Annotated in this window: 111 protein-coding genes and 3 tRNA genes (2 of these 114 cut by a window edge); 32 read left to right on the top strand and 82 right to left on the bottom strand. The window is 39.9% G+C overall.

The annotated features are described in order from the left end of the window. Positions 1-97, top strand: the 3' end of a protein-coding gene (locus AC4PG5_RS12780) for a GNAT family N-acetyltransferase (RefSeq protein WP_492029241.1). It extends 437 nt beyond the left edge of the window; only the last 97 of its 534 coding nucleotides appear in the window; its start codon lies beyond the left edge, outside the window; it ends in the stop codon at positions 95-97. 200 nt (positions 98-297) lie between these two features. On the opposite strand, the gene AC4PG5_RS12775 is transcribed toward AC4PG5_RS12780, so the two are convergent. From AC4PG5_RS12775 to AC4PG5_RS12735, 9 genes are all read right to left on the bottom strand, one after another. Then, the gene (locus tag AC4PG5_RS12775; protein WP_492029240.1) at positions 298-765 is read right to left on the bottom strand and encodes an ExbD/TolR family protein; all 468 of its coding nucleotides are present in this window, start codon (positions 763-765) and stop codon (positions 298-300) included. Then, entirely contained in the window at positions 765-1,355 is a 591-nt protein-coding gene (locus AC4PG5_RS12770; protein WP_492029239.1) for an ExbD/TolR family protein, read from the bottom strand. The genes AC4PG5_RS12775 and AC4PG5_RS12770 overlap by 1 nt, the downstream gene beginning before the upstream one ends. A gap of 35 nt (positions 1,356-1,390) precedes the next feature. Continuing rightward, positions 1,391-1,876 (bottom strand): hypothetical protein, encoded by a 486-nt coding sequence (locus AC4PG5_RS12765; protein ID WP_492029238.1) that lies wholly within the window; start codon positions 1,874-1,876, stop codon positions 1,391-1,393. 6 nt (positions 1,877-1,882) lie between these two features. Next, complete coding sequence (locus tag AC4PG5_RS12760; protein ID WP_492029237.1) at positions 1,883-2,716, bottom strand: MotA/TolQ/ExbB proton channel family protein; 834 nt, start codon at positions 2,714-2,716, stop codon at positions 1,883-1,885. Positions 2,717-2,786: 70 nt separating this feature from the next. Further along, positions 2,787-2,874: transfer RNA gene (locus AC4PG5_RS12755), tRNA-Ser, on the bottom strand. A 120-nt stretch (positions 2,875-2,994) separates the two neighbouring features. Next, a complete protein-coding gene (locus AC4PG5_RS12750; RefSeq protein ID WP_492029236.1) occupies positions 2,995-3,774 on the bottom strand; it encodes a TatD family hydrolase in 780 nt (259 codons plus the stop codon). 7 nt (positions 3,775-3,781) lie between these two features. Beyond that, entirely contained in the window at positions 3,782-4,477 is a 696-nt protein-coding gene (locus AC4PG5_RS12745) for a hypothetical protein (RefSeq protein ID WP_492029235.1), read from the bottom strand. An 11-nt stretch (positions 4,478-4,488) separates the two neighbouring features. Further along, positions 4,489-5,460: a polyprenyl synthetase family protein gene (locus AC4PG5_RS12740; protein WP_492029234.1), complete on the bottom strand. Its 972-nt coding sequence runs from the start codon at positions 5,458-5,460 to the stop codon at positions 4,489-4,491. A 71-nt stretch (positions 5,461-5,531) separates the two neighbouring features. Continuing rightward, the gene (locus AC4PG5_RS12735; protein ID WP_492029233.1) at positions 5,532-6,215 is read right to left on the bottom strand and encodes an energy transducer TonB; all 684 of its coding nucleotides are present in this window, start codon (positions 6,213-6,215) and stop codon (positions 5,532-5,534) included. A gap of 220 nt (positions 6,216-6,435) precedes the next feature. On the opposite strand from AC4PG5_RS12735, the gene cmk reads away from it, so the two are divergent. The 3 genes from cmk (at position 6,436) to pfkA (ending at position 9,140) form a co-directional block, all read left to right on the top strand. Then, positions 6,436-7,128, top strand: a complete 693-nt coding sequence (gene cmk, locus AC4PG5_RS12730) for a (d)CMP kinase (protein WP_492029232.1) — start codon at positions 6,436-6,438, stop codon at positions 7,126-7,128. A 55-nt stretch (positions 7,129-7,183) separates the two neighbouring features. Further along, positions 7,184-8,047 carry a 4-hydroxy-3-methylbut-2-enyl diphosphate reductase gene (locus tag AC4PG5_RS12725; protein WP_492029231.1) on the top strand — a complete coding sequence of 288 codons (864 nt, stop codon included), beginning with the start codon at positions 7,184-7,186 and terminating at the stop codon, positions 8,045-8,047. Between the two features lie 112 nt (positions 8,048-8,159). Further along, on the top strand, positions 8,160-9,140 hold the full coding sequence (gene pfkA, locus AC4PG5_RS12720) for a 6-phosphofructokinase (RefSeq protein ID WP_492029230.1): 981 nt from the start codon (positions 8,160-8,162) through the stop codon (positions 9,138-9,140). 106 nt (positions 9,141-9,246) lie between these two features. On the opposite strand, the gene AC4PG5_RS12715 is transcribed toward pfkA, so the two are convergent. The 4 genes from AC4PG5_RS12715 to mtaB are packed head-to-tail and all read right to left on the bottom strand — an operon-like array spanning position 9,247 to position 12,972. After that, positions 9,247-9,726, bottom strand: a complete 480-nt coding sequence (locus AC4PG5_RS12715; RefSeq protein ID WP_492029229.1) for a methylglyoxal synthase — start codon at positions 9,724-9,726, stop codon at positions 9,247-9,249. Next, the gene (locus AC4PG5_RS12710) at positions 9,727-10,755 is read right to left on the bottom strand and encodes a glycosyltransferase family 2 protein (RefSeq protein ID WP_492029228.1); all 1,029 of its coding nucleotides are present in this window, start codon (positions 10,753-10,755) and stop codon (positions 9,727-9,729) included. Next, on the bottom strand, positions 10,752-11,651 hold the full coding sequence (locus AC4PG5_RS12705) for a lysophospholipid acyltransferase family protein (protein ID WP_492029227.1): 900 nt from the start codon (positions 11,649-11,651) through the stop codon (positions 10,752-10,754). The genes AC4PG5_RS12710 and AC4PG5_RS12705 overlap by 4 nt, the downstream gene beginning before the upstream one ends. A 1-nt stretch (position 11,652) precedes the next feature. Then, the gene (gene mtaB, locus AC4PG5_RS12700; RefSeq protein ID WP_492029226.1) at positions 11,653-12,972 is read right to left on the bottom strand and encodes a tRNA (N(6)-L-threonylcarbamoyladenosine(37)-C(2))-methylthiotransferase MtaB; all 1,320 of its coding nucleotides are present in this window, start codon (positions 12,970-12,972) and stop codon (positions 11,653-11,655) included. A 108-nt stretch (positions 12,973-13,080) separates the two neighbouring features. Between mtaB and AC4PG5_RS12695 the strand changes: the two genes are divergently transcribed. Beyond that, entirely contained in the window at positions 13,081-14,754 is a 1,674-nt protein-coding gene (locus tag AC4PG5_RS12695; RefSeq protein ID WP_492029225.1) for a long-chain fatty acid--CoA ligase, read from the top strand. Between the two features lie 177 nt (positions 14,755-14,931). Next, the gene (locus tag AC4PG5_RS12690) at positions 14,932-15,144 is read left to right on the top strand and encodes a hypothetical protein (protein ID WP_492029224.1); all 213 of its coding nucleotides are present in this window, start codon (positions 14,932-14,934) and stop codon (positions 15,142-15,144) included. A 351-nt stretch (positions 15,145-15,495) separates the two neighbouring features. Here the strand turns inward: AC4PG5_RS12690 and rplI are convergent, their stop codons facing one another. Genes rplI through rpsF form a run of 3 tightly spaced genes read right to left on the bottom strand, consistent with a single transcriptional unit; the run spans position 15,496 to position 16,576 of the window. Then, the gene (rplI, locus tag AC4PG5_RS12685; protein ID WP_492029223.1) at positions 15,496-15,942 is read right to left on the bottom strand and encodes a 50S ribosomal protein L9; all 447 of its coding nucleotides are present in this window, start codon (positions 15,940-15,942) and stop codon (positions 15,496-15,498) included. Between the two features lie 14 nt (positions 15,943-15,956). Continuing rightward, positions 15,957-16,229 (bottom strand): 30S ribosomal protein S18, encoded by a 273-nt coding sequence (rpsR, locus tag AC4PG5_RS12680; RefSeq protein ID WP_492029222.1) that lies wholly within the window; start codon positions 16,227-16,229, stop codon positions 15,957-15,959. A gap of 2 nt (positions 16,230-16,231) precedes the next feature. After that, positions 16,232-16,576: a 30S ribosomal protein S6 gene (rpsF, locus tag AC4PG5_RS12675; RefSeq protein ID WP_492029221.1), complete on the bottom strand. Its 345-nt coding sequence runs from the start codon at positions 16,574-16,576 to the stop codon at positions 16,232-16,234. Positions 16,577-16,734: 158 nt separating this feature from the next. Here rpsF and AC4PG5_RS12670 point away from each other — a divergent pair, with 158 nt between their 5' ends. Both AC4PG5_RS12670 and AC4PG5_RS12665 read left to right on the top strand, forming a co-directional pair. Further along, on the top strand, positions 16,735-17,181 hold the full coding sequence (locus tag AC4PG5_RS12670) for a MarR family winged helix-turn-helix transcriptional regulator (protein ID WP_492029220.1): 447 nt from the start codon (positions 16,735-16,737) through the stop codon (positions 17,179-17,181). A 128-nt stretch (positions 17,182-17,309) separates the two neighbouring features. Continuing rightward, a complete protein-coding gene (locus AC4PG5_RS12665; RefSeq protein WP_492029219.1) occupies positions 17,310-17,486 on the top strand; it encodes a hypothetical protein in 177 nt (58 codons plus the stop codon). Positions 17,487-17,574: 88 nt separating this feature from the next. Here AC4PG5_RS12665 and rprY read toward each other — a convergent pair whose 3' ends face one another. From rprY to fusA2, 3 genes are all read right to left on the bottom strand, one after another. Beyond that, positions 17,575-18,276, bottom strand: coding sequence for a response regulator transcription factor RprY (rprY, locus tag AC4PG5_RS12660; protein WP_492029218.1), 702 nt, complete (start codon positions 18,274-18,276; stop codon positions 17,575-17,577). Positions 18,277-18,280: 4 nt separating this feature from the next. Then, complete coding sequence (locus tag AC4PG5_RS12655; protein WP_492029217.1) at positions 18,281-19,834, bottom strand: sensor histidine kinase; 1,554 nt, start codon at positions 19,832-19,834, stop codon at positions 18,281-18,283. A 267-nt stretch (positions 19,835-20,101) separates the two neighbouring features. Continuing rightward, positions 20,102-22,258, bottom strand: a complete 2,157-nt coding sequence (gene fusA2, locus AC4PG5_RS12650; protein ID WP_492029216.1) for an elongation factor G2 — start codon at positions 22,256-22,258, stop codon at positions 20,102-20,104. A 21-nt stretch (positions 22,259-22,279) separates the two neighbouring features. Here fusA2 and AC4PG5_RS12645 point away from each other — a divergent pair, with 21 nt between their 5' ends. From AC4PG5_RS12645 to AC4PG5_RS12635, 3 genes are all read left to right on the top strand, one after another. Beyond that, on the top strand, positions 22,280-22,456 hold the full coding sequence (locus AC4PG5_RS12645; RefSeq protein ID WP_492029215.1) for a hypothetical protein: 177 nt from the start codon (positions 22,280-22,282) through the stop codon (positions 22,454-22,456). Between the two features lie 902 nt (positions 22,457-23,358). After that, positions 23,359-24,492, top strand: a complete 1,134-nt coding sequence (hemW, locus tag AC4PG5_RS12640) for a radical SAM family heme chaperone HemW (protein ID WP_492029214.1) — start codon at positions 23,359-23,361, stop codon at positions 24,490-24,492. 370 nt (positions 24,493-24,862) lie between these two features. Beyond that, the gene (locus tag AC4PG5_RS12635) at positions 24,863-25,216 is read left to right on the top strand and encodes a hypothetical protein (RefSeq protein ID WP_492029213.1); all 354 of its coding nucleotides are present in this window, start codon (positions 24,863-24,865) and stop codon (positions 25,214-25,216) included. 69 nt (positions 25,217-25,285) lie between these two features. Here AC4PG5_RS12635 and AC4PG5_RS12630 read toward each other — a convergent pair whose 3' ends face one another. Beyond that, positions 25,286-26,338, bottom strand: coding sequence for a DUF2027 domain-containing protein (locus tag AC4PG5_RS12630; RefSeq protein ID WP_492030764.1), 1,053 nt, complete (start codon positions 26,336-26,338; stop codon positions 25,286-25,288). Positions 26,339-26,420: 82 nt separating this feature from the next. Here AC4PG5_RS12630 and AC4PG5_RS12625 point away from each other — a divergent pair, with 82 nt between their 5' ends. Together AC4PG5_RS12625 and AC4PG5_RS12620 are read left to right on the top strand one after the other, a co-directional pair. Next, complete coding sequence (locus AC4PG5_RS12625) at positions 26,421-27,641, top strand: S-adenosylmethionine:tRNA ribosyltransferase-isomerase (RefSeq protein ID WP_492029212.1); 1,221 nt, start codon at positions 26,421-26,423, stop codon at positions 27,639-27,641. A 12-nt stretch (positions 27,642-27,653) separates the two neighbouring features. After that, positions 27,654-28,166, top strand: coding sequence for an NUDIX hydrolase (locus AC4PG5_RS12620; RefSeq protein ID WP_492029211.1), 513 nt, complete (start codon positions 27,654-27,656; stop codon positions 28,164-28,166). Between the two features lie 88 nt (positions 28,167-28,254). Here AC4PG5_RS12620 and AC4PG5_RS12615 read toward each other — a convergent pair whose 3' ends face one another. The 17 genes from AC4PG5_RS12615 to AC4PG5_RS12535 form a co-directional block, all read right to left on the bottom strand. Then, the gene (locus AC4PG5_RS12615; RefSeq protein ID WP_492029210.1) at positions 28,255-29,814 is read right to left on the bottom strand and encodes an arylsulfatase; all 1,560 of its coding nucleotides are present in this window, start codon (positions 29,812-29,814) and stop codon (positions 28,255-28,257) included. Positions 29,815-29,836: 22 nt separating this feature from the next. Then, positions 29,837-31,093 carry an anaerobic sulfatase maturase gene (locus AC4PG5_RS12610; RefSeq protein ID WP_492029209.1) on the bottom strand — a complete coding sequence of 419 codons (1,257 nt, stop codon included), beginning with the start codon at positions 31,091-31,093 and terminating at the stop codon, positions 29,837-29,839. Between the two features lie 174 nt (positions 31,094-31,267). Then, positions 31,268-32,485, bottom strand: coding sequence for a hypothetical protein (locus AC4PG5_RS12605; protein ID WP_492029208.1), 1,218 nt, complete (start codon positions 32,483-32,485; stop codon positions 31,268-31,270). Next, positions 32,463-33,812 (bottom strand): tetratricopeptide repeat protein, encoded by a 1,350-nt coding sequence (locus AC4PG5_RS12600; protein ID WP_492029207.1) that lies wholly within the window; start codon positions 33,810-33,812, stop codon positions 32,463-32,465. The genes AC4PG5_RS12605 and AC4PG5_RS12600 overlap by 23 nt, the downstream gene beginning before the upstream one ends. A gap of 119 nt (positions 33,813-33,931) precedes the next feature. Next, positions 33,932-34,894, bottom strand: coding sequence for a VWA domain-containing protein (locus tag AC4PG5_RS12595; RefSeq protein ID WP_492029206.1), 963 nt, complete (start codon positions 34,892-34,894; stop codon positions 33,932-33,934). After that, positions 34,887-35,336, bottom strand: coding sequence for a hypothetical protein (locus tag AC4PG5_RS12590; protein WP_492029205.1), 450 nt, complete (start codon positions 35,334-35,336; stop codon positions 34,887-34,889). Before AC4PG5_RS12590 ends, AC4PG5_RS12595 begins: the two co-directional genes overlap by 8 nt. Before the next feature lie 2 nt (positions 35,337-35,338). Then, entirely contained in the window at positions 35,339-36,190 is an 852-nt protein-coding gene (locus AC4PG5_RS12585; protein ID WP_492029204.1) for a DUF58 domain-containing protein, read from the bottom strand. Next, positions 36,187-37,164, bottom strand: coding sequence for an AAA family ATPase (locus AC4PG5_RS12580; protein ID WP_492029203.1), 978 nt, complete (start codon positions 37,162-37,164; stop codon positions 36,187-36,189). The genes AC4PG5_RS12585 and AC4PG5_RS12580 overlap by 4 nt, the downstream gene beginning before the upstream one ends. A 107-nt stretch (positions 37,165-37,271) precedes the next feature. Next, positions 37,272-38,216: a helix-turn-helix transcriptional regulator gene (locus AC4PG5_RS12575; RefSeq protein WP_492029202.1), complete on the bottom strand. Its 945-nt coding sequence runs from the start codon at positions 38,214-38,216 to the stop codon at positions 37,272-37,274. Positions 38,217-38,438: 222 nt separating this feature from the next. Continuing rightward, positions 38,439-39,830, bottom strand: a complete 1,392-nt coding sequence (gene glmM, locus AC4PG5_RS12570; RefSeq protein WP_492029201.1) for a phosphoglucosamine mutase — start codon at positions 39,828-39,830, stop codon at positions 38,439-38,441. A 27-nt stretch (positions 39,831-39,857) separates the two neighbouring features. Continuing rightward, a complete protein-coding gene (gene bamK / locus AC4PG5_RS12565) occupies positions 39,858-40,496 on the bottom strand; it encodes a BamK family beta-barrel-assembly machinery protein (protein ID WP_492029200.1) in 639 nt (212 codons plus the stop codon). Positions 40,497-40,599: 103 nt separating this feature from the next. Beyond that, positions 40,600-41,652 carry a DHH family phosphoesterase gene (locus AC4PG5_RS12560; protein ID WP_492029199.1) on the bottom strand — a complete coding sequence of 351 codons (1,053 nt, stop codon included), beginning with the start codon at positions 41,650-41,652 and terminating at the stop codon, positions 40,600-40,602. A 42-nt stretch (positions 41,653-41,694) separates the two neighbouring features. Then, entirely contained in the window at positions 41,695-43,794 is a 2,100-nt protein-coding gene (locus tag AC4PG5_RS12555) for a ComEC/Rec2 family competence protein (protein ID WP_492029198.1), read from the bottom strand. A gap of 10 nt (positions 43,795-43,804) precedes the next feature. Then, entirely contained in the window at positions 43,805-44,455 is a 651-nt protein-coding gene (rpe, locus tag AC4PG5_RS12550; protein WP_492029197.1) for a ribulose-phosphate 3-epimerase, read from the bottom strand. Positions 44,456-44,484: 29 nt separating this feature from the next. Then, the gene (fmt, locus tag AC4PG5_RS12545) at positions 44,485-45,456 is read right to left on the bottom strand and encodes a methionyl-tRNA formyltransferase (protein WP_492029196.1); all 972 of its coding nucleotides are present in this window, start codon (positions 45,454-45,456) and stop codon (positions 44,485-44,487) included. Between the two features lie 40 nt (positions 45,457-45,496). Continuing rightward, positions 45,497-47,290: a chloride channel protein gene (locus tag AC4PG5_RS12540; RefSeq protein WP_492030763.1), complete on the bottom strand. Its 1,794-nt coding sequence runs from the start codon at positions 47,288-47,290 to the stop codon at positions 45,497-45,499. 9 nt (positions 47,291-47,299) lie between these two features. Then, positions 47,300-47,863: an L-threonylcarbamoyladenylate synthase gene (locus AC4PG5_RS12535; protein WP_492029195.1), complete on the bottom strand. Its 564-nt coding sequence runs from the start codon at positions 47,861-47,863 to the stop codon at positions 47,300-47,302. Between the two features lie 78 nt (positions 47,864-47,941). Between AC4PG5_RS12535 and AC4PG5_RS12530 the strand changes: the two genes are divergently transcribed. From AC4PG5_RS12530 to dnaG, 9 genes are all read left to right on the top strand, one after another. Next, the gene (locus tag AC4PG5_RS12530; RefSeq protein WP_492029194.1) at positions 47,942-48,391 is read left to right on the top strand and encodes an acyl-CoA thioesterase; all 450 of its coding nucleotides are present in this window, start codon (positions 47,942-47,944) and stop codon (positions 48,389-48,391) included. Between the two features lie 267 nt (positions 48,392-48,658). Beyond that, complete coding sequence (gene recJ, locus AC4PG5_RS12525; RefSeq protein WP_492029193.1) at positions 48,659-50,377, top strand: single-stranded-DNA-specific exonuclease RecJ; 1,719 nt, start codon at positions 48,659-48,661, stop codon at positions 50,375-50,377. Next, entirely contained in the window at positions 50,370-52,331 is a 1,962-nt protein-coding gene (locus tag AC4PG5_RS12520) for a RecQ family ATP-dependent DNA helicase (protein WP_492029192.1), read from the top strand. Before recJ ends, AC4PG5_RS12520 begins: the two co-directional genes overlap by 8 nt. 79 nt (positions 52,332-52,410) lie before the next feature. Further along, positions 52,411-53,373 carry a tetratricopeptide repeat protein gene (locus tag AC4PG5_RS12515; protein WP_492029191.1) on the top strand — a complete coding sequence of 321 codons (963 nt, stop codon included), beginning with the start codon at positions 52,411-52,413 and terminating at the stop codon, positions 53,371-53,373. A 311-nt stretch (positions 53,374-53,684) separates the two neighbouring features. After that, positions 53,685-54,533, top strand: a complete 849-nt coding sequence (locus AC4PG5_RS12510; RefSeq protein ID WP_492029190.1) for a prephenate dehydratase — start codon at positions 53,685-53,687, stop codon at positions 54,531-54,533. Continuing rightward, on the top strand, positions 54,508-55,698 hold the full coding sequence (locus AC4PG5_RS12505) for a pyridoxal phosphate-dependent aminotransferase (protein WP_492030762.1): 1,191 nt from the start codon (positions 54,508-54,510) through the stop codon (positions 55,696-55,698). The genes AC4PG5_RS12510 and AC4PG5_RS12505 overlap by 26 nt, the downstream gene beginning before the upstream one ends. Before the next feature lie 31 nt (positions 55,699-55,729). Continuing rightward, positions 55,730-56,791: a bifunctional 3-deoxy-7-phosphoheptulonate synthase/chorismate mutase type II gene (locus AC4PG5_RS12500; protein WP_492029189.1), complete on the top strand. Its 1,062-nt coding sequence runs from the start codon at positions 55,730-55,732 to the stop codon at positions 56,789-56,791. An 8-nt stretch (positions 56,792-56,799) separates the two neighbouring features. Continuing rightward, the gene (locus AC4PG5_RS12495) at positions 56,800-57,573 is read left to right on the top strand and encodes a prephenate dehydrogenase/arogenate dehydrogenase family protein (RefSeq protein WP_492029188.1); all 774 of its coding nucleotides are present in this window, start codon (positions 56,800-56,802) and stop codon (positions 57,571-57,573) included. A 94-nt stretch (positions 57,574-57,667) separates the two neighbouring features. Continuing rightward, complete coding sequence (gene dnaG / locus AC4PG5_RS12490) at positions 57,668-59,704, top strand: DNA primase (protein WP_492029187.1); 2,037 nt, start codon at positions 57,668-57,670, stop codon at positions 59,702-59,704. A gap of 42 nt (positions 59,705-59,746) precedes the next feature. Here the strand turns inward: dnaG and folE are convergent, their stop codons facing one another. From folE to AC4PG5_RS12420, 14 genes are all read right to left on the bottom strand, one after another. After that, positions 59,747-60,331 carry a GTP cyclohydrolase I FolE gene (folE, locus tag AC4PG5_RS12485; RefSeq protein ID WP_492029186.1) on the bottom strand — a complete coding sequence of 195 codons (585 nt, stop codon included), beginning with the start codon at positions 60,329-60,331 and terminating at the stop codon, positions 59,747-59,749. Between the two features lie 15 nt (positions 60,332-60,346). Next, the gene (locus AC4PG5_RS12480) at positions 60,347-60,802 is read right to left on the bottom strand and encodes an SPOR domain-containing protein (protein WP_492029185.1); all 456 of its coding nucleotides are present in this window, start codon (positions 60,800-60,802) and stop codon (positions 60,347-60,349) included. A 90-nt stretch (positions 60,803-60,892) separates the two neighbouring features. Next, complete coding sequence (gene tpiA, locus AC4PG5_RS12475) at positions 60,893-61,651, bottom strand: triose-phosphate isomerase (RefSeq protein ID WP_492029184.1); 759 nt, start codon at positions 61,649-61,651, stop codon at positions 60,893-60,895. A 45-nt stretch (positions 61,652-61,696) separates the two neighbouring features. After that, on the bottom strand, positions 61,697-63,043 hold the full coding sequence (locus AC4PG5_RS12470) for a BT_3928 family protein (protein ID WP_492030761.1): 1,347 nt from the start codon (positions 63,041-63,043) through the stop codon (positions 61,697-61,699). After that, positions 63,033-63,575, bottom strand: coding sequence for a DUF1599 domain-containing protein (locus AC4PG5_RS12465; protein ID WP_492029183.1), 543 nt, complete (start codon positions 63,573-63,575; stop codon positions 63,033-63,035). Before AC4PG5_RS12465 ends, AC4PG5_RS12470 begins: the two co-directional genes overlap by 11 nt. Positions 63,576-63,681: 106 nt before the next feature. Further along, positions 63,682-64,560: a peptidoglycan DD-metalloendopeptidase family protein gene (locus tag AC4PG5_RS12460; RefSeq protein ID WP_492030760.1), complete on the bottom strand. Its 879-nt coding sequence runs from the start codon at positions 64,558-64,560 to the stop codon at positions 63,682-63,684. A gap of 17 nt (positions 64,561-64,577) precedes the next feature. Beyond that, the gene (gene ndk, locus AC4PG5_RS12455; protein ID WP_492029182.1) at positions 64,578-65,042 is read right to left on the bottom strand and encodes a nucleoside-diphosphate kinase; all 465 of its coding nucleotides are present in this window, start codon (positions 65,040-65,042) and stop codon (positions 64,578-64,580) included. A 221-nt stretch (positions 65,043-65,263) separates the two neighbouring features. Further along, the gene (gene recG, locus AC4PG5_RS12450; protein WP_492029181.1) at positions 65,264-67,360 is read right to left on the bottom strand and encodes an ATP-dependent DNA helicase RecG; all 2,097 of its coding nucleotides are present in this window, start codon (positions 67,358-67,360) and stop codon (positions 65,264-65,266) included. Continuing rightward, positions 67,360-68,019, bottom strand: coding sequence for a 2-C-methyl-D-erythritol 4-phosphate cytidylyltransferase (locus tag AC4PG5_RS12445; protein WP_492030759.1), 660 nt, complete (start codon positions 68,017-68,019; stop codon positions 67,360-67,362). The genes recG and AC4PG5_RS12445 overlap by 1 nt, the downstream gene beginning before the upstream one ends. Before the next feature lie 7 nt (positions 68,020-68,026). After that, the gene (locus AC4PG5_RS12440) at positions 68,027-68,578 is read right to left on the bottom strand and encodes a DJ-1 family glyoxalase III (protein WP_492029180.1); all 552 of its coding nucleotides are present in this window, start codon (positions 68,576-68,578) and stop codon (positions 68,027-68,029) included. Between the two features lie 121 nt (positions 68,579-68,699). Continuing rightward, entirely contained in the window at positions 68,700-69,542 is an 843-nt protein-coding gene (locus AC4PG5_RS12435; RefSeq protein ID WP_492029179.1) for an energy transducer TonB family protein, read from the bottom strand. Next, positions 69,543-69,962: an ExbD/TolR family protein gene (locus AC4PG5_RS12430; protein ID WP_492029178.1), complete on the bottom strand. Its 420-nt coding sequence runs from the start codon at positions 69,960-69,962 to the stop codon at positions 69,543-69,545. 65 nt (positions 69,963-70,027) lie between these two features. After that, positions 70,028-70,744: a MotA/TolQ/ExbB proton channel family protein gene (locus AC4PG5_RS12425; protein WP_492029177.1), complete on the bottom strand. Its 717-nt coding sequence runs from the start codon at positions 70,742-70,744 to the stop codon at positions 70,028-70,030. Further along, positions 70,744-71,457: a pyridoxine 5'-phosphate synthase gene (locus tag AC4PG5_RS12420; protein WP_492029176.1), complete on the bottom strand. Its 714-nt coding sequence runs from the start codon at positions 71,455-71,457 to the stop codon at positions 70,744-70,746. Before AC4PG5_RS12420 ends, AC4PG5_RS12425 begins: the two co-directional genes overlap by 1 nt. A 148-nt stretch (positions 71,458-71,605) precedes the next feature. On the opposite strand from AC4PG5_RS12420, the gene AC4PG5_RS12415 reads away from it, so the two are divergent. Continuing rightward, on the top strand, positions 71,606-72,481 hold the full coding sequence (locus AC4PG5_RS12415) for an NAD kinase (protein WP_492029175.1): 876 nt from the start codon (positions 71,606-71,608) through the stop codon (positions 72,479-72,481). 82 nt (positions 72,482-72,563) lie between these two features. Here AC4PG5_RS12415 and AC4PG5_RS12410 read toward each other — a convergent pair whose 3' ends face one another. Next, positions 72,564-73,436, bottom strand: a complete 873-nt coding sequence (locus AC4PG5_RS12410; protein WP_492029174.1) for a DUF8429 coiled-coil domain-containing protein — start codon at positions 73,434-73,436, stop codon at positions 72,564-72,566. 246 nt (positions 73,437-73,682) lie between these two features. On the opposite strand from AC4PG5_RS12410, the gene mdh reads away from it, so the two are divergent. The 5 genes from mdh to AC4PG5_RS12385 all read left to right on the top strand — a co-directional run bounded on the left by mdh (position 73,683) and on the right by AC4PG5_RS12385 (position 80,795). Further along, positions 73,683-74,624 (top strand): malate dehydrogenase, encoded by a 942-nt coding sequence (gene mdh, locus AC4PG5_RS12405; protein WP_492029173.1) that lies wholly within the window; start codon positions 73,683-73,685, stop codon positions 74,622-74,624. A gap of 1,232 nt (positions 74,625-75,856) precedes the next feature. Continuing rightward, complete coding sequence (locus tag AC4PG5_RS12400) at positions 75,857-77,320, top strand: TolC family protein (protein ID WP_492029172.1); 1,464 nt, start codon at positions 75,857-75,859, stop codon at positions 77,318-77,320. 53 nt (positions 77,321-77,373) lie between these two features. After that, positions 77,374-78,366: an HlyD family secretion protein gene (locus AC4PG5_RS12395; protein ID WP_492029171.1), complete on the top strand. Its 993-nt coding sequence runs from the start codon at positions 77,374-77,376 to the stop codon at positions 78,364-78,366. Position 78,367: 1 nt separating this feature from the next. Further along, a complete protein-coding gene (locus AC4PG5_RS12390) occupies positions 78,368-79,549 on the top strand; it encodes an ABC transporter permease (protein ID WP_492029170.1) in 1,182 nt (393 codons plus the stop codon). A gap of 1 nt (position 79,550) precedes the next feature. After that, positions 79,551-80,795, top strand: a complete 1,245-nt coding sequence (locus tag AC4PG5_RS12385) for an ABC transporter permease (protein ID WP_492029169.1) — start codon at positions 79,551-79,553, stop codon at positions 80,793-80,795. Positions 80,796-80,886: 91 nt separating this feature from the next. Here AC4PG5_RS12385 and AC4PG5_RS12380 read toward each other — a convergent pair whose 3' ends face one another. The 10 genes from AC4PG5_RS12380 to mnmA all read right to left on the bottom strand — a co-directional run bounded on the left by AC4PG5_RS12380 (position 80,887) and on the right by mnmA (position 91,035). Then, positions 80,887-82,032, bottom strand: a complete 1,146-nt coding sequence (locus tag AC4PG5_RS12380; protein WP_492029168.1) for a porin — start codon at positions 82,030-82,032, stop codon at positions 80,887-80,889. A gap of 30 nt (positions 82,033-82,062) precedes the next feature. Continuing rightward, positions 82,063-82,842: an acid phosphatase gene (locus AC4PG5_RS12375; protein WP_492029167.1), complete on the bottom strand. Its 780-nt coding sequence runs from the start codon at positions 82,840-82,842 to the stop codon at positions 82,063-82,065. A 440-nt stretch (positions 82,843-83,282) separates the two neighbouring features. Next, the gene (locus AC4PG5_RS12370; RefSeq protein ID WP_492029166.1) at positions 83,283-84,389 is read right to left on the bottom strand and encodes an Mrp/NBP35 family ATP-binding protein; all 1,107 of its coding nucleotides are present in this window, start codon (positions 84,387-84,389) and stop codon (positions 83,283-83,285) included. 22 nt (positions 84,390-84,411) lie between these two features. Then, a complete protein-coding gene (gene trmB, locus AC4PG5_RS12365) occupies positions 84,412-85,170 on the bottom strand; it encodes a tRNA (guanosine(46)-N7)-methyltransferase TrmB (RefSeq protein ID WP_492029165.1) in 759 nt (252 codons plus the stop codon). Then, positions 85,170-85,979 carry an MBL fold metallo-hydrolase gene (locus AC4PG5_RS12360; protein WP_492029164.1) on the bottom strand — a complete coding sequence of 270 codons (810 nt, stop codon included), beginning with the start codon at positions 85,977-85,979 and terminating at the stop codon, positions 85,170-85,172. Before AC4PG5_RS12360 ends, trmB begins: the two co-directional genes overlap by 1 nt. Positions 85,980-85,990: 11 nt before the next feature. Further along, positions 85,991-87,010 carry a branched-chain amino acid aminotransferase gene (locus AC4PG5_RS12355; RefSeq protein ID WP_492029163.1) on the bottom strand — a complete coding sequence of 340 codons (1,020 nt, stop codon included), beginning with the start codon at positions 87,008-87,010 and terminating at the stop codon, positions 85,991-85,993. A gap of 52 nt (positions 87,011-87,062) precedes the next feature. Beyond that, positions 87,063-87,269, bottom strand: a complete 207-nt coding sequence (gene xseB, locus AC4PG5_RS12350; protein ID WP_492029162.1) for an exodeoxyribonuclease VII small subunit — start codon at positions 87,267-87,269, stop codon at positions 87,063-87,065. Positions 87,270-87,314: 45 nt separating this feature from the next. After that, on the bottom strand, positions 87,315-88,544 hold the full coding sequence (gene xseA / locus AC4PG5_RS12345) for an exodeoxyribonuclease VII large subunit (protein WP_492029161.1): 1,230 nt from the start codon (positions 88,542-88,544) through the stop codon (positions 87,315-87,317). A 1-nt stretch (position 88,545) separates the two neighbouring features. Further along, a complete protein-coding gene (locus tag AC4PG5_RS12340) occupies positions 88,546-89,913 on the bottom strand; it encodes a S8 family peptidase (RefSeq protein ID WP_492029160.1) in 1,368 nt (455 codons plus the stop codon). 30 nt (positions 89,914-89,943) lie between these two features. Beyond that, a complete protein-coding gene (gene mnmA / locus AC4PG5_RS12335) occupies positions 89,944-91,035 on the bottom strand; it encodes a tRNA 2-thiouridine(34) synthase MnmA (RefSeq protein WP_492029159.1) in 1,092 nt (363 codons plus the stop codon). Positions 91,036-91,183: 148 nt separating this feature from the next. On the opposite strand from mnmA, the gene AC4PG5_RS12330 reads away from it, so the two are divergent. Beyond that, entirely contained in the window at positions 91,184-92,056 is an 873-nt protein-coding gene (locus AC4PG5_RS12330) for an exodeoxyribonuclease X C-terminal domain-containing protein (RefSeq protein ID WP_492029158.1), read from the top strand. Between the two features lie 14 nt (positions 92,057-92,070). Here the strand turns inward: AC4PG5_RS12330 and ispF are convergent, their stop codons facing one another. The 3 genes from ispF to AC4PG5_RS12315 are packed head-to-tail and all read right to left on the bottom strand — an operon-like array spanning position 92,071 to position 93,840. After that, a complete protein-coding gene (gene ispF, locus AC4PG5_RS12325; protein ID WP_492029157.1) occupies positions 92,071-92,550 on the bottom strand; it encodes a 2-C-methyl-D-erythritol 2,4-cyclodiphosphate synthase in 480 nt (159 codons plus the stop codon). A gap of 13 nt (positions 92,551-92,563) precedes the next feature. Further along, on the bottom strand, positions 92,564-93,178 hold the full coding sequence (locus AC4PG5_RS12320) for a fumarylacetoacetate hydrolase family protein (protein WP_492029156.1): 615 nt from the start codon (positions 93,176-93,178) through the stop codon (positions 92,564-92,566). Next, positions 93,175-93,840 carry a redox-sensing transcriptional repressor Rex gene (locus tag AC4PG5_RS12315; RefSeq protein WP_492029155.1) on the bottom strand — a complete coding sequence of 222 codons (666 nt, stop codon included), beginning with the start codon at positions 93,838-93,840 and terminating at the stop codon, positions 93,175-93,177. The genes AC4PG5_RS12320 and AC4PG5_RS12315 overlap by 4 nt, the downstream gene beginning before the upstream one ends. A 238-nt stretch (positions 93,841-94,078) precedes the next feature. Between AC4PG5_RS12315 and AC4PG5_RS12310 the strand changes: the two genes are divergently transcribed. After that, the gene (locus tag AC4PG5_RS12310) at positions 94,079-94,429 is read left to right on the top strand and encodes a translation initiation factor (protein WP_492029154.1); all 351 of its coding nucleotides are present in this window, start codon (positions 94,079-94,081) and stop codon (positions 94,427-94,429) included. 59 nt (positions 94,430-94,488) lie between these two features. On the opposite strand, the gene tsf is transcribed toward AC4PG5_RS12310, so the two are convergent. The 10 genes from tsf to AC4PG5_RS12260 all read right to left on the bottom strand — a co-directional run bounded on the left by tsf (position 94,489) and on the right by AC4PG5_RS12260 (position 102,734). Beyond that, positions 94,489-95,313, bottom strand: coding sequence for a translation elongation factor Ts (gene tsf / locus AC4PG5_RS12305; RefSeq protein WP_492029153.1), 825 nt, complete (start codon positions 95,311-95,313; stop codon positions 94,489-94,491). Positions 95,314-95,431: 118 nt separating this feature from the next. Further along, a complete protein-coding gene (gene rpsB, locus AC4PG5_RS12300) occupies positions 95,432-96,268 on the bottom strand; it encodes a 30S ribosomal protein S2 (protein ID WP_492029152.1) in 837 nt (278 codons plus the stop codon). 127 nt (positions 96,269-96,395) lie between these two features. After that, entirely contained in the window at positions 96,396-96,782 is a 387-nt protein-coding gene (gene rpsI / locus AC4PG5_RS12295; protein WP_492029151.1) for a 30S ribosomal protein S9, read from the bottom strand. Between the two features lie 7 nt (positions 96,783-96,789). Continuing rightward, a complete protein-coding gene (gene rplM / locus AC4PG5_RS12290) occupies positions 96,790-97,251 on the bottom strand; it encodes a 50S ribosomal protein L13 (protein ID WP_492029150.1) in 462 nt (153 codons plus the stop codon). A gap of 303 nt (positions 97,252-97,554) precedes the next feature. After that, entirely contained in the window at positions 97,555-98,049 is a 495-nt protein-coding gene (locus tag AC4PG5_RS12285; RefSeq protein ID WP_492029149.1) for a DUF4488 domain-containing protein, read from the bottom strand. A gap of 106 nt (positions 98,050-98,155) precedes the next feature. Further along, positions 98,156-99,559, bottom strand: a complete 1,404-nt coding sequence (gene asnS, locus AC4PG5_RS12280; RefSeq protein WP_492029148.1) for an asparagine--tRNA ligase — start codon at positions 99,557-99,559, stop codon at positions 98,156-98,158. Between the two features lie 25 nt (positions 99,560-99,584). Further along, on the bottom strand, positions 99,585-100,958 hold the full coding sequence (locus tag AC4PG5_RS12275) for a pseudouridine synthase (protein WP_492029147.1): 1,374 nt from the start codon (positions 100,956-100,958) through the stop codon (positions 99,585-99,587). Positions 100,959-101,021: 63 nt separating this feature from the next. After that, on the bottom strand, positions 101,022-102,368 hold the full coding sequence (gene purB, locus AC4PG5_RS12270) for an adenylosuccinate lyase (protein WP_492029146.1): 1,347 nt from the start codon (positions 102,366-102,368) through the stop codon (positions 101,022-101,024). 181 nt (positions 102,369-102,549) lie between these two features. Next, positions 102,550-102,624, bottom strand: a tRNA-Val gene (locus AC4PG5_RS12265). Positions 102,625-102,659: 35 nt separating this feature from the next. Further along, positions 102,660-102,734 (bottom strand) — tRNA-Val (locus tag AC4PG5_RS12260). Positions 102,735-102,962: 228 nt separating this feature from the next. Here AC4PG5_RS12260 and AC4PG5_RS12255 point away from each other — a divergent pair. Beyond that, positions 102,963-105,272 (top strand): TonB-dependent receptor, encoded by a 2,310-nt coding sequence (locus tag AC4PG5_RS12255; protein WP_492029145.1) that lies wholly within the window; start codon positions 102,963-102,965, stop codon positions 105,270-105,272. Positions 105,273-106,069: 797 nt separating this feature from the next. On the opposite strand, the gene yaaA is transcribed toward AC4PG5_RS12255, so the two are convergent. After that, on the bottom strand, positions 106,070-106,834 hold the full coding sequence (gene yaaA / locus AC4PG5_RS12250) for a peroxide stress protein YaaA (RefSeq protein WP_492029144.1): 765 nt from the start codon (positions 106,832-106,834) through the stop codon (positions 106,070-106,072). Positions 106,835-106,973: 139 nt separating this feature from the next. On the opposite strand from yaaA, the gene trpS reads away from it, so the two are divergent. Then, the gene (trpS, locus tag AC4PG5_RS12245; protein ID WP_492030758.1) at positions 106,974-108,074 is read left to right on the top strand and encodes a tryptophan--tRNA ligase; all 1,101 of its coding nucleotides are present in this window, start codon (positions 106,974-106,976) and stop codon (positions 108,072-108,074) included. Positions 108,075-108,229: 155 nt separating this feature from the next. On the opposite strand, the gene rsgA is transcribed toward trpS, so the two are convergent. From rsgA to AC4PG5_RS12215, 6 genes are all read right to left on the bottom strand, one after another. Beyond that, positions 108,230-109,285, bottom strand: a complete 1,056-nt coding sequence (gene rsgA / locus AC4PG5_RS12240) for a ribosome small subunit-dependent GTPase A (protein WP_492029143.1) — start codon at positions 109,283-109,285, stop codon at positions 108,230-108,232. Next, positions 109,282-110,061 (bottom strand): class I SAM-dependent methyltransferase, encoded by a 780-nt coding sequence (locus AC4PG5_RS12235; protein WP_492029142.1) that lies wholly within the window; start codon positions 110,059-110,061, stop codon positions 109,282-109,284. Before AC4PG5_RS12235 ends, rsgA begins: the two co-directional genes overlap by 4 nt. 348 nt (positions 110,062-110,409) lie before the next feature. Beyond that, positions 110,410-112,326, bottom strand: coding sequence for a DNA mismatch repair endonuclease MutL (gene mutL / locus AC4PG5_RS12230; protein WP_492029141.1), 1,917 nt, complete (start codon positions 112,324-112,326; stop codon positions 110,410-110,412). Positions 112,327-112,356: 30 nt separating this feature from the next. Beyond that, positions 112,357-112,659, bottom strand: coding sequence for a hypothetical protein (locus AC4PG5_RS12225; protein WP_492029140.1), 303 nt, complete (start codon positions 112,657-112,659; stop codon positions 112,357-112,359). 3 nt (positions 112,660-112,662) lie between these two features. Next, complete coding sequence (locus AC4PG5_RS12220) at positions 112,663-114,318, bottom strand: OstA-like protein (RefSeq protein ID WP_492029139.1); 1,656 nt, start codon at positions 114,316-114,318, stop codon at positions 112,663-112,665. A 21-nt stretch (positions 114,319-114,339) separates the two neighbouring features. Beyond that, a protein-coding gene (locus AC4PG5_RS12215) for a peptidylprolyl isomerase (protein WP_492029138.1) crosses the window boundary here: on the bottom strand, positions 114,340-115,343 show its 3' portion. It continues 379 nt past the right edge of the window; only the last 1,004 of its 1,383 coding nucleotides appear in the window; its start codon lies beyond the right edge, outside the window; it ends in the stop codon at positions 114,340-114,342.

Below are 115,343 nucleotides of genomic sequence, written 5' to 3'. Positions count from 1 at the left end.
ACCAATGGCACTTATGGTGCAAGGTTCGTTAGATCCGGAAGAAGATTACAAAGACGTTAGAGAGAAATTATATACAGAGGTTTATGGCGTACGCTAACCCTTTAATAACCCTCCTTTCTCAAACCATAATTTTCTAATCTACAGTTCAGAGTATTCCCTATTACATTAGGGCAATTAAATCGGATTTAAGTAAACCAAAGAGAATATATCACTGATTAATATACTCCTCATTTTGAGAGGTAACAAATAAAAAAGGCGTATCTGTTTCAGATACGCCTTTTTCTCTATTAAGCTTAATTACTTTTCACGTTTTGTAGAAGAGTAGTTAATCTTCAAAGCATAAGCTTGACGAAGGGCATTCTTCACGTCTGTTACAATACCCATCTTCGTTTTCTGATCAACCTTCAAAGAAACCTGCATACTTGCCTGTTCATCTTCACGCATGCTTGCTCTTTCTTGGGTAATAAAGTCCTGTACTTCATCAACTTCAGCATAGCTATCATTGAGTTGAATACGGCTCTCAGTACCCATTTTCGCACGATATTGTTCAGTAGGTTCACCAATATAAATAAATGTAACCAGCGATTTTTTCTGCAATTTCTCAAGTTCAGTACCTTGTGGAAGTTTGAACTGTACCTTCAACGTTACCTCACGCATTGTCGTTACAATCATAAAGAAGAACAACAAGGTAAAAATAAGGTCAGGTAGAGAAGAAGTATTCAACGCCGGCATTTCACGTTTACCAGTTTTATTAAATTTTCCCATTACTTCTTTTCTCCGTATTTTTTAGGTTCTGCCTCAGATATTCTCTGCGGATAAATATCACGTATCGCTTTTTGTTGCTCTTCACTAAGTTCCGAACAAACTTTTTGCCATTTTTGTTGAGCTAATTCATCTCTCAACTCATTGTAAGCAGCAACAAGTTCATTTTGCACACTAATATATGCCTGATATGAAGATCCACGGTCGTTCTGCAAAGAAATAACGTGCTTATCAGAAACCATAGTCGGGCCAAAGAACTCAATTTCTTTTTGAGTTTTTTGAGGCTTAGTCTCATCATTTGCTACGTTCGCGATAAATTCTTTCGCTTTATCTCTTAATTGATCAATAGAAATGTATTCGCTTCCGCACATCAATTGATCATCTTTATTCAGATAAACCTGCAAGACATTACGTTCTTTGATTTTATCAGCATCTTCTCTTTTATTACTCTCTGGCGGTGGTGGCAGAAGTCTAGCCAAACCACGGTCAGTATCCATTGATGTCGTAATCAAAAAGAAGATAAGCAACAAGAAAGCAATATCAGCCGTAGAACTTGAATTAATATCAGGAACTTTTCTTTTTCCTTTTGCCATTGTAATTACTAATTTAATTGAATATCTTCAATTGATTAAGATAACTTTTTCTTAACACCACTAATAAAGATTGAAATACCGGTAACGGCCAACAAAATATAGATGGTATATAAGAACATATCTGTTACATTCAACCAGAAAGGAACATTGTCAGTTCCATCATAGCCAGGGATATTCAACGGAGTATCATCACCCATTGACCAAGTAGCAATTAAAAGAACAGCTAAAAGCAAAAGACCAAGTAATGACTCCAATGCCTTTTTAGGATTATCTCTAAGTGCTGAACCAAATTGGAATACAGCAGCAACAAGAGTTGCAGCTACAGCTAAACCAAACAAACCGTATACTGAGAATAATAGAGTATCAGTTTGTGCAGGTTGCCACATTTCTGGATCGACTCCGGGAATAACCGCTTCACCTACAGCGTTTCCGCCAAAGTAGAAGAGTCCCAAAACGACAAGAATAAGGGCAAACATCGCATACAGAGCGTAATACGATACTTTATATGTTAACTTACTCATTTTAGATTATTTTTTGTATTTCAAGTTATATTTAATTACCATGTCAAGCAAAGAGATAGAAGAATCTTCCATTTCGCTTGTAAGAGCTTCAATTTTAGAAAGCACATAGTTATAGAATACTTGAAGAATCAAAGCAACGATCAAACCGAAGATAGTAGTGATCAAAGCGACTTTCATACCACCTGCTACAACTGTAGGAGAGATATCACCAACTTGTTGGATTTTATCGAACGCTTGAACCATACCGATTACAGTACCCAAGAATCCTAAAGATGGAGCCATAGCGATAAACAATGTGATCCAAGAACATCCTTTTTCAAGGTAACCAGCTTGAACACCACCGTAAGAAACAACTGATTTTTCTACAACATCGATACCTTGATCAATTCTCATCAAACCTTGGTAGTAGATAGAAGCGATAGGACCTCTTGTGCTACGAGCGATATCTTTAGCAGCTTCAACATCACCTTTTTCCAATGCAGCTTCGATAGATGCCATAAATTTCTTTGCATTAATTTCAGCCAAGCTCAAATAGATGATACGTTCAATACAGAAAGCCAAACCGATAACCAAAGCAATAGCTACCAAACTCATGAAAGAAGCAGTACCTTCAATGAATTTAACTTTAATTTCTTTGTGGATACCACCTTCTTCAGCTGTAGCAGGAGCAGCATCTTCTGTAGCAGCAGGAGCAGCAACAGCATCTGCAGATGCTTGATCAGCAGCAGGAGCCGCTTGTTCTGTTTGTTCTGCAGCAGGTGCATCTTGAGCCTGAGCTAGTTGAGTTGAGCCAAATGTTAAAGCTCCAATCACAGCAACAATTGCAAATAACTTTTTCATTGTGTGTCTAATTTTTAAGATTAATTAATTGATTATTATTATATTTACTTCACGTCTATTTTAAAAAATGCGGAGAAAGCGGGATTCGAACCCGCGATACGCTTTTGGCGTATACACGCTTTCCAGGCGTGCCTCTTCAACCACTCGAGCATCTCTCCTTAAGAGCTTTTAGCATTTTCAGCTACAAATGTATCCTTTTTTTTCTTTTCTTGAAGCATTATCCCTTTTTTATCTATAATAAATGCTGCAAATTAATATAATTTAAAATCTAAAAGAGCTTATTTTATCATTCCAAACATTTTTAAAGTATTCCGAGAAGTGATTTCAGCCACTTCTTGAGGGCTCATTTTATAAATCTCAGCAACTTTTATTAAGATATATTTAAGGTTTGCACTCTCATTCCTCTTACCACGATTTGGCACAGGAGTTAAGTACGGAGAATCGGTTTCCAGGACTATTCGATCAATCGGAATAATCTCCAAAGCCTCCTTTAGCGTAGAGTTTTTAAAAGTAACGACCCCATTAATCCCAAAAACAAAATGTTCAAACTCCATAAGCTGTAAAGCATCCTCTTTGGTTCCGGTAAAACTATGAAAGATACCTCGTAATTCGGTTTCTTTATAAGGTTCTAACACCTTATATATATAGGGAAAAGCTTCACGCGAATGAATTACAATAGGCAAATGATATTTGATGGCCCAAATGACTTGCTGCCTAAAACTGACAATCTGCTGTTCTAAGAATGTTTTATCCCAATATAAATCAAGTCCGACTTCCCCTATACCAATAAATGAATTAGGGTTTTCAAGTCTCTCCTTAATAACATTTAATTCATTTTCATAAGACTCATTCACTGAAGTTGGATGCAAACCAATTAATGGAAAACAGTAATCTTTATACTGATTACAGACGTTCAACAAAGGTTCAATAGTCGTTTGATCAATGTTAGGCATAAAGATATGAGACACACCGGCTAAACGAGCTCGCTCTATAACGACTGATAAATCGTCAGTGTATTCTTCTAAAAACAGATGAGAATGAGAATCTATTATTTCCATTAAAAAATTATATTATTCTTTTTTCGCCTTTGCGATAATAGTAAATAATTCCATATTCACCACACTTATTCAAACGTTCATAAGATGAAGGTATTTCACTAAAAGAAGCCTCGAGTTGATTCCAAATATCTAAGATTAGTTGATCGGCATAAGGTCGCATCCCAGCCAGTTTTTCTAGACTATCAACTGTCAAACGTTGATCATTCTTATAAGATTCATGGATCTCCAAAAAAAGATCATAATGCACTTTCACCTTAGCAATGGTCGGATTATAAATAGGAACCCCACCTTCGGAAACGCGCTTCATTTCACCATCAATCACTGCGCGTCCACAACTTATAACAGCGGCCTCAGATAACAAATCAGGCACGACATGTTCTTTAGGTAAGTTATAATATGCCTTATATCCAGATTTTATCTCCCCACGAATGATTGAAAAGTTCAGCACTTGAATAAAATGTGAAAGATAAAGTTTTGCATTTTTTAATTTAGTTCGATATTGATGGCTGTTACGAACCTGACTATCATAACATTCTTTATAATAGCTATATGCCGTCTGAAAACGTAAGAAAAAAGACCGAGCCTCTATTAACGATTTTGAATCTAAGAGCAAAACACCACCTCGTTCACTGCATTTCTGTATCACAGTGTCCAGAGCTCTCATCCGAGCTTGATCCGTATTAGGCAGTCGTCTATAAGGCATTAAAGATCTATTTACACATTTCTAAACATTAACGCATGAACCATTTTTTTCAACTCCTCCTTCCTCAAATCATAAACATCAACTTCTTCTAGAAGAGCCATTGCATGATTATAGTATTCATTCATTTTCTTTTCGCAAATAGTGCGAATACCCAATCGGTCATAAATAGCCGTTACCCCCGCAATCTTTTCATCTGGAGAGTTATCTGTATTCAGCCAATGGATTAAATCAGTTCGTAATTCACCTTTGGCCAACTCTAAAGCTTTAATAAGCATAAATGTTTTCTTATTGCATAAGATATCACCACCTATATTTTTGCCAAAAACTTCAGTTACTCCATAAACATCAAGAAGATCATCCTGAAGTTGAAAAGCAAGACCTATTTGGATTCCAAACCGATATAACAAGTCCGCATCTTTGGGGCTTGCCCCACCCAGAATGGCTCCAATCTTTAAAGCAGCAGCCAAAAGCACAGCCGTTTTCAATCGGATCATTTCAAGATATTCGATATCAGTGACATCATCTCGATGTTCAAAATCAACATCAAACTGCTGTCCTTCGCAAATTTCCAAAGCAGTAGCATTAAACACCTCAGCCACTTTAGAAAGATACATAGAGGGGCACTCCGTTATAAACTGATAAGCTAAAACCAACATTGCATCACCCGATAAGATTGCCGTATTATCATCCCAAACTTTATGGACAGTGGGTTGACCTCTACGTTTATCCGAGCGATCCATTAGATCATCGTGCAACAACGTATAGTTATGATAAACCTCAATTCCCACAGCAGTATTATAGACAGCAGAAAGTTCATCTTTATAAAGATGATGAGCAAGCATCATTAGCACGGGTCTAATACGTTTACCACCTAAAGACAAAACATACTTTATAGGATCATACAACCCTTTAGGCTGTCTATCGAACGATACCGTCGAAAGATGATCATTAAATTGATTAAGTAACTGATCGGATGTGTACATTATAAAATAAAAATATGAGATAAGACAAAGGCTGCCATTCAGCAGCCTTTGTCTTAATCTGTATCAATGAATTACTGCAATCTAAACATTACAGGAACTGTATACTTCACACGAACGGGTTTACCACGTTGCATACCTGGTTTCCACTTTGGCATGCTATTGATCACGCGTAATGCTTCTTTATCCAAATAAGGATCGACACTACGAACAACCTTCGCATCAACGATACTACCGTCTCTATTTACAACAAACTGAACGATTACACGACCTTGCGTTCCATTCTCTTGAGCGATAGTCGGATATTTGATGTTCTTTGCCAAATATTGCATCAAAGCAGCCTGACCGCCATTAAATTCTGGCATATTTTCTACAACTTCGAAAATAGTTTGTTCTTCAGGTTCTTCTTCTTCTACTTTAACAGGAACATATTTCACTTCAACTTTCTGTCCAAGTTCTTCAGTATTTGCAATAACAGTTTCTTCCACATCAGCTTTATCATCTATAATTTCAAGCATATCTGCCATTTTAGGTGCATCAGGAGGAGGAGGAGCTTGTTGTTGCGGAGTTTCCGTTACCGGGATAATTTCTTCTTCAAATACAACGTCAGTTAGAGCTTGGCTTGTATCAATCTTCACGTCACGCTTTGTCCATTCGAACGCCACGAACATGATTGCTAATACAACCACGTAACCAACGAGCAGCCATGTAGACTTTTTGTTCTCCAAGTCTGCTTTGGGTGATTTTTTAACTTCCATAAATTATAATATAATATTAAAAATGTCAATTCAGATATCTCTACTGGGCAAATATAGCACATTTTTATATATTCTTCCAATTACAAGATCTTTTTTGAATAGGTTTTTTATTTTTTTAGATATTCATTCATTATCTGATTGTTTTTTGAATCTAAAATGAGGTTGATTTTTAAAATACCCTTATCTTTGGCACATATATCTTCAAACGAAAAAACATAAAATGAAAAAAATAACCATAGCAATTGACGGGTTTTCTTCTTGTGGAAAAAGTACCATGGCTAAGGATCTGGCACGAGAAATAGGCTATATCTATGTAGATAGTGGAGCAATGTATCGTGCTGTTACGCTACACTGCATTAAAAATCAGCTCTTTAAAGACGATCTATTAGATATAAATCAATTAAGAAACGATATTCCTCAAATAGAAATCAGATTTAAGATTAACAAGGCAACCTCGCTACCGGAAACATTTCTAAATGGCGTGAACGTTGAGAAAGAAATCCGTACCATGGAAGTTTCATCTAAAGTAAGCCAAGTTAGCGCCATTGATTTTGTTCGAGAAGCGATGGTCGCTCAACAACAAGCCATGGGGCAAGAAAAAGGCATTGTCATGGACGGCCGGGATATAGGAACCACAGTTTTCCCAGATGCAGAATTAAAAATATTCGTCACTGCTTCGCCTGAAATCAGAGCAACCCGTCGATATGACGAATTAAAAGGCAAAGGCTTAGATGCTCAATACGAAGAGATTCTTGAAAATGTAAAACAGAGAGACTATATTGATCAAAATCGAGACATTAGTCCTTTACGTCAAGCTGAAGATGCTTTATTGCTTGATAACACAAACCTAACAATAGAACAACAAAAATCTTGGCTGATCAATCAATACGAACGCATAGTTAGCAGAGTATAATTTGGCCAAGTAGCCATCGTTCTAATGATTCTTTAATATTTTAATCACAAGATTCATGGTAGAAATCAATATTGATCCCGGATCAGGATTTTGTTTTGGAGTAGTCACTGCTATAAATAAAGCAGAAGAAGAGCTAGCAAAAGGAGAAAAACTTTATTGCTTAGGAGATATCGTTCACAATAGCAGAGAAGTCGAACGATTAAAAACCATGGGGTTAATCACCATTGATCGCCAAGAATTCAATCAACTACAACACTCTAAAGTTCTCCTTCGTGCACATGGAGAGCCTCCTGAAACCTATAATATCGCAAAAGAGAATGGGATTGAAATCATTGATGCGACTTGCCCTGTAGTACTCAGGCTACAAAAACGAATTAAGGAGATTTTCCTAAAAGAAGGAAAAAATAGCCAAATCGTTATATACGGAAAGAATGGACATGCAGAAGTTTTAGGCTTAGTTGGTCAGACTAACGGTCATGCAATTGTTATAGAAGACCTTGAAGAAGCGAAACAATTAAATTTCAACAGAAACATTCGTTTATTCTCGCAAACCACAAAATCTTTGGATGGATTTAAGGAAATTGTTGAATATATTCAATCACACATGCAATCTGATGCAACATTCGAATATTATGATACGATTTGCAGACAAGTAGCCAATAGAATGTCCAATTTACGTCAATTTGCTCAATCTCACGATCTTATATTCTTTGTAAGCGGAAAGAAAAGTTCGAATGGCAAGGTACTGTTCGAAGAGTGTCTAAAGGTAAATTCTAACTCATATCTCATTGACAATAAAAAAGATATCGATTTAAGTCTCCTTAAAGATATTCAATCAATAGGCATTTGCGGAGCAACATCAACCCCTAAATGGTTAATGGAAAACATCTGCGATTATATTAAAGAAAACATTAAATAATCAATTTAACGTTATTTATAACAAGAAATAACACAATCATAACAAAGAGCTCTTTTTCATTAAGCTTTTTGCTATCTTTGCGCAGTAAAAACAAACAAAAAAATAAAATTGTATGGGAACAGTTAAGTGTATTGGAATCTTAACCTCCGGGGGAGACGCTCCCGGCATGAATGCAGCTATTCGGGCAGTAACTCGTGCAGCCATCTACAACGGACTACAAGTAAAAGGTATATATAGAGGTTACAAAGGACTAGTGACCGGTGAGATAAAGACATTTAAAAGTCAGAATGTAAGTAACATCATTCAACTTGGAGGTACCATCTTAAAAACAGCACGCTGTAAAGAGTTCGCCACCAAGGAAGGGCGTCAACAAGCTTATGAAAACATGAAAAAGGAAGGGATCGACGCTTTGGTTATTATCGGCGGAGACGGATCTTTAACCGGTGCTCGTATTTTTGCCCAAGAATTCGACGTTCCCTGCATCGGACTTCCAGGAACAATCGACAATGACCTTTATGGCACAGATACCACTATCGGATACGATACCGCGCTCAACACCATCCTAGATGCTGTCGATAAAATTCGTGATACCGCAAGTTCACATGAGCGCCTATTCTTTGTTGAGGTAATGGGACGGGATGCCGGATTTCTGGCATTAAACGGAGCAATTGCTTCAGGAGCAGAAGCCGCAATCATTCCAGAGTTCAGTACCGAAGTGGACCAACTAGAGGAATTCATTAAAAACGGATTTAGAAAATCTAAAAACAGCAGTATCGTTATTGTTGCAGAAAGTGAACTCACAGGAGGAGCCATGCATTATGCCGAACGTGTTAAAAATGAATATCCGGAATACGATGTAAGAGTCACAATCTTAGGTCACTTACAACGTGGAGGAAGTCCAACTGCTCACGACCGCATACTTGCGAGCCGTTTGGGTGCTGCAGCCATTGATGCCATTATGGAAGATCAACGCAACGTTATGATTGGCATTGAAAATGATGAGATTGTTTATGTACCATTCTCTAAGGCGATTAAAAATGACAAACCGATCAAAAAAGAATTGGTCACTGTTCTAAAAGAATTATCCATATAAAAGAAGACCAATACTTCATACAAGAAAAGCCTTTATTACAATGTAATAAAGGCTTTTTTAATTTTCTTCAAGAAGGTGCGATCCAACCCAAGACTAAATCTAATGTCTATAAATCCTGTTTATGGTCGAACCTCTTCACATATCCGGAATAATCCGGGTGAGTTCTCTTGTATGACGAATCAAAGAACAAAGGACTTGAAATGATATGATCAGCCGTTGATCGATTGCAACAAAAAATAATATTTTCAACTCCGGCCAAACGAGTCAAGGCTTTAATATCAGTATCATGAGGTTGCAACGTCATTGGGTCAGTAAAGAAGAACAAATAATCGATCTGTCCATCAACAATCCGAGATCCCATCTGTTGATCTCCCCCTAAAGGACCAGACTTCAAAATAGTAAAGTCCCACTCTATCTCAGGATGCTTTTCCGTCAAGGCTTTCAACACCAAAGTACCGGTAGTGCCAGTACAGAAGAATTTATGTCCCATAAGTTGTTTTGAATGGCACAAGACCCAATCTATTAACTCCTTTTTCATAGCATCATGGGCAACTAGCCCAATGCCTCTCCGAATCGTATTTTCCATTTATTTATGATTAGAATATAACAATTGAGAAAACAACTTTCTCCCTTTTATGTAATATTGCCACAAGATACAGATTTCCATTCTTTCCGGCACTCTATTTACAGAAGATTTCTTTAAATTGATCGTCCTCGCCTCTTCAAAAGTCGGCTTAAGCTTCTTATATTCGGTACGAGCTGAAAGTACAGCCTGAGCATTTTTAAAATCCCCTTTGACCAAGAAGACAATAAGCGCCAAATAATCTAGAAAAAAACGAACAAACATCACACGCTTCAATTCATCCGATGGAAGATTCTTGTAAATCATGATCAGATTATTACGAAAGTTCAAGAATGTTTTTCTAGGATTTTCTTTATTGAGAGTCCCCCCCCCTACATGATAAACAACACTATTAGGAATGCAGACAACACCTTCGCCCCGGGAACGTAAACGCCAACACAAATCGATCTCTTCCATGTGAGCAAAAAAACGAGGATCCAGTCCACCGACCTCAAGGTATTTCTCACGGCGAATAAACAAAGCCGCTCCTGTAGCCCAGAAAATTGGCATCACCTCTGCATATTGACCCAAATCTTTTTCGACTGTTCCTAAAATCCGCCCTCTGCAAAACGGGTATCCATAGCCATCGATAAAGCCTCCGGAAGCTCCCGCATATTCAAAAGAAGCAGGATCATGGTAACTTCTAATCGTCGGTTGACAAGCCGCAACTTTAGGATGAGCATCAAGATAAGAGACTAACGGAGTCAACCATTCTTTGGTTACCTGAACATCCGAATTAAGCAAAACAATATATTCCGCCTGGATTTGCTCTATAGCCAGATTATATCCTTCGGCAAACCCATAGTTCTGATCGAACAGAACAAGTTTAACCATGGGGAATTCAGCACGCAACATCTCAACAGAGCAATCAGATGAGCCATTATCAGCAACCCAAACATCTGCTAAATCGGAAGAATGCTCAACGACAGAAGGGAGGAATTGGCGAAGCATCTCCACCCCATTCCAATTTAATATAACAACTGCGACTTTCATTTTTTTAAAGATTCGCTATCTGCGCGTGAAGCCTTCCATCTTTTATGAGACCAAAGCCAATACGCCGGTTCGTCCATAATCGTCTGTTCTAAACGCCGAGCAAACATCTCGGTAATCTCATTATCGTTTAACTGAGACGGAGTTTCAGCCATCAAATCAAAATAGACTTTACAATATCCTCTCTTCTCTTTTTTCAGATCACAATAAAACACTGGGAATCGCATCATCTTAGCAATACGATCGGCACCTGTTAAAAAAGCCGTCTCTTGGTTCAAGAACTGAGTCCAATACTTCTCATCAGCCGCCGGCCATTGGTCAGTAATCAATCCAACTACCATTCTTTTCCCATCACGCTTCAACTTTATCAATTCACGCGCCGTCTGATGTTTGGGAACATTATGCCCTCCAAAACGAGAACGCAAGAAACGAAACAGATGATCAAGATATTGATTCTTCAGAGGTTTATAAACCTGAACAGGCACATCTCCTTCATTTAGCACAGCCCCCATGCCGATAATCCATTCATAATTAGCATAATGAGGAATAACCAAAATAATACCACCGTATTTCTCGATCATCTCCAGAAACAGATCCACATTCTCATAAGTCATCCGTTGTTGAAGTTCATCGGAGGAGATTCGCATCAACTTAATGTCTTCGAAAAAATAATCGCAAAGATAACGGTAGAATTTTTTCTCGACTTTCAAACGCTGAGCAGACGCCATATCAGGAAAAGAGTTCGCAATATTCCGCCGAACCACTCTTCTCCTATAACGCAGGATATAATAAACTAAATAATAACACAGGTTAGACACTCCATATAAAAAGCTGAAAGGTAATCCGGCAACAATCCACATCCCCGAATAAACCAACCAATATATCAGTTTCGATCTCATATTATATTAGAATTGTACCCAATAAAGCGGTTTTATCTTCATTAAAGCCTCCAAGATCAACTTCAACGATGTGATTATCGAGTGCTGATTGATTGTCGACCTCCACTCTAATATAATTTGCCGTAAATCCATGCATCGGCGTTCCAGCTTTGGATTTCTCCATAAGAACAGCCATCCGATGTCCGATATATTGTTCATAAAAAGCCTGAGTCTTCTGATCAGATAGGCTAAGCAAACGTTGACTTCTATGATGTTTATCTTCGGACGAAACAACATGATCTATTTTTAAGGCCTGTGTGCCCGGACGCTCCGAATAACTGAATACATGCAATTGAGTCACATCTAAACCGGAAATAAACTGATAAGCTTTTTCAAAATACTCCTCCGTCTCCCCACGTGTACCCACAATAACATCCACGCCAATAAAGGCATGGGGCATAACCTCCTTTATCTTCTTGACCTTACTTGCAAATAACGCAGTATCATACCGACGACGCATTAACGATAAAACCTCGTCACATCCCGATTGCAATGGGATATGAAAATGGGGCATGAATCGTTTGGACTGAGCCACAAACTCGATGATCTCATCCGTCAACAAGTTTGGTTCAATCGATGAAATGCGATACCGTTCAACACCATCCACTTCATCCAACGCTTTGACCAGATCAAAAAACGTTTCACCGGTTGTTTTCCCAAAATCACCAATATTAACTCCAGTCAGAACAATCTCTTTTCCACCTTCCGACACCGCTTGCTCCACTTGTTTTACCAACGACTCAATGCTGCCGTTTCGGCTTCGTCCACGCGCAAAAGGGATCGTACAATATGAGCAGTAGTAATCACACCCATCTTGTACTTTTAGGAAATATCTCGTTCGATCTCCTCTTGAACAAGAAGGAGCAAACGAACGAATATCTTTTGTGGCACTAGCAAATGCTTCTCCCTCCTCATGCTTATTCAAATCACCTAAATAAGCCAATATATCTTTCTTTTGTTCAGCCCCCAAGACAATATCTACGCCCTCTATTTTAGCCACGTCATCGGGGCGAAGCTGGGCATAACAACCCGTAACTACGACAAACGCTCCCGGATGTTGTCTAGTCAAGCGATGAATAGCCTGCCGACATTTCTTATCGGCCGTGTCCGTTACCGAACAAGTATTCACAATGCAAATGTCGGCCTTCTCTCCTTTACGAGCTGTGCGTACGCCAGCATCTTTTAAGAGTTTACCAATGGTCGACGTTTCCGAAAAATTCAATTTACAGCCTAAAGTGTAATAAACAGCCGTTTTATTTTGAAAAACAGTAGTATCAATCATAACTATTAAAAACACATATTTGGGGCAAAGTTACACATTATTATTAGCAAACACTTTAAGGAGCCAAAGATTATTTCTATTTTTGCACAATTCATTTAAAAACGTGCAATGATAAAAGAGAATTTTATAAAGCTGTACGAAAACAGTTTTCGAGAAAATTGGGATTTGCCCTGTTATACCGATTATGGAGAAAATATTGATTATACCTACGGCGAAGTAGCCCAAAAAATTGCAGAACTCCATTTATTATTTAAACATTGTAGTCTACGCAGAGGAGATAAGATAGCCGTTATCGGTAAAAACAACTCCCATTGGTGTATTGCTTATATGGCAACGATCACTTATGGAGCTATCATTGTCCCTATCCTTCAAGATTTCACTCCAAACGACGTTCATCACATCGTTAACCATTCCGAATCTGTTTTTCTTTTCACAAGCGATTCCATCTGGGAGACCCTCGAAGAAGAAAAGCTAAGTTCAATAAGAGGCATTCTTTCATTAACCGATTTCCGTTGTTTACATCAACGAGATGGAGAAACCATCCAAAAGTATATTAAGAACATTTCCACAGCCATGGAAAATCATTATCCAGACGGTTACACTTCTAAGCAAGTTCAGTACACGAGTCTGTCCAATGAAAAAGTCATGCTACTTAATTATACTTCCGGTACAACCGGTTTCAGCAAAGGCGTCATGTTAACCGGGAACAACTTGGCGGGAAATGTCACCTTCGGCATACGAACCGAACTATTAAAGCGTGGAGACAAAGTTCTGTCTTTTTTGCCGTTAGCCCACGCCTACGGATGTGCATTCGACTTTCTAACGGCGACAGCAGTTGGGACTCATGTCACATTATTGGGTAAAATACCCTCTCCAAAAATTTTAATGAAAGCCTTCGAAGAGGTCAAACCCAACCTAATTATTACCGTCCCATTAGTCATCGAAAAGATCTATAAAAATGTCATTCAGCCCCTCATCAATAAACGAGGAATGAAGTGGGCTTTAAACATTCCCCTACTAGACAACCAGATCTATTCACAAATCAGGAAGAAACTCATCGACGCATTAGGAGGCCGATTCAAAGAAGTCATCATCGGCGGTGCCGCTATGAACGCCGAAGTCGAAGAATTCTTCTACAAAATTAAATTTCCATTCACCATTGGCTATGGGATGACCGAATGTGGTCCATTAATCAGCTATTCGCCATGGGACGAATTTGTGCCAGGTTCTTCCGGAAAGATCTTAGACATCATGGAAGCCAGAATCTACAAAGAAGATCCTAGTGCTAACATTGGCGAGATCCAAGTAAAAGGAGAAAACGTCATGGTAGGCTATTACAAAAACACGGAAGCCAGTCAGGACGTTTTCACGACCGATGGTTGGCTACGCACAGGCGATCTAGGCCGCATAGATGCCAACGGACATATCTTCATCAGAGGACGTTCTAAATCAATGATTCTAGGTCCAAGCGGACAAAATATTTTCCCGGAAGAACTTGAGGCTAAACTCAATGACATGCCATTTATTCAAGAAAGTCTAATCATTGAACGAAACAAGAAACTAGTCGCATTGGTCTATGCCGATTACGAGTCACTAGACGCTTTAGGCTTAAACAACCCAGATAACCTAGAGACCATAATGGACGAGAACCTCAAAAACCTAAATAGCTTAGTTGCTAGTTATGAGAAAGTCAGCAAAATCCAACTTTATCCGACAGAATTTGAAAAGACGCCCAAAAAGAATATAAAGAGATACTTATATAATAGTATCGCACTGGAATAATGACACTCTTTGAGACCTAAATCGTTAAAAACGAGCAAACTCAAAAAAAAACATAAAGAAAGTTTATATTTTAGGAAAAAAAGTTTGCTTTTAAAGAACAACATATTGAAAAAGTATATAACTTTGCATCGTTTTAATAAAGCAATTGATTGTATTACATTTAAAAAGTAAAAGAAAATGAAAAAATTAGTTTTGATGTTCGCAGCTATCGCAGCAGTTTCATTCGCATCTTGTGGTAACAAAGCAGCAGACGCAGCAAAAGCAACTGCAGATTCTATCCGTATCGCTGACTCAATCGCAGCAGTTGAAGCAGCAGCAGCTGAAGCAGCAGCTCAAGCAGCAGACACAGTACAAGCTGATAGCGCAGCAACTACTACTGTAGCTGAATAATTTCAGAACAGAGTTAAAAAATAAGTCCGATATTCATTATCGGGCTTTTTTTATGCCCATACCTCTCGATCCATTCAAACATCCCATACTGCCCATCAACCTTAAACAGAAATCTAGGAAGAAGAATCATCGACTCTTGTCACCCCACCAACAATTCAAGGCATTCCTCCTCCAAACCTCCTACCATTCCGATAACAGAAAACCGTCGAGCCTAAAAGGCTTCTTCAGAACAGCCGCACAACGACCCTTATCATTAAGAAGTTAATAGACCCCTTCAAGCCAACAGTAAATAGATATAAAAAAAAGGCGATCATAAATGACCGCCTTCTGATTATATATAAAACTAGAAGTTTAGTTTTCAGCAACAACTTCGAAAGGAATCTCTACAGAAACCTCTTTGTGAAGTTTAACCACAGCTTTGTAAGAACCCACTTCCTTAACAGCATCTTTCACAATGATGATCTTTCTGTCAATTTCGTGACCTAACTTACCCAACTCGTCAGCAATTTGAATGTTAGTAACAGAACCGAAGATTGTACCGGTAGAGCTAACTTTAGTTGCAATTGTCAAAGCAACGCCTTCCAATTTAGCAGCAATAGCTTCAGCATCTTTCTTGATCTTCTCAAGTTTGTGAGCACGTTGCTTCAATTCTTCAGCCAACATTTTCTTTGCAGAAGGAGAAGCGATAACAGCTTTTCCTGTAGGGATTAGAAAATTACGACCGTATCCGGCTTTCACGTTTACGATATCGTTTTTATAACCTAAGTTTACTACGTCTTCTTTTAAAATAATTTCCATACTTTTCCTCCTTCTTATTTCATCATATCAGTTACATAAGGCAATAGAGCCAAGTGACGTGCTCTCTTCACAGCTTGCGCAATACGACGTTGGAACTTCAAAGAAGTACCAGTAATACGACGCGGAAGGATTTTACCTTGTTCATTCAAGAATTTCTTCAAGAATTCAGGGTCTTTGTAGTCAATGTACTTAATACCATTCTTTTTGAAACGGCAATATTTTTTCTTTTTAACGTCTACAGAAGGTGGAGTTAAATATCTAATTTCTGATTGAACTTGTTGTGCCATGATTAGTCCTCCTTTTTGTTTGATTTAACACTTTTTCTTTTTGCAGCATATTCAGCAGCATACTTATCCATTTTGAAAGTCAAGAAACGGATTACTCTTTCATCACGACGGAAGTTAAGTTCCAATTTCTCAATAACAGTAGGATCAGCATTAAACTCAATCAACTGATAAAAACCTGTAGATTTCTTTTGGATAGGATAAGCCAATTTCTTTAGGCCCCAATTTTCCTCGTTAACAATCTCAGCACCTTCAGTTTGAAGAATACCTTTGAACTTTTCTACCGCTTCCTTCATCTGAACATCAGATAAAACGGGAGTCAAAATGAAAACGGTTTCGTATTGATTCATACTCATTTAATTAAAATAAATAATATTGTTTTAAAAAATCGGTTGCAAAGTTATGCATTTTATTTTGAAACACAAATATTTAATGTTTTTTTGTCCCACAATATAGGATTTATCGATAAAGAAAATTACCTTTGCAAGGTTGTTTAAACAATAATTTCATGATAGAGCAATTCGATTTTGACGTAAGGCTAATTTTTGCCATCCTTAATGGAAAAGTATCGGCTGCAATAAACAGAAAGCTATACCGTAACTTTCGGCAAAACGGCCTAGACATCAGTCCGGAGCAATGGACTGTATTGTTATTCTTATGGGAAAAAGACGGAGTTACGCAACAAGAATTGTGTAATGCAACCTTCAAAGACAAACCTAGTATGACGCGTTTGATAGACAATATGGAACGCCTACATCTCGTGGTTCGTATTTCAGACAAAAAAGACCGCCGGACCAACCTCATCCACTTGACTAAAGACGGTAAAGATATTGAGAACAAAGCTCGATTATTAGCCAACTTGACCTTAAAAGAAGCTCTTCAAGGCATCACAATAGATGAATTAAAAGTAAGCCAAGAGGTTCTAAGAAAGATATTCCATAACACTAAAGATTAAATCTACAGAATCTTAAAATGCGCTAAATCGAACGCTATAATTGTTTTTTTGCATAAATAATTTCGCCCGTTAAAGAATTATGCTTTAATTTGCGCCAAGAATATAATAATCTATTAAAATACACACACATGAAAGGCTTATTAAAGAACTTAGGACTGATACTAATCTTGATCGGAGTTGCTGTTTTAGTTGCCTGTGCATTTACAGGAAATGTAAATAACAACAACATCTTAGGCGGCTCAATCACTCTAATTATCTTAGGGTTGATTTCTTATATTGCAATCAATAAAAGAATTGCCGATTAATAAAGATTTGTGTTTTAAAAGAAACAGATAAAAAAACCTGGAACGTTTGTTCCAGGTTTTTTTTATCTGTTTCTCACAGGAATCAGGTTTATCCTTCTACTTCAGGCGTAATTAGTTTATAACCCTTTCCGTGGATATTAATAATCTCGATAGACTCATCATCTCTCAAGTGCTTACGAAGCTTCGTGATATACACATCCATACTACGAGCATTGAAATAGTTATCATCAATCCAGATGGTTTTCAAAGCAAAATCACGTTGCAAGATTTCATTTGCATGAGCACAAAGCAAGCCTAGCAGTTCCGACTCTTTAGTCGTCAACTTCGTCTGTTTGTCTCCAATGGCCAAGATCTGTTTCTGTGTGTCGAACATAAACTTACCAATCTTATAGACATTACTTTCTTTGTTCTTCTTACCACGTACACGTCTCAGAATAGCTTCAATTCTAAACGTCAACTCTTCCATGCTAAACGGCTTGGTAATATAGTCGTCCGCTCCGATTTTGAAACCTTCAAGAATATCTTCCTTCAACGTTTTAGCCGTCAAGAAAATGATAGGGATTTCCGAATTTACGGCACGTACTTCTTGTGCTAATGTAAAGCCGTCTTTTTTAGGCATCATGACATCGAATACACACAGATCGTATTTATTCTTCAAAAAAGCCTTATAACCAACTTCTCCGTCGGGACACAACTCTGCAGAATAGCCTTTAGCCTGCAAGTATTCTCTTAAAAGCATGCCAAGATTTTCGTCATCCTCGCACAACAAAATGCGTAATTTCTCATCCATATTGTTAATTTTTTAATAAAGGTAATGCAATAATAAATTTAGTTCCTACGTTCAAATCACTCTCAGCCCGTATACTTCCCTTATGGTCAAGGATAATCTTCCTCACATAAGCCAAGCCAAGTCCGAATCCTTTCACATCGTGCAGATTACCTGTATGCACGCGATAGAACTTATCAAATATCTTTTTAATATTCTCTTTCTTAATACCGATCCCATTATCTTGAATAGAGATCATCAGTTTCCCAGACTCATTCCAAGTCTTAACATCCAGCACCAAATCCTCATCAGCCTTCTTATACTTTACCGCATTGTCCATCAAGTTGAAAATCACATTGGTAATATGCATTTCGTCGGCAAAAATAATTGGATCTTCAGCAGATAAATCAGACGTAATCTTTCCGTTATAACGTTCAACCTTCAGGGCAAACGTATTAATCACCCCATTAATCATCTCATTGGCATCCATCTCCTTCATTTTAAGTGCTGCTCTCTGTTTGTCGAACATCGACATTTGCAGAACTTTCTCAACTTGGAACCGTAGACGTTTCGTTTCATCGTTGATCACTCCCGAAATATGTTGAAACATCTGAGGCGATTTACCCACCGATGGATCCTTCAGCATTTGTGCCGCCAAAGAGATCGTGGAGATCGGTGTTTTAAACTCATGCGTCATATTGTTGATAAAGTCATTCTTCATCTCCGTGAGCTTCTTCTGTCTAAACACCGTATAAATAGTAAAAATGAACGTAATGAGCAGTACCAATGTAAACACCAACGAAGGAATCATAAAGTTGATAGAATCGAAGATGTAATCTTTTCGGCCCGGGAAATGCACCTTCAGCAAACTCATCATAGCCGGCGGATCATTTCTAAACAAGACTTGCGTATAAGCATCCTCACTTCCCTTAGGATCATAATCGGAACAGCGATAAACCTCCCGACCATCCTTATCAATCACTGTAAAGTGATACGCCAATTCAACACCATTACTATAAAGGCTCGATTTCAAATAATCGTCTACATCTTTAAAATGAACGCGTTCGCCGATCGACTTATCACTTGCACGATAGATCATCTGCCACGTCACCTCGTCGAGCAAAGCCCGCTGATACATATAGCGATTTTTAACCGCTTCAACCAACGAACGTGAGGTTTCAGGAATCGTACGTGTACCACGATAAGAAGGCATTAAAGCCTTCGGCAACTCCGACGGTTTAGAAGTCATTACCTTCATCTCAAAGTCGGATGTAATTTTCCCATCATGATTCCTCACCGTCAACCGTTGTGTTTGCTGAATCATATTATTCTGTTGAATCGAAGAATTATTTGTGGTCAAAGCCTTCCGCTCCGCTTCAGTAATATCTTCAAGTAGCCAACGTCTCGTCTCAGCATATTCTACATCCTTAGATACTTGCTCCAAACTATTGCGCACAGCTGAGTCGAATTGTTGCTTACGGGTTTTAACCATCTCTTCGATATAACTTACTTGTAAATAGAGTAAGCTCAAGAAAGATAAACCCATAACAATACTTAAAATCCAAATTGTTGACTTTTTCATAACAACAAAATTAACACTCCCTAATTAACATTCCTAACCGATTAACCTGATTTAACCGTCGAAAGGCCCAAATTAACGAAAAAGTGCTATTTAGTTCACATTCTGATGACTACAACAATCCTCTTTCACACTTGGTTTACAAAAATAATAAAAAATTAAGGCTTTAAACTAAAAATAGGATAAAATCACCCTGGTTTAAGCTAAAAAACCATCATCCTTTCTCTTAAAAAAAGATGATGGTTTTAACATAAAACGAGATCGTAGGTATTATTCGTCGACTTGTTTAGCTTCAAAATCTTTCATTAACTTGTCTTGAACATCCGACGGAACAAGCTCGTAACTTGCGAATTTCATAATAAACGAAGCCCGTCCACCCGTCAGCGAACTTAAGGTTGTTGAATAAGAAGACATCTCTTTCAATGGCACTTTAGCCACCAATTTTTCATATCCCTTTTCACTACTCATTCCCATAATCATGGCGCGTCGTCCTTGCAAATCACCCATCACATCACCCATCTTATCGGAAGGAACAAACACCTCAACGTCGTATATCGGTTCAAGAATCTTAGGTCCGGCATTCTTGAACGCCTCACTAAACGCATTTCGTCCGGCAAGCATAAAAGAGATTTCATTAGAGTCCACCGGGTGCATCTTACCATCGTAAACTATCACACGCACGTCACGCGCATACGAACCGGTCAACGGTCCTTGCTCCATACGTCCCATGATACCTTTTAATATAGCAGGCATGAATCGTGTATCGATAGCTCCACCGACCACACTATTAATAAAGACGACTTTACCGCCCCACTCCAAAGGAATCTCTTCAGTACCCTTCACATTAATCTTGAATTCCTGACCATTAAATTTATAAGTATCAGGCACAGGCATTCCTTCTTTATAAGGTTCCACAATCAGATGCACTTCACCAAACTGCCCGGCACCACCCGATTGCTTTTTATGTCGATAATCCGCTCTAGACACTTTAGTAATGGTTTCGCGATAAGGGATGCGCGGTTCTTCAAACTTCACCAGAAGTTTTTCGTTATGTTCCAAACGCCATTTCAAAGTACGCAAATGGAACTCCCCTTGTCCATGCACCAACGTCTGTCGCAATTCTTTCGACTGTTCAATCACCCAAGTCGGATCCTCTTCACGCATGCGATGAAGAATGGTCATCATCTTCTCCACATCCGCCTCATTCACGGGTTTTATCGCTCTTGAATATTTAGAGTTAGGATATTTGATAAAATCGAACCGATAATCGCAATCTTTACCATTCAGCGTGTTTCCAGTCCGCACATCTTTCAACTTAACCACCGCACCAATATCACCGGCATGTAGTTCTTCCACTTTTACGCGATTAGGACCGGCCACGACAAAAATCTGCGCGATACGTTCTTTCGAGCCCCGATCAGCATTCATCAGATCGTCGCCTTCACGTACCTTACCACTCATCACTTTAAAATACGAAACCTCACCGATATGTGGTTCCACACTTGTTTTGAAGAAATAGATAGACTCTGCCCCTTTTTCATCGGGAGCCACCTCTTTACCTGCCGTATTGACAACTTTAGGCATTTCAGAAACGAAAGGCACAACATTGCCCAAGAATTCCATTAACCGTCTAACCCCCATATCTTTGGCGGCACACACACAGAATACCGGGAACATTCCACGAGCGATCAACCCTTTACGGATCCCCTCGCGCATCTCATCTTCCGATAACGTATCTTGTTCGAAGAACTTCTCCATTAACAATTCGTCATTTTCTGCTGCAGCCTCAACGAGCACTTTATGCATTTCCATCGCCCGATCCATCTCTTCAGCAGGAATCTCTTCGATCGTCGGCTCTCCACCTTCGGCCTTCCACGTATATTTCTTCATCAATAAGACGTCGATCAACGAATTAAAGTTCGGCCCGGTAGCAATAGGGTATTGGATAGGAACCACGTTCGAGCCATAGGCTTCTTTCAGTTGTTCCAAGATATTATCATAGTCGCATTTCTCATTATCAAGCTGATTGATTAGAAAAATGACGGGTTTATTCAATTTCTCAGTATAGCGGAAATGGTTTTGCGTTCCGACTTCCACACCATATTGTCCGCTAATCAACAATATAGCCGTATCGGTCACGTTTAGTGCAGTAACAGCACCCCCTACAAAATCGTCCGATCCCGGACAGTCAATTACATTTAACTTTTTATTATTCCATTCGACATGAAAGACTGTCGAAAAGACAGAATAACCATACTCTTGTTCAACAGGAAAATAATCACTCACTGTATTTTTTGCGGCTACAGAACCGCGACGTTTTATAATACCACTCTCGAAAAGCATTGCTTCTGCAAGAGTGGTTTTCCCGGTGCCAGAACTTCCCAATAACGCGAGGTTCTTGATCTCATTAGTTTGATAAACCTTCATAATAGTATAAGATTTAAATGAATGACTAAATGCGACCTGATGGCCGCATCATTATCTTTTGGTTTGCGCAAATTAACGATTAATGAAGTCAAAAGCAAGTATTACATTAGTGTTACTAAACAATGTTATACAACACAACAACGTCCCTACCCTGTCCTTCTTGTCACCGAAGCTTTTCTCATCTCCATACCGGAATAAATTCCAACGATTTTCTTCATTTTTACCGAACACCCAATCAGCCCCGCTCATGATCCGGCAAGCCTCATCTCAGCGATACATTTTCAATACGCTTTGACCCAACCGATTGAGATCGCCACTCTCCAAAAACCAATTTCCAATGGCTTAAAATGACTTCATCAGTCAGCAGGTGTCAGTTTATAGGGCAAAACTCGCAGTTCCAAAGCTTGGAAATAAATTAACAAGCGGTAAAACTCGCAGTGCCCTACAGATGGAACTAAAGTTTCGTACGAACGGATCCGGAGTGCCGCACTAAGGGAACTACAGTTTCCGCCTTCGAAACTCCGACAGTTTCTATAGGACAAGCAAAAACAGGGTGTATTTAAGAAAAAATCACACGGACTATACCTAGAAAAAGGCTACACCTTATTAATTGGGCATTCCGGTGAACGAGACAGCAAGCAAAAAGCCTTCCTTGTTTGCTTTATAGGCCATTCCAATCTTTCCTAATTCGTTTTACAGTTCCTCGAGGCAGTTCCTCAAGACAGCTCCTCGTTGACCATCCATCGGAAGATCTCATACCGAAAACCGGTGTGGCAGATACCCGAATCTGCCACCGATCTGCCACCCGATCGACCACAGTATGAACAACTGATAATCAGATCAATAATCGACAGGTGACAGCGTTGCAGATAAAATGCTCAAAACTTCTAAGTAGAGAGCCTTTTATTCCCCTTCGGGATGGAGTTAGTAACTCGTTCAATATGGACAGCCAGTCTCATTTTATGAAAAACATGTTCAATCAGATCCGATCATCGTCAAGCCCCATCTGACAAAAAACGTCGTAAAAGTCAGCCGAGAAACCAATAAAAGACGTTACTTTTGCAGAAATAAATCAGAATCTTCCAATAACTATTCAAGATATGGCTGGCATTTATCTTCATATTCCCTTTTGCAAAACGCGGTGCATCTATTGCGACTTCTATTCGACCACTCAAAGCGAGCGAAAGAGGGCATACGTAAATGCTCTTTGCAAAGAGTTGGAGATGCGTCGCTCCTATTTAAAGAACGAACCCATAGAAACCATTTATTTCGGTGGGGGAACTCCTTCACAGTTGGAAGAAGAGGATTTCAAACAGATCTTTGCAACGATCGAAAGCGTATACGGACTGAAAGAGGTTATCGAAGTGACCTTGGAAGCGAATCCCGACGATCTCACTCAAGATTATGTCCGGATGTTGTCGTCGCTCCCATTCAACCGCATCAGCATGGGGGTACAAACCTTCAATAATGATACACTGAAACTACTCAACCGACGACACAATGCAGCACAAGCCATAGAAGCCGTAAGAACTTGTCGCGAGATGGGTTTCCAAAATATCAGCATTGATTTGATCTATGGACTACCCAACGAGACTTTGGAAGGATGGACGGCCGATCTTGAGCAGGCCATTGCTTTGAAGGTTGAGCACCTCTCTGCTTATCACCTGACGTATGAAGAGGGAACGCCTCTGTATCGTATGCTAAAGCAGAACCGAGTCCATGAAGTTGAAGAAGAATGTAGTGTGATGTTTTTCGACCGACTCACGGAACGATTATCTCAAGCCGGATATGAGCAATATGAGATCTCCAACTTCTGTCGCCCGGGCTTTTATTCCAAACACAACTCTTCGTATTGGAAAGGCACTCCATATTTAGGATGTGGAGCATCGGCACACTCCTACAACCAATCATCACGCGAATGGAATACGGCTGCCATCGATCCATACATCACAGGGATAGAATCGGGGCACCGGATCTTTGAGGTTGAAGATCTCGATGTCGCCACAAGATACAACGACTTGATCGTAACAGCGATGCGTACGATATGGGGGTTGTCGCTCCGACAAGTCCGGGAGGAGTTTGGTGAATCGTTCCTCGATTACTGTCTGACCATGGCTCAACCTTATATTCTTGAAGGCAAACTGATACAGACCGAGGAAACTCTTCGGCTCACCAAAGAAGGAATATTAGTTTCGGATGCCATCATGAGAGACCTGCTTTATATTGAAGAATAGAAAACGTCGCCTTGGCTAGACATTTTTCTAGCAAACAGCATCCAGCACACACTATCTTTTTAATAGCAATCGCAAATCATATCGTATCATATAGACAAAAACAACCCCACATATTACAAACATATTTCATAAAACAGTCCTTTTTACACTAAAAAAGTAACCTTCTATTGATTTACATCAAGAAAGTAATAGACTACCCCACGATTTCCATCTGTTTGTTTGCAAAAGGAGCTATATGCCGCTACCTTTGTCAAAGTAAAAAGGAAAACAAAGCACTTTGTAAAGTGTTTCTATAGGTATTAGATTTTTTCAGGTAGTTTTCAAGTTAGTTTTTTAGATTAGTTTTTAGGTAACAAAAAAGTAGGTATTTATGAAAAGATTAGGATTAACATTAGCAGTAGTATTGAGTTTAGGATTAACAGCTGCTGCATCAAACAAACAACCAGCTTCAGCAAAATGGGAAGGTAACATCAACGTAGAGAAGTTGACTAAGTATCTTGACTTAAACGGTATTCAGTCTGAAGAAGTATCGAACATCTGTGAGTACTTCTCTGATCAAATGAGTCAAGCGGGCGCTTCTAGATACAAGCAAGACCAGAAGTTACGTAATGCAATTTACGGCAATCTGAAGCTAATGAAACAGACATTGACTGATGCTCAATATGCCAAATATCTAACAGTGATGAATATGACACTTAAAAATAAAGGCATAGAGATCAAATGAAAATGAGTAATAAAAAGAGAGAGAGAAAGCTGATTCAACATTAAGATGCGAATCAGCTTTTTTTAGTTCTTATTTTATGGTAACCATCGTTGCTCCAAAACCATATTCTTGGAAAGAGGCATCTTGGTAGCGACAGTTTTTATATTTATACTTCAACTCTTCAACCAAAGCTTTACGGAGTACTCCATCGCCTTTGCCATGGATGAACACAATCTTCTGCTCACGTTTATGCTTGTAGGCTTCCATCACCTCACGGAACTTAGTCAGCTGATAATCCAGCAATTCTTTATGCCCCATACCGGTGGTATCATCCAGCAACGAATCAATATGCAAGTCAATCTCCAACGGTCCTTCTTTGACACGACCCGATTTGACCAAAGGCTGAGATTTCGGTTTATCGGCCGCCTTAGGTTGCAAAATCGCCTCTTGAAGATCTTCGGCAGAAACAAAGACTTGTTTGGCAGCCACATCATTCTTTACAAGATCATAGATCAAAGCCGGTTGCTCGAAAAACGGACTGTTGCCAAAGGTATGGAGTTTATAAAACTTCACGGTATCAATACGCAACTCAACATTGACCGCAGGTTTTAAAGCAGCGGTACGCCCATCTTTAAAAGCAATGAATTGCACAGCCACATGTTCCATATCGTTCAATTGATCGCGTGTGAATTCTTCCATCAACAGTTTGGTATTTGGTTCCACCAATCCATGCGAACGGGTCTTCCATGCTTTTCCTTCGGCACTTTGATACGTATAATACAAGAAGTAATTGCTATCGTTCAATAAATAAGCTTCAAAAGTGGTCGAACTGATCGCTTTAATATCTTCGGGAACATACGCCAACGCCACATTCAACTGGTCACCACCTCGTACTTCAGTCGGCCGAAAGGTCGGCATCTCAGGCTTAACCGGTTTAGTCGGTTCTTCTACCTTTACCGAAGGTGTTTGCGACTTTCTGCTCAGATTGTAATCGTCCGTTTCAATCACGACGCATTCACGGGCAAGCATCGGGATGTCAAAGCCGTCGGCATCTTCTACTAAAACAATATCTTTACCTTGGAATCCCTTCACAATTCCTCCTCCCACTTCGCTCAGGAAGCGTACTTTATCTCCTATTTTCATCGTCATATCTGCATTTTAAAGATTTACAATCTGCATTTTACAGCAAATATAACTACTTTTGCAGTCGCAAAGAAGAAAAACGATGAAAGAAAATCCAAAACATATTCGTATTAGCGAATACAATTATCCATTGCCCGATGAACGTATCGCTAAATTTCCATTACCGATACGCGATCAATCAAAGTTGCTCATTTACCGTCACGGCGAGATCAGCGAGGACGTCTTTACCGCCCTACCCAATTATCTGCCGACCAATAGCTTAATGATCTTTAATAACACAAAGGTGATTCAGGCTCGCCTTCATTTTCGCAAAGAGACGGGAGCCTTGATCGAGGTCTTTTGTTTGGAACCGATTGCGCCCAATGATTATGCCTTAAACTTCCAACAGACGGAACATGCGGCATGGCTATGTATGATCGGCAACTTAAAAAAGTGGAAAGAAGGAACGCTACGCAAAGAGATGACGGTCAAAGGCCATCAACTCACGTTAACGGCTACTCGTGGCGAATGCCATGGGACGAGTCACTGGGTCGATTTCAACTGGAATAACCAGGAGGTGACCTTTGCTGATATCTTAGAGGTTTTCGGCGAACTTCCTATTCCGCCTTATCTGAATCGCGATACGCAAGAGAGTGACAAAGAGACGTACCAAACGGTTTATTCAAAAATACAGGGTTCGGTGGCTGCACCAACCGCCGGTCTACATTTCACTCCAAGAGTTTTGGAGAACTTATCCACTCAAGGAGTCGACCTGGAGGAGCTGACTTTACATGTGGGAGCAGGAACATTCAAACCCGTAAAAAGTGAGGAGATCGAAGGACACGAGATGCATACGGAATATATCTCCGTCAACCGCAGTACGATTAAAAAGTTGATCGCACACGACGGGGCAGCTATTGCTGTGGGGACGACTTCGGTACGTACGCTCGAGAGTTTGTATCATATTGGGGTGACTCTTCACCTCCATCCGGAGGCTTCGGAGGAACAGTTGCATGTCAACCAATGGCAACCTTACGAGACGGCAACCGACTTAGAGCCAACAGAGGCTTTACGCGAAATCGTGGCTTATCTCGATCGTCACCAGATGGAGACACTACACACCAGTACACAGATTATCATTGCTCCGGGCTATCATTATAAAATTGTAAAAGCAATGGTCACCAACTTTCATCAGCCACAGAGCACGTTACTTTTACTCGTCTCGGCTTTTGTCAAAGGAAACTGGAAAGCGATATACGATTACGCGTTGGGACACGACTTCCGTTTCTTAAGTTATGGTGATTCTTCTCTTTTAATTCCTTAAAGTTTATCGATCATGAATTTACCTGCCGACAATAACGAAGAACTCTTTCCAATCGTTGACGAGCAAGGCGAGATCATCGCTGCAGCAACTCGTGGAGAATGTCATAACGGAAGTAAACTCCTTCACCCCGTCGTTCATTTGCATGTATTCAATTCTAAAGGTGAGCTTTTCCTACAAAAGCGTCCGGCATGGAAAGATATCCAACCCAACAAATGGGACACCTCAGTGGGGGGACATGTCGACCTTGGTGAGAATATAGAAGCTGCCTTAAAACGGGAAGTTCAAGAAGAGTTGGGGATAACCGATTACACCCCGGAACTGATCACTAACTATGTCTTTGAATCGACTCGAGAAAAGGAGCTGGTTTTTGTGCATAAGACGGTTTACGATGGCATCATCACCCCTAGCCAAGAACTTGATGGCGGACGATTCTGGAGTATGGAGGAAATTAAAGAGCAATTGGGCAAAGAGGTTTTCACTCCAAACTTTGAACAAGAGATTAAACGAATCGGTTTCTTAGACTAAAAGCCTCATCTCATAAAAATAAATCGGGTGAACCACTAACTCAATAGAGTTGTAGTTCACCCGATGATCAAACTGAAAAGATAAAATATTAATTCTTAATATATTTATGATAGATCTGATCAACAGAGAACGATGCCGGACGTTGACGTCGCGGATATTTCTCGAAAGTCTTCATAAATTCTGCAAATTCACTTTGCCCCTTATATAAGATAAAAGCATGATCTAAGAACCATTTAGAATAATTATCAGCATCCACTGTTGCACGTTCAAATGGGTCACGACGCAAATTGAAGATATTGGGTGTACGTAATTCAACGAACGGTTCTCTCCATACATCTAGTCCGTGTGCACGCTGTTCAGCAAAAGAAAGTTTCCAATCTCCGGTACGCATCGCTACAGGTAGACCATCATCACTAAAATAGAAGAAATTCTGACGTGGACTAGTCGTAGTCTTACCTGTCAGTAAAGGTAAGATGTTATAACCGTCTAAATGTACCTTGTAAGTCATATCACCGACTTTGTAACCATTCAACAATTTATCCTTCACATTTGGATCTCCTGCAGCAGCAAGCAAAGTTGGCATCCAGTCCATGTGTGAAACGATCTCATTGGATACACTTCCAACTTTGATTTTTCCAGGCCAGCAAACAAGAGCAGGAACACGATAGCCACCTTCCCAGTTTGTATTTTTCTCACCACGGAATGGAGTGATAGCTCCATCAGGCCACATATTATAGTGAGGTCCATTATCGGTAGTGTATATCACAATGGTATTCTCGTCAATCTTCAGTTCCTTGAGTAAATCGAGTAACGCCCCTACATTATCATCATGTTCTAACATACCATCTGCATAAAAGCCTTGTCCACTTCGACCTTTGCTAGATGGTTTCGGATAAGTAGGAAAATGCATACGTGATGAGTTGTACCAACAGAAGAAAGGTTTATCCTCTTGCACCTTACGCTTGATGAAGTCGACCGAAGCATCAAGGAATTCTTCGTCAACAGTCTCCATACGTTTTTTAGTCAACGGGCCCGTATCCATAATGGTACCATCCACATTCGACTTGATCACTCCTCTCGGACCAAATCTCTTCTTAAAAGCAGGATCTGTTGGATAATCAGGATGTTCTGGCTCTTCCTCTGCATTTAAGTGATATAGGTTGCCAAAAAACTCGTCAAAACCATGATTAGTTGGCAAGAACTCGTCTTTATCACCAAAGTGATTCTTACCGAACTGACCGGTTGCATATCCTAGGGGTTTCAAAAGTTCGGCAATAGTCGGGTCTTCTTTCTGTATACCAACCTCTACTCCAGGTAATCCTACCTTAGTTAAACCGGTACGTAAAGGAGATTGTCCTGTGATGAACGCAGCACGTCCGGCAGTACAACTTTGTTCCCCATAATAGTCCGTAAACATCATACCATTTTTGGCTATGCGGTCAATATTACGAGTACGATATCCCAACATACCATTGTTATAGGCACTCAAATTCATAATGCCAACATCATCGCCGAATATAACCAAAATATTCGGGCGTTTTGGTTGAGCCTGCACTTCTCCTATTTCAGGAGTTTCAGCTGCATGAGCAGCTACTCCGGCACAAAGCATACCTGCACCAATTGAGATTTTTTTAATCAATTTGCTCATAAAATTTAAAATTTAAATTAAATTATTTTTCGATTGATAGAAATTTCATTACATCAGTAGCTTCCCCTCCTTGCTTTATCAATGTCCGCATGGCATGTAAGAAGGGAGCAGCATAATCATAAAAGGCATAATATCCTTTACACAGATAAGCGATCTTTTCACCGTCTTTATTCAAGATAAAACGATGCTTAGGACATTCGCCATTGCAAGCCGGTAAATATTTACAAGTCTTGCATTGCGCAGAAAGAGTTTCCCGCTTATCTTTTCCAAATTGTTCTTGTTTAGCCGACAATGCCATTTCTTGTAAACTCGAATCTTTTATATTTCCGAGTTTAAATTGAGGATACACAAAGTGGTCACAAGTATAGACGTCTCCATTATGTTCCATGACTAAACCATCGCCACAATATCGAGAAAGGACACATGCCGTAGGGTTGTAACCGCACCAAGCTTCCAATGCACAGTCGAATTGTTTAACGAAGATTCTGCCAACATCATTTTTCACCCATTGGTCAAATACTTGAATAAGGAAATTTCCCCATTGATCGGGTAATACACTTTCATTTGTGACCACTGTTTCACCTTCATAATCGTTAGCGACAAGTCGTAACTGTTCATTTTTATCTATAGCGCGGCGTTCCTGTATCGGAATAAATTGCATCCAAGTGGAACCAATCTTTCTCAAAAACTCATATACTCGTAAAGGAGATTGAGCATTAAGGCGGTTTACAACAGTTAGCGTATTGAACCGTACCCCATATTTCTTCAGTAACTCGATCGATTTCATCACACGTTTCCAACTACCTTGTCCACCTTGAGTTCTCCGATAAGCATCGTGCAAATCTTGAGGGCCATCGATCGAAATACCAATTAAAAAGTTGTGCTTCTTAAAAAATTCGGCCCATTTTTCGTTTATAAACATGCCATTGGTTTGAAGCGTATTCTCGATCTTACGTCCATCCGTGTGTTGTTGTTGGAATTGAATGGCCTTCTCAAAAAATTCAATGCCTAAAAGAGTTGGTTCACCACCTTGCCAGGCGAAAACAACACGAGGGTTTTCTGTCGGTTGTGAGGCAATATAATTTTTTACATATTGCTCAAGAATATCGTCCGACATGATATACTCATTCGGCTTCTTAGAGTAGATTTTCGACTTTTCCAAATAGTAACAGTATTTACAACGCAAATTACATACCGGTCCAATCGGTTTTACCATCAAATGAAAGTGCTTCCTCCCTTTATTGATTTCAGTTTCGCAAGTCAAAAAATCTACGTTCATGGTTCTTTATTTTATCAATTTCATTAATCTGATGCAAAGATACAAGACCGAAAGCTGTTTGATTTTCAAAAAACACCATCTTTTTATCCAAAAACAACGCAATTACATCATACATGAAAAGTGTGCGTCAGAACCCATTCAAAACACATCACGTTTTCCGAATAGAACTAAGAATCAATGAACACGTCGGACGATTAGGGCGTAAAATAATCGAATCCTAACCCTCCAACTCACTCTTCCAGAATATCCTTCTTTAAATAGCTTAATACCAAATGTGCTATACCATCTTTGAAGATTGGCATATTCATCAGCCAAGGATTGGAAATTATCATAATGTAAGGATCGCGCATATCGATAAAGTATATCATATAGCTGTGGGTAATCAGAAGACTTAAGCATTTGCCAATACATATTTCCACAGATAGACTTTCGGTGATGGACGACATACAGTAGAAAACTACATAGGGCCAAAATAACTCCAACCCGAATCATCCTTTTCAGTCTTTCTCTACTCACTAAATCTTCTGGCTCTGACGCTGTAAATTCAGGGAAAATATCAGGACGATAGACCGAAGGAAGTACATGGATCTCTTTATCTTTTAAAATAAGTCTTTCCATTCGCCTGCTCTTCGATAACCAATAATCGACCTCCACAAAAGGTAATGTAAAAGTACCGGAGTCTATCAACTGGTACAAGATTTTTTGAGTCGCCCGCCCCACCACCTGACCATCACGTAGTTCCGTAAGATATACCGGTTGTTCTTGAACAAGACGAGCATAACTTAATGTATCTTTGAATTCCGGCATAACAATGAATGCAGCAGGAACACCCGATGCAACATATTCTATATGTCGTGTTACGACATCTCCAACTCTAAGAGTATCGGGCATCTCAAAATGCTGCGTTGTTTTTAATCTTAAAGCTGTTGTTTGCCTTAGGTTTTGTGCATCAGCAGTAGAGACCTCTATCGTTTTTGGCGAAAAGCTCAAAGATTGCTTTTTGCCTTTATATTCACCGACAGGAGGAGTTTGTACTTCAATACCATCAAATCGAATCCCTTGTCTGCCAACACTAAGTGGATAATACAAATAATCTTGGGCAATGACGCTATAACGTTCTCCATTAATGGTTTCTGAAGAGGTATAACTCCGGTCTTGTTTGAGCAAAACCCCATTTTGCCCGCTCATAGTAGGAAAAGATACTCCTTCCGTAAACCATGTGCGAGTATAGACTTCTAAAGTAATGTGGCAAGCTTCGCCCCACTGTAATTTACTCTTTCCGATCCGACAACGAGTAAAAGTATCGGCCCCCATTAATATTTGCGAACATAGAAACAAAATAAGAGTACTAAAAACTCGCAAACGTTCATTATTCCTTATGCATATATTCATATTGTAATCTTCTTTTTATAAACTCTTTTGGATTATTCTCTATTTGCCGGAACAAGACCTCACTCTGCTTAGGCGATTTATCTTTGGAATAGTTCATATTCTCGGGTGTTTCATTCACCAATTTATCAGCCCAGAGTTCCGTTTCATGACCGTTTTTTTCCTTATCTCGATCTTTTTCGAAACGGTCTGAGTCACTCTCCTCACTCCATTTCTTTTGTGAAGAGCTATTGGTTATCCCTGAGGCAATTAGATTTTCAATCACTTTAATATCAGCACTGACAAACTCCCATTCCGGACGTTTATTCTCAACTTCTCTCAGCAAAGAGAGAGCTTCTACAAAATAGCCATTCCGATAAATAGATTGTCCTCGATTATATAAAGCTTCACAAGTTGTGTCTTTTGCAAATTCCTGAGCAGCTTTCTGATATTCTTTTTGCTCAACCCACAACATTCCTTTCCGAAAAGGATCGTCCGAAAGACGAATAGCCTCTAACGTATCTTCTTTCATTAAAGCAAGGTTTACTTGTGCTTCATTCCACATCTGATGAGTATAAGAACACGAGGAGAAACACAAACCTATGATTAAGAATAAACTTTTCTTGTATCTAAAAAAAAGAGGAAGCAATAGCAAAGTCGCAGGGATACACAACAAATATCCTCTATCCTTCCACTGAGTACTATCTTTCAAAGCCTTCTCCTGCATTTTCTCATCTGCCTTTTTTTTCACTGAACACATAAGAGTCCCGATGCCTTTATTATCAGCATCCGCAAAAATAAAATTGACGGAATCGGTCACAAGACTCCTCTGTGTCGTGAGCGCCACCTTATAATCGGCTTGCAACACGGTCTTTTTCCATAACTCAGCTTTATCTTCAGACATCATGGGAGTAACATACACAACTGAATGAAATGACGTTGTTGATGGAGGAGTTGTCACCCTTACTATTTCCTCTAAATGATCTCCCCTCAGAGGCATGATCTCTGGAGAAATAAACTCAACATAAGTGCGTATCAACCTATAATCTTTAGTATATGGTATTAATAGATGAGCAGATCCACTTTGTACTGACAAAGAGACATTTTGGGTCTCTAAGGAATCTAATAGATGGTAAGTTGCGACCTTCATTTGCACAACGTCATTCGTCGAACAGTTTCCGGGCAAATTGATGACAATTGAAAGAGACTGTTGCTGGGGAAGTTTAACAACTGTCTTTTCCCAAACAGGAGCGGCTAATGCCACAATGCCAACTGCCAATCCCAAAACAGGCAAAAGGCTGAACAAGAGTTCTTTATATCCATTTGACGCATTAGTCAGATAAGGAATCATTTCCGGGACGATATATCGTATATGGTTTCTCTTATATTGGATAAAAAGTCTTCCTATTAAATAAACAAGAGGAATAATTAAAAGCCATAAAAGCGTAGGTCGTAAAAAATGAAAATCATTCATCTCAAATCCTTTATAAAGTTTGTTATAATTGCTATTCCGAACACACATAAAGCCAGAGCTAAGGGATACGGATAAAGCGGACGCATTGGAAGTTCCTTTTTTATCTCATATTCAATAGGTTCGGTTGCATCAATTGCCTTAAATACATTTTTCAACTCCGAAAGCGAAGAAGCGGAAAAGGACTTTCCACCAGTCAATGATGCTATTTGTTTTAGTTGTTGATGATTAACGTTTCCGAAGCCTTCTTCAGGACTTCCCATTGCAATCGTATAGATTCGAACAGAATCTTTTGCTGCGACCTCAGCCATCTGTATTGGAGAAATGCCATCTTGCGTATCTAATCCATCCGTAATCAGTAACATCATTTTACGAGTTATTGAGTCACTCTGAAAATGTTTTATTCCAACAGCAATAGCATTACCTATAGACGTTTTGGGACCAGCATCACCTAATTGTATTTTATCTTGCATCTGAATAATCACTTGCGGATCTTGCGTAAATGGAACTTGCAAATACGCCTCTTGTCCAAAGACCACATGTGCAAAACGATCTCCTTTTCGCGCGTCAATAAAATAAGCTGTCATCTTCTTCACCGCATCCCATCTTGAGATCGGCTTGCCATCCGTCAAGCTATGCCAATCACGAGTATCCATACTCAATGAAATATCGGTAGCCAATAGAATATTACGTTGTTCCTTTATTTCTTTTTCCGGATGAGGAATAAAAACCGGAGCACACAAAGCCACACACCAAGCCATCCACCCCATATACAAAAAAATCCACTTCAATAATCGAATCAATTTCTTGCTAGCTGTGGAGTTAAGGCGAGCAACGGTTCCTATCGTATCAGTCGCCGGAAAACGCAAAGAACGATGTTTCCATCGTAAAGGTGGAAACAATAGCAAGATAAAAGGAAGTACCAATAATAAAAGGCATTCCGGATAAAGCAGTTTATACATATTTCCTACGAATTAATTGAATGGCGTTTTTGATTATTAACTCTCGTTCCACATTTGTCAGCTGAGGAATAGATTCCGAAGGCTGCAGAGAGGCATCTAATAGAAGACGATAAGGCTTGACTGTAAAATTGACCTTTCCATTCGAGATTGATTTTAGCCATTCTTCACATGGATATGAGTATGGGGTTTCAAAAGAAAAACAAGTCATAGAGAACATCTCAAGAGCCACAAACTTTAAAAAGTCGACATCATCTTCTATACGGGTAGAAGAAGAGAGAAGACGAACCGATTTTCTTAAAGGACGATTCGATTGGTATTTTTTTATCAACCGATAGATAAGAAATAACCCTCCTACAATCAGAACAAATAAAAAAGCCAGATAGACATAGGGATACCACAGTGTATATTCCCTGTCTAAATAAGGATGAAGTTCAGGAAGCATATTTATGTAAAAAATTCAGTGAATACAATATCATTTTGTCTTGAGAAACTCATGATTCGCTGCTTTTTAGTTTCTCTAAGTGTTTTATATTTTTCTCGTTCCTCTTCGCTGCGCAATATAAACTCATTTGTCCCATTACTCAGCCATTGTTTCAAAGGAGGATTTTCTTCTAACTGATCAGTCACTTGAATTAAATAAATTCGATTATTCCCTCGCAAGGTTGTGAGTAGATCCATCAATTCAGCACCTTTATAAAACATAAAATCACTGAAGACATATAGTTCTCGCCCAGAGATTCCAGCTTCTAGAGCGCGTGCCAAAGCCTCTGATAAAGCATTTCCTTTACTAATCTTCTGTTTACAAAGTAACATTTGATTAAATTTAGCAACCTGCATAATCCACTCTTCTGAAGTGACCTCACTGCTAGTTAGAGGCAGAGTAGCATGAGCATGCTCATTAAAAACATCTCCACTGACCCGATGTCCATTTTTTAAATAAGAAAATAATGTTTCAGCTCCCCTTCTAGCAGCGATGACTGATTTCATAACATAAGTGGAACTAAAGAATAACGGACTAGACTGATCGATCAGCAGGTAAGCAGACAATAGCCGATCTTCCAAGTATTCATTTAAATGAATAATTCCGGTGCGTGCTGTAGCCTGTCGATTAACCCGTTTGTAGTTATCCCCATGCTGATATTCTCGTATGCCGTAAAGATCACTTCCACTCCCTTTTAAGCCAGAATAACCATTACCTAGTAAAGAAGACAAAGAGGTCGGGAATACCTCTGTTGAATTTAATCTATATTTATACGAAAGTAATTCTTCAGCTTCTACTTGAATCCTGACTTTCATGATAAAGTGACGCTTAAGAGTAACTTATCTAGCACCTTGTCGACATCCCAGCCTTCATGGAAAGCTTTCAATGATAATTTAATTCGGTGACGTAAAACATTCTTGGCAACTTGTTTCACATCATCTCCTGTTACAAAATCTCGCCCCGAAATCCAAGCCATTGCACGAGCGCAGCTATCTAATGCCAAAGTTGCTCGCGGACCAGCTCCATACACTATAATTCCATCTAAACCCATATCTTGTCGATCGCTTGCAGACTCCGGTCTCGTGGATTGGACTAATCGAACCATGTACTGTTCTATCACATCCGAAACATATACTTTCCTGATTGTATCCTGTATCTGTTTGATCTCTTCGATACTGCAAGGCAGAAAAGATATAGTCGAATCCTCTTGCTCCTCATTCCTCACAAGACGAAGCACTTCTAACTCTTCCTGTTCTGAAGGATAAGATAAAACAATATTCATGAGGAAACGATCTCGTTGAGCTTCAGGAAGATCGAACGTACCTTCCTGATCTTTAGGGTTTTGTGTTGCCATAACTAAAAAAGGAGATGGCAACTGATACGACCTTCCGTTTATGGTTATTTGTCCCTCCTGCATGGCTTCCAATAAAGCTGATTGGACTTTCGCCGGAGCTCGGTTTATTTCATCTGCTAATATGATATTACCGAATACAGGACCTTGAGTAAACTTGAAAGACAAAGTAGCCGGATCATAAATATCATTTCCGGTTATATCCGACGGTAACATATCAGGAGTAAACTGAATGCGTCTAAATCGCCCAGAGATACATTCTGAGAAATGTTTTACAGCTCTGGTTTTAGCAAGACCCGGAAGCCCCTCTATAAGGAGATGACCTTCACATAATAACGATATAAGCAGGGCATCCGTGAGGTGCTCTTGCCCGATCACTTTCTTATTCTGGAGACTCCTGACTTCTTCTATTTTCTCTAAAAGTTGATTTGATGACATAATCTTTATTATTTTAAGACAATGCAAAAATAGCGCTTCATGAAAAACCACATTCTCACAAAACACCATTTCTTTGTCCCAAAACAACAATTATAGAAAGGTAAAGATTAAGGCTTGAAATGTTTGGGTAAACATTTATATTTATGTTTAAAGGCTCCTGTAAAATGCCCCAAGTGTGTATATCCCAACATATAGGCGACCTCACTCACACTTTTATCTCCTTCTAATAATAATTCCCTAGCTTTCTCCATCCGATGCTCTTGGAAAAGATTGTAAATGGTCATTCCATATATCTCTTTAAAAGAAGCTCTTAGCTTTGTAGCACTCATACCACAAAACTGGGTTAGTTCCTCGATACTTTTAGGTGAAGATAGATCGCTCAACATAAATTCTTTGACATGTTGCAATTTTTGTAGGAGCTGTTTATCAATCTGTTTGTATCTGTTCTTCCGTTGATAAAAGAATTTATCAGCAAACAACAGAAATAATTCCCACGACCGCGCACAAGCAAATTCATAATCTAATTTCTCTGGCAACACACAATTTTGCAAATGCTGCATAAGAATTTTCATTTCTACGCTAATGGATTCATAAAAGAAATAAGAATCGTCTGTCTGTATATACTTTAAAAAATCATGCTTCTCAGGTAGCACTCGTTCAAAAGATTCATGACGTACCCGAAACAAAATAAGACTTAATTCTTGCCCCTTTGGAAATTGGATCAAAGCTTTCTCGTTTGAGAAATAAATACCCGTAGAGAGAGATTTCGAAAATGTAGCTCGGGTCTTCCCAACATCCCCAGGTTCAAATGTTAAGCATTCCGAGAATATAATAGGATAATATAGAGACGACTTATCCATAATCCGCATAGCATTAATCTCTTCTGTCAAGAGTAGACGTATTATAATGATTTTATGACTATCAAACTTATATTCCTTAATTGTCCCTTCTGGAACATATAGCGTATTGCCATTGATCTTCCCACCTAACAATTTCTTCCAATCCTCTAACTCGTTTTCAGTTCCTCTAAAAATATGTTCGATATATCTCATAATAATACTTCTGTAAATAATTTAAATAAGATCATCTCATTAAACAATCATCTAGTCTCATGGCCTATTCGCTCTTCAATCACATTAACGCCATCTCTTCCATCAAATAAACGTATTGAGAATAGGCTGACAATATACTGAAGAAGTCGTAAATTCGCAAAAAAGAAGGGAGCTCTTTAATTAAAGATGCTCCCTTTTTTAACTGATAAAATATATGATTTGTTATTTTTTAGCTAAATCATAAATGACGTTCATAATCTGATGACCGATCTCTTCAGCAGCTTCAGCCGTTGCGGCTTCACTGTATACACGAATAATCGGTTCTGTATTACTCTTCCGAAGATGAACCCATTGATCGGCAAAATCGATCTTCACCCCATCAATATCATTAATTTCTTCATCACGATAGATTTCTTTAACTTTTGCAAGGATGGCATCCACATTAATGTCCGGAGTCAAATCCACACGATTCTTTGCCATGAAATAAACCGGATACTGAGCACGAAGTTCACTCACTTTTTTACCTTCATGAGCCAAATGACTCAAGAATAATGCAATACCAACTAATGCATCACGACCATAGTGGCTTTCAGGATAGATCACCCCGCCATTACCTTCACCACCAATCACCGCATGGGTGGCTTTCATCTTTGTCACAACGTTTACTTCACCAACAGCCGAAGCATTATACTCCATACCGTATTTGCGAGTCACATCGCGCAATGCTCTCGTAGAGCTAAGATTAGAAACCGTATTACCCGGAGTATGTTTCAGAACGTAATCGGCCACAGTAACCAAAGTATATTCTTCACCATACATTGCTCCATTTTCGGAGATCATAGCCAATCGGTCTACATCCGGATCCACCACAAAAGCAACATCTGCTTTGCCTTGTTTCATCAAATCCATAATATCGCCCAAGTTCTTCTCAAGCGGTTCGGGATTATGAGCAAAATGTCCGGTAGGTTCACAATATAACTTTTCAACGTGTTGAACGCCTAACTGTTGTAATAAATCCGGCAACACCATACCACCAACAGAGTTCACGCAATCAATAGCCACTCTAAAGTTAGCTTTCTTAATGGCCTCAACGTCTACTAGTTTCAGAGCAAGAACGCTATCGATATGTTTTTGATTATAGGTCAAATCCTGACGGTAAGACCCCATATGGTCAACATCTGCAAAATCGAATTCTTCAGCCTCAGCAATACGAAGAACTTCTTCTCCTTCAGCTGCATTTAAGAATTCTCCATGCTCATTCAATAATTTCAGAGCATTCCATTGTTTAGGATTGTGCGATGCTGTTAAAATGATACCACCACAAGCACCTTCCATAGTCACCGCTAATTCAGTCGTTGGAGTAGAAGCTAGATCAATATCGATCACATCCCATCCCATACCCATAAGGGTACCGACTACCACGTTTTTCACCATTTCGCCCGAAATACGAGCATCACGGCCCACAACAATCTTATTACTTTTAGATTGACAAGTTTTGCGTATTAAAGTAGCATAAGCCGATGTAAATTTAACAATGTCGAGTGGATTTAAGCCTTCACCCGCTTTTCCGCCAATTGTACCGCGGATTCCAGAGATAGATTTAATTAGAGTCATAAAAATAAAATATTATTTGATGTTGTGTCAGTTTTTGGCCTTTTCAAATGATCGAATGTCATAAAAATAAGGAGTAACATACTGTTGAGCAGTATTATGTCCCATCTTAGACGGAACAATAAGCTTCACATGGGCCTCATTTCTCAAATAAGGCAATGCCAAGAGCCATCCGGAAGGAACCACTGTTGAGTTATAAGCTTTCGCCCAAAGATAATTCATCTCTAAAAATGTGCCATATGATGTTGTTGCATCAACAACGTAACGGAATACAGCAGGCATCATATAGTACTGAGGTGCATCGGCAAATTCAGGCAAGAATACGTTAAATGTAGCTGTATCGCGGGTTGAAATATTTTGTTCGACATAACGCACACAAATTTCATCGTTAGTCGCAAAAGTATCGATTTTCTGTTCAACACCCCGATCAATAATTTGCAAATATACACCATTAGAGAAAGAGACATATTCATTTTTAGAAAGATCGGTTACAGTATCCTTTTCAAACTCATCTTTTGAAATCACTGTAATGTTCTGATCTTTCATAAATAAATCGACCGCATTTCTCTCTTCATCAAGCATTTCAGCATAAGTTTTCGTGTTATCACATGCCTGAAAAAGGCTTCCAATGATAAATAGAGAAAAAAATAATACGATAAGGTTTTTCATTTCTGTTAATTAACTATGTTTCGCACAAATGTATTTTAAAATCACTAAAAAAAGAGTGTATCAAGTTGAAAGTTCTAATCTTTTAACCTTTGAAGAGAAACTTTTAACCATAGGTTTCGTTCTCTTCGGCAGTCAATAAAGATTTGTATTTTTCCAAAGCCTTTTCAAAAGTATCCATAGCTTCTTCCATCGTTCCATAAAACTCTCCACCGGAAGCATTTAAATGGCCACCACCATTAAAGAAATCGGCTGCTAAGCGATTGCATGGGAATTTTCCGACCGATCGTAAAGAGATCTTTATCATACGTTTCTCAGTATCTTCACGTAAGAAACAAGAAAAACGAACATCCTTTATAGACAATGGAATATTCACAAAACCTTCACTATCCCCTTTGATATAATCAAACTGACTTTGCTCATCTTTTCTTAAAGAGATCAAGGCAGCGTTGTGGTTCTTATAGACCTTCATATTTGATAACACATATCCCATCAACCGCAATCGACTTTCAGAATACGTATTATAAACTTTCCGGTAAATATCATCTTTATCAATACCTTTAGAAAGTAGTTCGCTAATGATAAAATAGATTTCCTGATTATTCGAATTATAGGTAAAACTTCCCGTATCAGTCATCATACCCGTATAAATGCACTCAGCACATTCCTTTGTGATATCACTAAAAGCTCCTAAACGACAAATTAGACGAAAGATAAGCTCTGAAGTTGAAGAGATGTGTGGATAAGACATCACGATCTGGCAAAACTCTTCAGGATGCAAATGATGATCAACCATTGCTTTTCTTGCCGGAGAGGAAGCCACGGCTGTCGCCATTTCATCTACACGTTTAATCGCATTAAAATCTAAGCAACAAATCACATCCGCCTCAGCAATGAGTTTATCGGCAAATTCTTGATAACGATCGTACAACAAAATATCTTTGCTTCCAGGCATCCATTTTAGAAAATCAGGAAAAGCATTCGGTACAATCACATTAACCGTTTTTTCCAAAGAATTAAGGAAGTGATATAGTCCTAAAGAAGCTCCAATAGCATCTCCATCCGGACTCACATGCGACACAATAACGATTTTATCAGCACGATCTATCCACTTCTCAAAATGATCTATTTTAGTTTGGTCAATAACTTTAGTCAGCATTTCTGTTTATTTTAACTGCAAAAATACGATAATTCTTGATACTTAAAGCAAAAATGAGACAGAACCTTCTTTGCCCAATAATCTAAACGGTAATGAATGACCTTGACACGTCCGAATCACCTCACTTTGAAGATAATTAGGGAAAGAACGATCCACAATCACACATCGTGGACGGAAGAAGGTCAGCAATTGTTCCAATGTCCCATTATAACCTTTACACAAATAGAGATAATCAATAGATAACGGAGAGTCAACTTTTAAATTCTTCCAACTCTTATCTCCAATCATAGCGACTCGATATTTTGAAAATTGAATAAGTCCATGATCAACCGTAACATACTTACCTTTAAAATTGGATGAAACAAATTGCGGTTTTTTTAAACCAACACGAATCCAATAACGGCCAACAACTTTTTCTATACGTTCAGCGTTATTTACGCTATCCTCTAAACTAACAATATAAGAATGCCGATCGTTGCAAACGCAATGAACAACTGAGCTATTTTTTATAGTATAGAATAAAATTGAAGATCCTATCTTATTTGAATAGTTCACATAAGAATGATAACCCATTAAAAACAAACAACTTACTAAGAAGAAGATTAAGATCTTTCCTTTTCGAAAACAAAAAAAGAAGAACAAGATACTCATCAATAAATAAATCCACATCACTTCTATTCCGTTAACCCAAATTCGATTAATCGAGGCGCAAGGAAGCGTTTCAATCCAAGAAACGATCGATTCCAGAAATCTTATACATTCTTTAAGAAGGGAAGCGACCATCAGGCTAACTAAATGAAAGGGAGAAACGAGCAACATCAAAACGGCTAGATAGACGATAAATGTCACTAAAGGAATCACCAATAGATTAGATAATAAAAAATGAGTTGAGAACTGCGAAAAATAGAATAAAACTAAAGGGAATGTACCCAGTTGAGCCGCTAAAGAAGTACTCAATAAACCATTTATGTACTTATTTTTAAGTCTAATACAATTCAGCATCCCAGATAAACTAGGTTGAAACAGCACAATGGCAATCACAGCACTAAAAGAAAGCTGGAACCCAACATCAAAAAGCCAGAGAGGAGAGTAAATCAACATAAAAAAAGCCGTCGCTGCTACCGTATTCAACGTAATCGACCGACGTCCAAAAATAAAAGCAACCGTCAGAAAAGAAAACATCAGAACAGAACGGATAACAGAAACAGAAAGTCCGGTTAGAAAACCAAATCCCCACAAAAACAACACAGTAAAGAATGCAGAAAAAAGCCGTCCATTTTTCCATCGATAAAATAGACGTTTAAACACAAAAGCCAACAAAGCCGATAGCAAAGCAATATGGAAACCGGACAATGCCAAAACATGATTCACCCCCGCTACCGAAAAGCGTTGACGCATATCTGCACTCAGTTCATCTTTATACCCTACAGTCAAGGCAGAAAGAATAGCAAACTCATCCCCACTGAATCCCAATTGCCGATACCATATCAATAATTTGTTACGGCAAATCAAAGCTTGATCTTGAAAGGAATTTGCATGATGACCATCATCACACCTTTGCCATTGCCCACAAGGAACAAAACCAATGCCACTCACATCCTTGTGTAACAAGTATCGAGCATAATCAAATTCATCGGGATTACCATTATGATGAGGAAGTTCTAGGCGGCAATAAGCCATCAATTCATCGCCCACTTTCAAAGAAGAGACCATAGAATCATCTTGCAGATACACCAGAACATTCTTGTCTACAGAAAAACGATGCAACGAATCATTGCCAAAATAAACTTTAGCACGGCACATCACCGTATGCTCTTTTGGGACGGGATAATCGGTTAATCGTATCCGATACGCACACGGATATTGAGGAAAATCATAAGCAGTGCGGTCCAATCGGCATCCTCCCCACACCCATCCCATTAGGAAGAAAAAGAGAACAGCTAACAGTCCAAATATCCAACGCCTTGAATAGGACTTTACTACATAAGTACCCAGCATCGAAACTAAACACAACAGCCCGATTAACGCGATCCAAAAGATGGGTAACTTTTCACCAAACCAATAGTCACCACAGCCGATGCCTAAGGCGAAAGGTACTAAAAGACGTACGAAAGGGTACTTATGTACTAAAGCAGGAAACACTGCATATTGACTACACTTGCTTCAATTGGCAAATCATGTCTTCTGGATTTTCCGCTCCAAAAATAGCATTTCCAGCCACTAAGGCGTCAGCACCAGCTTCCACCAGACGAGCTGCCGTTTCAAGATTCACTCCACCATCAACTTCAATCAAAGCCTTCGAACCCGTTTCATTGATCAAAGCTCGAAGTTCCCTCACCTTATCAACAGAATGTTCAATAAACTTCTGTCCACCAAATCCGGGATTAACGCTCATGATTAGAACCATGTAGACATCCTTTATAATATCCTTTAACAGAGAAACCGGAGTCGCCGGATTGATCGTTACTGCAGGTTGCATGCCTGCTTCACGGATTTGCTGTATCACCCGATGAAGATGGGGACACGCCTCAAAATGTACATTCATAATGTGCGCTCCCAGAGCTTTAACCTCAGGAATAAACTTCTCCGGATTAACAATCATCAGATGCACATCCAACGGTTTATCAGTCAACTGAGCCACATATTTTAATACCGGAAATCCAAAAGAGATATTGGGAACAAACACCCCATCCATAATATCGATATGCACCCATTCGGCCTCACTACGATTAATCATCTCAAGATCCTTCGCTAGATAGCCAAAATCAGCTGAAAGAATAGAAGGTGAAATAATTGGTTTCATAAATTTATCTTTTTTTATTCATTAAACCCCTAAAGGTTCATTTTATAATCATTCGTTAATGCAAATCCACGAAGCAATTCTTCGCTTCTCAATCTTTTCTTGCCGGGAAATTGTAAAATTGTAGGGATAATAAATCCACCATCAACAGCAATCTTAATGAAGTGTTTACCATCCGTTTGCATACTTCCAAAAGGTAACTGATGATCAACATCTTCTTTTTGAGCCTCAAAGATTTTAACGATCAATAGATCTCCTTGAGGTGAAACGAGTTCTGCCCATGCTCCCGGATAAGGTGATAATCCCCTAATAAAATTGTAAACCCGTTTCGTTGGTAAACTCCAATCAATGCGGCACGTCTCTTTAAATATTTTTGGCGCAGATCTTAAGTCCTCATTCTTCATCATCTCTTCTTGAGGAATGGAAGTCACACGCTCTTCCAAAATAGCGTCAACAGTCTCTACCACAAGCTGTCCCCCTAATTTCATCAATTTATCATGAACCACACCAACATTGTCTTCTTCAGCAATGGGCACACGCTCTTGCTGGATAACAGCTCCAGTATCAATTTCATGTTTTAAGAAGAAAGTCGTAATCCCAGTTTCAGTATCTCCATTAATGACCGCCCAATTAATTGGCGCAGCTCCACGATATTGAGGTAACAATGAAGCATGAAGATTAAATGTTCCTAAACGAGGCATATTCCAAACCACTTCAGGCAACATACGAAAGGCAACAACAATTTGCAAATCAGCCTTCAACGCACATAAATCTTGCAAAAAGTCTTCGGCTTTAAGTTTCTCAGGTTGCAATAAAGTCAAGCCATGCTCCAGAGCATATTCTTTAACCGGAGAAAACTGCAATTTATGTCCCCTACCAGCTGGTTTATCAGGCATTGTAACCACTCCGACCACATGATATCCTCCTTCTACCAATCGGCGTAAAGGTTCGACAGCAAAGTCGGGCGTGCCCATATATACAATTTTTAAATCTTCTTTCTTCATATGTTTATAAATCCATCTACAATCATTTATTGACCTCTATCTAATCTTCAGAGAAATGTACAAGTACTTGACGATAAGAGTTGAATATCTTCGATTTAGATACAAACCCCAAATAACGACCATCATTGTCAACTACTGGTAGATTCCATGCTTTCGTGTCATCAAAGATTCGCATAACTTGCTCCATATTATACGTATTATAAATTTTTGCAGGAGCCGAAGTCATTAACTTCTTGACATAAAAACGGTGATAGAGTTCTTGACGAAACATGATATTACGAATATCATCCAACAAGACAACACCCAATAACACATTCGTTTCTTTATCCACTACCGGAAACACATTACGATGAGCGGTAGCAATCTCTTTTACCAGTTCGCCTAAATCCATTTCCGGGTAAACCGAAATAAAATCGTCCTCTACCACATTCTCCATTTTCATAAGAGTAAGGACTGCTTTGTCTTTATGATGGGTAATAAGTTGTCCTTTTTTAGCCAAACGCATAGAATAAATGCTATGAGGCTCAAACACGATAATAGTTAGGTACGAGCTCACTGAAACAATCATTAAAGGCAAGAACAAATCATATCCTCCTGTCAATTCGGCTATGAGGAACACTCCTGTTAAAGGAGCATGCATGACTCCGCTCATCACTCCGGCCATTCCCATCAATGCAAAATTATTCTCAGGCAAATAAAATCCCAAATTCAAATCATTCCCAAAATGAGAAAAAACGAATCCGGCAATACAACCTAAATAAAGAGTTGGAGCGAAAATACCACCACATCCACCACCACCATTAGTTGCGCTTGATGCAAAGACCTTGAAGAATATAATTAGCATTAAATAAATCAAAAGAAGATTTCCGTAACCATAAAACATGGAATTATTCATTACCGTATCCCAATCGGCAGCTGTTTTACCATTCAAAAGTAGCTCAATGGTGTCATAACCTTCACCATAAAGCGGTGGAAATAAAAAAATAAGAATGCTAAGAACAACTCCGCCCAAGGCTAATTTTTTATAAGGATTAGAAAACTTACCAAAAAGTCCTTCTACTGAGTTCATCATGCGGGTAAAATACAAAGAAACAAGTCCGCAAAAAATACCTAATAAAATAACATAAGGAATACGCTCTAATTCAAAAGCTTCATCTAAATGGAACTTAAACATCGCCTCAGTACCCGTAGTGATATACGAAACCGTAGCAGCAGTCACTGCAGAAATTAGTAGTGGCAATAAAGAAGTCATCGTTAAATCGATCATTAAGACCTCTAAGGTGAACACCAATCCGGCAATTGGTGCTTTAAAGATTCCAGCAATAGCTCCCGCTGCCCCACAACCAACTAACAACATCAACGTACGATGCTCCATCTTAAACACGCTACCAAGATTCGAGCCAATAGCTGAACCCGTTAATACAATAGGTGCCTCCGCTCCAACTGATCCACCAAAACCGATCGTGATAGAACTAGCGATTATAGATGACCAAACATTATGTCGTTTAATTCGCCCTTGTCGTCTAGAGATAGCATATAGTATGCGAGTAACTCCATGACTAATATCATCTTTAACAAGGTTTCTGACAAACCATCCTGCCAAGAAGATACCAACGACCGGATAGACTAAATAAAGGTAGTTAGCCTCCGTTGTATTAAAGTTATCTGTTAAGAAGAATTGTATTTTATGAATAATAACTTTCAATAACAAAGCAGCAAATGCTGTACAGATACCAACAAGAAAACTGAGTATCAGAATAAAATGCCTTTCTTTAATATTATTCTCACGCCACGTTATAAACCTCTGTATCAAGCTCTCTTTTTCTATTTTTATCTGTTCCATCTATTCACGTATAATCTTTATAACTCCACCTTTATCTAATTTTATAATACTTGATGGTCTCGGCCGACTCATATCTTCTTGCCGAAACGCCACAATATAATCTACAGCATTTTTTATCTCTTCAGTAATTTCACTAAAATTTGCGGCTCCGGGTTGGCCACTCACATTAGCAGAAGTTGAGACGATAGCTTTACGAAATTGTTGACAAAGACGCTTTGAAAATGTTTCGTTAGTTACTCTAATCCCCACACTTCCGTCTTCTGCCAATAGATTAGATGCCAAATTTCGAGCATCAGAGTAAATGATAGTGAGTGGTTTATCAGATAACTCAATCAAATCCCATGCCACAGGAGGGACATCATTGACATAGAAATCGACTTTTACAGCTGTGTCAACTAATACCAACATGGCTTTACTGTCAGCACGTTTTTTTATCTCATAAACACGGCGAACCGCATCTTCGTTTGTGGCATCACATCCTATGCCCCAAACGGTATCCGTAGGGTACAAGATGACACCACCAGCATTCATCACTTCGCAGGCTTTTTTAACGTCTTCTATCATTTCTTGATTCTTTTCTATTGAGAATAACACGCAAAAATAGTACTTTTGTCGGAAAATAAAAAAGATAAGGGAAAAACAATGGAAGAATTGATTTTTCACCACACACTACCCATTCAACTCCGTTTTAATGACGTAGATAAATTCGGACACGTCAACAACGCAGTGTATTTTACTTTCTATGATTTAGGAAAAACAGAATATTTTTCATCCGTTTGCCCTGATGTAGATTGGGAAAAAGATGCTATTGTAGTGGTGCATATTGAAGCTAATTTTGTTTCACAAATTTTAGCTTCCGATCATATTGCTGTTCAGACAGCTGTGTCAGAAATCGGAACAAAAAGTTTTCATCTGATTCAACAGGTTATTGACACAAAAACTCGTGAAATAAAATGCACATGTAAATCCGTCATGGTTACATTCGACCTTGAAAAGCATCAATCGAAACCGCTCACTGAAAAATGGATTAGTTCGATCTGCAGATACGAACAAAAAGATTTACACAAATTTAAAAAAGACGAAGCCATTTAAAAGCTCCGTCTTTTTTAAATTTACAACCCTAAAGGGTTAAAACAGTTCTCTCTCACTTTTATGTTCTTCTATCAAACATTAACATCAAAAGAGTAAGTACATTTTTGTAAATGGCAATATAAGCCCCATTTTGTAAAAACAATAATACAATTGAAATATTTTCGCCATATCACTCCAAATCTTTTGGTTTTTTTCGTACTTTTACAGCTTGTTGGGGACAACTACCTCTAACATTCTGGAACAAGAAAAAGAAAAACAATATATAAAATGAACTACAAATGGAATTATCAACCCATTACACCAGAAAAGACAGAACAGAGCGAGGCATTAGCCCGGGAGTTAGGGATTAGTCCAATCTTAGGAAAACTGCTTTTACAACGAGGCATTACAAAGCTCTCTGAAGCAAAGAAATTTTTCCGCCCACAACTACCAGACTTGCACAATCCTTTTCTTATGAAAGATATGGATATTGCCGTAGAACGCCTAAATCTGGCTATGGGGAAAAAAGAACGAATTCTGATTTATGGGGACTATGATGTAGACGGGACAACTGCAGTTGCTCTAGTCTATAAATTCATCCAGCAGTTCTATTCAAATATCGATTACTATATTCCCGATCGATATAACGAAGGGTATGGAGTATCAAAAACCGGAATAGACTATGCTGCCAATACCCAGGTCAAACTAATCATTGTATTAGATTGTGGCATTAAAGCCATAGAAGAAATTTCATACGCCAAAGAAAAAGGCATCGACTTTATCATCTGCGATCATCATGTGCCAGATGAGGTACTTCCACCGGCTTATGCCATTTTAAATCCCAAAAGAGAAGATAATACTTATCCATACACTCACCTCTCAGGATGTGGGGTCGGTTTTAAGTTCATGCAAGCTTTCGCTCTGAACAATGGCATAGAGTTTCATCACCTCATTCCTCTATTAGATCTTGTAGCCGTAAGCATTGCTTCAGATATCGTACCAATCATGGGTGAGAATAGAATCTTGGCCTATCACGGATTAAAACAACTAAATAGCAATCCTAGTATAGGTATGAAAGCCATTATTGATGTCTGCGGATTGGCGGATAAAGAAATCACAATCAGTGATATCGTTTTTAAAATAGGGCCACGTATCAATGCTTCCGGACGAGTACAAAACGGGAAAGAAGCCGTTGACTTGTTGACCGAAAAAGATTTCTCAATAGCACTCGAGAAAGCTGGACAGATTAATCAATACAACGAAACAAGAAAAGATCTCGATAAAAACATGACCGAAGAAGCCAACCAAATTGTGGCTAATTTAGAGGGATTGGCTGACCGGCGATCGATTGTCTTATTCAATGAAGAATGGCATAAAGGCGTTATCGGCATTGTTGCTTCGCGACTTACTGAGATCTATTACCGCCCAGCAGTCGTACTGACTCGAACCGACAACATGGCCACAGGATCTGCACGTTCAGTCTCGGGATTTGATGTTTATAAAGCCATTGAATATTGCCGCGATCTACTAGATAGTTTTGGCGGACATACTTATGCAGCAGGTTTATCGATGAAGGTCGAAAATGTGGAGCAGTTTACTCAACGGTTTGAAGAATTTGTCACCCAAAACATTTTACCCGAACAACGAAGTGCTGTTATCGACATTGATGCCGAGATCGACTTTAAAGATATCACCTCTAAATTCTTCAATGATTTGAAGAAATTCAATCCTTTCGGACCAGAAAACTTAAAACCAATATTCTGCACACGACATGTCTATGATTATGGGACGAGTAAAGTTGTGGGTCGAGATCAGGAACATATCAAGCTTGAACTCGTTGATAATAAGTCAAACAATGTCATGAATGGAATCGCCTTTGGACAAAGTTCGCACGTGCGATACATCAAAACCAAACGTTCATTTGCCATCTGCTATACAATTGAAGAAAACACTCACAAAAGAGGTGAAATACAGTTACAGATAGAAGATATTAAGCCCATTGAATAAATATCAAGAGATATTAAAACAATATTGGGGATATGATTCATTCCGCGATTTACAGGAAGAGATTATTACCAGTATAGGTCAAGGACAGGATACATTAGGTTTGATGCCCACGGGTGGCGGTAAATCTATTACCTTCCAAGTACCGGCTTTGGCCCAAGAAGGCATTTGTATTGTTGTGACCCCGCTCATTGCTTTAATGAAGGATCAAGTACAAAATCTTCGACAACGGGGGATCAAAGCCTTAGCGATTTATTCCGGAATGAATCGCCAAGAAATTATTATTGCTCTAGAAAACTGCATATTCGGTGATTACAAGTTTCTCTATATTTCTCCAGAGCGATTAGCCACTGACATATTTCGCACCAAGCTCCGTTCGATGAAAGTCAGTATGATTACAGTCGACGAAAGTCACTGCATTTCACAGTGGGGGTACGATTTTCGTCCGGCTTACCTTAAGATTGTTGAGATCAGAGAACTATTACCAAACACACCTGTACTTGCATTAACAGCCACAGCAACACCGGAAGTTGTAAAAGACATTCAAGAGAAATTACATTTCCGCAAAGAGAACGTTTTTCGAATGAGCTTTGAACGAAAAAATCTAGCTTATATCGTTCGTCAAACAGACAATAAAACAGGAGAATTATTACGTATCTTACAACATATCCCAGGAAGTGCCATTATATATGTACGTAATAGACGCCGAACAAAAGAAATAACCGAGCTACTGACTCACGAAGGGTTTACAGCCGAATTTTATCATGCCGGCCTTGATAATAGCATAAAGGATATCCGTCAAAAGCAATGGCAAAATGGCAATAGTCGCGTTATGGTAGCCACCAACGCATTTGGCATGGGAATAGACAAACCCGATGTACGGGTTGTGATTCATTTTGATCTACCTGATTCCATTGAAGCCTATTTCCAAGAAGCAGGTCGTGCAGGAAGAGATGGAGAGAAAGCTTACGCTATATCACTTTATGCAAAATCAGACAAAGCAGCTTTACACAAACGTATAGCAGATACATTCCCTGAAAAAAAATACATTAAAGAAGTCTATGAACATCTCCAATACTATTATCAAATGGCTATGGGCGACGGCTTGGGGTGTACTAAAGAATTTAACCTTGAAGAATTTTGCCGTCGATTCAACTATTTCCCGGTTCCTGTAGACAGTGCTCTAAAGATACTAACGCAAGCCGGTTATCTAGAATATACCGAAGAACAAGACAATGCTTCCCGATTAATGTTTTGTATTCACCGGGACGAACTCTACAAGTTACATGAGCAAGGAAAAGAATCTGATATCCTTATACAGAACATTCTACGTTTGTATACCGGGGTGTTTACCGATTATGTTTACATTAACGAAAGTACACTTTCTATTCGTACAGGATTGACGCGAGAAGAAATTTATAATTTGCTCATCACCTTATCCAAACGACGCATCATTGATTACATCCCCCGTAAAAAAACGCCATTCATTGTTTACACACGAGAAAGGGTAGAAATGCGTTATCTAAATATAAGTTCGAGTATATATGAAGAACGTAAAAGTCGATACGAAAAACGAATTCAAGCCATGGAGGAATACGTCACGTCCGAACATCATTGTAGAAGCCGGATCTTACTCCATTATTTTGGTGAGAGAAATGAGCACAACTGCGGTCAATGCGACATCTGTCTAGATAAAGACCATACCAATTACATCGGCACGCTATCCTTTGAAACACTCAAAAAGCAGATTATAGCAATCTTAAAAGGTGAACCAGGCCTAACTCCTTCTTGCATAGAAAAGAAAAGCAATGCGAGCAAAGAAGACCTTACCTTAACCATTAAATACTTGCTAGAAGAAGGAGAACTTAAAATGGAGAATGGAAAAATATCTTCAGTTCAAAATGAGATTAAAGATGAGCAAGATTTATCGCTAGAAGCACAATTTCCAGAATCATAGTCAGACGATTTTTATTTAAAGATTTACAAAACCGAAACAAATCGTTACTTTTGCATCATAAACATATAAAACAAAAACCATGCTGAATTTCTTTAAATCTTTATTTTCAGGCCAAACAGAAAAGCCGATAGAAAATAATCAGCCTCAAAACAATAAAAAGGACTTTGAAATACTTAAATATGACGGACTTCGTGCTCAGCGAATAGGACATATTGATTATGCAGTAAAATGTTTCAGTGAGGCACTTGCTCTGGAAAAAGACTTTGAAACAATGGGATATCTAAGTCAAGTCTACCAACAAATAGGAGAACTTCCAAAAGCCAAAGCACTGCTTCAAGAAATGATAAACATGGAACCTCACATGACTGAGACCTTATTATCATTATCTAACGTTTGTTTTATCGAAGAAGACTATTCCGGCATGGAAGAAGCAGCACATTCCGTATTAACGATCGACAAAGAAAATGCAACTGCCTATTTCTTTTTAGGGAAAGCACGGAAAGGCCAGAAAGACGATTTAATGGCTATTGCGCACCTGACTAAAGCCATCTTATTCAAAGATGATTTCATTGAAGCCCGCCTATTACGAGCTAACATTCTCATTGAGATGCAACAAGTGCAAGAAGCCATGGAGGACGTTACTAACATACTTCACTTACACCCAGAAGAAGAAAACGCATTACTAGTACGCGCACGCATCAAAGAAATAAACCAGAACAACGAAGAGGCTGAAAACGATTATCGATTAATTACAACCCTTAATCCTTTTAATGAAGAAGCTTATCTTCAATTAGGTCGAATGTTCATTGCCAATAAAAAGTTAGAAGAAGCCATTGCTCTATTCGATGAAGCCATTGAACTCAACCCTAATTTTGCTAAAGGCTATCATGAACGCGGAAGAGCAAAACTACTTAATGGAGACAAAGCTGGTTCAATGGGAGATATGAAAAAGTCACTAGAGCTTAATCCCAAAGAAGAGGCTTTGCTAAATGGAGAGTTTAATAATCAACAGGCGCCGTCTACCGACATCTTAGGTTTATAACATAATATTTAAAACGAGGCACTTTTTATAAAAAACTATCACTAAACACTAAAAAAAATCTCTTTTTTGATTTGCATATAACAAATTTATATTACTTTTGTCGCAAACTAGAAAATAAAAGAAAACTATTGATGAGATCGTTTACTTATGCATATTACTTCTTTTTTTACTTTTACTTTAGCCAGAAAGTAGAGCGGGAGTTTGTATGTATCAAGTGACAGTGATGCTTAAGAACTAAAAAGAAAGAGTTAATCATATGAATCCCGCTCCATATTTGGATGCGGGATTTTTTTATATAATTCAAGAACAACATGAAAAGAATTGCAATTCAAGGCACCTACGGCTCATTTCACGATATAGCCGCACATAATTACTATGCAGGAGAGGACATCGAGTTAATCTGTTGTTCCACATTTGAAGATGTATTCAACGCCATCCAAAAGGATAACCAAGTCATTGGAATGTTGGCTATCGAGAATACAATTGCAGGAAGTCTGCTTTATAACAACGAGCTCCTTCGTTTAAGCGGAACACAAATCATTGGAGAATATAAATTACGTATCTCACACTGTTTTGTATGTCTTCCTGAAGAAGATTGGGGCGACATCGTGGAAGTAAACTCACACCCTATCGCCTTAATGCAATGTCGTGAGTTCTTAAACAACCACCCCAACATTAAAGTTGTTGAAGCCGAAGATACCGCCCTAAGTGCCGAGTGGATTAAACGTAAGCATTTAACAGGTCGTGCTGCCATCTGTTCTAAGGCAGCAGCGGAGCATTATGGAATGAAAGTATTGAAAGAAGGTATTGAAACAAACAAACATAACTTTACTCGTTTTTTAGTTGTAGCCGATCCTCAACAGATTAATGAACAAGAAATAAATAAAAATGAGTCTATTGACAAAGCAAGTTTGGTATTCACACTTCCCCACACTGAAGGAAGCCTATCTCAAGTTCTATCTATCTTATCATTTTACAACATTAACTTGACAAAAATTCAATCTCTTCCTATTATCGGCAGAGAATGGGAATATCAATTTTACGTAGATATCACTTTTACCGACTATATCCGATACAAACAAGCATTAACAGCTATTAGTCCTCTAACGAAAGAATTAAAACTTTTAGGTGAATATAAGAATGGAAAATCAAACATATAACATCAGCCCGGCCGATAGGCTAACCGGAGTTAGCGAATATTACTTCTCTAAGAAACTAAAAGAAGTTGCGCAAATGAATGCCGAAGGAAAAGACATCATCAGCCTAGGTATCGGAAGTCCGGATATGCCTCCATCATCGAAGGCTATCAATAAATTGTGCGATGCAGCGAACGACCCCAACGGACACGGTTACCAACCTTACGTTGGCATTAGCGAACTTCGACAAAGTTTTGCCAATTGGTATCAGCGTTGGTACAATGTTGAACTTAATCCTGCAACGGAAATCCAACCTTTAATCGGCTCAAAAGAAGGCATTCTTCATGTCACGCTTGCTTTCGTTAATCCGGGTGATAAAGTTTTAGTTCCTAATCCGGGATATCCAACCTATACTTCACTTAGCCGATTGTTAGGAGCAGAAGTCGTTTCATACGATTTAAAAGAAGAAAACGAATGGATGCCCGACTTTGATGTTCTAGAGCAGATGGATCTCGAGAACGTAAAACTCATGTGGGTTAACTACCCCAATATGCCAACAGGAGCTAATGCGACCAATGAATTGTTCCAAAAAATCGTAGACTTCGCTCGTCGTAAAAATATCGTTGTAGTCAACGACAATCCTTATAGCTTTATACTTAATGAACATCCTCTTAGCATACTTAGCATACCTGGAGCAAAAGAATGTTGCATTGAATTTAATTCAATGAGTAAAAGTCATAATATGCCTGGATGGCGAATTGGCATGTTAGCTACAAATGCTCAATTTGTAGAATGGATTTTAAAGGTGAAAAGTAATATCGACAGTGGTATGTTTAGGGCCATGCAATTAGCAGCAGCAACAGCTTTAGAAGCAGAAGCCGATTGGTACGAGAGCAATAACCGCAACTATAGCAATCGCCGCCAATTAGCCGAACAAATCATGCAAGTTCTGAATTGTACCTATAACAACAATCAAGTTGGTATGTTCCTTTGGGGGAAAATACCTGAAAGCTATGCCACAGTAGAAGAACTTACTGAAGAGATTCTTCACAAAGCCAGAGTATTTATTACTCCAGGATTCATTTTTGGCAGCAATGGAGCACGTTATATCCGCATATCACTATGCTGTAAAGACGAAAAACTAAAAGAAGCTCTGAACCGAATAAAAGAATTAAAGTCAATTAAATAGTTATTGAATAATCATAAAAAAAGAATATACAATGGAACTCGAATCAATTTTACTTCCGAACATAGAAAACAAGCGTCCAATGGTGATCGCAGGTCCATGCAGCGCCGAGACCGAAGAACAAGTCATGGAAACAGCTAGGTTATTAGCAGCCAAAGGACAAAAAATATTTCGTGCAGGCATATGGAAACCAAGAACCAAACCCGGAGGCTTCGAGGGAGTAGGTGTAGAAGGATTAGCTTGGTTGAAAGAAGTTAAAAAAGAAACAGGAATGTATGTTTCAACAGAAGTGGCCACTGCCAAGCATGTCTATGAATGCCTAAAAGCCGGAGTAGATTTACTATGGGTCGGAGCTCGCACCACTGCCAACCCTTTTGCTGTTCAAGAAATAGCTGACGCCCTAAAAGGGGTGGATATTCCTGTATTAGTAAAAAATCCTGTAAATCCAGACCTAGAATTATGGATTGGAGCTTTAGAGCGTATACACAACGCTGGACTAAAGCGTCTAGGAGCGATTCATCGTGGTTTCAGCAGTTATGATAAGAAATTATATCGCAACTTACCACAATGGCACATTCCTATTGAATTGCGCCGCCGTATCCCTAATTTACCCATTTTCTGTGACCCTAGCCACATTGGAGGTAAACGCGAACTCATAGCACCACTTTGTCAACAAGCCATGGATTTAAACTTCGATGGACTAATTATCGAAAGCCATTGTAATCCGGAAAAAGCATGGAGTGATGCTTCACAGCAAGTCACCCCTGATGTGCTCGACTACATTCTAAATATGTTGGTTATTCGCAAAGAAACGCAAACGACCGAAAATTTGTCCGAATTGCGTAAGCAAATTGATGAATGCGATGATAATATCATCCAAGAATTAGCTAAACGCATGCGTATCGCTCGAGAAATCGGTACATATAAAAAAGAACATGGCATAACCGTTCTACAAGCTGGAAGATACAACGAAATCTTAGAAAAGAGAGGCATGCAAGGGGAGCAATGTGAAATGGATGCAGATTTTATCAAAACCGTTTTTGAAGCTATTCATGAAGAATCTGTCCGCCAACAAATGATTATTATCAATAAATAAAAGGCATCATGCGTATATTAATATTGGGAGCCGGTAAAATGGGTTCTTTTTTCACAGACATCTTAAGTTTTGAACACGAAACAGCCGTTTTTGACGTCAATCCTCATCAACTAAGATTTGTCTATAACACGTATCGATTTACGACACTTGAAGAAATAAAAGAGTTTGAGCCGGAACTCGTCATCAATGCAGCCACAGTAAAGTACACGATCGAAGCCTTTAAGAAAGTCCTCCCGGTACTTCCTAAAGATTGCATTTTAAGCGATATTGCTTCCATCAAGAACGGGTTAAAGACGTTTTATGAAGAAAGTGGATTTCGTTATGTATCGACACATCCAATGTTCGGTCCAACATTTGCGACGCTAAATAATTTAGGAAATGAAAATGCCATTATTATTAGCGAAAGCGATCATCTAGGGAAAGTTTTTTTCAAAGATTTATACCATAGTCTAAACCTCAATATCTTTGAATACACTTTCGAGGAACATGATGAGACCATGGCTTATTCCTTATCTATCCCATTCGTATCGACATTGGTTTTTGCAGCCGTAATGAAGCACCAAGAAGCTCCTGGCACTACCTTTAAGAAACACATGGCAATAGCTAAAGGCTTATTAAGTGAGGATGATTTCCTCCTTCAAGAGATTTTATTTAACTCTCGAACACCGGCACAAGTTGAGAATATTCGGACAGAACTTAAAAGCCTTTTAGAAATTATTGCTCACAAAGACTCAGAAAAACTGCGGATCTTCCTTAAGAACATTCGCCATAAAATAAATTAAGATCTTTAAGTGACAATAGCTCCTTTTTTCGCAACAATCTTTTGAACACGTTCAAAAGAAACGTAACTTTGTATACGAAATTTAAAAGAGAACAATGATTGATCAAGCTACCATAGACCGAATTTTAGATGCTGCACAAATAGTAGATGTCGTCTCAGAATTTGTGACACTCCGCAAACGTGGAGTTAATTATGTCGGTCTATGCCCTTTTCATAACGAAAAAACGCCATCTTTCAGTGTTTCTCCTTCAAAGGGTGTTTGCAAATGTTTCAGTTGCGGAAAAGGAGGAAATGTAGTTCATTTCATCATGGAACATGAGCAAATGAACTACTATGAAGCACTTAAATACCTCGCAAAAAAATATAATATTGAGGTCCAAGAGCGGGAACTAACCAACGAGGAAAAGCAAGCTCAATCAGTACGTGAAAGTCTATTCATTGTCAACAACTTTGCAAACGATTACTTTCAAAATATCTTAAGAAATCATATTGATGGTCAGAATATAGGTTTGGCTTATTTCCGCCAACGGGGATTTCGAGATGATATTATCAGTAAATTCCAATTAGGGTATTGCACCGACAGTCATGATGCATTAGCCACAGAGGCGATGCAAAAAGGATATAAAAAAGAATATCTAATAAAAACCGGACTCTGTTACGAGACAGATGACCATCGTTTAAGAGATCGTTTTTGGGGACGGGTTATCTTTCCGGTACATACGCTATCAGGAAAAGTCGTAGCTTTTGGTGGACGTGTTTTAAGTAGTCAGACCAAGAAGGTTACAATGAAGTATGTCAACTCACCCGAATCAGAAATATATCATAAGAGCAATGAACTTTATGGCATCTACTTTGCCAAACAAGCCATAGTCAAACAAGATCGTTGCTACCTCGTAGAAGGTTACACCGACGTCATATCTATGCATCAGTCGGGTGTAGAAAATGTGGTATCCTCATCCGGGACAGCCTTAACTCCAGGCCAAATCAGATTGATACACCGGTTTACGAACAACCTGACTCTACTTTATGACGGAGATATGGCAGGTATAAAAGCTTCTTTACGCGGAATTGACATGCTACTTGAAGAAGGTTTAAACATCAAAATCTGCTTACTTCCAGATGGAGAAGACCCAGATTCATTTGCTCGAAAACACAATTCTGATGAGTTTAAGGCTTTCTTCGATAAAAACGAAACCGATTTTATTCGGTTCAAAACCAATCTACTGATCAAAGAGGCTGAAAATGATCCGATTAAAAAAGCCGCATTAATCACAGATATTGTCCATAGCATTTCTGTCATTCCAGAAGCTATTGTCAGAGACGTTTACATCAAAGAATGCAGCCAGCAATTACGAATTGAAGAAAAGATATTGGTTGCCGAAGTTGCTAAAATAAGGGAAATACAGGCACAGAAAAAGAATAAACCTATTGTGGCCACAAGTTCCTCACAATCGGAATTAACCAATACTCAGGGAACATCTTCAGCAGAAGGAGCAACAGTAGAAAATGAAGCATCACGAAGTAACAGAGATCTGCCTTATCACTCTCTAATTCCACAAGAAGGCAAAGAAGGGCAAGAGTTTTATAGATATGAGCGATATATCTTACAAGCAGTTGTTCGTTATGGCGAACAAGTCATGTGTTCCGTTACCGATGAAAACAGTCAAGAAACCTCTATTACTGTTATCGAGTATGTTATAAATGACTTAAAAGAAGATGGTCTACACTTTCACAATCCGTTACACAGACAAATATTAACGGAAGCCATGCAACATTTACACGATAAAAATTTCAAAGCAGAACGTTACTTTCTAACTCATCCAAATCCTCAAATAAGCAAGCTTTGCGTTGATCTGGTAAACGTTAGATATCAATTAAGTAAATACCATTCAAAAATGCAAAGAATAATCACAGATGAAGAACGTTTGGTCGAACTCGTTCCAACTCTTGTGATTAACTTCAAATATGCAATTGTAACTGAAGAACTTAAGCATGTTCTATTAGCACTCCAGAATCCACAATTAATGAGCAATGAAGAACAATGCAATTCACTAATGAAAAGATATAAGGAACTAAAGGAAGTTCAAAATTTAATGGCTAAACATTTGGGAGATCGCGTTGTCTTACGGTAATCTCCCCATCCATCTAAAATTGCTTTTTCACCTACAGTCCAGTTACCTTTGTCTAATTAGATTCATAAATTCCTCGCGTGTCTTGGCTTGATTAAAAGCACCTGTAAAATCAGAAGTCGTAGTGACCGAATTTTGCTTTTCAACGCCTCTCATCTGCATACACATATGCTGAGCTTCTACAACAACCATAACCCCCAATGGATTTAAAGTTTCTTGAATACACTCTTTAATCTGCAAAGTCATGCGTTCTTGCACCTGAAGTCTGTGAGAAAAGATATCTACCACACGTGCAATCTTACTTAATCCCGTAATATAGCCATTAGGGATGTATGCAACGTGAGCTTTACCATAAAAAGGAAGCATGTGGTGTTCACACAAAGAGAAAAAATCAATATCTTTTACAATAACCATCTGGCTATATTCCTCTTTAAACTTAGCCGAGAGTAATACCTCATGAGGATTCATACGATATCCCCTAGTCAAGGTGAGCATTGCCTTTGCTACACGTTCAGGAGTCTTAACCAAACCTTCACGATCGGGATCCTCTCCCAATAAACTAAGGACTTGCCGATAATGGCCTTTCAAACTTTCCAAATCAGGAGAAACAATAAGTTCTTTTTCTAACATGTGATAAATATAAGGTTATAAAGGAATATTAATTTGATCTCTAACAATAGAAACTTCTTTAAATACACCCGTTGCTTTAAGTTTACGCATCATTGCATCTGCTTCCTCAATACTACGAAAATCTCCAACTCGGCACAGCCAGCGTGGAGGATTAAATGAAGTATAGATCGTTAAATCCGGAAAATACTCTTTGATTTTGGAAGCTATATTATAGGCCTCATTTTTAGCCTGCCGAGTATTATTTCCGGCATAAGCCTGGACTCTAAAACCTTGAGCTTTTATAAAATTCTGCTCACCTGTTATAGGGGTAATATGTTCCAATCCTATCAAAGCCTCAATGCGAGGATCCTGATAAATAGTCACTTTTCCTTGTCCTGGCACTGTTTTCTCAAGACTCTTAATAATATTTTGAGCCCATGTAACCGTGAAAAAACTGCTTAAACAGAATGTGAATAGAATAAATCTTTTCATTGAATGCTAATTATTTAAACTAGATGATTATCCATCAAGTACTCTTTTCAAGAATACCATCAGGATAATCTCAATTATTATCGATTGTCTTTAAGCATTGAATGCATCAATAATACCTTTAAAGTCTTCTACCTTTAAAGCAGCACCACCAATCAAACCACCGTCAACATCAGGATTTGCAAACAATTCTTTTGCATTAGAAGGCTTACAGCTACCACCATAAAGGATAGAAATATTGTCAGCAACTTCTTGACCATACTTATTAGCAACAAGTGAGCGAATAAACGCATGAATTTCTTGTGCTTGTTCAGGAGTAGCAGTTTTACCTGTACCAATAGCCCAAACCGGTTCGTAAGCTAAAACGATTTTAGCAAATTCTTCTGCAGACAAGTGGAATACAGACTCCATTTGAGCAGAAACAACTTCATTCTGTTTGTTAGCTTCACGTTCTTCAAGAACCTCACCAATACAGAAAATCGGAGTTAAGCCATTAGTCAAAGCCAAATCAACTTTTTCTTTCAAGATCTCAACAGTTTCACCATAATAAGCACGACGCTCAGAGTGACCCAAGATAACATATTTCGCACCAGTAGAAGCAACCATTTCGGCAGAAGTCTCTCCAGTATAAGCACCAGAAGCTTTATCTGCACAGTTTTCAGCTCCAACTCCAATCTTAGCAGCGTCTACCAAAGGAGTAACAGAAGCCAAGTGAATAAATGGTGTACAAATAACCACATCACAATTAGGTTTTTCGCTAGCTAATGCCTCATTTAATTCTTTAGCAAGAGCCACACCTTCTTGAAGTGTTTTATTCATCTTCCAGTTACCTGCAACAATGTTTTTTCTCATTTTTGTTTATTTATTTAAAGGGTTAATAAAAAAGCATTATCATTTTTATTCGACTGAATCATTAGACACAGAGTCGGTATGAGCCTGTACCTGCTGTCTAGACTTCTCCTTTCTTGCCTTCCATTGATGACGACGAATAAATAAAATATCTAATCCTAACACGACAAACAGCGGAACAAAGAACCACAACACAACATAGCCAATTGTATCCCAATCATTAAATGATTTCTGTTTCCCTAATGGTAATTTCTCCAAGCGATCGGTTAAGACATATTCATCAGGAATATTTCTATCACTCCATTTGTTTATAATTTTACCATTCTTTATTAAAATCAATCCCGGATTAGAACGCAACATCGTTTTTAGAGTGATGTTATCCACTTGGCAAAATGGATATTCAGCTCCTGTCCGATCTCTCCATCCTTCAATTTGATCGGAAGAAGAAGAAGTCAAAGCATAAAATCGATATTTGTTTTCTACCGAATAATCATAAATTTCATTAATCAAATCAATATGACTGTCGTCAGACTCCTCCAAACGATTAGTCACCAGAAGAAAGGTATATCCCATATCAGTCAACACATTCTCCGTTATATCGTTACCACCAACAACCTCTTTGAGTGAAAAATCATGTATCGGAGGCTCGTAACCTTTTTCTTTCAAAATAGATCGTGAATCAATAAAGGTCCACGTGCTATCCGGATAATTATCTAAAGTAAACTCTTTGCGAACTCCATTTTTCTCTAAGGTAAAGAAACTCTCATAAACATCTGGCTTAGCCCCTTCCGGGATTTGCATTCCTGCCCATATATCTCGACCGATCTTATAAGGTCTGAAATCAATAATAGGAAGATTCTTGATGCAATATACGCTTAGACAACAAACAAAAAGAACGGTGTATAAAGAAGCTAACCATTCAAGATCAGCACTCACAAATCGGAATAGCAATTTACGCCATCTAAAAAGAGACAAAGCCGCTAACAACAATACAATATTTTTTATAAAACTTTCCCAATTTGTTAAGACCCAAGCATCTCCAAAGCATCCACAATCTGATACCGGATTATAAACGGCTAAATAAAGCGTAAAAGGAGTCATCACTAACATTAGGAGCAAGGCTAAAAGCGGACCGATCATTTTCCGAATCCCAAGAAAAAGGAAAATTCCAATAGAGAATTCTAATGCAGCAAAAAGAATAGCCACTCCTAACTGAAAACTTTCAGGGAAAGAATGACCAAAGCCAAAAGCGATTAAATAATCCTGTATTTTATATTGAAAACCAATCGGATCAACAGCTTTCACAAAACCAGAAAAAGTGAACACAGTCGCCAAAAGGAATCGACAAATATTCACCCAGACAATCGTCGCTATATGTAAATAACTACCCTTCAAATTCCAATTTAATGAGGCCAAACACAGAATAATTTATCATGTCCATATAATTAGCATCAATGCCTTCAGACACTAATGTATGACCAGACAAGCTTTCTATTTGCTTAGTTCGATAGATTTTCATCAAGATAAGATCAGTATACGAACTGATCCTCATGCTTCTCCAAGCTTCATCATAATCATGATTCTTAGCCATCATTAAGTCTAAAGCCATTTTAGCATATTTATCATAAAAGGTCAAAGCTTCTTCATTAGTCATATCAGCTAATTCAGCATATCCCTTTTCCAATTGTATCAAGCCGATAATTCCATAATTAACAATGCCGATAAATTCCGAACGAATTCCTTCATCAACTAAAGTTACACCTTTAGTTTCAATGCTTCGAATACGGTTCGCTTTTATGAAGATTTGATCAGTCACTGACGAAGGACGTAGAATACGCCATGCTGGTCCATAATCATGTAATTTCTTTGAAAACAAATCACGACAAAGTGCAATGACATGCTCAAATTGTTGTTTAGTCTCTTTCATCTTCTTTACAAATAGAGTACAAAGGTAACAATAATAATATGAAAACAGAAAAGGGGCACTCTAAATTATATTAAAGGCCCCCTCTTATAAATTGTCTATTATCTCTTTATGAACAACGCAATACTTGTCCCAGTCTTAAAGTTGTTCGAGTAGTTATTCTATTCAGTTTACAAAGCTTGCTTACTGATACTCCACGCAATTTAGCAATGCGCGATAGTGTATCTCCCCGCTTCACTTTATGGTATCTAATTGCACCTTCTTCATTTAAACCACCATCATGCGAACCCGCTGCAATGTTATATCTTCCAGATTTTCTAAAGACATACGTATCAGCAACAACATCCTGCTTAGGGAAGTTAAACATATAGGCCGGATTAATAGCAAGTCCTAAGAATCGAGTTTCAAAGTGAAGATGTGATCCGGTAGAACGTCCGGTATTTCCACCCAATCCGATTGGCTCACCCGCTTTAACAATTTGATTTTCTTCTACAAGCTGTTTTGAAAGATGCCCATACACGGTTTCCAGACCATTTTCATGACGAACAACCACATATTTACCATAACCTCTACGTTCATATTTAACGATACGTATCTTACCATCAAAAGCAGACACAATAGTATCACCAATATTAACCTTTATATCTAGTCCATTGTGCATTCTACGCCAACGTGGACCAAAAGGAGAAGTTATACGTGTATTAGTAGTAGGCATGCAGAAGCCTGATAGATCAATGGTATAGCTATCTGGAATAATAGCGCTCTTACCATAAGCATGCACATATTCGTTATTCCAGTTTGGATATAAACTTAAAGCAGGATATTCAGCTTGTTCTGCTCTAATTTGTCTTTGTAAAGCCAGTGAATCAACAGACTTAAGTTTTCTGTCAATAGGAGCCTGACGAGCAATCAAATCTTGAGAAAAAGAACTCAAGCTAATCATAGCCGCTGCGGCTACCATCACTGTCTTAACATATTTAAAATTCATTCGCATTTAGGGCATTATCAATATTCGTCATTAGCATAAATATAGTCAAAAGACACTTGCTTATATTCGAATATTTCTTCAGGTTTAAAAAATCTATTTAATTCAGCATTAGCCGTTTCTAAGGAATCAGAGGCATGAATAATATTTTCTTGATAGCTCATGCTATAATCTCCACGAATCGTTCCGGGAGCGGCTAAACGTCCATTTGTAGGTCCAGCCAACAGTCGAACAGCCTGTATGGCGTCTACACCTTCAAAGCAACACACAATGACTGGTGAAACCAACATTGAATTCTTAACTCTTTGGAAAAAAGGTTTGTTGCTCAAATGGGCATAATGAATGCTTAATACTTCATCTGTTAGTTGTACCATTTTCATACCAGCCAAGCGTAAACCTTTACGCTCAAAACGTTGAATAATCTCTCCAATTAGCCCACGCTGTATGGTGCACGGTTTCAAAATCACCAACGTTTTTTCTAGCATTTTCCTTCAGATTACAAGTGGTTAAACAAACGACCTCTAAAAAAATCCTCCCAAAGATAATCTTTTCACCTGAATGAGGCAAATATTCATTAACGTTTTTTTAGACTAAACGAAGCTAAACAAAGGCATATTCCGCCCATAACTGACTATAAACAAAGCAATAAAGAAGAATACATGTTATAAAACACATTAACAGAAATAAACCTCAGATTAAAACTTTTTCAACTAATGGCTCCCCAATTCATCTTGGCCTTTCGAAGTATCTGAAGCTGTTTCCACAAAATCGCATTTTCAGGACGTTCGCCATTTGGATCATCTTCCACAATATCTTGTGCTATTCCACGCACATATTGCAACAATTGACCATCTCTTGCCAAATCGGCAATCTTCAAATCAAAAGCGACCCCACTTTGTTGAGTCCCCTCCAAATCACCCGGCCCTCTCAATTTCAAGTCAGCTTCAGCGATTTCGAAACCATCATTTGTACGCACCATAATCTCAATGCGCTTCCGCGTCTCCTCCGACAATTTATAATTTGTCACTAAAAGACAATAAGATTGATCCGCTCCACGTCCGACACGACCACGCAACTGATGCAATTGAGATAAGCCAAACCGCTCAGCATTCTCGATAATCATCACAGAAGCATTAGGTACATTCACCCCAACCTCAATAACTGTTGTCGCAACCATGATTTGGGCTTCCCCACTCACAAAACGCTGCATTTCGAGATCCTTCTCAGCAGCTTTCATTTTACCATGTACTTTGCAGACAGAACATTGAGGAAACGCTTCACATATTTGTAAGAATCCATCCTCTAGATTCTTTAAGTCGATCTTCTCACTCTCTTGAATCAGGGGATAAACAATATAAGCCTGACGTCCTTTATCTAGTTCCTGACGGACAAATTTATAGATACTCTCTTTATGTGCATCGAATCGATGAATGGTCGTAATCGGTTTTCTCCCCGGAGGCAGCTCATCAATAATCGAGACCTCCAGATCACCATAAAGTGTCATCGCTAAAGTACGAGGAATAGGAGTTGCCGTCATCACCAACACATGCGGAGGCTGCGCGTTTTTCTTCCACAACTGCGCTCGTTGTGCCACCCCAAAACGATGTTGCTCGTCAATCACCACCAAACCTAAAGAATGAAAACTAACGGTATCCTCAATGACAGCATGAGTGCCGATTAAAATCTGTACCTCTCCAGTTATCAATCCGTTCAAGATCACCTCTCTTTTCTTTCCCTTGATCGATCCGGTCAACAATTCAACACGAATATCCAGTCCCTCGACAAAACCTTTAATTGTTTCATAATGTTGATTGGCCAGAATCTCTGTGGGAGCCATTAAACAAGCTTGATAACTATTATCCAAAGCCAATAACATGCTCATTAATGCCACCAGCGTCTTACCACTTCCTACATCACCTTGCAGCAACCGATTCATTTGTCGTCCGGAGCCCACATCATTACGAATTTCCTTTAATACCCGCTTTTGAGCATTAGTCAATGCAAACGGTAGTTTTTCGGCATAAAACCGATTAAAATAATCGCCAACTCTTTCGAATACATATCCACGAAATTTCCGTTGTCGATCTTTACTATAGCGAAGAATATTTAGCTGTATATAAAAAAGTTCCTCAAATTTAAGGCGATACTGAGCGCGGCGAAGCACCTCCGGATGATCCGGAAAATGAATATTTATAATCGCATCGGTCAACGACATCAAATGATAACGCTCGATCAGCGTCTGCGGTAAAGTCTCCTCTAAAGGTTCATTCAATTGACGAATCACGGTTGATATGATCTTCTCCAACGCATGAGAATTCAGAAAATGACGCTTCATTTTCTCAGTCGTATTATAATAAGGCTGTAATCCTAAAGAAGAAAGATTGAGTTCACTTGGCAAGTCCACATCAGGATGAGCCACATTGATTCGGCCATTAAACACCGTTGGTTTGCCAAAAACAATATAGTCCTCATGCAGTTTATATTTACCCAACACAAATTTACTACCTTGAAACCAGACCAAGTCTACCACTCCCGTGCCATCAGAAAAATGAGCGACCAAACGTTTCTGCCGCCCCTCACCAAAAGTCTCGAAACCTATAATCTTCCCCTTCAATTGGATATACGGCATATTTCCATCTAATTCACGAATGGAATAGATGCGACTCCGATCAACATATTTATAAGGGAAATAGAACATCAAATCGTGTACCGAAAAGATTTCTAACTCCTTATTTAATACGCCCGCTCTTTGGGGTCCAACGCCGGAAATATATTTGATATCTCTAGTCGATAAATCGAACATTACAGCAAAGCATTACCGATCTTCAAGTCGAACGGTGTTGTGATCTTTATGTTTTCGCGGTTTCCTTCTATTAAGGTAATCTGTTCTCCCAAAGCTTCAACAACAGAGGCATCATCAGTAAAACGAGGATCAAAAGCCTGCCGATAAGCCTGCTTAATCAATTTTAAGTCGAATGTTTGTGGGGTCTGCACCAATCGATACTGCGACCGATCTACCGTACGACTACCCAGCTCCGTCAGTTCTCGAACGGTATCCACAATCCTCACAACAGGTATCACGGCTCTATTCTCAGTCGCCTGTTCAAAACACCGCTGAATAACATCCAAAGAAACAAACGGGCGAACTCCATCATGAATAGCAACAACCCCTTCCCCATCGATCAAAGCCAAGCCATTGCGTACCGAATGAAAGCGAGATTCCCCTCCATCAGCAACCACATGTTCCACTTGACAATGATACTTCTCACACAACTCACTCCAATAGCTCCGTTGATCAGAAGGCAAGACCAATACGATTTTTAGTTGTTGGTCATAATCACGAAACCGCTCCAGTGTTCGCAAAAGCACAGGTTTTCCACCGAGCAACAGAAACTGTTTAGGCACTTCACTGCCCATCCGCATTCCTTGCCCCCCGGCCACAATCAAGGCATACCGATTCATATCCGAGTTATCGAGTGATGCACATGGCATCCACCAATTCGTTTACTTTTTCTTCACCGCAAAGCAGCTGTACAATATTCAAGGACAACTCCATCGCAGCTCCGGGTGCACGTCCTGTCAGATAGTTTCCGTCGACAACCACATCGGTATCCACGCAATCGGCACCTTTAAGATACTGTTCAAAGCCCGGATAACAAGTTGCTTTTCGACCCTCCAACAGACCTAACTTACCCAAAACCATCGGGGCAGCACAAATAGCTGCAATTGGTTTTTGCTGTCCGGCAAAATGCACTAATTCTCGGCGTAAGCCTTCATGAGCATCGAGTGTTGCGGCTCCAGGCATTCCTCCAGGCAAGAACAACAACGACGCATCTTGAAAATCACAATTTTCAAAGTTCACATCGCATAGCACAGATACATCGTGTGCCCCCACCACAATTTCGTCCGGTGTAACAGATACAATCTTTACATTTAACCCGGCACGTCTCAAGGTGTCGACTACGGTAAACGCTTCAATTTCTTCGAAGCCATCGGCAAAAAAAGCATATACAGTTTCCATAAGCAAAAAAATAAATATAAAATCTCTATCAGCAACGAGCTATTGAGATTTGCAATTTTCCGAATAATTATAAAATCAGTTCTAGATAACGAGATGAATTCCTTTATCTAATAAGGAACAATTATCTCAGTTTAAAATAATAAGTAATCGTTCCAACTTGGTTATTCACCCCCTGCACCGAATTAAATCGAGCACGCTTAGCAGCATCTTCAGCCGCTTTACGCAAAGCAGGACTCACCGTATTGGTTTTCCGATTAATACTCGTCGCGATCACCTCTCCGGAAGGGCTGACTGTGATTGTAACCACAACGCGGCCCTCCTCTTGCACATTATAGGCCGGTCTAGGCAACCCCCCATTCCCTATAGAACGTCCGCCAAGATCAAATGTTCCATAGCCGGGCGATCCACTTTTCGCGCCAGTCGACGAATTTCCGTCACGACTGCCCTCAACGCCTTGTCCGCTAGTAGCCGTTCCTTTATTTCCTCCCATCTGAGCACCTTTTCCAAAAGCACCGGCCACTCGTTGTTTAGCAGCCTCTGCAGCTTCCTTACGAGCTTGTTCCTCTTTAGCCTCCTGCAAACGTTTCGCTTCGGCCGCTTTCTCCTCAGCGCTCTTCTGAGGTTTCTTTATTTCTTTCGTCTTAATTATTTTCTTTTCTTTTTCAGCTTTCGGTTTAAGCGCTACAGTCTCTTCATCCTTCTGAGTCATCAAGTCCTGCTCACTCACAGTCTCCGGCTCCGCATTAGCCGCGACCTCCGGTTCCGTCATCACGTCCACATCCACCAACGAGGGATCATCCAGTCCATTGGCCGCATCCACATTACCCATAATAACCGGTATGCCACCAAGCTCCTCCTTAATCGGCGTTTGAATGGTGATCAGAATTAAAAGGACAATCACCGCCAGACACACCAAGAGTGTACCCACCGCACCGATTATCTTTCCTTTCTTTTCGTTATCCATTTACTTCCTCTTTTCCGGCGGGCGAGTCGCCAACACCATTTTAAAATGATTTTCATTCGCGATATTCAATATGCGAACGATCTCTCTGTAGGGTACCGATTCATCGGCATAAAGAGCCACAAACATCTCAGGTTCTTTCTGAGCACAACTCTGCAGAAAAGGAGTCAGTTCCTCAAAGTCCAACGTCCGTTCTTTCTCATTACCAAAAGCCGCAAAGAGGTTTAAATCTTTATCAATAATCACCCGAGTCAGCGGTTTAGCCGACGTCTGCTGCTTACCCTGAGGCAAAAGCACTTTGATCGCATTGGGCGAAACCGCAGTCGACGTAATCATAAAGAAAATCAATAACAGGAAGATGACATCCGTCATTGAAGCCATGCTGAAGTTCGGTGATATTTTAGTTCTTCTTTTTAATGCCATAATAATCCACTGATAGCCTATACGCTATAAATTAGTTACTACAAACGATGATCAAAACACGAACGTTATTTCGCCGGTTCGTTCAAGAGATCCATAAATTCCATGGTACGCGACTCCATCTTATTAATTACCCGGTCGACCAACATCACCAAATAATTATAAGCAAACATCGCAATAATACCGACGATCAAACCACCAACAGTTGTAATCATCGCTTCATAGATACCGCCAGACAATAAAGTGATATCCACATTTCCACTACCGGCGTTAGCCATTTCGTAAAACGCACTGACCATACCCGTCACGGTACCCAAGAATCCCAACATCGGCGCACCTCCGGCGATAGTCGCCATGACAGCCAGTCCCTTCTCGAGTTTTGCAACCTCTAGATTTCCGACATTCTCAATAGCCACCTGCACATCATTAATTGGACGCCCAAGTCGGCTGATTCCCTTTTCAATCATACGTGCCGATGGTGTATTCATCGAGCGACAGTAAATAATCGCTGCCTTGATCTCTCCGCTATGAATATAATCTTTAATTTTATCCATAAACATCGGATCTTCCTTACCCGCCTTGCGGATGACATAATAACGCTCGAACAAAATATAAAAGCAAGCGGCTAAAAGCGCACCCAGAAGGATCATAATCCATCCCCCCTTCATTGCCATGTCAAACATATTCATTTCAGGGGTACTCACCGGAGTCAAGACCGGGTTCGATGTAGCCAGTGAATCGGCCACACTCATTGCTCCTTGAGCAAACAAAATCATAGAATTCATTAGCGAAGGCAGTTTTTATATTCCTGAATCGTACGTTCCAATCCCAAATACAATGCCTCACTGATCAACGCATGTCCGATAGAAACCTCATCCAACCATGGAATATTCGTGTATAAATAATTTAAATTCTCTAAACTCAAGTCGTGTCCGGCATTCAGCCCCAGTCCAAGTTTACGTGCCACTTTAGCAGCCTCAACAAAAGGAGCGATCGCTTCTTCAGGATTTTTCGGGAAATTAGTCGCATAAGGTTCGGTATAGAGTTCCACACGATCGGCACCGGCCTTAGCCGCATACTCCACCATTTCAGGATCAGCGGCAACAAACACCGATGTGCGAATGCCCACACTACTAAATCCGTCAAGCACCTCAGTCAAGAATTCTAAATTTTCCTTGGTATTCCAACCGGCATTAGACGTAATCTGAGACGGATCATCCGGAACCAAAGTCACCTGATGCGGTTTAACCTTTAATACCAAATCAATAAATTCAGGCGAAGGATACCCCTCTATATTAAATTCAGTTCTCAACAACGGACGTAAATCATACACATCTTTCCGGCGGATATGACGTTCATCCGGACGAGGATGGACCGTAATACCGTCAGCACCAAATTTTTCACAATCAAGAGCCACATTAACCACATTAGGAACATTCCCTCCACGTGCATTTCTGAGCGTAGCTACTTTATTGATGTTTACACTTAATTTTGTCATAACTTTATGCAATATTTGCCACAAAAATACGAATATTATTATTAGCTGCCTAATAATAAGAAAGGCATTCTACCTTCTTTTTTGGTTATTTAAACTAGGAAAACAAGAAAAAAATGCCAAATTTGCAAAACAATCAACATCAAAGCTTATGAAGTTTGCGATATTCGGAAATACATTTCAACCACAGAAAGCCGGTTTGGTCGAGGCTCTTCTTGATTTGTTAGAACAAAAAGGAGCAGAGATTCTCATTTGTCGGGAGTTTTACAATACACAACAAATAGATCCAACTCATTCTCAACCCAATATCACGCTTTTCGAAGGCGACGACTTTAAAGCCGATATCATTATCAGTTTGGGGGGAGATGGCACCTTTTTAAAAACCGCCAGCCGCGTGGCTCCGAAAGGTCTCCCGATCCTAGGAATCAACACCGGACGATTAGGGTTCCTGACCGATGCTTCGGCCGACGAGATGGAGAATGCCATCAATGAAATCTATTCAGGGAAATACTGCATCGAAGAGCGAAGCATGCTTCAGCTCACTTGCGAAGATCACGACATGCAGTCCTCACCCTACGCCCTAAACGAGGTTGCCATCCTCAAACGAGATTGTGCTTCAATGATCAGTATACACACCACGATCAACCACACTTATCTCAACACCTATCAAGCCGACGGATTAGTAATCTCAACCCCTACCGGTTCGACCGCCTATTCACTAAGTGTTGGAGGCCCCATCATGGCTCCACACACCAATACCATAGCCATCACGCCGGTAGCCCCGCACAGCCTCAACGTTCGTCCAATCGTCATTCGCGATGATTGGGAAATCACACTCGATGTTGAAAGTCGCAGTCACAATTTCCTTGTTGCTATTGACGGGCGCAATGAGACCTGCAAAGAAGGCACGCGCCTCACGATTCGTCGTGCTCCCCATACCGTAAAAGTCATTAAACAGTCCACCCACACCTTTTTCGATCTCTTGCGTAATAAGATGATGTGGGGCATTGACGGACGAAACAAATAGGCACAAACTAAAAACCGACCACTAATCCAATGTTAGCGGTCGGCTTCTATACCAATATTTATTAATTAACAATACGATGGTCTTATTCCAGCGTGAACCGCTGTGAACCAATCAAATTACCGTCGGCAAAAATGTCCAATCGATAATTTCCGGCATAAAGAAACTCCTCGACATCCCAGAACACATTTACATTCTGTTCTTCACCATTATAGTCGATATACTTCTTTATAGAATAAGGCAGCGTACGGTTTTCGTAGCTGAACGTCTGCGACGTCCCCTTAGTCAAAATATCATTATCCGGTTTCGCGATACAAATATATACAATACGTTCGCCCGCTTCAGCCGTTACGTTTTTTGCAATCGTAAATCCAACAGCCAACTTCACCACGTCCTTAACTCGTTTAGCTTTCTTTCCCCGTTTCGTACGAGGTTCAACCCAAACATTAGTGGCATCAAGCTGAGCAGCAAGTGTTACCTTTTTATTTAAGTTCTTCTTTTCTTCAGCCAGCGTATTAATGCGTTGAGAAGCCGTATTATATTTCTCAGTCACCTCAGCGATCACCTGTTTCTGCTTGGTCGTCAACCGATTGAGCGAGTCAATTTGGTTAATATACCCCACCATGATCTTTCTCAACGTCGACAATTCCTTCTTCAGACGTCTGATTTCGGATGCATTGGTACTTTTCACCGTACGTAACTCTTCCAAAAGGCGTTGCGTTTTCACCTGTTCCTGTTCAAGCAAATTAGCTAAAGAGTCGTTCGATACCGTCATTTTCAACTCATCATATTGTTGCGAGAAACGGGAATACTCATTTTCCAAATCCTCTTTATCCAGTTGAAATTCCTTCACCAACTCCCGATTCGCTTTCTTTTCAGAATAGAGCAGAAAAGTTACCCCAATCATGGCAATCACCAATACCGCAACAGATACTATCAGTAGATTTTTCTTATTCATTTGATTTAAGTATATAAAATAAACGCCGCAAAAGTAAGCATTTTAATCCGAAGTCATTCACGATTGCTTCTTAAAGAAAAGCAAAAGTTCTATCGATGTTTTAACAAATCTGAAAAAGCGGCTTTTAAAGCTCTTTTCTTTAACGAAAATTATTATGGAAAAATTTCTTTAATACGGATTATCGTTGTACTTTTGTCGGAAGAAAAAGACTAAAGTAATTATCAACTTTTTTAAAATATAAGTATTATGTCAAAAGTAACCGTAGTAGGCGCAGGTAACGTAGGTGCTACATGTGCAAATGTTCTTGCTTTCAACGAAGTAGCAGATCAAGTAGTTATGCTCGATGTTAAAGAAGGCGTATCAGAAGGTAAAGCAATGGATATGATGCAGACTGCTCAATTGTTGGGATTCGACACAACCATGGTAGGCTGTACAAACGACTATGCTCAAACTGCAAACTCTGACGTTGTTGTGATCACTTCAGGTATTCCACGTAAACCGGGTATGACTCGTGAAGAATTGATCGGCGTAAACGCAGGTATTGTTAAATCAGTAGCTGAGAACATCTTAAAATATTCTCCAAACGCGATCATCGTAGTGGTATCTAACCCAATGGACACTATGGCTTATTTGTCATTCAAAGCCCTAGGTTTACCAAAGAACCGTATCATCGGTATGGGTGGTGCATTAGACAGCTCACGTTTCAAATATTTCTTGTCACAAGCCTTAAACTGCAATGCTAATGAAGTAGAAGGTATGGTTATCGGTGGTCACGGTGATACCACTATGATTCCTTTAACTCGTTTGGCTACATACAAAGGTATTCCTGTAAGCAGCATCCTTTCTGCTGAAGCATTAGAAAAAGTAGCAGCAGACACGATGGTAGGTGGTGCTACATTAACTAAATTATTAGGTACATCAGCATGGTACGCACCAGGTGCAGCAGCAGCATATGTTGTTGAATCTATCCTACACGACCAAAAGAAGATGATCCCATGTTCAGTATTCTTAGAAGGTGAATACGGTGAATCAGATCTTTGCATCGGTGTTCCTGTAATCTTAGGCAAGAACGGTATCGAGAAGATCGTTGAACTAGAATTGAACGCTGACGAAAAAGCTAAATTCGCTGCTAGCGCAAAAGCTGTTCACGGTACTAACGCTGCATTGAAAGAAGTAGGCGCACTTTAATTTGCGTTATACGCTATAAACATTCAAAGGGAGGATGAGTCAGAATACGACTCATCCTCCTTTTTCTTTATACATAAGAACGTTGAGCAACGATCACTTCAACGCTTCTAAAATCTCCGGGCATAGTCCAAAGAAGTCTAAGATAGAATTGGGCGATTGATCGTCTTTTACTGTGAGAAGCAATCACACCTAAATATAGATCTGCAAAAATATAAATCTGCAAACGCCAAGTTGTGTGCACCAACAAGACGAAAGACAGGAAAAATGTCGGAAAAGACAGATTTATAAGAGAAAACCCACTTCAAATCCGGACTATTTTATAGATTTACAAACCTAATAACGGTTTGGCTTTAAAAGGCCGACCATTTCAGGTCTGAAAATCTAATGGCGTAAACCTATTTAGTGTAACAAAAAATGAACTACCCAGATTTTCAGAGATAAAAGATCAAAGTTGTCTAGAATATCAGGATAAGAAAAATAAAATAGGCTCTCTTTTCAAACTAAGAGAATAAAAAACGGCCTACGCAAACCCGTCAAAAGCACGACGTAATCAGCAAAAGTCAGTCCGCCGACGTTATTTTTCGAGATTCACGCGAGAAGCAAAAAGTTTCATCCTGACGAATCTCTAGTTTCATCCTAACGAAACAGAATTTTCAAACGGACAAACTTTTAGTTTCAAAGTTTGAAAATATTTTTCCAAAAGAGGAAACTAAAAGGGCAAGCTGTAGAATTTGGAGTTTCACCGCTTGAAAACAGAAATCCGCCCTTTGAATAAATGATAGAAGACCTTGGCCATTGTCAGAGAAACACAGGTCGATAAGGTGATAGATCATTGATCTTGCACCGATCTGCAACCGATCTGCAACGCACGATTAAACTTGAATATCAAACACTTACAATCGATCTGTGACAGGTGACAGATCATTATCGAAAAAACAACTTCAGGAGAAGGTGATTATTAAGTTACTGGAGCCCGATAACCCTAGATCAGTATTAACAAGGTTCGAAAAAAGAGCAGGAACAGCCTATGCCAAAGAAAGCGAGTGAAAAGAAGAACTTAAAAAAACAAAAAGACTTTGCGCTTTCGAAGAAAGGGCTTAATTTTGCATCGTTGTTTATGCAATCATTTACAAAATCAACAGAGGAAATAAACTTCTAAAAAAGGAAAAATAAATCCGTTGAACCAGAGATTAAAAAATCAATATTATAATCCTATCAATATGCAAGATGCAATGAAAAAATTGTTCGTTCTAATCCTTCTTTTAAGCCTAAACTTTTCAACAAAAGCACAAAATGTTTTAAGCTTAGATAGTTGCCGTGCATTAGCACTTGCCAACAATAAGGAATTGCTCATCAGCAATGAGAAAATCACAGCGGCACGCTATGAACGCAAAGCTGCCTTTACGAACTACCTGCCTAATATTTCGGCAACGGGAACGTATATGAGAAATCAGAAAGAACTTTCGATACTCAACAACGACCAGAAAGCTGCTCTTTCGGGATTAGGCACTACCATTGGCGGTAGCGTACAACAAGCGGCTACAGCCATCGTACAACAACACCCGGAACTTGCTCCCCTCATCTCTTCACTCGGAGGAGCAGTCGGCGCTATGGTTCCCGGTATGAACCAAATGGGCAGTTCCATCGTCGACGCGTTCCGCACAGACACCCGCAACGTATACGCCGGTACGCTAACTTTGACCCAACCGCTCTACATGGGAGGAAAAATCAGAGCTTACAACAAAATCACCAAATATGCCGAAGAGTTGGCCCGTCAGCAACATCATAATGGGTTGCAAGAGGTCATCTTAAGCACTGATCAGGCCTACTGGCAAGTCGTTTCATTGGCTTCCAAAAAGAAATTGGCCGAAGGCTATCTGAAACTGTTGCAACAGTTGGATAACGATGTGGAGAAGATGATTGCCGAAGGAGTAGCCACAAAAGCCGATGGATTGTCGGTGAGAGTAAAGGTTAACGAGGCCGAGATGACCCTCACTAAGGTAGAAGATGGGTTAAGCCTAGCTAAGATGTTACTTTGCCAGATTTGTGGAATCGACCTCAGCTTACCCATCACTTTGGCTGACGAAAACATGGATCAGCTTCCTCTCGCAGCGATAGATAACGGCTTCGATATGGCTACAGCTTATGCCAATCGTCCCGAAATCAAAAGTTTGCAATTAGCGACACAGATCTATCATCAGAAGGTGAATGTCACACGCGCTGAACACCTCCCATCATTGGCTTTGGTTGGCAACTATATGATGACGAACCCTTCGATGTTCAACGGATTTGAGAATAAATTCAAAGGCATGTGGAATGTCGGTGTCGTTTTACAAGTTCCAATCTGGCATTGGGGTGAAGGAAACTATAAAGTAAAAGCTGCAAAGGCAGAAGCTCGCATGGCAGAATATCGTCTGGCAGATGTGAGAGAAAAAGTAGAACTGCAAGTCAACCAAGCCTCATTCAAAGTCAAAGAAGCGATGAAAAAGCTCACCATGTCGACCAAAAACATGGAAAAGGCGGACGAGAATCTACGTTATGCCACTCTAGGCTTTAAAGAAGGCGTCATTGCTACGAGCAATGTTTTGGAAGCACAAACCGTTTGGCTTTCAGCTCAGTCGGAAAAGATCGATGCGCAAATCGACGTTAAGTTGACCGAGCTTTACCTACAAAAGTCGTTAGGTACGCTTCGATAAACCTTATTCAAACTCATTCATTACATTCATCGAAAATTAAAATTATAAACGATATGTCTTCAACTAAATCACAAAACAGCAATATGTTACTTGCCTTCCTAACCCTGTTAGGAGTTATCGCCATCGTGGCGGTTGTCGGTTTTTTCATGCTTCGCAAAGGCCCTGAAATTATTCAAGGACAAGCCGAAGTGAACGAATACAGAGTATCGAGTAAAGTCCCCGGACGTATTTTAGAGTTTCGCGTTAAAGAGGGACAAAAGGTTAATGCCGGCGACACCCTCGCCATTTTGGAAGCTCCGGAAGTGATGGCTAAGATGGAACAAGCGCGCGCGGCAGAGTCGGCTGCTCAAGCACAAAATTTAAAAGCCATCAAGGGTGCCCGTCAAGAACAGATTCAGGCAGCCTACGAGATGTGGCAAAAATCACGTGCAGGAGTAACGATTGCCGAGAAATCATATAAACGAGTGAAGAATTTATTCGATCAAGGGGTACTTCCCGCACAGAAGTTCGACGAGGTGACCGCACAGCGGGATGCAGCTATCGCCACCGAGAAAGCAGCGAAAGCTCAATACACCATGGCTAAGAATGGAGCTGAGCGTGAAGACAAGATGGCGGCAGAAGCACTAGTCAACCGTGCCAAAGGAGCTGTAGCCGAAGTTGAGTCGTATATCAAGGAAACTTATCTGATCGCTCAAGCTGCAGGTGAGGTTTCGGAGATTTTCCCTAAAGTCGGCGAACTTGTAGGAACAGGCGCGCCAATCATGAATATTGCCCAACTCGATGAGATGTGGATCACCTTCAATGTTCGTGAAGATTTACTTCAGAGCTTAACCATGGGGGCAGAGTTCGAAGCCATCGTACCGGCGTTGAACAACCAAAGCGTCAAACTAAAAGTCTATTACCTCAAAGATCTAGGTACTTATGCGGCTTGGAAAGCCACTAAAACAACGGGACAGTTCGACTTGAAGACCTTTGAAGTCAAGGCGTCTCCAATAGAAAAAGTAGCCAACCTTCGTCCGGGTATGTCAGTGATCATTAAGAAATAAGATGAACGAAAAGAAAACAAAATATAGTCTGCTTTGGCAGGTCATGAAGAGAGAAAGTCGACGCATGGTCTCGCGACCGCTTTACCTATTCTGTATGGTGATCGCGCCCTTGTTTTGCTATCTCTTCTTCACCACGCTGATGGATTCGGGGTTACCACAGAATCTACCGGCAGGGGTTGTCGACTTAGACCAAAGCACCGTTTCCCGAAGTGCCGTACGCAACCTCGATGCCTTTTCACAGACAGGCGTCGTGGCACACTACAATAGTGTGTCGGAAGCTCGACAGGCCGTACAGAAAGGAGAGATCTACGGTTTCTTCTATCTACCCAAAGGGTTATCAGAAAAGGCACAAAGTCAGCGTCAGCCCAAGATCTCTTTCTATACCAACAACTCTTATCTGATTGCCGGTTCTCTATTGTTTCGCGACATGAAGATGATGGGTGAGCTCACTTCCGGAGCAGCGGCACGCTCAGTGTTATACGCCAAAGGGGCGACCGAAGATCAAGCGATGGCTTTTCTACAGCCTATCGTTATCGATACGCATCCGTTAAATAATCCTTGGCTGAACTACTCGGTGTACCTCTGTAACACGATCATCCCGGGCATATTAATGCTCATGATTTTCATGATTACCGTCTACTCCATCGGTGTAGAAATCAAAGATCGAACGGCACGCGAGTGGTTACGTCTAAGTAACAACTCCATCTATATTGCTTTAGCCGGGAAGCTATTGCCGCAAACGGCCATTTTCTTCCTTATGGGTATCTTCTATAATGTTTACTTGTACGGCTTTTTGCATTTCCCTTGCAATAGCGGAATCACCCCAATGTTATTGGCTACCCTTTGTTTGGTTTTGGCTTCACAATGTTGCGGTATCGTGATGATCGGCACTTTGCCGACCTTGCGACTCGGATTGAGTTTTGCATCGCTTTGGGGAGTGATCTCATTCTCGATCTCCGGATTTACATTCCCGGTGATGGCTATGCACCCCATCCTCCAAGCTTTAAGCAACTTGTTCCCGCTACGCCACTATTTCTTGATCTACGTCGATCAGGCACTTAATGGATACAGTATGGCTTATTCATGGCCTAACTACATGGCTTTACTCATTTTTATGATGCTCCCATTCTTTGTGGTTCATCGCCTGAAAGAAGCCTTGATTTATTATAAATACATTCCTTAATATGAAAGATATAAAATTGAAAGATAAAATCGTAGAAGGCTTTAACGACTTGTTTTATATCTGGAAACGAGAATTCCGAACCACCTTCCGCGATCAAGGGGTACTGATCTTTTTCATTATCGTACCACTATTTTATCCCTTGCTTTATAGTTTCATCTATAACAATGAGGTGATACGTGAAGTACCGACCGTGGTGGTCGATCAATCACGATCAACGTTAAGTCGCGATTATCTACGTAAAGTGGACGCGACCGCCGACGTCAAGATCGTGGCGTATTGTAGTGATATGGAAGAAGCCAAACAAGCCATGAAAGACCGGGAAGCCTATGGTATCATGTACGTTCCGGCCAATTTCAGTCACAGTCTGAATACCGGCAAGCAAACTCAGGTCAGCATCTATTGTGACATGAGTGGATTGTTATATTATAAAGCGATATTAATAGCCAATACCGCTGTATCGCTAGAGATGAATAAGGAGATTAAAGTGATGCGCGCAGGCAATACCACGAATCGCCAGGATGAACTCACGGCCTATCCGATAGAATATGAGGATGTGGCTCTGTTCAACCCGACCAACGGATTTGCAGCATTCCTCATTCCAGCCGTATTGATTTTGATCATCCAACAGACCCTCCTGCTAGGTATTGGTTTAGCTGCAGGTACGGCTCGTGAAAACAATCGTTTTAAGGATCTCGTACCGATCAATCGGCATTATAATGGAACGTTACGTATTGTCTTAGGTAAAGGGTTAAGCTATTTTATGGTCTACACCCTTGTTTCGGTTTATGTATTGTGTGTCGTTCCTCGATTGTTCAGTCTCAATCAGATTGCTCAGCCCACCGATCTGGCTCTGTTTATCGTGCCCTATCTAGCCGCCTGCATTTTCTTTGCGATGACGGCATCAATCGCTATTCGGAACCGCGAAACGTGTATGTTGATCTTTGTCTTCACCTCCGTTCCGTTGCTCTTCATCTCAGGGATATCCTGGCCTGGAGCAGCAATACCGACTTTCTGGAAATACTTCTCATACCTATTTCCATCAAGCTTTGGAATAAACGGCTTTGTCCGACTAAACAACATGGGAGCAACTTTACAGGAAGTCTCATTCGAATATCGAGCTCTTTGGCTGCAAGCCGGCATCTATTTCCTAACCACATGTTGGGTGTACCGTTGGCAAATCCTTACGAGTCGAAAGCATGTGATTGAAAAGTATAAGGAGATGAAAACATTAAAAGCCGATAAATAAGAACTAATATTTAGATATAAATAAAAAAAGGAATAAAGTTTTTAGACTTTATTCCTTTTTTTATTTACACACACTTTATATCAATCGATCATTAAAAGATGATCTGGAATCGAGTCTGAAGACCACTCATATTTTGATTCTCAAAACCTTCTCGATTTTTCACATCAGTATAAGAGTATCTTAAACGCCAAATCATACATTTATTCAAATAGTAATTAACTGTAAATGAAACATCATTGAGGCGACCTCCACGAATATCCGATTTCACACAAGACATATCGGTGTAGTTATACCCTAATACACACTCTAAAGATCCTGCACCTGGAGTAGCAAAGCCACAATCCGAATAAGAATGTTTATAATTTCCTCCAAGAATCAATCCTCTCAAGGTTACGTATGCACCACTGGCTTTATAACTTGGCAACTGATTTTTTCTATCAATCTGCAGATAGTAGTACTGAGTCTCTAATGCCATAGGTCCATAGGCTGCGGCAATCTCAGGAGTAAATTTAAACAAACCTTCAGCGTCTGTAATTGTTGCTCCAATGGCTTTAACTTTTGCAATACGTGTTGGAAAGTTAGAACCTAGGCTAAAGCTAGAGTGGTTCAATGCTGCATCGGCATTAAATCGTGGTTTCTCGTATGCACCGGACAATCCAATCTGGAAAATGGCACCATCTTCACGCAATGGGCGATAAACTAAACGAGACATTGCTCCATAGGCCGTTGATCCCAACTCGTTACTTTGTCTTTTTATGGCTTCGCTTTCAACATGGGCACTTGCCGTACCAAAGAAGGCTTCCTTATCATAAACGAACATTGCTCCAAGCAAACGGGAATTAAAGAATGCTTCGTTACTAGCCGGTTCTTCCATAGTAACTTTCATTGATGAGCTTGTGGCGCTCTGTAAACCAAACTGGTGAACAAAATTACCAACACGTAATAATGAAGACTTCGAAAAGCGTCTTTCTACAAAAGCATCTTTCAAAGAAACTTTACCATATGCATAACCGACATCAACTTTCACCTTATATTTGCCATAAGTTGCTTTAACTCCAGCTCTCAAATCGGGGATAGCAACACCATCAACAAAATTCTCATTAGAGGAATTATACATCCCCGCATCCATCAAAATTCGACCTGTAGGAGTAACCTTCAACACATCTTCATTTTGTGCCATCGCTTGAAAAGAGAGTAGTGATAATCCCAAAACTCCCCATAATTTTATCTTATTCATAATCTATCGACTTCTTTATTAGTTGTATTATTATTTTCTTTCACTAGGTTTCACAGCACCTGCCTTCTTCAATCTTGCAAATTCATCTTTAGCCTTTTTCAACTGCGACATAAATGCTTCGTTCGAGTGTAGACGCGCAACAACGGCACTCGCTACAATTCGAGCAGCATCAACATCACTCTGGAAGTGATAACCACAAATCACACGACTTTGTCCCATCTCAAAACCTCTCTTCAAAATTTCATTTTGTCTGTTAGGATTGACTTCTGATAACACAAGTGCAGTAGCCCAACCAATTGAGGTATGTCCCGATGGATATGAACCATTGGTTGATAGTTCGGCTTGTTGCTCAGGGTTGCAAGTCATCTCTTTAAAGAAGCTAAACGGACGAACACGCATGTAGTGTTTCTTTGCATGACGTGTTGCTAAATCACCTGCATCTTCTCTCATATTAATGACCAATTTGTGAATTTCCGGAGTCTTTTCTTTAGAGATCTCAATGCCAAATGCTTCTGAAAAAGCAAAAGGTACTCCATTACCATCTACACGTGCATCTTGTGCCGCTTGGTCTCCTCTTGGAGTGTCTCTTTGTAGTTTTCCCCAATCGTATTGTGCTTTGTCATACAAGAACAAAATACTATTGGCTGCGGGAGGAGGAGGAAGCAATTCTAAACTATTTGCAACTTCCGACTCTTCTAAATAATAAAGGTCTGGATTAGTTCGTCTATCTTTAATTTTTTTCTCTTGCGCAAATAAGCTCAATGAAATAAATACGGATAATAATAGAAGTAAGGAAAATCTTGTTTTCATAATAATGTTGGTTTTAAACGTTAATAATATTTTCTCTTGTAAGTTTCGAATTGGCAGACTTGATCTACATCAATTCGTGGTCAAAAATATCTTAAACGTCTGTCCTCACTCATCTTTTTTTCATCCTTTTCCATCCTTTTTTATCCTAAAAACGTCCTAAATGCTTTTATATAAAGATAATAGGTTATAAAAGCAATCCCCTAACCTCATAAACCGCAAATTCACCCAAAACTCCACATCAAAACAAACGACTTATGATTTATAAATCATTTAATCGCTATTCACCAATTAGTAACTAGATCATTTCAAAAAGGAAAAATCATTAGAGTTTAAAGGCAAGATAAAAGATACGATAAAAACCATTGGCAGGTTAAGTTGACATATCAGCTTAACCGACCAATGGTTTATCAAGACACGACTGTGCTCTTGCTAAATCTATTTTATTTATGTAACTCTACAATTTGGGTTGGTGCTTTTTCAATATTTCTGCGATCAACTTGACGAACAACACTAGCCGCCAAAGAAAGGAAAGCACGTCCGGTTATGGTATTTTCATCCAAAGCGACCGGAGTTCCTTTATCCCCATTTTCACAAATACTTTGTACAATAGGAATCTGTCCCAACAAAGGCACATTCATTTGCTCAGCTAAACGCTTCGCACCTTCCTGACCAAAAATATAGTATTTATTTTCCGGCAATTCGGCTGGAGTAAACCAGGCCATATTCTCAACCAAGCCTAAAATAGGAACATTCACTTTATCGTTCGTAAACATGTTGATTCCTTTACGGGCATCGGCTAAAGCAACTTCTTGAGGAGTACTAACCACAATAGCGCCAGTCATAGCCAACGTTTGGACTACAGTTAAATGAATATCGCTTGTTCCTGGAGGCAAATCGATTAAGAAATAGTCGAGTTCTCCCCAATCGGCATCAGCAATCAGCTGCTTTAAAGCATTGCTTGCCATACCGCCTCTCCATAAAGTCGCTTGATCGGGATCAACAAAAAATCCGATGGATAACAATTTCACACCGTATTTTTCGATCGGAATGATCACATCACGGCCATTAATCTTTTCAGCATAAGGACGTGCGTCTTCCACTTGAAACATCTTAGGCATAGAAGGGCCGAACACATCGGCATCAAGTAAACCGACCTTGTAGCCAAGCTTGGCTAAAGCAACAGCCAGATTGGCTGAGATCGTCGACTTTCCTACCCCACCTTTGCCAGAGGAGATACCAACAATATTCTTAACCTGCGGCAATAGTTTTCCAACTTCCGGACGAGCGGTCTGTATCGTTTTCACACCGATATTACCCACAATCTCTACATCTTTGCCAACATAAGTCAAGATAGCTGTCTCCGCAGCTTTAATAACCGACTTCATAAATGGGTCGGTCGGCTTTTCAAAAATCAAAGAAAATGAAACTTTCATTCCCTCAATACGAATGTTGTCCTCCACCATTCCGGCCTCAACCAGGTTTTTACCTGTACCCGGATAACGCACTGTTGCCAATGCGTCGAGTATCAATTTCGGATAAAGAGTCATACTTATATATATTATTCTGTAATTATTTACTAGTTTGAAGTCCGCTACGTTTACTACGGTTATAGCTTCGGTAATCGTCAAGTTCAATCTCAACCTCCGGTTCAGTTAACTCACCATTCAGCGGCAAACGGAACTTAATATATTTGATATTTAAACCGCGATCAAGCCATTGTTGTTCATAATAAGTGCGAATTCCTAAAATATCATCGGCACATCCTGAATGATAGAGATCCTCAGTTATGAATTCAACAGGTAGTTGATTATGTTCCAACATATATTTCGTATAGGTGAACATAAAATGGCTATCCGTTTTGACATGAACGAGTCCATTGTCCGCCAAGAAACGACGATAACGTTCCATAAAGTAAGTTGATGTCAAACGCTTGGTAGCCTTTTTCATTTGCGGGTCAGAGAAAGTCAACCAAATCTCACTGACCTCTCCTTGATCAAAGAAACGATCGATAATTTCAATATTCGTGCGTAAAAAAGCAACATTATTCATTCCGGCATTGAGTGATTCTGTTGCCCCACTCCACATGCGCGCACCCTTAATATCGACACCAATAAAATTCTTATCGGGAAACATTTGTCCCAGGCCAACGGTATATTCACCTCGCCCACATCCTAGTTCAAGGACTATCGGATGATCGTTCTTAAAAAATTTCTGATGCCATTGTCCTTTCATGTCGAAAGGCACATTGTCCGCTACTGAATACGGATATTCGAAGACATGCGGATAACTTGCCATGTCGGCAAACTTTTCTAATTTATTCTTTCCCATTATTTAATCGTTTCTACCCAACCTGTATGGTTATAAAACACCTCTTGTTCAAAATCACGATGAAACAGCGCGTATTGATCAACACCCGTACAATGGCAAACACCCAAACGCTTCGGAGTATATTGCTTTAGATAGGCATTGATTGGAGCGTATTTAATGTCCCCAGCCATACGAATGTGAAATCCACCTAAAACCAGGTCAAAAGGTAATTGCGGATAATCAGCTCGTACAACACGTAATATGTTTGTTATGCCACGATGAGAACAAGCACTTAAGACCGATACCGAATGATCACTCTTTAAAACCAGAGCCAACTCATCTTCAAAAGTATCGGGACAGCGATTCCCGTTTTTCTCAATCAAAAATTGTTCAAAATGTGTATCCGTCGGGTCTGTTATAGGCCACTCGGGATAAACATAAACACCCGGTACAATCTCTGTTGTCCGATTAACAAACTGAAAACGTGACTGATCAAAAAGAGAAGAGGATCTCATTCCGTTCTCTCGATCATTTTTAAACTTCCTATAAAAAATATCCTTTTTACAAACAACTTTCGCTTTAGAATTTACTTTCAGAAAATGACGTAAGCCCCCGGTATGATCACGATGTCCATGAGAAAGAATTAAATAATCAACCTGACTCAGATCAATACCCAGCAAACGAGCATTATGTATAAAGAGATCGGACGCACCGGTGTCAAACAACAAACGGCAGTCCGGAGTCTCAACAAACAGGGAAAGCCCATGCTCTCCCTGTAAGCCCTTTCCGTAGACTAAATTCTCTGCAAGGGTTGTTATGCGATAAGTCATTTATTACAAAATTACTCAACAATAGTTACCCAATTATGAACATCAGTTTCATCACCATATTGGATCGCACGAAGTTTGTTATATAGTTTTGTACAAATCGGACCTGGTTTTCCATCTTTAGAAATGACATACGACTTATCATTCTCAAGATCATCAATACGTTGAATCGGACTAATCACCGCTGCTGTTCCACAAGCGCCAGCTTCTTCAAAAGTCAACAATTCTTCTTCCGGTATCGGACGACGTTCAACTTTCAAGCCCAAATCTTCAGCTAATTGCATCAAACTTTTATTGGTGATAGAAGGCAAAATAGATGAAGACAATGGAGTAATGTAGGTGTTGTTTTTAATACCAAAGAAATTGGCAGCACCACATTCATCAATATATTTCTTTTCTTTAGCGTCTAAGTAGAATTCTGCAGCATAACCTAGATCATGTGCTTTTTTACTAGCACGCAAACTAGCTGCATAGTTACCACCAACTTTAAACGTTCCTGTTCCATGAGGAGCAGCACGGTCATATTCGCGGATAATAACATACGGATTAGTTGAGAAACCACCTTTAAAATAAGGTCCAACCGGAGTTACAAACACCACAAACATATATTCATCAGCCGGACGGACACCAACTTGTGCACCTGTACCGATCAATAGCGGACGAATATAAAGAGACGCCCCTGTCTCATAAGGTGGAATGAAACGTTCATTCAGTTTCACAGCCTTTAGAATCGCTTCTTTAAAACGGTCGGTCGACAATTCAGCCATCATGATACCTTGACAAGTCGATTGCAGACGAGCAGCATTTTCTTCCAGACGGAAAATACGTACTTTACCATCTTTACCACGAAATGCCTTTAAGCCCTCAAAAGCTTCCTGACCATAATGAAGACAAGTTGCAGCCATGTGTAGATTAAGGTATTCACTACTGCTGACTTCCAATTCTCCCCACGCGCCATTGCGGAAGTTGATTCTCACATTGTAATCTGTCTTGATGTATCCGAACGACAGATTAGCCCAGTCAATTTCTTTCATATCAATATGTATTAGTTATGCGCTTCACATTATTTCACAAAAATAAGTTTTATTATTCAGACTGCCGCTTTTCTTCCAACAATTTTTCAACTTCTTCATCGGCTTTTGACAATTTTGCCGAACAAAAAGCTATAATTTCATTGGCTTCTTTTATTTTCTCACTCAAAATGTCAATATCCAACTCATTATTATCGATTTGGCGAACAATTTCTTCAAGTCTTCCAATGGCTTGTGAGTAAGTTTCTTTCTTCTTTGCCATAAAAATAAGTCCGTATTTTTTATTAAATCATTGATTAAAAATAAACTATTCTACAATAGAAGTAATTTCTCCACCTTTTACCCGCGTTATCAGTCGATCGCCCGACTGAACGGCAGTCGCATCAGTTAGCACTTTACCATCCTTCAAGGTTAAGCTATACCCGCGTTCCAGCATACGTTGCGGCGATGCATCGGCCATCTTTTGCTTATAAAGTTCAAGACGGTGATGCCCGAACATCAGATTGCGATGAGCTATCTGCCTAAGATCTTTTTTCAAAGCCAGCAGAACCAATCGTTCATTGGATAGGCGTTTAGTAACCACCATAGGCAGACGAGACACCCGTTCTTCCAATCGTCTACGTTCAAAAGCAACTAAATTATAAATTCCATCAACAAACTGTTGAGAGAGCCGCTTGAGTTGTTCATCAGCTCGTGACAGATAAGAAATCAACAATTCCGCTGCCGCCGTAGGCGTTTTTACTCGTGTATGGGCGACCATATCGATAACGGTATCATCTCTTTCATGTCCAATGCCGGTAATAATAGGCAAAGGGAACTGAGCACAAGCCGCAGCCAATAAATAAGTATCAAACCCAGAAAGGTCGGAAGTCGAACCTCCTCCACGAATAATCACCACGACATCAAACTCATGAACACGCTTATTAATCCGATCGAGTGCCTTCAAAACAGATTCTTCAACTTGACTTCCCTGCATATAGGCTTGAAAGAGTTCAATACTGAAAGAGAATCCCAAGTCGTTATCTAACAACTGGCGACAGAAATCACCATAACCAGCTGCGGTCGAAGAAGAGATCACGGCCACTCGCTGAGGAAGCGTTGGAAGACGAAGTTCTTTGTTTAACGTCAACACTCCTTCTTCTTCAAGACAGTGCAGAATTTCCCGACGCTTACGAATTAAATCCCCCACAGTATATGTTGGATCAATATCAAGCACTGTCAAGCTATAGCCATAAAGTTCATGAAACTGAACCGAAACTTTGACTTGTACTTTAATGCCCGAGCTAAAGGCTTGTCCCGTACTCTCCTCAAAATAAGGCCGGATAAGTCGGTAAACATGATTCCATATCATCCCTCGTGCTTTGGCCAATAGATTCTGATTACGAGGATCTTTCTGAATAAATTCCAAATAGCAATGTCCTGTAGCATTACTTCGCACATCACTTAGTTCAGCTTGTATCCAATACTCATCAGGGAAACATTCCTCTAACCCTCTACGAACCAACGTATTTAATTCGAATAATGAAATTGCATTCATCTCATTTCGATTCTTCTTTCACACTCGTATATGCTTTCCAGAAATCGGGCAATCCATATCCGTAGATATTATCAGGAAACACTACTCGATCACCTGCACGTCGAACAACCTCAATCACCTCTTTTGCAGTTAGCTGTGGACAAGCTTGCCAAAGACAAGCCACCATACCACATAAAATAGGAGAAGCAAAAGAAGTACCATTGGCCAACCGTATACAACCATTAGTACCCATCACATTAGCCATGAATCCAACAGCCACTACATCTGGTTTAATACGTCCATCGGCAGTGTTTCCGATAGATGAAAATGTTGCCAACAATCCCTCCTTATTAACAGCTCCTACAGTCAGAACATTCTCGGCATCCCCAGGAGGAGTGATTTTTTTCCATGATCCGGCGCCGGAATTTCCTGCGCTACAAACCAATACCATCCCTTTATCGGCTATTTTAGAGGCTTGACGAGACATTAAAGCATATTGCCCATCCAAATCACGAAACTTATAATTCTTCGAAGCATCGTCAAAAGCATAATAACCCAAGGAGGTATTAATAACGTCCACCCCTACACTATCAGCAAACTCAACGGCTGCCGACCAATAATCTTGTTCAATAAGATTCTCCGAATATTCATCCTCACTCCGTAAAAGCCAATACGATGCTTCTGGAGCAGTACCAATCATGAGATGAGGTTGATTCATTGCCATACACGACAACACCCCCAATCCATGACTGCTCTCCGCAAATAAATCAGCTGTCGGATTCACAAAATCTTTAACGCCTAAGACCTGAATTTTTTTCATTCCTTCAATGCGATCAGCATTATGGAAACCGGCATCAATGACCGCAATGGTCATACCTTGACCTTTAAAGCCGGCTTGATGTAGCTTCTCCCCGCGACTAATTTCTATTTGTCTAGCCGCCAATCCGTAAAAGTCATCTTTACGTTGCGAGTAATCAATCAACGAATCACGTTTCATCGCTTTCTTCACACATAAATTTTTCCAAACCCGTTCTGTAGAACGGACAAAAGGGAGTTTAGTAACCTCAGAGATCAAAGTACTGTCATTACAAGATACAGTCACAAAGTTATCCCATTTGCCTGTTAACATGATATGCACACCAGTTTTTCGGATCTGATCAACATAAACCTTACAAACCGGCAAATCGGTAGAATCAATGCTCAGATGTTGCTTCAAACGCCGTGTTATGGCTTTCTCGGAAAGGAATGCCTCAGGATGGTTCAAACAATAACGAGTTGCGGCTTTATCTTTTAAACGAATTCGATACCTCAACGTATCCGTAGGTGCAAATTGTGCCAATGCATGGATACTTGTGATCAAAACCAATGCGACTAATAGTACTTTTCTCATCTAGAATCTCTCTTTTTATCAAATATAAGGTTAACTGTTCTCTCTATTTTCTTCAGCAATAATTAAGCCTATACCCCGTTGAGAAGAGATAAAAGCGCCTCCAAGCATTCGACACCCATCATAAAACACAGCCGATTGACCAGGAGCTACAGCAGAAGCTTGTTCTCTAAAATGGACCAACAATCGTCCATCATCCAAACGTTTAACTTCACAGGGCAATGGACGACTGCGATAACGGATACGCACAGCCAAAGATTTTGAAGCCAGCAACTCTTCTTCATCAACAATCAAATCTTGCTCAACCAACATGTAGGAGGTCATCAACTGATCAGCATCTCCTAGCATCACCGTATTCTTTTCCGGATTAATTTTCAAAACATAAGCCGGCTTTCCAAGTGCAATCTCCAATCCCTTTCGTTGCCCAATCGTATAATAAGGCGCCCCTTTGTGCTGCCCTAACTTCACCCCCGAAGCGTTCACAAACCACCCCGGTCCAAACTCACGATCCAAATCAGGGTATTGTTCACGCAGAAAATCACGATAATCCCCTTTAATAAAGCAAACTTCCATACTTTCTCCCTCCTTGGATTTGGCTTCGAAACCTTTCTGCCTTAAATACTCGCGAACCTCTATTTTCGTGTATTCGCCAAGAGGAAACAGACAACGTTTCAAAACGTCTTGACTCAATTGCCATAGGAAGTATGACTGATCTTTTTTATCATCTTCGCCTGTTATGATGTAACGTTTCCCATTAGTGTCCTCCAAACGAGCATAATGTCCTGTAGCAATCCAAGCACAATCTAACCGATCGGCCCATTCTTGAAGGATACGGAATTTAAACAAAGGGTTGCACATAACACATGGGTTCGGCGTGCGCCCTTGTCGATATTCATCCACAAAGTTTTTAACAATGATTTGTTTGAAATCAACCCGTTCATCAGCCACATAATGTTCAATGCCAAGTTTCTCAGCCATCTCACGAGCTTCCGGGGGTTCATCTCCCCAAACACGCATAGTAACTCCTACCACCTCATATCCTTGTTCTTGAAGCATCAAGCAAGTAGCCGTACTATCAATGCCCCCGCTTACCCCTACAAGGACGCGTTTATTTCGTTCTTTCATTCTTACTTTCTATGATGTATTCATGCAAATGTAGGGAATTCCAGGTACAAAGCCATATAGAAAAGTGTGATTTTTGATTGTTTTTCATACAATAAAAAAGTAACTTTGATAGATTAAATGGCTTTGTAAGATAAAAAAGAACCTTAAAATGAAAAATAATCCTCACATACCGGGAATTCCTCCAGCAGAACAAAGCCTATTATATGCAAAACTGAATGAGTATAATCGCAACAAAGCATCCTTCAAAGAGGTTGGGATTTATTTCGTTGTGCTTCCTCGACCTAATCATCCCAATTACTCACTTTGGTTTTACTCCCCCTTAGTCGAACGTCAGTGCATCCTCTATATCGATGAGTTGTCGAATGACATTTACCAATCGTTACGCTCTGCAAGCACAATGCTCTATTATTCGCGTCGCAGCATCATCATTGCGGAATACAATGCCAAACGAATGTGTACAAATAGTGATGATCTCATTGGATTTGGAAAGTATCAGGGGCATTTTATACATGAGATTTTTCGGATAGATCCCTCCTATTTATCTTGGATCGTCTACCAATTTAAAGCTCAAAGGCCTAAACAAGAACGATTCCTGCAACTAGTCAAAGCTTACAATTCGGTTCATCAAGATCTCTTGTTAAGAATAAACAAAGCCACAAAACATCAAAGCGAATATATCGGTCAACCGAAAGAGAAGCTCACGAATTTGATTCTAAAGATCATTCGCATTAAGATAGAAGATAACCCATACAAGACGCGAGTTATCGATCAGAGAGAACTTTTTTACATCAAACAAGTGCTCACCTTAATTGATCAATCGGGAAACCTCGTTGTGATTCATTGGCACGCTAAACATCCAAGTGCTAGTTCATGCACTATACCTAGTCTAGAGCATGCATATAGCATCGGTGAAGTACTGTTTGTTAATGCGGCTCACGTATTACGAACCTATATCAGCAATGGTATAAAATACACTCGACTAACTCACGTTAAGCTCAACACCTTTAAGGAAGGGAAATAAATATTTAAAAACACTTACACTCTCATCAGAAGCACAGAAGCATAGGCAGAGATTCCTTCTTCCCGACCGGTAAAACCTAGTTTCTCGGTCGTTGTGGCTTTAATAGAAACATCATCCAAGTCAATCGCCATGACTTCAGACAAAGTTTGCTGCATTAAGGGAATAACTCCTTTCAACTTCGGATGTTCGGCACAAATTGTGGCATCAATATTACCTACCTCATACCCTTTTTCACGAATAAGAGCAACTGTCTCTCGAAGTAAAATCTTACTATCGATATCTTTAAATTCGCCGGCATTATCAGGAAAATGATAGCCGATATCGCGTAAATTAGCAGCTCCAAGCAATGCATCGCAAATGGCATGAATCAAAACATCTGCATCAGAGTGTCCAAGCAAACCTAATTCATGTTCAAGGCGGATACCACCCAACCACAACTCACGTCCTTCAACTAAACGATGGACATCAAATCCAAAACCAACTCTAATTTTCATGACATCAAATCTTTTAACGAATATGAAAATCTAACAACTTTTCATGCTCTAAGTATCCTTCAAGATGCTGTCCAACGGTAACAGGACCTACGCCAACAGGTGTACCCGTAAATAGTAAATCACCAATCTTCAACGTCACAAAACGACTGACATAAGCGATCAGATCATCAACACGATGAATCATATCGGCTGTACATCCCTGTTGCACCGTTACTCCATCAATATCAAGATTAAACTGAAGCTGTTGAATGTCAGCATAGTGTTCAATAGGAATAAATGTGCCTATTGCTGCAGAAGAATCGAAACCCTTGCTTAACTCCCAAGGCAATCCATTTTGTCTATATTTACGCTGTAAATCACGAGCCGTAAAATCGATACCAACCGTCAGGGCATCGTAATACCGAGAGGCAAAACGTGGAGCTATATTCTTGCCTAAACGACAAATCCGAACGACTAACTCAGTCTCATAATGTATTTCAGAAGAAAAGTCCGGAATAAAAAACGGCTTATTATCTTTCAATATAGCCGAGTCCGGCTTCATAAAAATGACTGGTTCATTGTCAACTTGCGTATTACCCAACTCTTGGATATGTTGCGCATAGTTCATTCCTACCGCAATAATTTTCATTCTCTAATTTCGTTAAAGTTCAATCGATTAAACATGACTGCCAAATGAGCGTAAAGCGATGTGTTCTGAACGACAATATCTTCCGGTACACGAATACGGAAAGGTGTAAAATTCCATACGGCTTTTATGCCTCCGTCGACCATATAGTTAGTGATTTGTTGAGCAATCTCAATAGGAACAGTTAGTACACCGATATGCACCCCATATTCACTCATCTTCTCAAGAAATTCATCTGAATGATAAATAGGAATGCCATTTAATGTTGTGCCAACTAAAGCAGGGTTCACATCAAACGCTGCAACAATCTCTAGTCCAAAATGTTTCAAACCGGAATCTCGCAGTAAAGCACCTCCTAAGCTACCCACACCAAATAAAAAAGCTTTATGTATCTCTTTAAAACCTAAAAAATCTTCGAGAACCGTAATCAAGGTATCAATTTCATAACCAACACGAGTACGTCCTGAAATGTTAACATAAGAAAGATCTTTAGCAATCTGAGAAGCATCTATATTTATTTCTTTAGAGATTTGCGTAGAAGAAACGTACCTTTCGCCTCTCTTTTTCAAGAGCTTAACATTTGACAAATACCACGGTAACCTGCGTAAAGTAGGCTCCGGCACCTTTATGGAATCCTTAGACTTTATGTTTGGGAGCGTGGTCATCTAGTTTCATTTTCTAATTATAGCATACAAAAATACGATTTTTTTCTAGAATAGTCGGCGATACTCAATAAGGTTAACATAATTTCTACAAATTTTATTTCAAAATCATTCACAAGAAACTTATCAAAACAAGAAATTTAGCCTCTTAACGATCAAAAAAAGACGAGATATCAGAGTGATCTATTGCAAGATATCGATCAAAATATTACTTTTGAATCGAATCAACAGAACAAGTGATATGAAACAAAATGATTGGAAAAGTCGACTAAATGTAGTGTATTCTACTAATCCAGACTTTAACTACGATAATGAAGAAACTGAAGAACAAGCGACATTAGACGCATCTAACCAAAATCTCAGAGTACAACTAGATAAAAAAAACAGAGGAGGGAAAACAGTCACCCTAATCACAGGATTTATCGGAAGCGATGATGACTTAAAACTACTGGGTAAACTACTGAAAACAAAGTGTGGCGTTGGTGGTAGTGCCAAAGACGGTGAGATCATCGTTCAAGGAGATTTTAAACAAAAGATTATTGATCTCCTTATCAAAGAAGGTTATAAACGCACCAAGGGAGTCGGTGGATAAATAATAAAAAAGGCTATTCGCAATGAATAGCCTCTTTTATTATTTTTATAAGAGTATATTTACTCAGCTCTTAATGTATAACGTTTGAATGCAGTTACAGTCAAATCTTTATCATTAGATTTCAAGTATTCTTCTACTGTCATCTTAGCATCTTGAACATATTCTTGTTTCAAAAGACAAACTTCTTTGTAGAATTTACCAATACGACCCATAGCAATACGTTCGATCATATTCTCAGGTTTACCTTCTTGACGAGCTTTATCTGCAGCGATTTCTTTTTCTTTCTCAAGAACATCAGCAGGAACGTCATTTTCGCTAATAGCGATAGGACTCATTGCGGCAATTTGCATAGCAACTTCATGACCAATCTGAGTGCTCACTTCTTTGTTCAAAACAACCATTGTACAAAGGAAGTTCTTGTTTTGGTGATTATAAACAGCGATAGCAGGACCTTCAACGATAGCATAACCATCTAATTCCATCTTCTCACCAGTAATACCGCTTCTGTCAGTAACAGCCTGAGCAACAGTAATGCCATTGAATGGAAGAGCCAATACTTCATCCAATGTTTGACATTTATTAGCGATAGCTGCATCCAAGATATCTTGAGTCAATTTAACGAAATCTTCATTCTTAGCTACGAAGTCAGTCTCACATTTCAAAGCGATCATAGCGCCTATGCCATTCTCTACTTTTGCAAGAACACAACCTTCAGAAGCATCGCGGTCAGAACGTTTTGCTGCAACAGCTTGTCCTTTCTCACGAATAATCTTCATTGCACTGTCGAAATCGCCATTAGCTTCAGTCAATGCGTTTTTACAATCCATCATACCAGCTCCAGTCATTTTGCGAAGCTTGGTTATATCAGCCATTGTTACAGCCATAATATCTTTCTATTTTAAATGAGTAATTAGTTTCAAAACAAAAAAATGTGCCAATTGCCAATCAATATACAGACGAAAAGACGCCTGTACGTTAGCAAATTGGCACATTATATTTCTATTAAGCCTCTTCGTCTTCTTTCAAGAAAGCAGCAGTCTTAGACGCATTCAAAGCTTCCTCGTCCGATTTGTCAAGTCTTACTTTAGACGATTTTTTCTTTCCTTTGTTTGCAGGAGCTTCACCAGCAGCTTCCATATCGATCTTTTCAGCTTTTCTTTCTTCCAAGCCTTCAGCGATAGCAGCACAGCAAGCTTCCAAGATAACCTCTACAGATTTTGTAGCGTCATCATTTGCAGGAATAATAAAGTCAACGTTTGTTGGATCAGAGTTAGTATCAACGATACCAAATACAGGAATACCCAAACGATTAGCTTCACGAACTGCAATATTTTCTTTCATTACATCAATAACGAATAATGCAGATGGCAAACGAGTAAGGTCCGCGATAGAACCTAATGTTTTGTCCAATTTAGCACGTTGACGAGAAATCTGAAGAACTTCTCTTTTAGAAAGATTTGAATAAGTACCATCGTTAGTTAACTTATCGATAGTAGCCATCTTCTTCACAGCCTTACGGATAGTAGGGAAGTTAGTCAACATACCACCCGGCCAACGTTCAATAACATAAGGCATATTAACCGATCCAGCCTTATCTGATACGATTTGTTTTGCTTGTTTTTTAGTAGCAACAAAAAGGATTTTCTTGCCTGATTTTGCAATTTGTTTCAAAGCCTCAGCAGCTTCGTCTACTTTTGCAACAGTTTTATGAAGGTCAATGATATGAATACCATTGCGTTCCATGAAAATATAAGGAGCCATTGCCGGATTCCACTTTCTCTTAAGGTGTCCGAAGTGACAACCAGCCTCTAATAATGTATCAAAAGTTGTTCTTGACATTTTGTTTTTGTTTAATCGTTTACTTTCTTTTTTGTTTTTCTAAACCAACCGCCGGGTAGTCATCGAATAGAGTCCCGGTAGTTTAGATACTAAACGTAGCACTCTCCAGAGATTCCTCCAGCAGATATTAACGTTTACTGAACTGGAATCTTCTACGAGCTTTCGGACGTCCCGGTTTCTTACGTTCAACAGAACGAGGATCGCGAGTCATGAAGCCTTCAGAACGAAGAGCTGCTTTATCATCAGCATTGATCTTAACCAAAGCACGAGCAATAGCTAAGCGCAAAGCTTGAGACTGACCGGTAAAACCGCCACCGCACAAGTTTACTTTAATATCATATTTTTCAGCAGCAGCCAATTTAGTTAATGGCTGTTTAACTACATACTGAAGAATACTTGATGGAAAGTACTCTGCAAGGTCTCTCTTGTTAATAGTAATCTTTCCTGTACCTTCGCTTACGAATATACGTGCGATCGCACGTTTACGTCTGCCTAATGCATTTACTACTTCCATTTATATCTTATTTATATGAGTTAATATCAATCATTTTCGGGTTTTGCGCATCGTGTTTATGTTCGTTACCTGCATAAACATACATATTACCTAATAATTTAGCACCAAGCTTATTTTTAGGAAGCATACCTTTAACAACTTTTCTCAATAATTTATCTTCACCGTTAGGTTTAGCAATCAAACGGGCAGGAGTAATTTCCTTTTGTCCACCGGGATAACCGCTGTAAGACAAATAGACTCTGTCATTCCATTTATTACCTGTTAATTTAACTTTAGATGCGTTGATAATAATGACATTATCACCACAGTCTACGTGAGGAGTAAAGTTTGGTTTGTATTTACCTCTCAACAATTTTGCAACTTTCGCTCCCAGACGACCTAATGTTTGATCTGTAGCATCAACAATAACCCATTCTTTTGTTACTGTTGCTTTGTTTGCAGAAATGGTCTTGTAACTTAAAGTATCCACTCTTAATTTTGTTTTTAAAATGTTACTACTAAAAAAAAATCTTCACCACACATCAATCTTCCCCGGACAAAGGAATATTAATCTGCTATGAATTAATCTCTTATCCTTTTTTGATAATAATCGGCTTGCAAAAGTACTGCTTTTCTTTGAAACGGCAAAGACTTTAATCCTTTTTTTGGTTTATTCAATTGACAGACAAGGTAAAACTTAAAAGAAGCAGACCAACATAAAGAATTTGTTATCATGAGCATCGAGAAAACGAATGCTCATGATAACAAAGAAAAGAGCGAATAAAACTAAAAATCACGGGATAATATCTCCAGGGAAGATTTCAGGCATTCTCAACCTTTTCCAAGTCTCATAATACCAAGTATTCAGCTCGTTACCATCCACATCTTTCTGAATAAAATATTTCAGATGAAGATAATCACGATCAACGATTTCGAATTCAATCAGGTTATCCTTTTTATCAAGCATCGGCAAACGAATATTTTTCTCGATACTTTCTTTATACAAATGATCGGCTAACTGTTGATAAGTACCATATCCGGTAATAATTGCATCATATCCCGGCCTCAACATAAAATTCACAATCTTACCATCATCGCTCAACACTTTAAACGTATGACTAGGTTTTAATTCTCCCGGTACACCAGGTCGCTCAGACACATAATAACACAACTGCCAGATTCCTTTCAAATCAGCCGGTTTATATGAATCATCATTTCCTTGAGCATAAGCAGCCGGCCCTCCCCACAAGAAAGCCAACAAAACCGTAAATAAAACATGTATTTTCATGGCAGCACAATTTAAAGATTCAACACTCTACTACCATTAAAACAAAAAAAAACTGTTTCAGTTTAAACTAAAACAGTTTTTTTTAAGATATTATAGTCTCTTCTAATTAGAACTCAGCATTACGTGGTGTACGCGGGAACGGAATAACGTCACGGATGTTCGACATACCGGTAACGAATAACAACAACCGTTCAAAGCCTAATCCAAAACCTGAATGAGGACATGAACCGAATTTACGGGTATCTAAATACCACCACATATCCTTCATTGGGATATCCAGCTCTTCGATTCTAGAAACAAGTTTATTGTAGTCAGACTCACGTTCAGAGCCCCCAATAATCTCACCAATTTTGGGGAAAAGCACGTCCATGGCACGAACCGTTTTACCATCCTCATTCTGCTTCATATAGAAAGCCTTAATTTCCTTCGGATAATCAGTTAAGATGACCGGACGTTTGAAGTGTTCTTCAACCAAATAACGTTCATGCTCAGAAGCCAAATCAACTCCCCAATAAACCGGGAATTCAAATTTATGCCCTTTAGCCACAGCTTCCTCAAGAATCTTAATACCGTCAGTATAAGCCAAACGAACAAAGTCATCTTTCAGTACCCCCTGAAGTCTTTCAATCAAACCTTTATCGAACATATCATTCAAGAACTTCACATCATCGGCACAGTTATCCAAAGCCCACTGCACACAATATTTAATGAATTCCTCAGCCAAATCCATATTCTCTTTGATCTCATTAAAAGCCACCTCAGGTTCGATCATCCAAAACTCAGCCAAGTGGCGAGGTGTATTTGAATTTTCGGCACGGAACGTTGGTCCGAACGTATAAATCGAGCCTAAAGCCGTAGCAGCTAACTCTCCTTCCAACTGACCAGAAACGGTTAAGCTAGTTTGTTTTCCAAAGAAATCATTGTCATAAGCAATAGAACCTTGTTCATCCTTCTTTAGATCATAAAGGTTCATCGTTGTGACTTGAAACATCTGACCTGCACCTTCACAGTCCGATCCAGTGATAATAGGTGTATGAAAATAGAAGAACCCTCTATCATGGAAGAATTTGTGAATAGCCATAGCCATGTTATGACGGATGCGGAATATCGCTCCAAAAGTATTAGTACGTGGACGCAAATGAGCAATTTCACGTAAGAATTCCATAGAATGCCCCTTTTTCTGCAACGGATAAGTATTGTCACAAGAACCAAGCACCTCTATCTCACGCGCATGCACTTCAGCTTTTTGTCCAGAACCAACCGATTCGGTAAGTATTCCGTTTACGCTCAAGCAAGCACCGGTAGTGATTAACTTCAGCATTTCCTCATCAAAGCCAGCCAAATCGACAACGATTTGCACATTATTTATTGTAGAACCGTCATTCAACGCGATAAAGTTAACTTGTTTGCTACCTCTACGGGTACGAACCCACCCTTTCACATTGACCATCTCGCCAAAACTGTCTAATTTAAGCAGGTCAACAATCTTTGTTCTACTAATTTTTTCCATAATACTTTATTTATACATTATATTTTTACTCAAACGAGCCCATGCGAAGGAAGTTCACCTCTTGTTCTGTAAGGTAACGCCAATCACCACGACGCAAGCCCTTTTTAGTCAGCCCTGCAAAATAGACGCGATCAAGTTTCATTACTTTATATCCCAATGATTCAAAAATACGACGAACGATACGGTTCTTACCAGAGTGGATTTCGATACCCACTTCGTCGCGTTTATCCTCTTCAATATAACTAATAGCATCAGCGTGAATTTCACCATCTTCCAGCTGAACACCAGCTGCAATCTGCTCCATATCCGCCTTTGTTAGATTTTTATCCAAGTAAACATGGTAGATTTTCTTCTTCAAGAACTTTGGATGAGTCAACTTAGAAGCCAAATCACCGTCGTTAGTCAACAACAAAACCCCAGTTGTATTACGGTCCAAACGGCCAACAGGATAAATACGCTCATTACAAGCTCCCTTAACCAAGTCCATCACCGTACGACGCTCTTGAGGATCATCAGAAGTTGTCACACAATCTTTTGGTTTATTCAACAAAACGTATACTTTACGCTCGATGCTCACTGTTTCCTCGTGGAATTTCACGATATCGGTACGCTTAATCTTAGTACCCAATTCCGTTACCACTTCACCATTAACAGAAACCACACCAGCGATGATAAATTCATCAGCCTCACGACGAGAGCAAACCCCTGCGTTAGCTAAGTACTTATTCAAACGAATCGGCTCGTTAGGATCAATGAACTGCTCCTTATATTCAATCTGTTTCTTACGGCTATATTTAGCATTCGGATCATAGTCAGCCGAACGACGAATAGGACGCGAGCTATCTTGATTATATGGTCTCGGACGATACGGACGATCACCATAAGAACGCTGTCCACCTTCACGATTGAATGAAGGACGTTGAGGACGGTCGCCATAAGAACGTTGTCCATCTTCACGGTTAAATGAAGGACGATACGGACGGTCGCCATAAGAGCGCTGTCCACCTTCGCGATTAAATGAAGGACGTTGAGGACGATCGGCATAAGAGCGTGGTCCATCTTCACGATTAAATGAAGGACGTTGAGGACGGTCGCCATAAGAGCGCTGTCCGCCTTCGCGATTAAATGAAGGACGTTGAGGACGATCGCCATAAGAGCGTGATCCACCTTCACGATTAAATGAAGGACGTTGAGGACGATCGCCATAAGAGCGCTGTCCGCCTTCATTATTAGAATTGTAGTTTCGGCGATACGGACGATCACCACCTTCACGGTTGAACGACGGGCGATTATACCCTCCCTGTCTTTCTCTGTTGTAATTTCTGTTACCATCACGGCCGGCAGCAGAATCTTCATTATTATAAGATTTCTTGCGCCATTCTTCGTTTTCTGTACTCATCTTTTATTCGAATAAAATTAAAACTAGGCCTCACGGCCGAATTCATATCATTATATATAATTATTATACCCCTGTATAATTATGTGGAGTAATCTTTCTCAATTCAGCTTTCAGTTCTTCACTCACATCCAGCCCTTCAATAAACGCCTTAATCGATTCTTCGTTAATAGCCTGGTTTGTACGAGTCAAAGCCTTCAATGCTTCGTAAGGGTTCGGATAAGCCTCACGGCGTAAGATGGTCTGAATAGCCTCAGCCACTACGCTCCAGCAATCATCCAAATCACGAGAGATCGCTGCTTCATTAAGCAAAAGCTTACGCAACCCCTTCAATGAACTTTGCATAGCAATCAACACATGTCCGAATGGTACCCCAATATTACGCAACACCGTAGAATCGGTCAAGTCGCGCTGCAAACGAGAAACCGGCAATTTAACAGCCAAATGTTCAAAAATAGCATTAGCCAATCCCAAATTACCCTCAGCATTTTCAAAGTCGATCGGGTTCACCTTATGAGGCATAGCACTTGACCCAACCTCGCCCGCTTTAATCTTTTGCTTAAAGTACTCCATAGAGATGTACTGCCAAAAGTCACGGTTCATATCCATCATAATGGTATTGATACGTTTCATCGCATCGAACACCGCCGACAGATTATCGTAATTTGAAATTTGAGTCGTATACATTTCACGCACCAAACCCAACTTCTCACTTACGAATCGATCACCAAACGCCTTCCAGTCATGTTCCGGATAAGCCACATGGTGAGCATTATAATTACCTGTAGCCCCACCAAACTTAGCCGTCAACGGACAAGCTTTAAGCGACTTCAGTTGTTGTTCTAAACGATAAACAAAAACCATCACTTCTTTACCCAAACGAGTTGGAGAAGCAGGCTGCCCATGAGTCTTAGCCAACATCGGAATCTCAGCCCAGTCATTAGCATACGTTCTGAGTTGAGCAATAAGTTCTTCCAGAAGCGGATAGTAAACTTGATCAAGAGCCTCTTTAACCGAAAGAGGAACAGAAGTATTATTGATATCCTGAGACGTCAAGCCAAAGTGAATAAACTCTTTGTAATCATCCAATCCGCCCAATTTGTCAAATTCTTCTTTCAAGAAGTACTCCACAGCCTTAACGTCGTGATTGGTTACACTCTCAATATCCTTGATGCGTTGAGCATCTTTCTCAGAAAAGTTGCGATAAATACCTCTTAACGTTTCAAACAATCCATGATCAACGGTAGCCAATTGAGGTAATGGCAATTCACACAAAGTGATGAAGTATTCCACCTCTACTTGTACGCGATATTTAATCAACGCAAACTCAGAAAAATATGCTGCTAAATCTTTCGTTTTGCCCCTATATCGACCATCGATAGGAGATATGGCCGTAAGTAAATCCAGTTCCATAAGTGTCTTTGATGATTTTTAAAGTGCAAATTTAGCGCTTTTTCCTGAGTTATAAGGCAAAAAGAAGCAATAAAGTTTTAAAAAAGAAGAATATAATACCTGCAAGAGGAAAATCGAGAACGATGAAAAGAGGGGCAAAAACAGAAAAGGACTCGCAATTTCTTACGAGTCCTTTTTCTAGTGGGCGTTGACGGATTCGAACCGCCGACCCTCTGCTTGTAAGGCAGATGCTCTGAACCAGCTGAGCTAAACGCCCGATTAATGAGCCGGAAGTGTCGTTATTCTTTCTAGTGGGCGTTGACGGATTCGAACCGCCGACCCTCTGCTTGTAAGGCAGATGCTCTGAACCAGCTGAGCTAAACGCCCGTACACTTCCGTTTCAAAAGCGATGCAAAGGTACGGCTTTTTTTGATATCTCCAAATCTTTTCTAATTTATTTTTCAATGTTTTTTTTACTAAAATTGTAAAAATACTGATTATCAGAGGATAATAAAAAAAAGTTTTTTTCGTGCAACTTTCACTTTGTTTCCGTCGTCTAACTTACAAATGCTCGAAAGCAGTCGCGACGCTTTAGATACTAAATCAAAAAATGACATGAAACGGATTATATTATTTTCGACCCTCATCTATTTCTGCCTCCACATCGGCGGACAAACTTTACAGCTCAGAGGAAAAGTGGTCTCAGGAAAAGCTCCTGTAGAATTCGCGAACGTGATCTTAAAAGATAATGATTCTATCTTTATATCTGGTGGAACGACCGATCAGCAAGGGCGATTTTCAATCACCAATTTGGATAAAGGAAACTACAACCTTCAAATCTCTAGTATAGGGTATCAAACCCGGCAAATCGAAATTAAAGATTTCACCTCAGCACTCGACTTAGGAAATATCTCTATCGACTCAGCGACTATTGCTCTAAACGAAGTCGTCGTTAAAGGGAACCCCGTCATTCACCAAGCTGATAAAAAGATCCTATTGCCAACCTCCTATCAACTCAAATCGGCCACGAACGGATTGAAACTTTTACAAAACATGCAGCTCAACCGCATTCAAGTCGATCCTTTAAGAAAAACGATCAAATCGTCCGACGAAGGCGAAGTACAATTACGCATCAATGGGGCCAAAGTAGAGATCGAAGAGATCAATTCACTTCGCCCGGAAGATATTATCCGTATCGAATACCACGATACACCAAGTTTACGCTACGGACACGATGTAGCAGCAGTCATCGACTATATTGTACGTCACCGTGAAACCGGCGGTTACTTCGCTTTAGACGCTAATATCTCCCCGCATACTGCATGGGGCGACTATACCGCAGTCGGCAAAGCCAATTACAAACGTTCAGAATGGAATGTTAACTATCGTAGACAATACCGCGGATTACACTTCTGGAGAGAGAACGAAGAAACGTTCAAGCGTGACGAAACAACAACCTTTACGCGTCTGGAAGATGGAATCCCTAACAAGAGCATTTTCAACTACGATCGCCTAAACCTTAACTATAACTATCAAAAAGATAAAGACTGGTTGGTCAATATCGGATTCCGTAATCGCCACACCAGAGAGGATCAAAACATCAAAAGTAATCTTTACTCGGTTGATCAACCCGACCAGCAAGTCTTGATGAAAGACTTGAATCGTTCTAAATACTACTCACAATCGGTTGATGCCTATCTACAACGCAACTTGAAAAATCAACAAGCTTTAATCCTTAATGTGGTAGGTACATACACCCATAATAACGATGACCGAGATTATACGGAATCTTTAGATGCAACGTCTCTAACCGCCATCACATCGGGTATAAAGGGTGAGAAATATTCAATCATCACCGAAGGTATCTATGAACGCCCATTAGGGAAAGGCAAGATTAGTACCGGGCTTTACCATCGCCAATCGATCTCGAAGAACAATTATATGGGAACAGTATCGAAACGGACACAAATGCAAGAAGCCCATTCTTCGGCTTATGCAGAGTATACCGGTAAGTTTGGCAAGTTCACCTTAATCGCCGGCTTGAAAGGCTATCGCTCATGGTATAATCAATCGGATAAAGGCTATGAGAACTACACCATCCTGCCACGATTACGGATGACTTATAATCTGTCGAACAATAGCTATATCAAATATCGGGGAGAAATCCTTAAAAGAACGCCCGACTTAGGGGATATGAGCGACGTACGTCAACTCATCGACTCACTCCAGATCCGTCAAGGTAATCCGAATCTTAAATTATCGACGATCTATAACAATGTCATGAACATCTATTTCAAGAAAGGATTGTTCAGCACCAACCTGACCCTATCTCATCAATACCAACATCGTCCGGTCATGGAAGAGACCGTCAGAGAAGGACAGATGTTCATTCGCACCAACAACAATCAAAAGAGTTGGCAGAAGTTCAACCCAGAAGCCGAGTTTAGATTTGGTCCGATAAAAGATATCCTAACGGTATCGTTCACCACCGGATTAAACTATTTCGACAGTAGAGGCAACAACTACCACCATACCTACAGCAATTGGTATTACATGGGTGAAATCATGGCCTCCTATAAGAAATGGAGTTTCTTCTTCCAAATGCAAAATCACCGGAACGACTTTTACGGAGAGACTTTGAGATATGGTGAAAACTACCACCTCATCGGACTAACTTACCGCTACAAGCAACTCAATGTCGGAGTCATCACGATCAACCCATTTATCAATGACTATAAGCAGGGTAGCGAGAAGTTTAATTCAATTGCACCGTCGAAGAACTGGTTCTACATCAAAGAGAGCTCTCGCCTATTCGCCATCAATGTGTCATGGAACATTAGCTTCGGCAGAAAATACGACTCTAGAAGTCGCCGTCTGAACAATGAAGACAGTGGTACAAGCACGTTAAAGAGTGGAAAACAATAAGTTCAAAATGCGTTCCGTTTAGCATTTTTGGGGTCTGCTGCCATAAACCTTTATAAGGTGGCAACAGACCTTTTTTATCTGATTGATTAAAGTGATTGTTTGAAGTAAACCCGGACTCACTCCCTATAGTTTTTTTTTCATTTTATCTGCAACACTGCCACCTTACAGAACTAAAACCTTAACGAACAATATAATAGAGGGGTGGCAGATACCCGTTGCAAATGTGTGGCAGATCAATGATCTGCCACACATTATATCAATAAACCAATTCCCATAGAAATAATTGAAACTCCTCCCCAACTCGCTTTTTATTCATAAGAAAAACTAGCGCTTGTCATCCATAAGATAGAACATAATTAACCAAACATAGAAATATGGTTAATGAGGGACGATTGACATGATGAAGGAGATAAAAAAAATAGTCAAAAAGATTCGTTCATTTGATTCGGAAAGAAGGTAAAATAACCGTCTAAAATTGAGTTTCACTATTACGCACTAAATTCTCATGCTTTGACAAAAAATTGTCACACTGTAAAAAAAACAGTTTCCTACGGTCGAAACTAAAATGCCATACGGTCAAACTCTAAGTGCCAAACGCGGGAAATCGATTGTCCACCGCATGAAACTCAACCAAGGTCAATAAGATAAAAAAAAATACCAAAAAGATAAAACCTCGAACAACCTTTTTACGCCATTTCAAAAGCCTCATCAGTCGATCGATCAACCCATCATCAATCGTTCGGCCAGTCCATCACCAGTCCATCACCAGTCGATTCGATTTGAGCCCATTCCCCGGATCAGCCCTGAGTAAACAACAAGCGCTTATCATCCGATAGAGCCGGGTTAAACACAAATCCCTCCCACTCGAACGTTTTCAATTCTTCAACCCGCTCAATGCGCTGTTTCAAGATAAAACGACTCATCTCACCGCGACACATCTTCGTATAGACCACAATGGTTTTCAGTCGCCCATTCTTCCACGTTTGAAATTCGGGCACCACCACACGCACCTCACGCTCCACACGACTCCAGTCGAATAGCCCCCGCATCTCGTCACTCGCCAGATAACAGAGCACACCACCCGCAGCCTTAATCTCAGCAATAAACAGATCGGTCAGCCGCGACCGCCAATAAGCAAATAGGTTTTCGTCGCCTTGCTCGGGTAGATGAACACTTCCCTCCAACCGATAGGGCGCAATACGATCGAGAGGCCGAAGCAAACCATAACAAAAGGAAGTCAGTCGAAGATGATCCTGAGCATACCGATAATCATCCGGCGAAAAGGATTTCGGATCGAGCCGTTTAAACACAATGCCCGAATAAGCTAGAACGGCAGGAATTTTAACCGTTCCCGGTGCATGAAAGGATTGAAAACGTTTATAATTTTCGACGGCAATCTTCGCATTAACCTGCAATAATTGTTCCAGTTCGCCAACGGTAAATTGCGACATTTGGAACGCAATATCTTGGGCTTCGGTGTAAAAACGAGGATCGGTAACCAACGGCGGGACGACTGTCGACCGCTCCGACATGGTTTTGGCACAAGAAAGGAGTATGAGCATGACCGTTCATTCATTGAAGTTAGTACACAAATATACCATTTCTCCCTAAAGAAAGGTAAAAAAAGGAAGATTATTCTTTTTACGTTGTATCTTCAATGCTTTCTAGTTATCTTTGCAACAATTAAATAATACCTTCATGATGAAAAAAGAAAAAATCATATTAACCGGCGACCGTCCTACCGGCAGACTTCACATTGGACACTATGTCGGTTCGTTAAAACGCCGCGTAGAGCTTCAGAACTCTGGTTTGTACGACAAAACTTATGTCTTCATCGCCGATTCACAAGCGTTGACCGATAACATCGACAATCCGGAGAAGGTGCGTCAGAATGTGATCGAAGTGGCTCTCGACTATTTAGCTTGTGGCCTTGACCCTAAGTTGTCAACCATCTTTATCCAATCTCAGATTCCGGAATTGTGTGAACTCACATTCTACTATATGGACTTAGTCAGCGTTTCTCGCCTACAACGTAATCCGACGGTGAAGAGTGAGATCCAGATGCGTAAGTTCGAAAGCAGTATCCCGGTCGGATTCTTCACCTACCCGATCAGTCAGGCTGCCGATATCACCGCTTTTCGTGCCACAACAGTACCGGTTGGAGAAGATCAAGAGCCGATGCTCGAACAAGCACGCGAGATCGTTCGCCGCTTCAACCACATCTATGGAGAGACATTGGTAGAGCCGGAAATCCTTTTACCGGATAATGCCGCTTGTTTACGTCTACCGGGCACCGATGGTAAAGCCAAAATGAGTAAATCGTTGGGCAACTGTATCTATCTATCGGACGAAGCCGATGACGTTCAGAAGAAAGTCATGAGCATGTTTACCGATCCTGACCACTTGCGTGTTCAAGATCCGGGCAAGATAGAGGGTAACACCGTGTTTACTTATCTTGATGCCTTCTCACGCCCTGAACATTTCGAACGTTACTTACCCGATTATCCAAACTTAGCGGAGCTTAAAGCACACTATCAACGTGGTGGATTGGGTGACGTTAAAGTGAAACGCTTCCTGAACGCGATTATGCAAGAAGAGCTCGAACCGATCCGCAACCGCCGTCGCGAGTTCCAAAAAGATATTCCGGCCATCTACGACATGCTTAAAGAGGGATGCGAGAAAGCACGCGCAGCAGCAGCCGATACCTTATCGGATGTTAAGAAATCCATGAAGATTAACTACTTTGATGATGCGGAACTGATCGCCGAACAGGCTAAACGTTTTGCTGAGCTGAGCAAGTAAAAGCATAAAACAAGTTTATAAATAGGCTTTCAACCTCTCCCTACGGAGTGCGTTGAAAGCCTATTTTATATAAATCTTATACATGCCGTACAAGTTCAATGAGGAATAAGAATATGGGCATTCTCATTCAAGAATACCCATATTGATTGCCAGGACTATGAGATTCCCTTTTGCTTTTTAACATCTTTGATGAGTTTTGCAAGAGATTTTCCTTTTCTCCTCCTTTCAACTTCTGAGGTATTGAAGTGTTCAACTTCCTTTTGAAGTTTAAGATAACTCTCGTACACAGCTCTATCTATTACCCCACTTTTGAGGGCCTCTAACACTGCACACCCCGGTTCATTTGTATGGGTACAATCCTTAAACCTGCAAGACCCCACATAATCAGAGAATTGAAGCGTCTCTAAGAGAGAATCGGAACTACTGATAGCTAGTCCAAATTCTCGTACCCCCGGAGTGTCTATCAAAACCCCCGAACCTTCCATCAGAATCATTTCTCGACGAGTAGAGGTGTGGCGGCCTTTTCCCGTAGAAATGCTGATCTCTGATGTTTCAAGTATCTGCTGATCTGTAAGAGTATTAATCAGAGAACTCTTCCCTACACCTGAAGACCCTACAAATATCACAGTCTCTCCTTCTGAAATTGATTTTCGAAGAATAGATACACTTTCGGAGTTATGGATACTTGTATAATAAATAGGCATCTTGGTTGCAAGATGTTTAATGGATTCTCTAACATTATCCCCGTCAAAATTCAAATCGGCTTTGTTTAGGATTAAAATAGGGGTTATATTCTCTTCTACTATTTGGGTCATGAACCGTTCAACTCTTCGAACATTAAAGTTGTAATCAAGACTCTGAACAATAAAGGCTTTGTCGATATGCGAAGCAATCGCTTGTTTATCGGTCGTTTCTCCACTTTTCTTTCGATATAATGTTCGTTCCCGTGGCAGCCTATCGAGAATATACCCTTTATTTGCCTCAAATGGTTGAAAAATCACCCAATCGCCTGTGCAAGGGAAATCAAAATGAGATCTCCCGTACATCATATTTCCTGTTAATTCGCATTGATATAATCCTTCCTCAGAAATGACTTCATAGCATGTTTTGTGCACTATGGTGACTCTACCATGCGGAAGATTCTTGTGGATGGATTGCTGTCTCTGTTGGTTCAACCTATCGTTCCAACAGTAAGTATTCAGATTAATCATTGATTTGTCTTTTTAGCGATATAGAATACATACCCATAAAAATCTTTGTACTTATTATACAGCTCTGCCTCATACCTCATGTAGCCTATAAGATCTTCGACGACCTTATTTCCAGGATATGCCTCCAAAAACTTTTTTTGAACAGGCTCTTGAGGAGCGAAGAACTCCTCGATCCAACAAGTTTCCGGTAAAACAAAAGTAGCAACAGGTATATATCCTGCTCTTTCAATTTGTGCTACTTTATTAGAAATAGTATCTATTTCAGGATATGCTTCCATCCAGAATTTGTTAATCTCATCAGGGCGTTCGTTGGTAAACCAAGTGGCTTCTGAAACTGCAATGTATCCACCCGTTTTGAGAAATTTTCTCCATTCGTTGATGCCTCGTTCAAATCCAATATTATATATCGCTCCTTCCGACCAAATCAAGTCTAACTCTTCATCCTGAAAAGGAAGATTATCCATAGAACCTACTACCCCTTTAACTCTGCTTTGAAGGTTAAGATTCTTTGCATTATGATTCAGCTTATCGATAAATCTCGGAAATATATCAATTCCCATGATATTGCCTTGCACGTATTGAGCCAACTTAATGGTCTGCCCTCCTGTCCCGCAACCAATATCTGCTATTTGAGATTTACTACTGAGGTTTTCGACAAAACTTAATGCTTTACGAGTAATCTCTGGACTCCCGGGCCCTTGTCGCTCTACGTTTGAGAAGTATTTACTGATTAGATCTAAGTTGAATTCGTGGATTGATTTACTTTCGTTATTCATTGTTGTAAAATATATTACGCAAACATGATGGTGCAAACGACCATCATCATATGCGTTTTTAGTGACTAAAATTTAGATATGAGAAATCATCTCGAAGGAATCTTCGAGAAAAAACGAAAGGACAACCTGTACAAGAAATACAGATTGTTTAGAATTCCAGATCCGATTTAAATAGTGTAGTAAACATCAATTAGGTTTATCGCGACAAATATAAATACTATTTTAGTAGGAACCAAAAAAAGATACGACAATAATCTGATATTGGGATGAACCAAACAGAGAGCCTCCCCGCAATCTTCCAATTGGAAGTTACGGGGAGGCTCTCTGTCCATCGATCAACGATCGATATTACTTGAATAGCTTTTCTATGTCGTCTTCTTTAATGGTCGAGACAATAATCTTACCATCCGGAGTATAATTCGGCGAGGGACAAGCAAAAAGGTTGTCGACCAAGCTGACCATCTCTTCGCGACTCAACACCTGACCATAGACAATGGCGGCCGAACGAGCCAAGGTTAAAGCCAGCAAACTCTGTATTTCTGACTTCACATCGCTTCCCTTCTCCATGGCATGGTGTAGCATGTTACGTACCAGTTCCACCGGATCGAGTCCTTCTATCCCCGAAGGAATACCATTGACGGCGTAGCTGCCGCCACCAAGATCGCTCAAATCGAATCCCACGGCCGACAAGTCGTCCATGATGGTATGCAACATCGTCGATTCCGAAGGAGGAAGTTGCAAGATCTCCGGGAAAAGAACGCCTTGTGAGAAACCATGCTTCTGACTGATCTGATCCATATAGCGGTCGTACAACACTCGAATGTGAGCCCGGTGCTGGTCAATAAGCATCAACCCCGATTTCACCGACGTCAAGATAAAACGCCCCTTAAACTGCAAGTGCTGATTGCCTTTTTCGACGACTTCTTCCGTTTTATATAAAGGAGCACTAGAGAAGGTTTCTACAAACGTCTGCTCCGGCTCTTCAGGCTCTTCCATGCGACTAGGCAATAAACCATCGAGTTCCTCACCGAACGGTTCCTGTTCCTCGGCGGTATTCATCTTACTCGCTTTCGTAAATCCGCCATAAAGCTGCTCCCAGTCGACTTGCTGCGAACGGTTGCCTCCGGTGCTGCCTCCACCGCCATACGATGCCGATGATTTAAAAGGATTAAAGTCGGAGTCGTAATGCACTTTAGGTGGTGCAGGAGGTAGATCATCTTCATAAGCCGGAATCTCAGGCATGTCGACAGTATCAAAGTCGATCGATGGGATGGCACTAAACTTACCCAGTGATTCTTTAACCGCTGCCGAAAGGATCTGCCAGATGGCTTGTTCATTCTCGAACTTGATTTCCGTCTTTGTCGGATGAATATTCACATCAATATTGGCCGGATCGACTTCTAGATAGATGAAATAAGAGATCTGTTCACCGCTAGGGATCAAGTGTTCATACGCCTCCATCACCGCTTTATGAAAATAGGGATGACGCATGTAACGGCCGTTGACAAAGAAGTATTGATGAGCTCCTTTTTTACGTGAGGTCTCCGGTTTAGCCACATATCCGGTAATCTTGATCATCGTGGTCTCGACCTCAATGTTCAGCAACTGTTGGTTCAGCTTTTTACCAAAAATATTAATGATACGCTGACGTAGCGGCGACACAGGTAAGTTAAACAGCTCCGAGTCGTTACTATAAAGCGAAAAAGCAACGTCAGGATGAACCAAGGCGATACGCTCAAACTCGTTCAAGATATTACTCAATTCTGTCGAGTTGGCTTTTAGGAACTTTCGTCGGGCCGGAATGTTGAAAAACAAGTTCTTCACCGAGAAATTACTTCCCGACGAACAAGCAACAACTTCTTGACTCTCGACTTTCGATCCGGCAACCACCAAGCGTGTCCCCAACTCCTCTTTCGCTAATCGAGTTTTGAGTTCCACTTCAGCTACAGCAGCAATAGAGGCCAAAGCCTCCCCACGAAATCCCATGGTGCGTAAAGCAAACAGATCGGTTGCCTGACGAATCTTAGAGGTGGCGTGCCGTTCGAACGACAATCGCGCATCTGTTTCAGACATCCCCTTACCATCGTCAATCACCTGAATACCGGTCTTACCGGCATCAGTTACCAACACATGAATAGCATTTGCCTCTGCATCAATCGCATTTTCTACCAGTTCTTTAACAACAGATGCCGGACGTTGGATCACCTCTCCGGCAGCAATCTGATTAGCGACCGAATCCGGCAGCAAATGAATAATATCACTCATAGACCTTTAAACTCCTTTTAAACAAAATCATCAAAACGACCAGCTACCGGTCTGCAAATAATGCCACAGCAAGCCTAACAAAATGATGATTAATATAATTATACCCACCGAAATCGGTTTCTTACCACTTGCCTTACGGCGTTTCAAATGAGTGGTTCCCTCAACAAATTTACCACGAATATCTTCCGGAGAAAATTCTTTTTCAGGAAGCATGCCCAAGTCGCGCTTGGCCTTTTCTTCCATTTCATTAAGCTTCTCCTTACGCTCATCGACATAAATATATTGATGATTGAAGCGACGTGGCTTCCTCATATTACTATTGAACAATCCCATAGCTTACTTCATATCAATTAATGTTCTTTTATCTACGTTCTTCGGCTTATTACTTTTAGTTGGCCGAAGTTCCTCACCCGACTTCTTCCCTCTCCAGTTAAAGATGTCTTCTTTATCTTTTGGGCGAATATAGTCGAACCAAGCAAAAGCCGGAAGTCTAAGTTTGTCGGCCGGGATCTGATCCATCGGATAGAGCGTCCCATTCGACTTTCCAATCATCTTGGCTTTAATCATCTTTTTGTCTTTAAGAAAAAGATGGAGTACACTGCCTTCAGCCGAGTTGAAACCGATCATGGTACTGTCCTTCTCTTCGGGATAAAAGGCAATCAGCACATTCCCGGTTATTTCAACCAGACGCATGTCGCCATGCTCAAAAAAGGCTTTCATCTCTTTACCGGAGACTTGATTGTAATGAATCGAATCTTTCATCTCGACCGTAAACGCCTGATTAATGATGTGCGCCCAATTGATCGTACTATCGTTCATATACACTTTAATCTCTTCGCCCAAGAGTTGTTGATTTCCATTCCACAAGATCGGATCGCGATACATCGTCATACAGGAATCTTTCGTCTGATAGACTAAGGAATCACACACCGCTTGCGCTTGTTTGCTATACACTCTGACCTTATGAAACGCTTTCATCACACGGTATAAAGAGTCGGTATTAAGATGATAAGAAATCATCTGCAACGTATCGGCATGCATGTACATGGTATCCTGCTGAGAATAATCCATGGCCACAGCCCGTTTGGTGGCAAAAGCTGAATCGGTCAGCTCGTTATAAAAGCAATAGTCTCCTGTGAGTATCTTCTTATTTATAGTATCCTTCATCACAATATGATCGAAGGCTTCTCCATATCCTTCTTTACGATTGTAGAACAGACTATCGCCTATCAACTTCTTACCTTGGTTCGTTAAAATAGAACGATCCAACAGCTCTGCTTGTTCGTTATGCGTATCATAATATCCCCGTTCGGAATAGATATGATTATCGTCGCTCGTAATATGAGACGGACCAAGAATGGTGGCGACCTTTGTTCGTGTGCTATATTTCAACGTGTCGGAAGTCAGCACAAACTTTGGATTAACGAGCTTAACATCATGATTAAAGACGGCAATCTTAGTCTGCGGACTATATTCTCCCCAATCGGAAGTCAGCACGTTCTCTTCATCCATCAAGACTCCACCTTCGAAGTAATATCCTAAATTATAGAGACGATCGTAGTTCAAACTGTCCGTTGTCAGAGTCGTTTGACGATTAATCATCTTAACGTGCTCACGCAATTGCGCCAACTGGGTCATCCCATCATAATAAAGATAGTCGCCATAGATGAACAACGTGTCACCCTGTTCCATACGTACATTACTGAAAGCTTCAACAGAGTTGGTTTCATTATAGATCAATGCACTGTCACAATACATATACATACTGTCGTGACGGAGCTTGACATTGCCTGTCAAGACTTGCACACCGGGGCGTAAAGCTTTATCGGCAACCACCTCATCAGAGTGTAGCAAATAAACCTTAGTCTTCTTATTTTCAGGCTTTTTATTTTTATTTTGCGCCAAAAGGCATACGCCAAACAGGCACAGAAAAGCTATAAATAGCCATCTATGCCTGTCTTGCTTTTTCTTTTTCATTTCTGAATTCAGCATATAACAAGAGCTGTTTTATAATCAATCTTTTTTGATCCAGTTCGGATATTTGAAGTCACACTTCTGCCATTTTTCATTAATACGTACATAAGTATGTTTCTGCTTTTCAACGATCCACTTCTCGAGCATTTGTTCGCGACGCTTATTCATCACGATCTCTTTCAAATCTTGATAGTCTTCAGAGATCGTCGCTTTATGTCCATCAACTCTAGACTTTAGTTTCACAATGGCACAAACTTCTTTACCGTCTTTTTCGCTAATCATCGTGAAGGCTTTCGAGATCTCGCCCACATTCATTCCATCCACAACCTTAGCTACATCTTGAGGCAAATCTTGCATTTGGAACTTAGAGGTCGTAATACCGGTGTTCTGATTAATGTTAACCATGATACCGTGATTGTTTCTAGTGTCTTTATCTTGAGAGATCACCAATGCAGCCTCATCGAAAGTGAACTTGTTGTTACGAATATCGTTTCCAATAGAATCCAAACGCAAAGTCGCTTCTTTGATTTCTTTTGCAGAGACACGAGGACGTAACAAGATGTGACGGGTATTCACACGGTCGCCACGCTTTTCTACAAGCTGAATAATATGATAACCAAATTCTGATTCTACAATCTTTGAAACCTTCTTAGGATCTTGAAGGCTGAATGCAACATTGGCATAAGACGGATCGAGCATTCCACGTCCCATAAATCCGGTCTCTCCACCTTTCATAGCCGAACCTTTATCCTCAGAATAAAGTCGCGCTAAAGTCGCAAAGTCAATTTCCCCTTTATTCACACGGTCAGTATATTCACGCAAACGACGTTTCACGTCTTCAATCTCTGAAACCGGGATTTTAGGTTGAAGTGTCACAATCTGCACCTCTACCTGAGTGGGAATATAAGGGATGCTGTCTTGAGGAAGATTTTTAAAATAACGGCGAACTTCTCCCGGAGTGATCTTGATCTCACCGACCAACTTCTGCTGCATCTTCTGAACGGTCAATCCTTCACGTGCATTCTCACGCAAGGTCTCTCTAA

The sequence above is a fragment of the Bacteroides sp. QWL-09 genome (assembly GCF_058683585.1).
This window is presented reverse-complemented; position numbering and strand designations above follow the sequence as displayed.

Excerpts from the sequence above, each read along its gene's own strand:
- AC4PG5_RS12775 (WP_492029240.1), bottom strand. The coding sequence starts at position 765 with ATGGGAAAATTTAATAAAACTGGTAAACGTGAAATGCCGGCGTTGAAT.
- AC4PG5_RS12770 (WP_492029239.1), bottom strand. The coding sequence starts at position 1,355 with ATGGCAAAAGGAAAAAGAAAAGTTCCTGATATTAATTCAAGTTCTACG.
- AC4PG5_RS12765 (WP_492029238.1), bottom strand. The coding sequence starts at position 1,876 with ATGAGTAAGTTAACATATAAAGTATCGTATTACGCTCTGTATGCGATG.
- AC4PG5_RS12760 (WP_492029237.1), bottom strand. The coding sequence starts at position 2,716 with ATGAAAAAGTTATTTGCAATTGTTGCTGTGATTGGAGCTTTAACATTT.
- AC4PG5_RS12750 (WP_492029236.1), bottom strand. The coding sequence starts at position 3,774 with ATGGAAATAATAGATTCTCATTCTCATCTGTTTTTAGAAGAATACACT.
- AC4PG5_RS12745 (WP_492029235.1), bottom strand. The coding sequence starts at position 4,477 with ATGCCTTATAGACGACTGCCTAATACGGATCAAGCTCGGATGAGAGCT.
- AC4PG5_RS12740 (WP_492029234.1), bottom strand. The coding sequence starts at position 5,460 with ATGTACACATCCGATCAGTTACTTAATCAATTTAATGATCATCTTTCG.
- AC4PG5_RS12735 (WP_492029233.1), bottom strand. The coding sequence starts at position 6,215 with ATGGAAGTTAAAAAATCACCCAAAGCAGACTTGGAGAACAAAAAGTCT.
- cmk (WP_492029232.1), top strand. The coding sequence starts at position 6,436 with ATGAAAAAAATAACCATAGCAATTGACGGGTTTTCTTCTTGTGGAAAA.
- AC4PG5_RS12725 (WP_492029231.1), top strand. The coding sequence starts at position 7,184 with ATGGTAGAAATCAATATTGATCCCGGATCAGGATTTTGTTTTGGAGTA.
- pfkA (WP_492029230.1), top strand. The coding sequence starts at position 8,160 with ATGGGAACAGTTAAGTGTATTGGAATCTTAACCTCCGGGGGAGACGCT.
- AC4PG5_RS12715 (WP_492029229.1), bottom strand. The coding sequence starts at position 9,726 with ATGGAAAATACGATTCGGAGAGGCATTGGGCTAGTTGCCCATGATGCT.
- AC4PG5_RS12710 (WP_492029228.1), bottom strand. The coding sequence starts at position 10,755 with ATGAAAGTCGCAGTTGTTATATTAAATTGGAATGGGGTGGAGATGCTT.
- AC4PG5_RS12705 (WP_492029227.1), bottom strand. The coding sequence starts at position 11,651 with ATGAGATCGAAACTGATATATTGGTTGGTTTATTCGGGGATGTGGATT.
- mtaB (WP_492029226.1), bottom strand. The coding sequence starts at position 12,972 with ATGATTGATACTACTGTTTTTCAAAATAAAACGGCTGTTTATTACACT.
- AC4PG5_RS12695 (WP_492029225.1), top strand. The coding sequence starts at position 13,081 with ATGATAAAAGAGAATTTTATAAAGCTGTACGAAAACAGTTTTCGAGAA.
- AC4PG5_RS12690 (WP_492029224.1), top strand. The coding sequence starts at position 14,932 with ATGAAAAAATTAGTTTTGATGTTCGCAGCTATCGCAGCAGTTTCATTC.
- rplI (WP_492029223.1), bottom strand. The coding sequence starts at position 15,942 with ATGGAAATTATTTTAAAAGAAGACGTAGTAAACTTAGGTTATAAAAAC.
- rpsR (WP_492029222.1), bottom strand. The coding sequence starts at position 16,229 with ATGGCACAACAAGTTCAATCAGAAATTAGATATTTAACTCCACCTTCT.
- rpsF (WP_492029221.1), bottom strand. The coding sequence starts at position 16,576 with ATGAATCAATACGAAACCGTTTTCATTTTGACTCCCGTTTTATCTGAT.
- AC4PG5_RS12670 (WP_492029220.1), top strand. The coding sequence starts at position 16,735 with ATGATAGAGCAATTCGATTTTGACGTAAGGCTAATTTTTGCCATCCTT.
- AC4PG5_RS12665 (WP_492029219.1), top strand. The coding sequence starts at position 17,310 with ATGAAAGGCTTATTAAAGAACTTAGGACTGATACTAATCTTGATCGGA.
- rprY (WP_492029218.1), bottom strand. The coding sequence starts at position 18,276 with ATGGATGAGAAATTACGCATTTTGTTGTGCGAGGATGACGAAAATCTT.
- AC4PG5_RS12655 (WP_492029217.1), bottom strand. The coding sequence starts at position 19,834 with ATGAAAAAGTCAACAATTTGGATTTTAAGTATTGTTATGGGTTTATCT.
- fusA2 (WP_492029216.1), bottom strand. The coding sequence starts at position 22,258 with ATGAAGGTTTATCAAACTAATGAGATCAAGAACCTCGCGTTATTGGGA.
- AC4PG5_RS12645 (WP_492029215.1), top strand. The coding sequence starts at position 22,280 with ATGACTAAATGCGACCTGATGGCCGCATCATTATCTTTTGGTTTGCGC.
- hemW (WP_492029214.1), top strand. The coding sequence starts at position 23,359 with ATGGCTGGCATTTATCTTCATATTCCCTTTTGCAAAACGCGGTGCATC.
- AC4PG5_RS12635 (WP_492029213.1), top strand. The coding sequence starts at position 24,863 with ATGAAAAGATTAGGATTAACATTAGCAGTAGTATTGAGTTTAGGATTA.
- AC4PG5_RS12630 (WP_492030764.1), bottom strand. The coding sequence starts at position 26,338 with ATGAAAATAGGAGATAAAGTACGCTTCCTGAGCGAAGTGGGAGGAGGA.
- AC4PG5_RS12625 (WP_492029212.1), top strand. The coding sequence starts at position 26,421 with ATGAAAGAAAATCCAAAACATATTCGTATTAGCGAATACAATTATCCA.
- AC4PG5_RS12620 (WP_492029211.1), top strand. The coding sequence starts at position 27,654 with ATGAATTTACCTGCCGACAATAACGAAGAACTCTTTCCAATCGTTGAC.
- AC4PG5_RS12615 (WP_492029210.1), bottom strand. The coding sequence starts at position 29,814 with ATGAGCAAATTGATTAAAAAAATCTCAATTGGTGCAGGTATGCTTTGT.
- AC4PG5_RS12610 (WP_492029209.1), bottom strand. The coding sequence starts at position 31,093 with ATGAACGTAGATTTTTTGACTTGCGAAACTGAAATCAATAAAGGGAGG.
- AC4PG5_RS12605 (WP_492029208.1), bottom strand. The coding sequence starts at position 32,485 with ATGAATATATGCATAAGGAATAATGAACGTTTGCGAGTTTTTAGTACT.
- AC4PG5_RS12600 (WP_492029207.1), bottom strand. The coding sequence starts at position 33,812 with ATGATTCCTTATCTGACTAATGCGTCAAATGGATATAAAGAACTCTTG.
- AC4PG5_RS12595 (WP_492029206.1), bottom strand. The coding sequence starts at position 34,894 with ATGTATAAACTGCTTTATCCGGAATGCCTTTTATTATTGGTACTTCCT.
- AC4PG5_RS12590 (WP_492029205.1), bottom strand. The coding sequence starts at position 35,336 with ATGCTTCCTGAACTTCATCCTTATTTAGACAGGGAATATACACTGTGG.
- AC4PG5_RS12585 (WP_492029204.1), bottom strand. The coding sequence starts at position 36,190 with ATGAAAGTCAGGATTCAAGTAGAAGCTGAAGAATTACTTTCGTATAAA.
- AC4PG5_RS12580 (WP_492029203.1), bottom strand. The coding sequence starts at position 37,164 with ATGTCATCAAATCAACTTTTAGAGAAAATAGAAGAAGTCAGGAGTCTC.
- AC4PG5_RS12575 (WP_492029202.1), bottom strand. The coding sequence starts at position 38,216 with ATGAGATATATCGAACATATTTTTAGAGGAACTGAAAACGAGTTAGAG.
- glmM (WP_492029201.1), bottom strand. The coding sequence starts at position 39,830 with ATGACTCTAATTAAATCTATCTCTGGAATCCGCGGTACAATTGGCGGA.
- bamK (WP_492029200.1), bottom strand. The coding sequence starts at position 40,496 with ATGAAAAACCTTATCGTATTATTTTTTTCTCTATTTATCATTGGAAGC.
- AC4PG5_RS12560 (WP_492029199.1), bottom strand. The coding sequence starts at position 41,652 with ATGCTGACTAAAGTTATTGACCAAACTAAAATAGATCATTTTGAGAAG.
- rpe (WP_492029197.1), bottom strand. The coding sequence starts at position 44,455 with ATGAAACCAATTATTTCACCTTCTATTCTTTCAGCTGATTTTGGCTAT.
- fmt (WP_492029196.1), bottom strand. The coding sequence starts at position 45,456 with ATGAAGAAAGAAGATTTAAAAATTGTATATATGGGCACGCCCGACTTT.
- AC4PG5_RS12535 (WP_492029195.1), bottom strand. The coding sequence starts at position 47,863 with ATGATAGAAGACGTTAAAAAAGCCTGCGAAGTGATGAATGCTGGTGGT.
- AC4PG5_RS12530 (WP_492029194.1), top strand. The coding sequence starts at position 47,942 with ATGGAAGAATTGATTTTTCACCACACACTACCCATTCAACTCCGTTTT.
- recJ (WP_492029193.1), top strand. The coding sequence starts at position 48,659 with ATGAACTACAAATGGAATTATCAACCCATTACACCAGAAAAGACAGAA.
- AC4PG5_RS12515 (WP_492029191.1), top strand. The coding sequence starts at position 52,411 with ATGCTGAATTTCTTTAAATCTTTATTTTCAGGCCAAACAGAAAAGCCG.
- AC4PG5_RS12510 (WP_492029190.1), top strand. The coding sequence starts at position 53,685 with ATGAAAAGAATTGCAATTCAAGGCACCTACGGCTCATTTCACGATATA.
- AC4PG5_RS12500 (WP_492029189.1), top strand. The coding sequence starts at position 55,730 with ATGGAACTCGAATCAATTTTACTTCCGAACATAGAAAACAAGCGTCCA.
- AC4PG5_RS12495 (WP_492029188.1), top strand. The coding sequence starts at position 56,800 with ATGCGTATATTAATATTGGGAGCCGGTAAAATGGGTTCTTTTTTCACA.
- dnaG (WP_492029187.1), top strand. The coding sequence starts at position 57,668 with ATGATTGATCAAGCTACCATAGACCGAATTTTAGATGCTGCACAAATA.
- folE (WP_492029186.1), bottom strand. The coding sequence starts at position 60,331 with ATGTTAGAAAAAGAACTTATTGTTTCTCCTGATTTGGAAAGTTTGAAA.
- AC4PG5_RS12480 (WP_492029185.1), bottom strand. The coding sequence starts at position 60,802 with ATGAAAAGATTTATTCTATTCACATTCTGTTTAAGCAGTTTTTTCACG.
- tpiA (WP_492029184.1), bottom strand. The coding sequence starts at position 61,651 with ATGAGAAAAAACATTGTTGCAGGTAACTGGAAGATGAATAAAACACTT.
- AC4PG5_RS12465 (WP_492029183.1), bottom strand. The coding sequence starts at position 63,575 with ATGAAAGAGACTAAACAACAATTTGAGCATGTCATTGCACTTTGTCGT.
- AC4PG5_RS12460 (WP_492030760.1), bottom strand. The coding sequence starts at position 64,560 with ATGAATTTTAAATATGTTAAGACAGTGATGGTAGCCGCAGCGGCTATG.
- ndk (WP_492029182.1), bottom strand. The coding sequence starts at position 65,042 with ATGCTAGAAAAAACGTTGGTGATTTTGAAACCGTGCACCATACAGCGT.
- recG (WP_492029181.1), bottom strand. The coding sequence starts at position 67,360 with ATGTTCGATTTATCGACTAGAGATATCAAATATATTTCCGGCGTTGGA.
- AC4PG5_RS12445 (WP_492030759.1), bottom strand. The coding sequence starts at position 68,019 with ATGAATCGGTATGCCTTGATTGTGGCCGGGGGGCAAGGAATGCGGATG.
- AC4PG5_RS12440 (WP_492029180.1), bottom strand. The coding sequence starts at position 68,578 with ATGGAAACTGTATATGCTTTTTTTGCCGATGGCTTCGAAGAAATTGAA.
- AC4PG5_RS12435 (WP_492029179.1), bottom strand. The coding sequence starts at position 69,542 with ATGGATAACGAAAAGAAAGGAAAGATAATCGGTGCGGTGGGTACACTC.
- AC4PG5_RS12430 (WP_492029178.1), bottom strand. The coding sequence starts at position 69,962 with ATGGCATTAAAAAGAAGAACTAAAATATCACCGAACTTCAGCATGGCT.
- AC4PG5_RS12425 (WP_492029177.1), bottom strand. The coding sequence starts at position 70,744 with ATGAATTCTATGATTTTGTTTGCTCAAGGAGCAATGAGTGTGGCCGAT.
- AC4PG5_RS12420 (WP_492029176.1), bottom strand. The coding sequence starts at position 71,457 with ATGACAAAATTAAGTGTAAACATCAATAAAGTAGCTACGCTCAGAAAT.
- AC4PG5_RS12415 (WP_492029175.1), top strand. The coding sequence starts at position 71,606 with ATGAAGTTTGCGATATTCGGAAATACATTTCAACCACAGAAAGCCGGT.
- AC4PG5_RS12410 (WP_492029174.1), bottom strand. The coding sequence starts at position 73,436 with ATGAATAAGAAAAATCTACTGATAGTATCTGTTGCGGTATTGGTGATT.
- mdh (WP_492029173.1), top strand. The coding sequence starts at position 73,683 with ATGTCAAAAGTAACCGTAGTAGGCGCAGGTAACGTAGGTGCTACATGT.
- AC4PG5_RS12400 (WP_492029172.1), top strand. The coding sequence starts at position 75,857 with ATGAAAAAATTGTTCGTTCTAATCCTTCTTTTAAGCCTAAACTTTTCA.
- AC4PG5_RS12395 (WP_492029171.1), top strand. The coding sequence starts at position 77,374 with ATGTCTTCAACTAAATCACAAAACAGCAATATGTTACTTGCCTTCCTA.
- AC4PG5_RS12390 (WP_492029170.1), top strand. The coding sequence starts at position 78,368 with ATGAACGAAAAGAAAACAAAATATAGTCTGCTTTGGCAGGTCATGAAG.
- AC4PG5_RS12385 (WP_492029169.1), top strand. The coding sequence starts at position 79,551 with ATGAAAGATATAAAATTGAAAGATAAAATCGTAGAAGGCTTTAACGAC.
- AC4PG5_RS12380 (WP_492029168.1), bottom strand. The coding sequence starts at position 82,032 with ATGAATAAGATAAAATTATGGGGAGTTTTGGGATTATCACTACTCTCT.
- AC4PG5_RS12375 (WP_492029167.1), bottom strand. The coding sequence starts at position 82,842 with ATGAAAACAAGATTTTCCTTACTTCTATTATTATCCGTATTTATTTCA.
- AC4PG5_RS12370 (WP_492029166.1), bottom strand. The coding sequence starts at position 84,389 with ATGACTCTTTATCCGAAATTGATACTCGACGCATTGGCAACAGTGCGT.
- trmB (WP_492029165.1), bottom strand. The coding sequence starts at position 85,170 with ATGGGAAAGAATAAATTAGAAAAGTTTGCCGACATGGCAAGTTATCCG.
- AC4PG5_RS12360 (WP_492029164.1), bottom strand. The coding sequence starts at position 85,979 with ATGACTTATCGCATAACAACCCTTGCAGAGAATTTAGTCTACGGAAAG.
- AC4PG5_RS12355 (WP_492029163.1), bottom strand. The coding sequence starts at position 87,010 with ATGAAAGAAATTGACTGGGCTAATCTGTCGTTCGGATACATCAAGACA.
- xseB (WP_492029162.1), bottom strand. The coding sequence starts at position 87,269 with ATGGCAAAGAAGAAAGAAACTTACTCACAAGCCATTGGAAGACTTGAA.
- xseA (WP_492029161.1), bottom strand. The coding sequence starts at position 88,544 with ATGAATGCAATTTCATTATTCGAATTAAATACGTTGGTTCGTAGAGGG.
- AC4PG5_RS12340 (WP_492029160.1), bottom strand. The coding sequence starts at position 89,913 with ATGAGAAAAGTACTATTAGTCGCATTGGTTTTGATCACAAGTATCCAT.
- mnmA (WP_492029159.1), bottom strand. The coding sequence starts at position 91,035 with ATGAAAGAACGAAATAAACGCGTCCTTGTAGGGGTAAGCGGGGGCATT.
- AC4PG5_RS12330 (WP_492029158.1), top strand. The coding sequence starts at position 91,184 with ATGAAAAATAATCCTCACATACCGGGAATTCCTCCAGCAGAACAAAGC.
- ispF (WP_492029157.1), bottom strand. The coding sequence starts at position 92,550 with ATGAAAATTAGAGTTGGTTTTGGATTTGATGTCCATCGTTTAGTTGAA.
- AC4PG5_RS12320 (WP_492029156.1), bottom strand. The coding sequence starts at position 93,178 with ATGAAAATTATTGCGGTAGGAATGAACTATGCGCAACATATCCAAGAG.
- AC4PG5_RS12315 (WP_492029155.1), bottom strand. The coding sequence starts at position 93,840 with ATGACCACGCTCCCAAACATAAAGTCTAAGGATTCCATAAAGGTGCCG.
- AC4PG5_RS12310 (WP_492029154.1), top strand. The coding sequence starts at position 94,079 with ATGAAACAAAATGATTGGAAAAGTCGACTAAATGTAGTGTATTCTACT.
- tsf (WP_492029153.1), bottom strand. The coding sequence starts at position 95,313 with ATGGCTGTAACAATGGCTGATATAACCAAGCTTCGCAAAATGACTGGA.
- rpsB (WP_492029152.1), bottom strand. The coding sequence starts at position 96,268 with ATGTCAAGAACAACTTTTGATACATTATTAGAGGCTGGTTGTCACTTC.
- rpsI (WP_492029151.1), bottom strand. The coding sequence starts at position 96,782 with ATGGAAGTAGTAAATGCATTAGGCAGACGTAAACGTGCGATCGCACGT.
- AC4PG5_RS12285 (WP_492029149.1), bottom strand. The coding sequence starts at position 98,049 with ATGAAAATACATGTTTTATTTACGGTTTTGTTGGCTTTCTTGTGGGGA.
- asnS (WP_492029148.1), bottom strand. The coding sequence starts at position 99,559 with ATGGAAAAAATTAGTAGAACAAAGATTGTTGACCTGCTTAAATTAGAC.
- AC4PG5_RS12275 (WP_492029147.1), bottom strand. The coding sequence starts at position 100,958 with ATGAGTACAGAAAACGAAGAATGGCGCAAGAAATCTTATAATAATGAA.
- purB (WP_492029146.1), bottom strand. The coding sequence starts at position 102,368 with ATGGAACTGGATTTACTTACGGCCATATCTCCTATCGATGGTCGATAT.
- AC4PG5_RS12255 (WP_492029145.1), top strand. The coding sequence starts at position 102,963 with ATGAAACGGATTATATTATTTTCGACCCTCATCTATTTCTGCCTCCAC.
- yaaA (WP_492029144.1), bottom strand. The coding sequence starts at position 106,834 with ATGCTCATACTCCTTTCTTGTGCCAAAACCATGTCGGAGCGGTCGACA.
- trpS (WP_492030758.1), top strand. The coding sequence starts at position 106,974 with ATGAAAAAAGAAAAAATCATATTAACCGGCGACCGTCCTACCGGCAGA.
- rsgA (WP_492029143.1), bottom strand. The coding sequence starts at position 109,285 with ATGATTAATCTGAATACTTACTGTTGGAACGATAGGTTGAACCAACAG.
- AC4PG5_RS12235 (WP_492029142.1), bottom strand. The coding sequence starts at position 110,061 with ATGAATAACGAAAGTAAATCAATCCACGAATTCAACTTAGATCTAATC.
- mutL (WP_492029141.1), bottom strand. The coding sequence starts at position 112,326 with ATGAGTGATATTATTCATTTGCTGCCGGATTCGGTCGCTAATCAGATT.
- AC4PG5_RS12225 (WP_492029140.1), bottom strand. The coding sequence starts at position 112,659 with ATGGGATTGTTCAATAGTAATATGAGGAAGCCACGTCGCTTCAATCAT.
- AC4PG5_RS12220 (WP_492029139.1), bottom strand. The coding sequence starts at position 114,318 with ATGCTGAATTCAGAAATGAAAAAGAAAAAGCAAGACAGGCATAGATGG.